This is a genomic window from Streptomyces sp. NPDC101227 (assembly GCF_044767545.1).
In the GTDB taxonomy this organism is placed as follows: Bacteria; Actinomycetota; Actinomycetes; order Streptomycetales; family Streptomycetaceae; genus Streptomyces.
This window is the reverse complement of sequence record NZ_JBIWOD010000004.1, coordinates 55,042-168,872: the sequence shown is the minus strand read 5'-3', so window position 1 is coordinate 168,872 and position 113,831 is coordinate 55,042. Positions and strand designations below refer to the sequence as shown.

General features: G+C 71.3%; 97 protein-coding genes, 2 tRNA genes, 4 pseudogenes and 1 riboswitch (2 of these 104 only partly in view). Of the genes and pseudogenes, 57 read left to right on the top strand and 46 right to left on the bottom strand.

The window, feature by feature from the left end; translation table 11 throughout:
* On the bottom strand, positions 1 to 504 hold the 5' portion of the coding sequence (locus ACIRPT_RS10350) for a MerR family transcriptional regulator (protein ID WP_403825867.1). The gene continues 261 nt to the left of window position 1, outside the view; only the first 504 of its 765 coding nucleotides appear in the window; its start codon is at positions 502 to 504; its stop codon lies beyond the left edge, outside the window.
* 309 nt (positions 505 to 813) lie between these two features.
* On the opposite strand from ACIRPT_RS10350, the gene ACIRPT_RS10345 reads away from it, so the two are divergent.
* From ACIRPT_RS10345 to ACIRPT_RS10330, 4 genes are all read left to right on the top strand, one after another.
* Positions 814 to 2,355 (top strand): flavin-containing monooxygenase, encoded by a 1,542-nt coding sequence (locus ACIRPT_RS10345; RefSeq protein WP_403824980.1) that lies wholly within the window; start codon positions 814 to 816, stop codon positions 2,353 to 2,355.
* Positions 2,352 to 3,338, top strand: a complete 987-nt coding sequence (locus ACIRPT_RS10340) for an alpha/beta fold hydrolase (protein WP_403824977.1) — start codon at positions 2,352 to 2,354, stop codon at positions 3,336 to 3,338. The genes ACIRPT_RS10345 and ACIRPT_RS10340 overlap by 4 nt, the downstream gene beginning before the upstream one ends.
* Entirely contained in the window at positions 3,335 to 4,216 is an 882-nt protein-coding gene (locus ACIRPT_RS10335; protein ID WP_403510359.1) for an SDR family oxidoreductase, read from the top strand. Before ACIRPT_RS10340 ends, ACIRPT_RS10335 begins: the two co-directional genes overlap by 4 nt.
* A 125-nt stretch (positions 4,217 to 4,341) precedes the next feature.
* On the top strand, positions 4,342 to 4,503 hold the full coding sequence (locus tag ACIRPT_RS10330; RefSeq protein WP_403510356.1) for a hypothetical protein: 162 nt from the start codon (positions 4,342 to 4,344) through the stop codon (positions 4,501 to 4,503).
* 68 nt (positions 4,504 to 4,571) lie between these two features.
* Here the strand turns inward: ACIRPT_RS10330 and ACIRPT_RS10325 are convergent, their stop codons facing one another.
* A complete protein-coding gene (locus tag ACIRPT_RS10325) occupies positions 4,572 to 5,174 on the bottom strand; it encodes a hypothetical protein (RefSeq protein ID WP_403824974.1) in 603 nt (200 codons plus the stop codon).
* Between the two features lie 199 nt (positions 5,175 to 5,373).
* Here ACIRPT_RS10325 and ACIRPT_RS10320 point away from each other — a divergent pair, with 199 nt between their 5' ends.
* A complete protein-coding gene (locus ACIRPT_RS10320) occupies positions 5,374 to 6,297 on the top strand; it encodes an XRE family transcriptional regulator (protein WP_403824971.1) in 924 nt (307 codons plus the stop codon).
* Between the two features lie 29 nt (positions 6,298 to 6,326).
* On the opposite strand, the gene ACIRPT_RS10315 is transcribed toward ACIRPT_RS10320, so the two are convergent.
* Both ACIRPT_RS10315 and ACIRPT_RS10310 read right to left on the bottom strand, forming a co-directional pair.
* A complete protein-coding gene (locus tag ACIRPT_RS10315; RefSeq protein WP_403510460.1) occupies positions 6,327 to 9,647 on the bottom strand; it encodes a S41 family peptidase in 3,321 nt (1,106 codons plus the stop codon).
* Positions 9,648 to 9,782: 135 nt separating this feature from the next.
* Entirely contained in the window at positions 9,783 to 11,102 is a 1,320-nt protein-coding gene (locus tag ACIRPT_RS10310; RefSeq protein WP_403824968.1) for an alpha/beta hydrolase, read from the bottom strand.
* Between the two features lie 165 nt (positions 11,103 to 11,267).
* Here ACIRPT_RS10310 and ACIRPT_RS10305 point away from each other — a divergent pair, with 165 nt between their 5' ends.
* Positions 11,268 to 12,248 carry an ArsR/SmtB family transcription factor gene (locus ACIRPT_RS10305; RefSeq protein WP_403824965.1) on the top strand — a complete coding sequence of 327 codons (981 nt, stop codon included), beginning with the start codon at positions 11,268 to 11,270 and terminating at the stop codon, positions 12,246 to 12,248.
* Between the two features lie 235 nt (positions 12,249 to 12,483).
* Here the strand turns inward: ACIRPT_RS10305 and ACIRPT_RS10300 are convergent, their stop codons facing one another.
* Entirely contained in the window at positions 12,484 to 12,978 is a 495-nt protein-coding gene (locus ACIRPT_RS10300; RefSeq protein WP_403824962.1) for a hypothetical protein, read from the bottom strand.
* A gap of 556 nt (positions 12,979 to 13,534) precedes the next feature.
* Between ACIRPT_RS10300 and ACIRPT_RS10295 the strand changes: the two genes are divergently transcribed.
* The 4 genes from ACIRPT_RS10295 to ACIRPT_RS10280 all read left to right on the top strand — a co-directional run bounded on the left by ACIRPT_RS10295 (position 13,535) and on the right by ACIRPT_RS10280 (position 17,515).
* The gene (locus ACIRPT_RS10295; RefSeq protein ID WP_403824960.1) at positions 13,535 to 14,680 is read left to right on the top strand and encodes an energy-coupling factor ABC transporter permease; all 1,146 of its coding nucleotides are present in this window, start codon (positions 13,535 to 13,537) and stop codon (positions 14,678 to 14,680) included.
* Positions 14,680 to 15,441, top strand: a complete 762-nt coding sequence (gene cbiQ, locus ACIRPT_RS10290) for a cobalt ECF transporter T component CbiQ (protein WP_403824957.1) — start codon at positions 14,680 to 14,682, stop codon at positions 15,439 to 15,441. The genes ACIRPT_RS10295 and cbiQ overlap by 1 nt, the downstream gene beginning before the upstream one ends.
* A complete protein-coding gene (locus tag ACIRPT_RS10285) occupies positions 15,417 to 16,211 on the top strand; it encodes an energy-coupling factor ABC transporter ATP-binding protein (protein ID WP_403510457.1) in 795 nt (264 codons plus the stop codon). The genes cbiQ and ACIRPT_RS10285 overlap by 25 nt, the downstream gene beginning before the upstream one ends.
* Positions 16,212 to 16,315: 104 nt before the next feature.
* Positions 16,316 to 17,515, top strand: a complete 1,200-nt coding sequence (locus ACIRPT_RS10280) for a serine hydrolase domain-containing protein (protein WP_403824954.1) — start codon at positions 16,316 to 16,318, stop codon at positions 17,513 to 17,515.
* Positions 17,516 to 17,551: 36 nt separating this feature from the next.
* Here ACIRPT_RS10280 and ACIRPT_RS10275 read toward each other — a convergent pair whose 3' ends face one another.
* The 4 genes from ACIRPT_RS10275 to ACIRPT_RS10260 form a co-directional block, all read right to left on the bottom strand.
* On the bottom strand, positions 17,552 to 18,403 hold the full coding sequence (locus ACIRPT_RS10275; protein WP_403824951.1) for an EamA family transporter: 852 nt from the start codon (positions 18,401 to 18,403) through the stop codon (positions 17,552 to 17,554).
* Positions 18,400 to 18,555, bottom strand: coding sequence for a hypothetical protein (locus ACIRPT_RS10270; protein WP_403824950.1), 156 nt, complete (start codon positions 18,553 to 18,555; stop codon positions 18,400 to 18,402). Before ACIRPT_RS10270 ends, ACIRPT_RS10275 begins: the two co-directional genes overlap by 4 nt.
* Before the next feature lie 84 nt (positions 18,556 to 18,639).
* The gene (locus ACIRPT_RS10265) at positions 18,640 to 20,298 is read right to left on the bottom strand and encodes a penicillin-binding transpeptidase domain-containing protein (RefSeq protein WP_403824948.1); all 1,659 of its coding nucleotides are present in this window, start codon (positions 20,296 to 20,298) and stop codon (positions 18,640 to 18,642) included.
* A 289-nt stretch (positions 20,299 to 20,587) separates the two neighbouring features.
* On the bottom strand, positions 20,588 to 22,366 hold the full coding sequence (locus ACIRPT_RS10260) for a dolichyl-phosphate-mannose--protein mannosyltransferase (protein WP_403824945.1): 1,779 nt from the start codon (positions 22,364 to 22,366) through the stop codon (positions 20,588 to 20,590).
* A gap of 151 nt (positions 22,367 to 22,517) precedes the next feature.
* On the opposite strand from ACIRPT_RS10260, the gene rsmI reads away from it, so the two are divergent.
* The 6 genes from rsmI (at position 22,518) to ACIRPT_RS10230 (ending at position 28,062) form a co-directional block, all read left to right on the top strand.
* Positions 22,518 to 23,396, top strand: coding sequence for a 16S rRNA (cytidine(1402)-2'-O)-methyltransferase (gene rsmI, locus ACIRPT_RS10255; RefSeq protein ID WP_403510325.1), 879 nt, complete (start codon positions 22,518 to 22,520; stop codon positions 23,394 to 23,396).
* Positions 23,397 to 23,568: 172 nt separating this feature from the next.
* On the top strand, positions 23,569 to 24,018 hold the full coding sequence (locus ACIRPT_RS10250; RefSeq protein ID WP_403510322.1) for a hypothetical protein: 450 nt from the start codon (positions 23,569 to 23,571) through the stop codon (positions 24,016 to 24,018).
* A gap of 47 nt (positions 24,019 to 24,065) precedes the next feature.
* Positions 24,066 to 24,944: a TatD family hydrolase gene (locus ACIRPT_RS10245; protein WP_403510319.1), complete on the top strand. Its 879-nt coding sequence runs from the start codon at positions 24,066 to 24,068 to the stop codon at positions 24,942 to 24,944.
* A gap of 112 nt (positions 24,945 to 25,056) precedes the next feature.
* On the top strand, positions 25,057 to 26,211 hold the full coding sequence (locus ACIRPT_RS10240) for a ubiquitin-like domain-containing protein (RefSeq protein WP_403510316.1): 1,155 nt from the start codon (positions 25,057 to 25,059) through the stop codon (positions 26,209 to 26,211).
* Positions 26,212 to 26,251: 40 nt separating this feature from the next.
* Complete coding sequence (rsmA, locus tag ACIRPT_RS10235; protein WP_403510313.1) at positions 26,252 to 27,148, top strand: 16S rRNA (adenine(1518)-N(6)/adenine(1519)-N(6))-dimethyltransferase RsmA; 897 nt, start codon at positions 26,252 to 26,254, stop codon at positions 27,146 to 27,148.
* Positions 27,145 to 28,062 (top strand): 4-(cytidine 5'-diphospho)-2-C-methyl-D-erythritol kinase, encoded by a 918-nt coding sequence (locus ACIRPT_RS10230; protein ID WP_403510310.1) that lies wholly within the window; start codon positions 27,145 to 27,147, stop codon positions 28,060 to 28,062. Before rsmA ends, ACIRPT_RS10230 begins: the two co-directional genes overlap by 4 nt.
* Before the next feature lie 9 nt (positions 28,063 to 28,071).
* Here ACIRPT_RS10230 and ACIRPT_RS10225 read toward each other — a convergent pair whose 3' ends face one another.
* On the bottom strand, positions 28,072 to 28,812 hold the full coding sequence (locus ACIRPT_RS10225; RefSeq protein WP_403824940.1) for an alpha/beta hydrolase: 741 nt from the start codon (positions 28,810 to 28,812) through the stop codon (positions 28,072 to 28,074).
* A gap of 88 nt (positions 28,813 to 28,900) precedes the next feature.
* Between ACIRPT_RS10225 and ACIRPT_RS10220 the strand changes: the two genes are divergently transcribed.
* Entirely contained in the window at positions 28,901 to 30,700 is a 1,800-nt protein-coding gene (locus tag ACIRPT_RS10220) for an ABC-F family ATP-binding cassette domain-containing protein (RefSeq protein ID WP_403824937.1), read from the top strand.
* A gap of 244 nt (positions 30,701 to 30,944) precedes the next feature.
* Complete coding sequence (locus ACIRPT_RS10215; protein WP_403824935.1) at positions 30,945 to 31,661, top strand: response regulator transcription factor; 717 nt, start codon at positions 30,945 to 30,947, stop codon at positions 31,659 to 31,661.
* Positions 31,662 to 31,780: 119 nt separating this feature from the next.
* Here ACIRPT_RS10215 and ACIRPT_RS10210 read toward each other — a convergent pair whose 3' ends face one another.
* From ACIRPT_RS10210 to ACIRPT_RS10190, 5 genes and pseudogenes are all read right to left on the bottom strand, one after another.
* On the bottom strand, positions 31,781 to 32,683 hold the full coding sequence (locus ACIRPT_RS10210) for an alpha/beta fold hydrolase (RefSeq protein WP_403824932.1): 903 nt from the start codon (positions 32,681 to 32,683) through the stop codon (positions 31,781 to 31,783).
* A gap of 486 nt (positions 32,684 to 33,169) precedes the next feature.
* Positions 33,170 to 33,635, bottom strand: a pseudogene (locus ACIRPT_RS10205) (DUF6879 family protein).
* Positions 33,616 to 33,840 (bottom strand): annotated as a pseudogene (locus tag ACIRPT_RS10200) (hypothetical protein); the annotation flags it as partial. The pseudogenes ACIRPT_RS10205 and ACIRPT_RS10200, both read right to left, overlap by 20 nt.
* A 110-nt stretch (positions 33,841 to 33,950) precedes the next feature.
* Positions 33,951 to 34,175, bottom strand: coding sequence for a DUF397 domain-containing protein (locus tag ACIRPT_RS10195; protein WP_403824929.1), 225 nt, complete (start codon positions 34,173 to 34,175; stop codon positions 33,951 to 33,953).
* Between the two features lie 138 nt (positions 34,176 to 34,313).
* Complete coding sequence (locus tag ACIRPT_RS10190) at positions 34,314 to 35,045, bottom strand: XRE family transcriptional regulator (RefSeq protein WP_403824926.1); 732 nt, start codon at positions 35,043 to 35,045, stop codon at positions 34,314 to 34,316.
* Positions 35,046 to 35,560: 515 nt separating this feature from the next.
* On the opposite strand from ACIRPT_RS10190, the gene ACIRPT_RS10185 reads away from it, so the two are divergent.
* Positions 35,561 to 35,752: a hypothetical protein gene (locus tag ACIRPT_RS10185; RefSeq protein WP_403824924.1), complete on the top strand. Its 192-nt coding sequence runs from the start codon at positions 35,561 to 35,563 to the stop codon at positions 35,750 to 35,752.
* Positions 35,753 to 35,808: 56 nt separating this feature from the next.
* Positions 35,809 to 35,982: a hypothetical protein gene (locus ACIRPT_RS10180; RefSeq protein ID WP_403824921.1), complete on the top strand. Its 174-nt coding sequence runs from the start codon at positions 35,809 to 35,811 to the stop codon at positions 35,980 to 35,982.
* An 85-nt stretch (positions 35,983 to 36,067) separates the two neighbouring features.
* On the opposite strand, the gene ACIRPT_RS10175 is transcribed toward ACIRPT_RS10180, so the two are convergent.
* On the bottom strand, positions 36,068 to 36,370 hold the full coding sequence (locus ACIRPT_RS10175; RefSeq protein ID WP_403824919.1) for a hypothetical protein: 303 nt from the start codon (positions 36,368 to 36,370) through the stop codon (positions 36,068 to 36,070).
* Between the two features lie 18 nt (positions 36,371 to 36,388).
* Positions 36,389 to 38,059, bottom strand: coding sequence for a sodium:solute symporter family protein (locus ACIRPT_RS10170; protein WP_403824917.1), 1,671 nt, complete (start codon positions 38,057 to 38,059; stop codon positions 36,389 to 36,391).
* 235 nt (positions 38,060 to 38,294) lie between these two features.
* Between ACIRPT_RS10170 and galT the strand changes: the two genes are divergently transcribed.
* The 4 genes from galT to ACIRPT_RS10150 all read left to right on the top strand — a co-directional run bounded on the left by galT (position 38,295) and on the right by ACIRPT_RS10150 (position 42,670).
* Positions 38,295 to 39,341: a galactose-1-phosphate uridylyltransferase gene (gene galT, locus ACIRPT_RS10165; protein WP_403824914.1), complete on the top strand. Its 1,047-nt coding sequence runs from the start codon at positions 38,295 to 38,297 to the stop codon at positions 39,339 to 39,341.
* Positions 39,342 to 39,349: 8 nt separating this feature from the next.
* The gene (gene galE / locus ACIRPT_RS10160) at positions 39,350 to 40,405 is read left to right on the top strand and encodes a UDP-glucose 4-epimerase GalE (RefSeq protein ID WP_403825863.1); all 1,056 of its coding nucleotides are present in this window, start codon (positions 39,350 to 39,352) and stop codon (positions 40,403 to 40,405) included.
* Positions 40,405 to 41,571 carry a galactokinase gene (gene galK / locus ACIRPT_RS10155; protein WP_403824911.1) on the top strand — a complete coding sequence of 389 codons (1,167 nt, stop codon included), beginning with the start codon at positions 40,405 to 40,407 and terminating at the stop codon, positions 41,569 to 41,571. Before galE ends, galK begins: the two co-directional genes overlap by 1 nt.
* Before the next feature lie 304 nt (positions 41,572 to 41,875).
* Positions 41,876 to 42,670, top strand: a complete 795-nt coding sequence (locus ACIRPT_RS10150; protein ID WP_403824908.1) for a response regulator transcription factor — start codon at positions 41,876 to 41,878, stop codon at positions 42,668 to 42,670.
* On the opposite strand, the gene ACIRPT_RS10145 is transcribed toward ACIRPT_RS10150, so the two are convergent.
* From ACIRPT_RS10145 to ACIRPT_RS10135, 3 genes are all read right to left on the bottom strand, one after another.
* On the bottom strand, positions 42,667 to 44,721 hold the full coding sequence (locus ACIRPT_RS10145) for a beta-galactosidase (protein WP_403825860.1): 2,055 nt from the start codon (positions 44,719 to 44,721) through the stop codon (positions 42,667 to 42,669). The two genes, ACIRPT_RS10150 and ACIRPT_RS10145, sit on opposite strands and share 4 nt — an antisense overlap.
* Positions 44,722 to 44,762: 41 nt before the next feature.
* A complete protein-coding gene (locus ACIRPT_RS10140; protein WP_403824905.1) occupies positions 44,763 to 45,569 on the bottom strand; it encodes an SDR family NAD(P)-dependent oxidoreductase in 807 nt (268 codons plus the stop codon).
* A gap of 124 nt (positions 45,570 to 45,693) precedes the next feature.
* Entirely contained in the window at positions 45,694 to 46,191 is a 498-nt protein-coding gene (locus ACIRPT_RS10135) for a MarR family winged helix-turn-helix transcriptional regulator (RefSeq protein ID WP_030066914.1), read from the bottom strand.
* 166 nt (positions 46,192 to 46,357) lie between these two features.
* Here ACIRPT_RS10135 and ACIRPT_RS10130 point away from each other — a divergent pair, with 166 nt between their 5' ends.
* Both ACIRPT_RS10130 and ACIRPT_RS10125 read left to right on the top strand, forming a co-directional pair.
* Positions 46,358 to 47,176 (top strand): trans-aconitate 2-methyltransferase, encoded by an 819-nt coding sequence (locus ACIRPT_RS10130; RefSeq protein WP_403824902.1) that lies wholly within the window; start codon positions 46,358 to 46,360, stop codon positions 47,174 to 47,176.
* 21 nt (positions 47,177 to 47,197) lie between these two features.
* Positions 47,198 to 47,597, top strand: a pseudogene (locus ACIRPT_RS10125) (VOC family protein).
* Between the two features lie 49 nt (positions 47,598 to 47,646).
* Here the strand turns inward: ACIRPT_RS10125 and ACIRPT_RS10120 are convergent.
* Positions 47,647 to 48,333 carry a TetR family transcriptional regulator gene (locus tag ACIRPT_RS10120; protein ID WP_403510254.1) on the bottom strand — a complete coding sequence of 229 codons (687 nt, stop codon included), beginning with the start codon at positions 48,331 to 48,333 and terminating at the stop codon, positions 47,647 to 47,649.
* 7 nt (positions 48,334 to 48,340) lie between these two features.
* Positions 48,341 to 49,321, bottom strand: a complete 981-nt coding sequence (locus tag ACIRPT_RS10115; RefSeq protein WP_403510251.1) for an acyl-CoA desaturase — start codon at positions 49,319 to 49,321, stop codon at positions 48,341 to 48,343.
* A 348-nt stretch (positions 49,322 to 49,669) separates the two neighbouring features.
* Here ACIRPT_RS10115 and ppc point away from each other — a divergent pair, with 348 nt between their 5' ends.
* Entirely contained in the window at positions 49,670 to 52,423 is a 2,754-nt protein-coding gene (ppc, locus tag ACIRPT_RS10110) for a phosphoenolpyruvate carboxylase (protein WP_403824899.1), read from the top strand.
* A 216-nt stretch (positions 52,424 to 52,639) separates the two neighbouring features.
* Positions 52,640 to 52,849: a hypothetical protein gene (locus ACIRPT_RS10105; RefSeq protein ID WP_403510246.1), complete on the top strand. Its 210-nt coding sequence runs from the start codon at positions 52,640 to 52,642 to the stop codon at positions 52,847 to 52,849.
* A 159-nt stretch (positions 52,850 to 53,008) separates the two neighbouring features.
* Here the strand turns inward: ACIRPT_RS10105 and ACIRPT_RS10100 are convergent, their stop codons facing one another.
* The 6 genes from ACIRPT_RS10100 to ACIRPT_RS10075 all read right to left on the bottom strand — a co-directional run bounded on the left by ACIRPT_RS10100 (position 53,009) and on the right by ACIRPT_RS10075 (position 57,830).
* Complete coding sequence (locus ACIRPT_RS10100) at positions 53,009 to 53,533, bottom strand: hypothetical protein (protein WP_403510243.1); 525 nt, start codon at positions 53,531 to 53,533, stop codon at positions 53,009 to 53,011.
* Positions 53,534 to 53,625: 92 nt separating this feature from the next.
* Positions 53,626 to 54,216, bottom strand: coding sequence for an aminoacyl-tRNA hydrolase (gene pth, locus ACIRPT_RS10095; RefSeq protein WP_403510449.1), 591 nt, complete (start codon positions 54,214 to 54,216; stop codon positions 53,626 to 53,628).
* A gap of 111 nt (positions 54,217 to 54,327) precedes the next feature.
* Positions 54,328 to 54,924 carry a 50S ribosomal protein L25/general stress protein Ctc gene (locus ACIRPT_RS10090; RefSeq protein ID WP_403824895.1) on the bottom strand — a complete coding sequence of 199 codons (597 nt, stop codon included), beginning with the start codon at positions 54,922 to 54,924 and terminating at the stop codon, positions 54,328 to 54,330.
* 207 nt (positions 54,925 to 55,131) lie between these two features.
* Positions 55,132 to 56,106: a ribose-phosphate diphosphokinase gene (locus tag ACIRPT_RS10085; protein WP_403510237.1), complete on the bottom strand. Its 975-nt coding sequence runs from the start codon at positions 56,104 to 56,106 to the stop codon at positions 55,132 to 55,134.
* Positions 56,107 to 56,178: 72 nt separating this feature from the next.
* Complete coding sequence (gene glmU / locus ACIRPT_RS10080) at positions 56,179 to 57,636, bottom strand: bifunctional UDP-N-acetylglucosamine diphosphorylase/glucosamine-1-phosphate N-acetyltransferase GlmU (RefSeq protein ID WP_403824891.1); 1,458 nt, start codon at positions 57,634 to 57,636, stop codon at positions 56,179 to 56,181.
* 122 nt (positions 57,637 to 57,758) lie between these two features.
* A tRNA-Gln gene (locus tag ACIRPT_RS10075) sits at positions 57,759 to 57,830 on the bottom strand.
* Between the two features lie 452 nt (positions 57,831 to 58,282).
* On the opposite strand from ACIRPT_RS10075, the gene ACIRPT_RS10070 reads away from it, so the two are divergent.
* Together ACIRPT_RS10070 and ACIRPT_RS10065 are read left to right on the top strand one after the other, a co-directional pair.
* Positions 58,283 to 59,665 (top strand): sensor histidine kinase, encoded by a 1,383-nt coding sequence (locus tag ACIRPT_RS10070; RefSeq protein ID WP_403824889.1) that lies wholly within the window; start codon positions 58,283 to 58,285, stop codon positions 59,663 to 59,665.
* A 75-nt stretch (positions 59,666 to 59,740) separates the two neighbouring features.
* Positions 59,741 to 60,400 carry a class I SAM-dependent DNA methyltransferase gene (locus tag ACIRPT_RS10065; RefSeq protein WP_403824886.1) on the top strand — a complete coding sequence of 220 codons (660 nt, stop codon included), beginning with the start codon at positions 59,741 to 59,743 and terminating at the stop codon, positions 60,398 to 60,400.
* A 28-nt stretch (positions 60,401 to 60,428) separates the two neighbouring features.
* Here ACIRPT_RS10065 and ACIRPT_RS10060 read toward each other — a convergent pair whose 3' ends face one another.
* Together ACIRPT_RS10060 and ACIRPT_RS10055 are read right to left on the bottom strand one after the other, a co-directional pair.
* Positions 60,429 to 60,986, bottom strand: a complete 558-nt coding sequence (locus tag ACIRPT_RS10060; RefSeq protein WP_403824884.1) for an SUKH-3 domain-containing protein — start codon at positions 60,984 to 60,986, stop codon at positions 60,429 to 60,431.
* Between the two features lie 8 nt (positions 60,987 to 60,994).
* Positions 60,995 to 61,513, bottom strand: a complete 519-nt coding sequence (locus ACIRPT_RS10055; protein ID WP_403824881.1) for a YwqJ-related putative deaminase — start codon at positions 61,511 to 61,513, stop codon at positions 60,995 to 60,997.
* Positions 61,514 to 61,810: 297 nt separating this feature from the next.
* Between ACIRPT_RS10055 and ACIRPT_RS10050 the strand changes: the two genes are divergently transcribed.
* The 4 genes from ACIRPT_RS10050 (at position 61,811) to ACIRPT_RS10035 (ending at position 68,021) form a co-directional block, all read left to right on the top strand.
* A complete protein-coding gene (locus ACIRPT_RS10050) occupies positions 61,811 to 62,791 on the top strand; it encodes an SMI1/KNR4 family protein (protein ID WP_403824878.1) in 981 nt (326 codons plus the stop codon).
* Between the two features lie 7 nt (positions 62,792 to 62,798).
* Positions 62,799 to 65,603, top strand: a complete 2,805-nt coding sequence (locus ACIRPT_RS10045; RefSeq protein ID WP_403824875.1) for an SUKH-4 family immunity protein — start codon at positions 62,799 to 62,801, stop codon at positions 65,601 to 65,603.
* Positions 65,604 to 65,682: 79 nt separating this feature from the next.
* Entirely contained in the window at positions 65,683 to 66,720 is a 1,038-nt protein-coding gene (locus ACIRPT_RS10040; protein ID WP_403824872.1) for an LCP family protein, read from the top strand.
* Between the two features lie 77 nt (positions 66,721 to 66,797).
* A complete protein-coding gene (locus ACIRPT_RS10035; protein WP_403824869.1) occupies positions 66,798 to 68,021 on the top strand; it encodes a cellulose-binding protein in 1,224 nt (407 codons plus the stop codon).
* A gap of 71 nt (positions 68,022 to 68,092) precedes the next feature.
* Here the strand turns inward: ACIRPT_RS10035 and ACIRPT_RS10030 are convergent, their stop codons facing one another.
* Positions 68,093 to 69,607, bottom strand: a complete 1,515-nt coding sequence (locus ACIRPT_RS10030) for an MFS transporter (protein WP_403825857.1) — start codon at positions 69,605 to 69,607, stop codon at positions 68,093 to 68,095.
* A 381-nt stretch (positions 69,608 to 69,988) separates the two neighbouring features.
* Here ACIRPT_RS10030 and mfd point away from each other — a divergent pair, with 381 nt between their 5' ends.
* Positions 69,989 to 73,552, top strand: a complete 3,564-nt coding sequence (mfd, locus tag ACIRPT_RS10025) for a transcription-repair coupling factor (protein WP_403824866.1) — start codon at positions 69,989 to 69,991, stop codon at positions 73,550 to 73,552.
* 30 nt (positions 73,553 to 73,582) lie between these two features.
* Here the strand turns inward: mfd and ACIRPT_RS10020 are convergent, their stop codons facing one another.
* From ACIRPT_RS10020 to ACIRPT_RS10010, 3 genes are all read right to left on the bottom strand, one after another.
* Positions 73,583 to 73,975 (bottom strand): hypothetical protein, encoded by a 393-nt coding sequence (locus ACIRPT_RS10020; protein ID WP_403824863.1) that lies wholly within the window; start codon positions 73,973 to 73,975, stop codon positions 73,583 to 73,585.
* Positions 73,972 to 74,256 (bottom strand): hypothetical protein, encoded by a 285-nt coding sequence (locus tag ACIRPT_RS10015; RefSeq protein ID WP_403510204.1) that lies wholly within the window; start codon positions 74,254 to 74,256, stop codon positions 73,972 to 73,974. The genes ACIRPT_RS10020 and ACIRPT_RS10015 overlap by 4 nt, the downstream gene beginning before the upstream one ends.
* Before the next feature lie 102 nt (positions 74,257 to 74,358).
* Positions 74,359 to 75,885, bottom strand: a complete 1,527-nt coding sequence (locus ACIRPT_RS10010) for a DUF2079 domain-containing protein (RefSeq protein ID WP_403824860.1) — start codon at positions 75,883 to 75,885, stop codon at positions 74,359 to 74,361.
* A 121-nt stretch (positions 75,886 to 76,006) separates the two neighbouring features.
* Between ACIRPT_RS10010 and ACIRPT_RS10005 the strand changes: the two genes are divergently transcribed.
* Complete coding sequence (locus ACIRPT_RS10005; RefSeq protein WP_403825854.1) at positions 76,007 to 76,768, top strand: HNH endonuclease family protein; 762 nt, start codon at positions 76,007 to 76,009, stop codon at positions 76,766 to 76,768.
* Between the two features lie 85 nt (positions 76,769 to 76,853).
* Here ACIRPT_RS10005 and ACIRPT_RS10000 read toward each other — a convergent pair whose 3' ends face one another.
* A complete protein-coding gene (locus ACIRPT_RS10000) occupies positions 76,854 to 77,615 on the bottom strand; it encodes a DUF4190 domain-containing protein (protein WP_403824857.1) in 762 nt (253 codons plus the stop codon).
* Between the two features lie 277 nt (positions 77,616 to 77,892).
* On the opposite strand from ACIRPT_RS10000, the gene ACIRPT_RS09995 reads away from it, so the two are divergent.
* Together ACIRPT_RS09995 and ACIRPT_RS09990 are read left to right on the top strand one after the other, a co-directional pair.
* The gene (locus ACIRPT_RS09995) at positions 77,893 to 79,983 is read left to right on the top strand and encodes an N-6 DNA methylase (RefSeq protein ID WP_403825851.1); all 2,091 of its coding nucleotides are present in this window, start codon (positions 77,893 to 77,895) and stop codon (positions 79,981 to 79,983) included.
* A gap of 265 nt (positions 79,984 to 80,248) precedes the next feature.
* Positions 80,249 to 80,866, top strand: coding sequence for a hypothetical protein (locus ACIRPT_RS09990; RefSeq protein ID WP_403824854.1), 618 nt, complete (start codon positions 80,249 to 80,251; stop codon positions 80,864 to 80,866).
* Between the two features lie 60 nt (positions 80,867 to 80,926).
* Here ACIRPT_RS09990 and ACIRPT_RS09985 read toward each other — a convergent pair.
* Positions 80,927 to 82,127 (bottom strand): annotated as a pseudogene (locus tag ACIRPT_RS09985) (RNA-guided endonuclease InsQ/TnpB family protein); the annotation flags it as partial.
* Positions 82,128 to 82,308: 181 nt separating this feature from the next.
* Here ACIRPT_RS09985 and ACIRPT_RS09980 point away from each other — a divergent pair.
* The 4 genes from ACIRPT_RS09980 (at position 82,309) to ACIRPT_RS09965 (ending at position 86,473) form a co-directional block, all read left to right on the top strand.
* A complete protein-coding gene (locus tag ACIRPT_RS09980) occupies positions 82,309 to 84,006 on the top strand; it encodes a protein kinase (protein ID WP_403824852.1) in 1,698 nt (565 codons plus the stop codon).
* 130 nt (positions 84,007 to 84,136) lie between these two features.
* Complete coding sequence (locus ACIRPT_RS09975) at positions 84,137 to 84,565, top strand: nuclear transport factor 2 family protein (RefSeq protein ID WP_403824850.1); 429 nt, start codon at positions 84,137 to 84,139, stop codon at positions 84,563 to 84,565.
* A 203-nt stretch (positions 84,566 to 84,768) separates the two neighbouring features.
* Positions 84,769 to 85,407 (top strand): SurA N-terminal domain-containing protein, encoded by a 639-nt coding sequence (locus tag ACIRPT_RS09970; RefSeq protein ID WP_403824848.1) that lies wholly within the window; start codon positions 84,769 to 84,771, stop codon positions 85,405 to 85,407.
* A 58-nt stretch (positions 85,408 to 85,465) separates the two neighbouring features.
* The gene (locus ACIRPT_RS09965) at positions 85,466 to 86,473 is read left to right on the top strand and encodes a nucleoside triphosphate pyrophosphohydrolase (protein ID WP_403510186.1); all 1,008 of its coding nucleotides are present in this window, start codon (positions 85,466 to 85,468) and stop codon (positions 86,471 to 86,473) included.
* Positions 86,474 to 86,573: 100 nt separating this feature from the next.
* Here the strand turns inward: ACIRPT_RS09965 and ACIRPT_RS09960 are convergent, their stop codons facing one another.
* From ACIRPT_RS09960 to ACIRPT_RS09950, 3 genes are read right to left on the bottom strand one after another with little or no spacing between them, the layout of a single operon-like run.
* A complete protein-coding gene (locus ACIRPT_RS09960) occupies positions 86,574 to 86,774 on the bottom strand; it encodes a DUF397 domain-containing protein (protein ID WP_403824845.1) in 201 nt (66 codons plus the stop codon).
* A 32-nt stretch (positions 86,775 to 86,806) separates the two neighbouring features.
* A complete protein-coding gene (locus ACIRPT_RS09955; protein ID WP_403824842.1) occupies positions 86,807 to 86,998 on the bottom strand; it encodes a hypothetical protein in 192 nt (63 codons plus the stop codon).
* A gap of 8 nt (positions 86,999 to 87,006) precedes the next feature.
* The gene (locus tag ACIRPT_RS09950; RefSeq protein ID WP_403824840.1) at positions 87,007 to 87,858 is read right to left on the bottom strand and encodes a helix-turn-helix domain-containing protein; all 852 of its coding nucleotides are present in this window, start codon (positions 87,856 to 87,858) and stop codon (positions 87,007 to 87,009) included.
* A gap of 279 nt (positions 87,859 to 88,137) precedes the next feature.
* Between ACIRPT_RS09950 and ACIRPT_RS09945 the strand changes: the two genes are divergently transcribed.
* Together ACIRPT_RS09945 and ACIRPT_RS09940 are read left to right on the top strand one after the other, a co-directional pair.
* Positions 88,138 to 88,422 (top strand): hypothetical protein, encoded by a 285-nt coding sequence (locus ACIRPT_RS09945; RefSeq protein WP_403824837.1) that lies wholly within the window; start codon positions 88,138 to 88,140, stop codon positions 88,420 to 88,422.
* A 462-nt stretch (positions 88,423 to 88,884) separates the two neighbouring features.
* Positions 88,885 to 89,223, top strand: a complete 339-nt coding sequence (locus ACIRPT_RS09940; protein WP_403824834.1) for an ATP-binding protein — start codon at positions 88,885 to 88,887, stop codon at positions 89,221 to 89,223.
* Positions 89,224 to 89,361: 138 nt separating this feature from the next.
* Here the strand turns inward: ACIRPT_RS09940 and ACIRPT_RS09935 are convergent, their stop codons facing one another.
* Both ACIRPT_RS09935 and ACIRPT_RS09930 read right to left on the bottom strand, forming a co-directional pair.
* Positions 89,362 to 89,706, bottom strand: a complete 345-nt coding sequence (locus ACIRPT_RS09935; protein WP_403824831.1) for a hypothetical protein — start codon at positions 89,704 to 89,706, stop codon at positions 89,362 to 89,364.
* A gap of 10 nt (positions 89,707 to 89,716) precedes the next feature.
* Entirely contained in the window at positions 89,717 to 91,045 is a 1,329-nt protein-coding gene (locus tag ACIRPT_RS09930; protein ID WP_403824829.1) for an MFS transporter, read from the bottom strand.
* Positions 91,046 to 91,199: 154 nt separating this feature from the next.
* On the opposite strand from ACIRPT_RS09930, the gene ACIRPT_RS09925 reads away from it, so the two are divergent.
* From ACIRPT_RS09925 to ACIRPT_RS09890, 8 genes are all read left to right on the top strand, one after another.
* The gene (locus tag ACIRPT_RS09925; protein ID WP_403824826.1) at positions 91,200 to 92,075 is read left to right on the top strand and encodes a LysR family transcriptional regulator; all 876 of its coding nucleotides are present in this window, start codon (positions 91,200 to 91,202) and stop codon (positions 92,073 to 92,075) included.
* Positions 92,076 to 92,130: 55 nt separating this feature from the next.
* Complete coding sequence (locus ACIRPT_RS09920; RefSeq protein WP_403824824.1) at positions 92,131 to 93,447, top strand: cytochrome P450; 1,317 nt, start codon at positions 92,131 to 92,133, stop codon at positions 93,445 to 93,447.
* Between the two features lie 364 nt (positions 93,448 to 93,811).
* Positions 93,812 to 94,759, top strand: coding sequence for a transglycosylase family protein (locus ACIRPT_RS09915; RefSeq protein WP_403824821.1), 948 nt, complete (start codon positions 93,812 to 93,814; stop codon positions 94,757 to 94,759).
* Positions 94,760 to 94,970: 211 nt separating this feature from the next.
* A riboswitch (cyclic di-AMP (ydaO/yuaA leader) is annotated at positions 94,971 to 95,180 on the top strand.
* A 7-nt stretch (positions 95,181 to 95,187) separates the two neighbouring features.
* Complete coding sequence (locus tag ACIRPT_RS09910; RefSeq protein WP_403824818.1) at positions 95,188 to 95,835, top strand: transglycosylase family protein; 648 nt, start codon at positions 95,188 to 95,190, stop codon at positions 95,833 to 95,835.
* Positions 95,836 to 96,210: 375 nt separating this feature from the next.
* Positions 96,211 to 97,491 carry a phosphopyruvate hydratase gene (gene eno / locus ACIRPT_RS09905; protein WP_403510157.1) on the top strand — a complete coding sequence of 427 codons (1,281 nt, stop codon included), beginning with the start codon at positions 96,211 to 96,213 and terminating at the stop codon, positions 97,489 to 97,491.
* A 152-nt stretch (positions 97,492 to 97,643) separates the two neighbouring features.
* Positions 97,644 to 98,111 (top strand): septum formation initiator family protein, encoded by a 468-nt coding sequence (locus ACIRPT_RS09900; RefSeq protein ID WP_403824815.1) that lies wholly within the window; start codon positions 97,644 to 97,646, stop codon positions 98,109 to 98,111.
* Positions 98,112 to 98,233: 122 nt separating this feature from the next.
* Complete coding sequence (locus ACIRPT_RS09895) at positions 98,234 to 98,815, top strand: DUF501 domain-containing protein (protein WP_403824812.1); 582 nt, start codon at positions 98,234 to 98,236, stop codon at positions 98,813 to 98,815.
* On the top strand, positions 98,812 to 99,765 hold the full coding sequence (locus ACIRPT_RS09890; RefSeq protein ID WP_403824809.1) for an exopolyphosphatase: 954 nt from the start codon (positions 98,812 to 98,814) through the stop codon (positions 99,763 to 99,765). Before ACIRPT_RS09895 ends, ACIRPT_RS09890 begins: the two co-directional genes overlap by 4 nt.
* Positions 99,766 to 99,817: 52 nt before the next feature.
* On the opposite strand, the gene ACIRPT_RS09885 is transcribed toward ACIRPT_RS09890, so the two are convergent.
* Positions 99,818 to 100,063, bottom strand: a complete 246-nt coding sequence (locus ACIRPT_RS09885; RefSeq protein WP_403825848.1) for a type II toxin-antitoxin system RelE/ParE family toxin — start codon at positions 100,061 to 100,063, stop codon at positions 99,818 to 99,820.
* 824 nt (positions 100,064 to 100,887) lie between these two features.
* Between ACIRPT_RS09885 and ACIRPT_RS09880 the strand changes: the two genes are divergently transcribed.
* Both ACIRPT_RS09880 and ACIRPT_RS09875 read left to right on the top strand, forming a co-directional pair.
* Entirely contained in the window at positions 100,888 to 102,276 is a 1,389-nt protein-coding gene (locus tag ACIRPT_RS09880) for an NAD(P)/FAD-dependent oxidoreductase (RefSeq protein ID WP_403824806.1), read from the top strand.
* Positions 102,277 to 102,486: 210 nt separating this feature from the next.
* The gene (locus ACIRPT_RS09875) at positions 102,487 to 103,806 is read left to right on the top strand and encodes a class I SAM-dependent methyltransferase (RefSeq protein WP_403824803.1); all 1,320 of its coding nucleotides are present in this window, start codon (positions 102,487 to 102,489) and stop codon (positions 103,804 to 103,806) included.
* Between the two features lie 67 nt (positions 103,807 to 103,873).
* On the opposite strand, the gene ACIRPT_RS09870 is transcribed toward ACIRPT_RS09875, so the two are convergent.
* Positions 103,874 to 106,420 (bottom strand): ABC transporter permease, encoded by a 2,547-nt coding sequence (locus tag ACIRPT_RS09870; protein WP_403824800.1) that lies wholly within the window; start codon positions 106,418 to 106,420, stop codon positions 103,874 to 103,876.
* Positions 106,421 to 106,491: 71 nt separating this feature from the next.
* Positions 106,492 to 107,304 (bottom strand): ABC transporter ATP-binding protein, encoded by an 813-nt coding sequence (locus ACIRPT_RS09865; RefSeq protein ID WP_403824797.1) that lies wholly within the window; start codon positions 107,302 to 107,304, stop codon positions 106,492 to 106,494.
* A 504-nt stretch (positions 107,305 to 107,808) separates the two neighbouring features.
* Here ACIRPT_RS09865 and ACIRPT_RS09860 point away from each other — a divergent pair.
* Positions 107,809 to 107,890 (top strand) — tRNA-Leu (locus ACIRPT_RS09860).
* Positions 107,891 to 108,296: 406 nt separating this feature from the next.
* Entirely contained in the window at positions 108,297 to 108,590 is a 294-nt protein-coding gene (locus ACIRPT_RS09855; RefSeq protein WP_403824794.1) for a hypothetical protein, read from the top strand.
* 171 nt (positions 108,591 to 108,761) lie between these two features.
* On the opposite strand, the gene ACIRPT_RS09850 is transcribed toward ACIRPT_RS09855, so the two are convergent.
* Together ACIRPT_RS09850 and ACIRPT_RS09845 are read right to left on the bottom strand one after the other, a co-directional pair.
* Complete coding sequence (locus ACIRPT_RS09850) at positions 108,762 to 109,976, bottom strand: glycosyltransferase (RefSeq protein WP_403824792.1); 1,215 nt, start codon at positions 109,974 to 109,976, stop codon at positions 108,762 to 108,764.
* 11 nt (positions 109,977 to 109,987) lie between these two features.
* Positions 109,988 to 112,837: a CDP-glycerol glycerophosphotransferase family protein gene (locus ACIRPT_RS09845; protein ID WP_403825845.1), complete on the bottom strand. Its 2,850-nt coding sequence runs from the start codon at positions 112,835 to 112,837 to the stop codon at positions 109,988 to 109,990.
* Between the two features lie 707 nt (positions 112,838 to 113,544).
* Between ACIRPT_RS09845 and ACIRPT_RS09840 the strand changes: the two genes are divergently transcribed.
* Positions 113,545 to 113,831: the 5' portion of a Bax inhibitor-1/YccA family protein gene (locus tag ACIRPT_RS09840; protein ID WP_403510127.1), read on the top strand. Its footprint extends 547 nt past the window's final position; only the first 287 of its 834 coding nucleotides appear in the window; its start codon is at positions 113,545 to 113,547; the stop codon falls past the right edge of the window.

The following is a 113,831-nucleotide window of genomic DNA, read 5'->3' as shown; positions in this document are numbered from 1 at the left end:
GGCCAGGGCGTCGGCGTGGACGCGGACCTTGCGGGCGGATTCCAGGACGGCGGCCAGCGGGATGCCCTTGTCGACGAGTTCGGTGGAGGCGTCCAGGAGGCGGCGGCTGATGTGGACGAACTCGTCTCCGTCGACGGCGAGATAGCCCATGTCCAGGGACGTGGTCAGGTTCTCCGGGGTGACGTCGTCGCTGAAGTGGTCGGCCAGTTCCTCGGGGGTCAGGCGGACCGGGGTTTCCTCGGACCACGGGGTGAGGATCGTGGCGTCCAGGCCGAGGAGTTCGCCGACGTCGCGGCCGCTTTCGAAAGCGGCGAGGAGTTCGCCGATGCCGCCGAGGGTGTGGCCGCGCTCCAGGAGTGCGCCGATGGTGCGCAGGCGGGCGAGATGGTGCTCGTTGTACCAGGCGATCCGGCCCTCGCGGCGCGGCGCGGGGATGAGCTTGCGCTCGCGGTAGAAGCGCAGCGTGCGGACCGTGATGCCGGCTTCCTTGGCGAGATCGGCCATGCGGAATTCGCGGGAGGGAGAGGGTGCGGGGGTGGGCGAGGCGCCGTGTGCGGTTGCTTCGGCGTGCGGGAGTGCCGGCCCGGTCCCGTGCCCCTTCGCCGTCTCGTTCTCGTTCGCTGCCACCCGTTCACCCTATGCCGGTGCCGGCCCGCGGGGGCGAAGTGCGACCGGCGGTAACTTCCTGGCGCTCGACCCCTACCGCTCGGTACGGAGCTGCCCTACGCTCCAATCAGCCAACCGTGCCAGTGATTGCTGGCGCGGTTGAGCGAAGGCTGGTGAAGGTTGGTGTCGAACTCGGGAGGCGGCGGGATGGCCGAGCGCGAGCATGAGCGGGAGCACGTGCGGGTGGCGGTGATCGGATCGGGATTCGGTGGCCTGGGCGCGGCCGTACGGCTGCGCCGGCAGGGGATCACCGACTTCGTGGTCCTGGAACGGGCCGATGCGGTGGGCGGCACCTGGCGGGACAACAGCTATCCGGGCTGCGCGTGCGACGTGCCCTCGCATCTGTACTCGTTCTCCTTCGCGCCGAATCCGGAATGGCCACGGAACTTCTCCGGGCAGACGCATATCCGCGCGTATCTGGAGCGGGTGACGGACACCTTCGGTCTGCGTCCGCACATCCGCTTCAACTCCGAGGTGCGCGGCCTGCGGTGGAGCAACGACGAGCTGCGGTGGGAGATCGAGACGGCCCGGGGCGCGCTGACCGCGGACGTGGTCGTCTCGGCCACCGGGCCGCTGTCCGACCCCAAGCTGCCGGACGTCCCGGGGCTGGACTCCTTCCCGGGCAAGGTCTTCCACTCCGCGCGCTGGGACCACGACTACGACCTGCGGGGCAAGCGGGTGGCGATGGTCGGCACCGGGGCGTCGGCGATCCAGATCGTGCCGGCCATCCAGCCCGAGGCCGGCCGGCTGACCGTCTTCCAGCGCACGCCCCCCTGGGTCATGCCGCGCGCCGACCGCAAGATCACCGGCGCGGAGCGCTGGCTGCACACCAAGGTCCCGGCGACCCGGGCGCTGCGCCGCCGGCTGCTGTGGGGCATCCGCGAGCTCCAGGTCAGCGCGTTCACCAAGCGGCCCAATGAGCTCGGCCTGATCGAGACCATCGCCAAGTCCCATATGCGCAAGGTCATCAAGGACCCGGCGATGCGCGCCCGGCTCACCCCCGACTACCGCATCGGCTGCAAGCGCATCCTGCTGTCCAACAGCTGGTACCCGGCGCTGGCCGAGCCCAATGTCGATCTGGTGTCGTCCGGGCTGAAGGAGGTCCGCGGCAACACGCTGGTCGCCTCCGACGGTACGGAGACCGAGGTCGACGCGATCATCTTCGGGACCGGCTTCCACGTCACCGACATGCCCATCGCCCAGCGGGTGACCGGCGCGTACGGCACCACCCTCGCCGAGGAGTGGAAGGACGGCATGGAGGCCCTGCGCGGCGCCAGCGCTGCCGGATTCCCCAACTTCCTCACCATCATCGGCCCCAACACCGGCCTCGGGAACAGCTCGATGATCCTGATGATCGAGGCCCAGCTGAACTACATGGCCGACTTCATGCGCCAGCTCGACATCCTCGGCGGGCGGATCGCGCTCAGCGCCCGGCCGTCCGCGGTGCAGGAGTGGACGCGGACGATCCAGCGGCGCATGCAGCGCACGGTGTGGAACACCGGCGGCTGCGACAGCTGGTACCTGGACGCGAGCGGGCGCAACACGACCGCATGGCCGGGGACGACGGCGGAGTTCCGGCGGGTGACCCGGCAGGTGGATCTCGCGGAGTACGAGGTGCTGCGGCCCCCGGCCAAACCGGCCGAGGAAGCGGAACCGGCCACACCGATCGCCAAGGAGGTGGCCGCATGAGCCGGCCCGCGCACCTGACCACCGGGGCGTACGCACCGCCCGTACCGCGCACGACGACGACCGTCACCTCCGCCGACGGCTCCCGCCTCTACGCCGAGGTCCACGGGCCCGAGGGCGCCCCCGCCGTCGTCCTCGCCCACGGCTGGACCTGCTCGACGGCCTTCTGGGCGCCGGTCGTCCGCGACCTCGCCACCGACCACAAGGTCGTCGTCTACGACCAGCGCGGGCACGGGCGCAGCCCGGCGGTGAGCGCGGCGGGGTACAGCACCCAAGCCCTCGCCGACGACCTCGTCGCCGTACTGGAGGCGACGCTGGAGACCGGCGAACGCGCCGTGGTCGGCGGGCACTCCATGGGCGGCATGACGATCATGGCCGCCGCGGACCGCCCGCAGCTGCGCGAGCGGGCCGCCGCGGCCCTGCTGTGCAGCACCGGGAGCGCCGAACTGGCCGCGGAATCACGGGTGTTCCCGCTGCGCAGCCCGCAGGGCCGGCGCCGCGCGCACCGGCTGCTGCTGGGCTCGCGCGCCCCGCTGGGGCCCGTATCGCCGCCCGCCAAGTGGGCCCTGCGGTACGCGACCATGGGCGCCGGTGCCACCGCCGCGCAGATCGAGGCCTGCGCGCGGATCGTGCATGCCTGCCCGCCCGGCGTACGGGCCCGCTGGGGCAAGGTGCTGGCCGGTCTCGAACTGACCGGCGGGGTGGCGCGGCTGGAGCTGCCGACCGCCGTCGTCGCGGGCACCGCCGACCGCCTCACGCCTTTTGTGCACGCCCGCCGGCTGGCCTCCGTGCTCCCCGACTGCCGGGGCGTGACCGAGCTGTCCGGCCTGGGACACATGACGCCCATCGAGGATCCGGGCGCGGTCGGCGGCCGCCTCCGCGAGCTCGTACGCGATCACCTGATCACCACCGATACGGAAGCCGGGCGGGCCGCGGCGGCCGCCGCCCCCCGCGGCAAGCGGCAGAAGAAGGAGAAGACGGCGTGAGCGCGAACAGGAGCCTGGACGGGCAGGTCGTCGTGGTGACCGGGGCGGCGCGGGGGGTCGGTGCGCTACTGGCGCGCAAGCTGTCGGCACGCGGGGCGACGCTGGCGCTGGTCGGCCTGGAGCCGGACGAGCTGAAGAACGTCGCGGCCTCGCTGCACGGCCCGGCGCACCACTGGCACGCCGATGTCACCGACCACGAGGCGATGGCCCATGTCGCGGGCGAGGTCAAGGACCGCTTCGGCAAGATCGACGTGGTCGTCGCCAACGCCGGGGTGGCGACCGGCGGCCCGTTCGTCGACTCCGACCCGGTGGCGTGGAAGCGGGTCATCGAGGTCAACCTGATAGGCGGCGCGGTGACCGGCCGCGCCTTCCTGCCCGTACTGATGGAGTCGCGCGGCTACTTCCTCCAGATCGCCTCGCTGGCCGCGATCACCCCGGCGCCGATGATGACCGCGTACTGCGCCTCCAAATCGGGCGTCGAGGCGTTCGCGCACAGCCTGCGCGCCGAGGTCGGCCACAAGGGCGTACGGGTCGGCGTCGGCTATCTGAGCTGGACCGACACCGACATGGTGCGCGGCGCCGACCAGGACGACATCATGCGCGAACTGCGTTCCCGGCTGCCCTGGCCGTCGAACAAGACCTATCCGCTGGGCCCCGCCGTCGACCGGATCGTGGCGGGCATCGAGCGCCGCTCCCCGCATGTCTACGGGCAGTGGTGGCTGCGCGGGATGCAGTCGCTGCGCGGCTATCTGCCGTCGGTCATCGGGTCGGTGGGGCAGCGGGAGATGCGCCGTTTCGGGGACCGGCTGGACGGGATGCGGACCGGGCTGGTCGGCGCGGGCGGGGAGGCGGACGAGAAGGCGCGGGCTGATCGGTAGGGGCGGGGTGCGCGGCGGCCGCCCCCCGGCCGTCCCCCGTCGCTCCCCGCTCGAAATGCGGTGAATGTCCTGTTGTGTAAGTCTGGTCGGGCCCTTTCCCCGCACCTCACGCAGGAGTGACCAGCATGGGTCTCAAGGAGCAGTTCCAGGACAAGGCCGAGCGGCTCAAGGCGCAGGCGCAGCAGGCCGGGGACGGCGCCGGGGACGAGGCGTCCGAGCGGGGGCAGCAGGCCGGTGAGGCGGCCCGGGAAGCGGCCGACGACGCTCAGGACCGCTTCCAGGACTGATCCGCCGCGCGGATACGCGAAGGGGGCGCGCCCGGTGCACCGGGCGCGCCCCACGCGTCAGTTGACGCTCACTTCACGACCTTGAGGCTCTTCGGCCAGCCGTAGTGCGCGGCCTTGGCGAAGAGGTTCTTGATGTGCGCCGGAGTGAGCTTGATGCACCCCAGCGAGTAGTAGTCGTTGGTGCCGTCCCAGCGGTAGGGGTTGTCGCGGCCGGGCTGCCGGGCGCCCTGGGTGCCGTTCGGCTTCATCTCGCTGTGCACGAACAGGGCGGTGCGCTTGGTGTGGTGGTTCTTGCACACCTTGTCCTCGACCTGGATGGCGTAGCCGTTGATCCCCTTGGCCCCGCCGGCCTTGTGGGTGGTGTGGCCCAGCACCTGGTAGGTGCCGTTGGGCAGCCAGCCCTGCATGCTTGCGCATTCGTTGGTCCCGTTGCGCCCGCCGTTGCCGGAGCCCGCACGGTACTTGGCGAGCACCTTGTCCTTGGCGTGGGGGATGCTCTTCATCAGGTACAGCCGCGAGTTGCCGGGGTTGCTCCAGTTCTTGTTGAAGTAGAGGTAGGTGCCCCCGGCCGCCGGGCGGGCGGCCTCGGCGGGGCCGGCGGCGGTGAGGGCGAGGCCGCCGGTGAGCGCGACGGCGGTGGCGAGCGGAACGATCCGCTGACGGATTCGCATCGGGTTGTCTCCCGTTGTGTGGTGGTGAGTTGGGCGATGCCGGCCGGGCAGGACACGACTGTGCTGGGGGCGCCACCGTCCGGCAAGGGGAACGGCTGTCCGGGACAGTCCGCCGCTGTCCGGGCAGGTCACGGAGGTGCGCGGCCGGGTCCGCGACGGCCCGTTGTGGCTTTCGCCGGGTGGCGGTTCAATGACGCCCATGGGCAATACGGGGGGCACGGGGGACTTACGCCCGGGCGCGGCCGGCGACGCGGCCGCATTCGTCGGGCTGATGCAACAACTCAAGGAACACTCGGGCCTGACCTACCGTCAGCTGGAGCGGCGGGCGGCGGAGGGGGGCGCCGTACTCGCCCGGAGCACGCTCGCCGACGCCCTGCGCAGGAACGCCCTGCCGAGGGCGGAGACGGTCGAGGCGTTCGTCCGGGCCTGCGGCGGCACGGAGGCCGAGGCGGGCGAGTGGCTGGCGGCGCGGCGGCGCATCGCGGCCGGGACGCGGACGGCCCCGGCGCAAACCCCCGCGCCGGCCCCGGATCACGCCCCGTCGCAGCGGCCGTACCGGAAGAGACCGAAGCGCATCACGCTGATCGTCGCCGCCGCCCTCGCCGCGGTCCTGGCCGCCGTCGGCGTGCGGCTACTGGTCGGCAAGGAGGCGCCGGCCGTCGCGTCGCCGCCCGCCGGCGAGGTCCGCATCCATCCCCTGCGTGCGCCCGCCCTGTGCCTGACCGACGGGCGGGTGCTGCGCGCGCATCGCTACCGCACGGTCGCCGTCCAGCGGCCCTGCACGGAGGCGGTGCCGCCGCACACCCGTCTCAAGGCCGCCGGGGCCGGGTACTACCGCATCCAGTGGGACCACCCGGACGAGGGCACCGGCTGTCTGGTCCTGCTGCACGAGCCGGCGCTCGACGGACTGCTGGAGCCGCACGACGACTGCTCGACCGCCGGTCCCGCACAGCGGTTCCGCATCGAACCGGCCGGGAAGGCGGCGTACCGGTTCCGGACGGGCGACGGCGTCGACCGCTGCCTCGCCGTCGAGGGCGGCCGGGCCGCGGCGGACGGGGCCGTGGCGCGGGCGGAGCCGTGTACCGGAGCGGACGGCGAGAAATTCCTGATCGACGGTAAATGAGCCGGGGCCTGGGCGGACGTCCGGAGAGCTCACCCGCCCCGGGGCGGCAGCGGCGGCCGCGCCCGGTCCGGCACCTCCGACAGGTCCGGCGGTGTCGCGGCCGGATGCCGCTCCAGCAGCTCCAGCGCCGTGCGCACCGCGACCCCCAGCTGCGGATGCCGCCCCTCCGCCCAGTGCACCGGGGACCGCAGGGCCTCGATGTCGACCTCGACGCCGTGGTTCTCCACGCCCCACCCGTACAGCTGGAACCACGCGGCATTCATCGGCACGGTGATCGTGGTGCCATCGGCGAGCCGGTGCCGGCCGGTCATCCCGACCACCCCGCCCCAGGTGCGCATGCCCACCACCGGGCCGATGCCCAGCAGCTTGAAGGCCGCGGTGATCATGTCGCCGTCGGACGAGGTCATCTCGTCGGCGACCGCGACCACCGGGCCGTGCGGTGCGGTACTGGCGTACGAGACGGGCCGCGCGCCGCGGGTCAGGTCCCAGCCGATGATGGTGCGGGTCAGCTTCTCGACGACCAGCTCGGAGATATTGCCGCCCGCGTTGCCCCGTACGTCCACGATCAGCGCGGGCATGGACATCTCCCGCCGCAGATCGCGGTTGAACTGGGCCCAGCCGGAGCCGCCCATGTCGGGGATGTGGAGATAGCCGCATCTGTCGTCGCTCAGCTTCCGGACGACGGCGCGGCGTTTGGCGACCCAGTCCTGGTAGCGCAGCGGCCGCTCGTCGATCAGCGGGACGACCGCGATCCGGCGCGCGGGGCCGGTGCCTTCGGCCGGCGCGAAGGTCAGCTCGACGGTGGTGCCCCCGGCCGCGGCGAGCAGCGGATAAGGGCCCGCCACCGGGTCGACCGGGCGGCCGTCGACATGGGTGAGCGCGGCGCCCTCGCGGATGCCCGTACCGGCCAGCGGGGAACGCGCCTTGGGGTCGGAGGACTCGCCGGGCAGGATCCGCTGGACCACCCAACGTCCCTCCCGCGGATAGAAGTTGGCGCCCAGCAGGCCGATGGGCCGCTGGTAGTGCGGGGGCCCCTCATTGCGCCGGGCGCCGGCGACATAGGCGTGCGAGGTGCCCAGCTCGCCCAGCACCTCCCGCAGCAGATCGGCGAACTCGTCGGGCGAGGCGACCCGTTCGACCAGCGGCCGGTACTGCGCCAGCACCTCGTCCCAGTCGATGCCGCACATCCCCGGCTCCCAGAAGTACGACCGGATGAGCCGGCCCGCCTCGTCGAAGGCCTGGCGCCACTCCCACTCCGGTTCGACGTCGTGCAAGATGCGCCGCAGATCCAGGAAGACCGTCGAGTCGGCGTCGGGCGGCTCGGTCGCGGGGACGGCCCGCAGATCGCCCTCGTCGTTGAGGACCAGCCGGGTGCCGTCGCCGCTGAGCGCGAACGAGTCCAGGGAGCCGGAGAGTTCGGTGCGCCGCGCCTTGGTCAGATCGAAGTGTTCGAGGGTGGGCCGCCCCGACGTCTCGGCCGGGTTGGCGAACGTTTCGCCCAGCGCCCCGGAGATCGGCCAGCGCAGCCAGACCAGCCCGCCCCCGGCGACCGGCTGCAGCGCCGAGTACTTGGACGCGGCGACGGGGAACGGCGTGACCCGGTTCTCCAGCCCCTCCACCTCCACCAGCACCGGGCCTTCCCCCGGCGGCGGGTTCTCCGCCGGGTCCAGCCCGCCCGCCGCGGGCCGCCCCTCCGGGGACAGCGCGAAGGGCGAGGGGGTGGCGGAGGACAGCGGGACGAGATGGGGCCGGCAGCCCAGGGGGAAGGACAGGTCGCCGGTGTGCACGTCGTAGACCGGGTCGAAGCCGCGCCACGACAGGAACGCCAGATAGCGCCCGTCGCGGGTGAACACCGGCTGCTCGTCCTCGAAGCGGCCGTTGGTGACGTCCACGACGGTGCGGTCCGCAAGCCGGGCCATCTTGATCAGCCGCAGCGACCGGCCGATACCGGGGTGTGACCAGGTCAGCCAGCGGGAGTCGGGGGAGAAGGACAGGTCGCGCACGGGCCCGTTGTCGGAGGCGATCAGCTCGGTGACGTCGCCGGGCCGGCCCGGCTCGTCCTCGGCCGTCTCCTCCGGCGCCCGCGTGTCCACCAGCAGCAGCCGGCCGTCGTGCGAGGCCACCGCCACCCGTTCGCCGTCCGGGGACGAGACCATCTCGTGGACCCGGCCCAGCCTGCCCGCCGCCAGCCGCAGCGGAGTGTGCGCGGCGCTGGCCCGCGGCAGGTCGGAGATCTCGATGGCGTCGTCGCCCTCGGCGTCGGTGACATAGGCGATCCGCCCGGTCGAGCCCAGCATCTCGGGCAGCCGGACCCGTACGCCCGGGACGTCGTGGATCGAACGGGCCGGGCCGTCGCGGTGCGTGAGCCAGTACAGGCTGCCGCGGACGCCGACCGCGCTGGCCCGCCCGGTGGAGTCCACCGCGAGCGAGGTCACATGCGCGGCGGCCGGGACCTGGTACGGACGGCGTCCGGCCCGCGGCCCGCCCAGCTTGACCGCCAGCTTGCGCGGTACGGCGCCCGCGCTCAGGTCGTCGACCAGCCAGATGTCGCCCGCGCACTGGTAGACGATGCGCGAGCCGTCCGTCGAGGCGTGCCGGGCGTAGAAGTCCGCATGGTCCGTGTGCCGCCGCAGATCCGTACCGTCCGGCAGACACGAATAGACATTGGCGATGCCCTCATGGTCGGACAGGAACGCGATCCGGCCACCGGTGAACATCACCGAGTCCAGATGCCCGTACAGCTCCGGCAGCAGCCGCTTGCCGTGCAGCCACAGGCGGCCCATCGCGCCGCCCCGGTAGCGCTTCCAGGAGGCGGGCTCGTGCGGGGGCTTGCCGGTCAGCAGCAGGGTGCGGTGCTCCCCCTCGACATCGGCGACCGCGATGTCGGAGACCGGCCCCCACGGCAGCTGACCACCGGGGCTGCCGTCGGTGGGCAGGCTGTACGACCACGAGTAGTACGAGAACGGCTGCCCGTGCGAGGAGACGGCGAGGACATGGGGATTGCCCTCCTGGTCGGGCGGCGTCCAGCCGCAGACGCGGGCGTCCGTGCTGCCCCAGTACGTCAGCCGCCGCGCCGGACCGCCGTCGACCGGCGCGAGATGCACCTCCGGGTCGAGGCTGCGCCAGGTGGTGAAGGCGATCTGGCGGCCGTCGGGGGAGAAACGGGGGTGGCCGACGCGGGTGCGGTCGGCGGTCAGCCGCCAGGCGCGGCCGGGCTCCTCGCCCGGCGGCGCGATCGGGGCCACCCACAGGTCGTCCTCGGCGGCGAAGCACAGCAGGTCGCCGTGCAGATGCGGAAACCGCAGGTAGGAGGCGGGTGGTGGGTCCGGTGTGGCCGCCGTGGGGCGCAGCCGTCCGTGAGGCTTGGCGGGGTTCGTCTCCGGCGGTGGCCCGACGGACTCGCGTGCGTCGCTCACGCCACCATGGTTTCGGGGGAGCGGGAGGGCGGCAACTCGGCGCCCGATCCGCGCCCGATCCGCGCCCGATCAGCCCACGGGAAGGTGCCGGGCGAAGAAGGAGTGCACATACGCGCGGACCATCGGCACCGCAGTGGCCGGGTCGAGGGCGCCGACCAGCGCGTTCCGGTCGTGCGCCGGCATCAGCCCGGCGGCCTGGAGCTGGGGCGCCAGGGCGGCGTAGTCGGTGAAGACCCAGTGAGCGGCGTCGTCGATCCCGCGCCGCCGTGCGTGCCCCGGCGAGTGGGCGAGCAGGGCCGACCAGGAACGGTCCCGTTCCTTGCGGGTGGGGAAGTTCTCGCTGCCGACCAGGAGCAGTGGCCGGTCCACCCCGTGCCGGGCGACCGGGTATGGCTTCCCCTCCGCTCCGGGCCGCTCCGGCGGCTGGTCCAGGTAGCCCTCCAGATTGACCGCCGCGCCGATGCGCCGGTCCTCGTACAGCGCCCCGGCCGCCGCGGTGCCGCCCGCGCTGTGGCCGTAGACGCCCACCCGCCGCAGGTCCAGCGCGCGCCCCAGATCCTTGGGCAGCGCGCGGCCCGCCGCGTCCGGGTTGCGCCCGGCGACCAGCGCCGCCAGCCGCCCCAGCACGAAGCGGATGTCCGCGATCCGGGTGTCGATCATGGTGCGGAACCGCCGGGGATCGGCCCGGGGATCGCCCCGGAAGACGGTGGCCCGGACCCTTTCCCGCCCCGCCCGCGCCACCGGGAAGCCGACCTCACCGGCATCCCCCGGATGGTCGATCGTCACCACCACATACCCGCGGCTCGCCAGCTCCTCGGCGAGCCCCGTGCCCAGGGTCCGCGCATCGCCGCCGCCCGGCGTGTACAGCAGCACCGGCCGCCGGACGGGCCGCGCGGGCGCACCCGAGTGGGAGTGGGTCCGGGTCGCCGCCCAGTCCACCCCCTCCGCCGGCAGGTGGTGTACGCGGACGTCGATCGCCTGGAACAACTCCACGGCGTCCCCGGCCATCTGCGGCGCGAGCGGGTACCCGCGGACGGCACGGGCCGGATAGAACACCGTGATCATCACCTCCCGTACCGCGATCGCCGGCTCCCAGGGATCGCGCCTCGACCGGTCGACCAGATACAGCGTGGCCGCCCCGACCGGGTGCGGCCCGGTCGGGGCCGGGAGGCGAAGGGTGAGACCGGCCCCACCGTCCCCGGCCCCCACCCTCGCCCTCGCCCGACGGTCCTGCGCGGCCCCCGCCCCGTGCCCCTTCGCGGAGTTGGCCCCCGCCGTACCGCAGCCGTCGAGCAGCATCCCGGCCCCCAGCGCGGCGGCGGCTGCCCCCGCCGTCCTGATGACCGTCCGCCGGTCCACCTCGCCGCGGCCGACCGCTCCTGCGAACATCGTTCCCCCTCAAGCCCGTTGTGACGTCGGTCCTTGCGCCTGGTGACGCACCCCTGGATGAATGAAGGGGACCGACCGGTGCCCCGAATGCTGGCCCCGGCGAGGAGGACGGGCGAACGTTCAGGCCCTGCCCGAAACGATGGCGCGGCGCCCGGAGGGGGAGTAGTGGTCATCCGGATCCACTTCACGGCCGATGACTTCGCCCGCGTCCGCTTCGCGCCCCGGCCCGCCCCGTTGCAAGAGCTGAACGTGGCCCTGATGAAGATGTGCCTCCCCGACGAGGAGCTCCTCTTCGGCCACTGGCGGCGCCGGCTGCTCCGCTCCCTGCCGGCCGCCGTCGGCCCGCTGCGCGACGTGGTTCCCGCCGGCGTGGCCCCCCTCTTCCTCGACGTCTTCAGCGACAGCCTGCGAGAAGGCCTGGACACCGTACGCGCCTCGCCCCCCGCCCTGGTCCGCGCCGAACTCGAGCGGGTACATATCCACCACCCGGCCCCGGCACCCTCGTGGATCCGCGGCCTGCACCGCGGCGACACCGACGCCTGGCAACTCCTCCGCCGCGCCCAGCGAGCCGCATTCGATACGGCGCTGCGCCCCGTATGGCCCCAGATCCAGGACCTGCACCGGACGGAGTTCACCCGCCATGCCCTGACGGCGGCCGAGCACGGCATCGCCGGCGCGCTGGCGGAGCTCGCCCCCACCTCCCAACTACGGGACAACGTCTGGGAGTTCGCGTCTCCCGCCGACCGTGACATCGCCTTGGCGGGCCGCGGCCTGGTCCTCGTCCCCACCTTCCACTGGACCGGCCACCCCCTCCTCTCCGACCTGCCCGACCGCCCCCTGCACCTGACCTACCCGGCCGGTACGGGCCTGCCCCTCACGCCGGCGGGGGCCGACGGCACGGACGACGCGCTCGCCGCCGTCCTCGGCCGCACCCGCCTCGACATCCTCCACCGCCTCGCGGACGAGCACACCACCAGCGGGCTCGCCCGCGGCCTGGGCGTCAGCAACGCCACCGCCTCCGCCCATACGGCCGCGCTGCGCGGCGCGGGCCTGATCACCACGGTCCGCGCGGGGCGGGCGGTTCTGCACCGGCGCACGGCCCTGGGGAGCCTGCTGGTGCAGCGGGACGGCCGGATGCGCGGCTGACCGGGAGGCGGACGGGCCCGTCCCGCCTGCAACCCGCCCCGCCCTCGCGGTGTTCTTCTCTTTGTAAGGGTGAGATGGACTCTTCGCGGAGCACAAGGGAGGTCTCGACATGGCACAGGACATCACCCGGCGGAAGCTCTCGTTCGCCGGCGGCGGAGACCCATCCGGTCGCGCCGAACTCACCGTGGTCATACGCCACATACGGGCCGGGGCGCCGGGGCGCGCCTGACTCCCCTCAGCCGCGACGGGCGCGGAAGTAGGAGTTGGCGGCGGGGAGGAACATCAGCACCACGGCGGTGAGCACGGCGGTCACGTGCAGCGCCCGGCTGGCTCCGAAGACGAGGTCGAGCGCGTCGGCCTGGGCGAGCGCCGCGCCGGGGCTGTGGCCCTGGGCGAGGGCGCGGAGGGGCTCGACCACCATCGACGCAGTGCCCGCGACGCCGAGGCCGAGCGCCAGCGTGATCCGGGCCCAGCCGCGTCCGCGGCGCATCCGGAGGGCGATCAGCAGCGCGGCGGTGAAGACGGCGAGCCGGACCGTGAGGCCCACGGCGATCGCGGGGACGGAGCCCGAGCCCTCGGCGACCATCCGGCCGACGGCCAGCACCGTCTCGAAGGCGCCGGCGGCCACGGCCGTTACCCACAGGGCGAATGCGGCACGCACCGGCGCGGGAGGCGTGGGCTCACGACGGGCCGGGGCGATGGACGGGGGCTGTTGCGCGGTGTGCGTCACGGGGGCCTCGATTCGGGAGAGGTATGGGGTGGAGGTGGGGGTGGGGGGGGCGGGGGCGGGGAATCGGGGCGGGAGTGACGGGACAGGGCCCGGTGCGAGGAGATCGGGGGCGGCTCTTGGACAGTGCCGATCCTTCCGGCGGGGCGCGCTCACGGCCCGCCCGCTACCCGGCGTATCTCTTGGCGGGTTAACCCCACCCGCCAAGCCGCACCCGCCAAGCCCCACCCGCATAAACCCACCCGCGCCGCCCGCCGTGTGCGGGGGCGGGGGCGCGACCAACGGGGACCGGACGCGTCGGCCCGCGCCCGGCCCGCGCCCGCGTCGGCCCGCGCCCGGCCCGCGCCCGCGTCGGCCCGCGCCCGGCCCGCGCCCGCCCGCGCCCGCGCCCGGCCGGGCCGGGCCCGCGCCCGCGCCCGCCCGGCGGGCCGGGCGTGCACTGCGTTAGGGGGCGGTAACAGGATGCTGTGGCGTTTCGCACTGTGGGCGCTCTTGCAACACCTTTGCAGGAGGCCTCACCATTGGCTGGTTGCAGAGCCCGAAGCGGAGACAGCCTGAGATGCACGTACCTGATGGATTCATCAATGCGCCGGTGTCGGTGGCGACCGGTGCGGTCGCCGCGGTCGCGGTCGCGGTCAGCCTGCGCGGCGCGCGGCGTGAGCTGGCGGGTGCGGTGCCGGGCGGCACCGGGGCGGGGGCGGAGCGTACGGCGCCGCTCGCCGGGCTGGTGGCGGCCTTCATCTTCGCCGTGCAGATGCTGAATTTCCCGGTCGCGGCCGGGACCAGCGGGCATCTGCTGGGCGGTGCGCTCGCGGCGATACTCGTGGGGCCGTACACGGGTGTCCTGTGTGTGTCGGTGGTGCTGCTGATGCAGGGGGTGCTGTTCGCCGATGGTGGGCTGACGGCGCTGGGCGTGAACATCAGCGATATGGCGATCGTGACGACGGTCGTCGCCTATGCCGTGTTCCGCGGACTGGTGAAGGTCCTGCCGCGGCAGCGGCGGTCGATCACGGTCGCCTCGTTCGTGGCGGCCCTGATTTCGGTGCCGGCCGCGGCGGTCGCCTTCACCGCCATTTTCGCGCTGGGCGGGACCACCGATGTGCCGATCGGCAAGGTGTTCACGGCCATGGTCGGGGTGCATGTGCTGATCGGTCTGGGCGAGGCCGTCATCACGGCGCTGACGGTGGGCGCGGTGATCGCCGTACGGCCGGACCTGGTGTACGGGGCGCGCGGGCTGACCAAGCCGCTGGAGCTGCGGACCTCGCCGCTCGATGTTCCAACGCCGGCTGCGGACGAGGTCACGACGGCCGCCCGCGAGACCGGACCCGGCGCCGCGGCCCCGGCCGCCCCGGCTCCCCGCCGCTCCGTTCGCCGGGTCTGGTGGGCCGGCCTGGCGGCCGCGCTGCTGTGTGCGGGCGGTATCAGCTACTACGCGTCCGCCAGCCCCGACGGCCTGGAGAAGGTCGCCCACGATCAGGGGATCGACACGAAGACCAAGGAGCACGCGAGCAAGGACTCGCCGCTCGCCGACTACAGCGTGAAGGACATCGGCAATGCGCGGCTGGCCGGTGGGCTCGCCGGAGTGATCGGGGTCGGGGCGACGCTCGCCGTCGGGACCGGGGTCTTCGTGGTGCTGCGGCGGCGCAAGGCCGTCGAGCCTGCCGGGGCCGCGGGGACCGCCGAGGCCCCGGGCGGGCGTGTCTGATGGGTGCCGGGCACGCGCACAAGCTCTACCGGCACGGGCATTCGCCGGTGCACGCGCTGCCGCCGCACTGCAAAATCGCCGCCGTTTTCTGCTTTGTGCTCATCGTGGTCTCCACGCCGCGGGAAGCGGTCTGGGCCTTCGCGCTGTACGCGGTCCTGATCGCGTCGGTCGCGGCCGTGGCCCGGATTCCGGCCGGGTTCCTGCTCAAGCGGTTGCTGATCGAGGTGCCGTTCGTGGCGTTCGCGGTGCTGATGCCGTTCGTGGCGGAGGGACCGCGGGTGCATCTGGGCTGGCTGAGCCTGAGCGAGTCCGGGCTGTGGGGAGCCTGGAACATTCTGGCCAAGGGCACGCTGGGGGTCGCGGCCTCCGTACTGCTCGCCTCGACGACCGAGCTGCGTGAATTGCTGCTGGGGCTCCAGCGGCTGCGGATGCCGCCGATGCTCGTACAGATCGCCTCGTTCATGATCCGCTACGGCGATGTGATCACCGACGAGATGCGGCGGATGCGGATCGCCCGGCTCTCGCGGGGCTTCGAGGCCCGCGGCGTACGGCACTGGGGGGTCCTCGCCAAGTCCGCCGGCGCGCTGTTCATCCGCTCCTACGAGCGGGGCGAGCGCGTCCACCTCGCCATGGTCAGCCGGGGCTACACCGGCACCATGCCCGTCCTGACCGACACCGCCGCCACCCGCACACAATGGACCCACGCCGCCGCGCTGCCTGTTGCCGCCCTTGCCGTATGCCTTCTGGGATGGACGCTGTGAGTACGACCACGCCGACCGCTACGCCCCCCTCGCTAGAGGTCTCCGGGCTCGCCTACGCCTACCCCGACGGGCATCAGGCGCTCTTCGGGGTCAATCTGTCCGTCGGCCGCGGTGAGCGCGTGGCGCTGCTCGGGCCCAACGGTGCGGGCAAGACCACGCTCGTCCTGCATCTGAACGGGATCCTTCAGGCGGGGGCCGGGTCCGTGGCCGTCGCCGGGCTGCCGGTGGGCAAGGAGCATCTCGCCGAGATCCGGCGGCGGGTGGGGATCGTTTTTCAGGATCCCGATGACCAGCTGTTCATGCCGACCGTCCGGGAGGATGTCGCCTTCGGGCCGGCCGCGGCGGGGCTGCGCGGCGCCGAGCTGGAGGGGCGGGTGACGGAGGCGCTCGAACGGGTCGGCATGGCTGAGTTCGCGGACCGGCCGCCGCACCATCTGTCGTTCGGGCAGCGGCGGCGGGTCGCCGTTGCCACGGTGCTCGCCATGCGGCCGGAGATTCTCGTACTCGACGAGCCGTCATCCAATCTTGATCCGGCCTCGCGGCGCGAACTCGCCGATATTCTGCGTTCGTTGGATGTGACCGTACTGATGGTCACGCATGATTTGCCCTATGCGCTGGAACTGTGTCCGCGATCCGTTGTGCTGTCGGGCGGAGTGATTGTCGCGGACGGAACCACCCAGGAATTGTTGTGTGATGACGAGCTGATGCGGACCCACCGGCTGGAATTGCCTTTCGGGTTCGACCCCCGGTCGGTCACGCTGCCCGTGTGAACCGCCTCCCCGGCCGGGATGTTGTGACGAATCCCACTGGCCCGGGCCCTGGTCATCAGCACTGATCCCCGCGTTGCACCATTGATGGGTCACCAATGCGACGGATGAGTGGGAAGCGGGAATCAGTGGTGGACGTCCAGGGCACGGTCGAGGACGGCTTCGAGCCGGTCCGGGACGCCTTCGCGGACAACTTCGCACGGCGCGGGGAGCGCGGGGCGGCGGTCGCCGTCTACCTGCACGGGCGCAAGGTCGTGGACCTGTGGGGCGGCGCCAAGGACGGGGACGGTGCCTCGCCGGAGCCCTGGGAGGCGGGGACGGCGCAGCTCGTCCGGTCCGCGACCAAGGGCGTGGCGGCGATCGTTCCCCTGCTGCTGCATCAGCGCGGGCTGCTGGATCTGGACGCGCCCGTCGGCACGTACTGGCCCGAGTTCAAGGCGGCAGGCAAGGAGCGGGTGCTCGTACGGCATCTGCTGTCGCACCGGGCCGGGCTGCCGGTCGTGGATACGCCGCTGACGCCCACGCAGGCCATCGACGGGGTCAGCGGGCCGGCGGCGCTGGCCGCCCAGGCGCCCGTCTGGGAGCCGGGGACCGAGCACGGCTACCACGCGCAGACCTACGGCTGGCTCATCGCCGAGCTGGTGCTGCGGGTGACGGGGCGGACGCTCGGCAGCTGGGTGGCCGAGGAGATATCCGGGCCGCTGGGGCTGGATCTGTGGATAGGGCTGCCCGCCGGAATGCAGTCCCGGGTGGGTCGGCTCGCCGACATCGAGGCGCCGGCCGGGACCGGGGCCGCCGGGCTGCGGGTGCGTCCCAAGCGGGCGGTCGCCGAGGCGTATGAGGATCCCTCGTCGCTCACGCGGCGGGCGTTCGGCGCGATATCTCCCGCCGCCGATGAGAATTCCCCGGAATACCGGGCCGCCGAACTCCCGGCGTCGGCCGGAATTGCCACGGCGCGTGCGCTGGCGCGGTGTTATGCCGCGTTGATAGGGCCCGTTGACGGGCATCAGCGTGTGTTTGCGCCGGCCACGCTGACGCTTGCGCGCACCGAGGAATCCGCCGGGCTCGACCGTACGCTGCTGGTCCATACGCGATTCGGTCTCGGCTTTATGTTGCACGGGGCGGCTTCGCCGCTTCTGGGGCCGGGGGCATTCGGGCACCCGGGGCGGGGCGGCGCACTTGCCTGCGCGGATCCCGAAAGCGGCCTCGCTTTCGGTTACATCACGAATGGCATGCAGAAAAACGTGACGGCGGACCCGCGGGCCCAGGCCTTGCTGCGCGCCGTCGCCTCCCGCATCGGCGGGTGACCCCGCCGTACCCCCTCGGACGGCGCGCCCGGCCTCTCACCCCGAGTGCAGCATCAGCCCGATGCCCACCACCATCAGGCCCGCCGCCGCGATGCGGGGCGCGCCGAAGCGTTCCTTGAAGAAGAGCGCTCCGATGGCGGCGCCGACGATGATCGAGGACTCGCGCAGGGCCGCGATGGGGGCCAGGGGAGCGCGGGTCTGGGCCCACAGGACGAGGCCGTAGGCGAAGACGGACAGGACGCCGCCGGCCAGGCCGCGCAGGGCCATGGGGCGCAGCGCGGTGAGGAGCTCCCCGCGGCGGGTGGCGAGGGCGTAGGCGGGGATGGCCAGGCCTTCGAGGATCATCAGCCAGGCGATGTAGCCGAGGGGGGTGCCGGAGGCGCGTACGCCCAGGCCGTCGACGGTGGTGTACGAGGCGATGGACAGGCCGGTGGCGAGGGCGGCGGTGATGGCCGGCCAGTGCGGCTTGGTCTCCGCGCCGCGGATGCCCCACAGGGCCACGCCCACCAGCCCGGCGGAGGCTATGGCCACGCCGGCCAGGGCCCAGGCGTCGGGGATCTCGTGCACGAAGACGGCGGCGAGGACGGTGACCGCCAGGGGCGCTGTACCGCGGGCTATCGGGTACATCTGGCCGAAGTCGCCCAGCCGGAACGACTGCATCAGCAGGACCTGGTAGACGACGTGCAGGACGGCGGACCCCAGGAGGTAGGGCCAGGCGGCCGCCGCGGGAAACGGGGTGAAGGCCGCTATGGCGATGCCGCACAGGGCACCGCCGCCGCCGACCAGGGTGAAGGCGAGGAGCTGGTCGCGGATGCCGTGGGCGATGCCGTTCCAGCTGGCGTGGGTGACGGCGGCTATCAGGACCGCCGCGACGACGAGCGGGGTCACGCGGTGCGCTCGCGCGCGTCCGCGAGGCGGGCCCCGGCGCAGCGGCCGGCCGCGAGGGCCGGGCGCGGTGCGCGGAGCGCCTCGGCGGGGCGGCGACGGGCCCGGGAGCTGCGGGTTCGGTGTGTGGGGGCGGCGGGCGCGGAATCGCTCATGGCCCGCACGCTAGCGAAAGCTGTACGGGCCATGCGAACGAAATCCGGCCGATGAGACGAGGGGCACCTCGGTGCCCCGCCGCCTCAGCCTGCGGTGAGGATGGAGCGGACCACCGGGCCCGCGTTGGCGCCGCCGTGGCCGCTCGCCGGGACGACGGCCGCCGCGGCCAGGTCGTCGCGGTAGGCGGTGAACCAGGCGTTGGGCTTCTTCTGGTTGTCGACCTCGGCCGAGCCGGTCTTGGCGCCGATGTCACCGCCGACCCCGGCCATCGCCTCGGCGGCCGTACCGGAGGTCGCGGTCAGCTTCATCAGCGACTTCAGGCCGGACTGGGTGGACGGCTTCAGGCCGCGGGCGGCCTTGGCGAAGGTCCGGTTGTCCAGCGACGGCGCGACGATGTACGGCTGGTGGAAGGAGCCGGCGTGGACCGTGGCGGCGAACGTGGCGACGTTGAGCGGGTTCATCCGCACACCGCCCTGCCCGATCAGCGACGCCGCCATCTGGGCGTCGGACTGGACCGGCACCGCGCCGTCGAAGGTGGGGATGCCGGTCTGCCAGTTCAGGCCGATGCCGAAGACGTCCCGCGCCTCGTTCGTGAGGTCGTCGTCCTTGAGCTTGGGCGCCAGCGAGATGAAGGCGTTGTTGCAGGACGCGGCGAAGCTCTGCGCGAAGGTGCCGTCCTTGATCTCGGACTTGCCGTCGTTCTGGAACTTCCAGCCGCCGACCGTGAAGTACTTGGGGCACGGGTGCTTCTTGCCGGGCGAGGTCAGACCCTTGTCCAGGAACATCGCCGAGGTGACGATCTTCATCGTCGAGCCGGGGGCCAGCGACCCCTGGGTAGCCATGCTGAAGCCCTTCGCCGGGGAGTTGGCGAGCGCCAGGATCTCACCGGTGCTGGGCTTGACCGCGGCCGCCGAGGCGGACTTCTTGCCCTTGATCGCCTTCTCGGCCGCCGTCTGGAGCTTGGCGTCCAGGGTGGTCTTGAGCGTGCCCGGGGTGCCCTTGGAGAGCACCTTCAGCGTCTTGTCGGCCTGCTGCTCGGCGGGCTTGGCGGTCTTGGCGCGGTGGATGAACAGCTCCACGCCGGGCTTGCCGCCGGTCTTGGCGCCGTACTTTTCGCGCAGGCTGTCCAGGATCCCGGCCAGCGTCGGGTGCGCCTCGGGGGTGAGCTCGACCCCGTTGCGGTCCACGGCCTTGATCGGCGGCGCCTCGGCCTCGCCCGTACGCAGCTCGTCACCCTTGGCCAGGCCCGGGTGCAGCACCGCCGGCTGCCAGGTGATCTGCGGCTTACCGGTGCTCTTGTCCCGGTGGACGGTCGCGGAGGCGGGGTACGAGTACGGCGACTTGGTGCCGTTGTAGTCGATCTGGGTGGTGACGGTGTACGGCACCTTGTCGCCCGTCGGCGTGCCCGGAGTCACCGTCACCTTGGAGAACTTCGCCTGCTTGCTGAAGGTCTCCAGCGCGCTCCTGGCGGCGTCGGGGCTGTCCGTCAGCGCGGCGGCCTTGGCGGCGTCGCCGGACTGCCAGGCGTTCAGGAAGTCCTGGGACGTCGCCTGTACTTCCTTGGCGCTGAGCGGGCCGGTCTTCACGGAGGGCGCGTTGCCGCCCGACTTGGCGTCCGCGGACGTGACCTGCTGCGGCGACTTGTCGTCGTCCGAGCCACCGAACAGCGTGAAGCCGCCGACGACTCCCGCCACCAGGGCCACCGATCCGCCGATCAGTCCGTACTTCACCTCGCGGCGCATGCCACCGATCCCCTCCCAGAGAGCTTGTCCTTGGATACGCACACAAGAACGTGCGTCGCACTCTAAGGGACACGGGGAAACGAGCGGGCGTCGGTCAGTCTCGATCAGGGCACGGTCCGGTGACGCGCTGTGAGGCACCTGTTGCGAACCTGTGATGTCGCTGAAGGTGGGGAGCCGGCCGTGGTGGGGCCTCGGGAGGGACCACGAACAGCTGACGGGGCGGGCGCGCGGGCGCTGCGCGACGAGCACCCGGGCGAGTGATTTCACCCCGGCGCCCGCCGCCCCGGCCTCATACCCAGCTGTCCAGCCACATCCGCCCGTGCCAGGCCGATTTCGGAATCGGCATGCCCGTGTACAGCGGATAGAAGTAGATGAAGTTCCAGATGATGAGGAGGACGAGGACCCCGGCGCCCACCGCCCCGATCGTGTGGCGGCGTTCGCTCGCGCCCGGGGGACCGATGATCGCGCCGATCATCATGGCCAGCGCCAGGCACAGGAACGGCACGAAGACGACGGCGTAGAAGAGGAAGATCGTGCGTTCCTGGTAGAGGAACCAGGGCAGATAGCCGGCCGCGACGCCGCAGGCGATGGCGCCGGCCCGCCAGTCGCGCTTGAAGAGCCAGCGGTAGAGGGCGTAGAGCAGCGCGAAGCAGGCGGCCCACCACAGCAGCGGCGTGCCCAGGGCCAGGACCTCGCGGGCGCAGCCCTCGACGGCGGTGCAGCCCTGGTGGCCGGCTGCGGGGTCCTTGTAGAAGTACGAGACGGGGCGGCCCAGGACCAGCCAGCTCCAGGGGTTGGATTGGTAGGTGTGCGGGGTGGTCAGGCCGGTGTGGAAGGCGTACACCTCGGTCTGGTAGTGCCACAGGCTGCGGAGCCAGTCGGGCAGCCAGGTCCAGGAGCCGGTGTGGCCCTCGGCGGTGTTGGTGGCCCAGTCGCGGTAGTAGCCGCCCTTGGTGGCGATCCAGCCGGACCAGGACGCGAGGTAGGTGGCGAGGGCGACGACGACGGTGGCGCCGAAGGCGGGCAGGACGTCGCGTCGCAGGGCGGCGCGGAAGGGCCGGCGGGCGCCGGCGGTGCGGCGGGCCGCCACGTCCCAGAGCACCGACATCAGCGCGAAGGCGGCCAGGTAGTACAGGCCGTTCCATTTCGTGGCGGAGGCCAGGCCCAGGCAGAGGCCGGCCGTGATCCGCCAGGGGCGCCAGCCGAGCCGGAGCCGGTCGCCGACCTTCTCGTCGGGCCGGGCCACCCCTCCCCCATTCTCGGCTTCGCTCGAACGGGAGGTGCCCCCATGCCCCACGGGCAGCGCCGCTGCCAGCCGGGCCCTGGTGCGGTCGCGGTCCACCAGGAGGCAGCCGAAGGCGGCGACCACCCAGAACATCACGATCAGGTCGAGCAGCGCGGTGCGGCTCATGACGAAGTGCAGGCCGTCGACCGTCAGCAGGGCGCCGGCGAGGCAGCCCAGGGCCGTGGAGCGCATCAGCCGGCGGCCGATGCGGCAGATCAGCAGGACGGACAGGGTGCCCAGCAGGGCGACCATGAACCGCCAGCCGAAGGGGTTCATGCCGAACACCGCTTCGCCGAGGGCGATCAGCCATTTGCCCATCGGGGGATGGACGACGTACGAGGCCTGGGGGGAGAGCAGGATCTTCGGGTGCGGGCCGACGAGCGCCGCGTTGGCGTTCTTGTCCCAGGTGCCCTCGTAGCCGTACTGGAGCAGCGACCAGGCGTCCTTGGGGTAGTACGTCTCGTCGAATATCACGTCGTGCGGGCTGCCCAGATGCCAGAAGCGCAGCACTCCCGCCACCAGCGCCACCAGCAGCGGACCGCCCCAGGCCGCCCAGCGCGAGAGCCGCACGGCGGCGGCCGGGCCCACGCCGAACACCGCCCACAGCCGGATGCCCGGCGGCGGGAAGGCGGGCACCAGCCGCGCGCGGAGATCGCCTTGCGGGCGGACCGGGTAACCGAAGCGGCGCAGCCGCCGCTGCCACACGGGGGGCTGCTGGGCCGGATACCCGACACGATGCGCGCCGGTCTCGGTCGCGGTGGTGTCACTCGTCACCCGGCCCATCGTAGGGAAGCAGTCTGTGGAGCGGCGTTCAGCGCCGCGGACCGGGGCGCCGCGCCGTCGAGGTTGTGGCCAAACGGTTCTCCGGACCGGCGACGGCTCCTGCCCCGGCCCGCCGCCGCGGGGCGCCGCGGCGCCCTGGGAGGATGGGGGCGTGACTGGAACGCTGGTACTTGCAGGGACGCCCATCGGCGAGATCGCGGACGCGCCGCCGCGGCTGGCCACCGAGCTCGCGGCCGCCGATGTGATCGCCGCCGAGGACACCCGGCGGCTGCGCCGGCTGACCCAGGCGCTGGAGGTGCAGCCGGCCGGGCGGATCGTGTCGTACTTCGAGGGGAACGAAGCGGCGCGGACGCCGGAGCTGGCGGAGGCGCTGGCGGGCGGTGCCCGGGTGCTGCTGGTCACCGACGCCGGGATGCCGTCCGTCTCCGACCCCGGCTACCGGCTGGTGGCGGCGGCGGTGGAGCGCGGGGTGAAGGTGACGGCCGTACCGGGACCGTCCGCCGTCCTCACCGCCCTCGCGGTGTCCGGGCTGCCGGTGGACCGCTTCTGCTTCGAGGGATTCCCGCCCCGCAAGGCCGGCGAGCGGCTCTCGCGGCTTCGCGAGGTGGCGGACGAGCGCCGGACCCTGGTCTATTTCGAGGCGCCCCACCGATTGGACGACACCCTCGCCGCGATGGCCGAGGTGTTCGGTGCCGAGCGGCGGGCGGCCGTCTGCCGCGAGCTGACCAAGACGTACGAGGAGGTCAAGCGGGGGGCGCTGGGGGAGCTGGCGGCCTGGGCGGCGGAGGGCGTACGGGGCGAGATCACCATCGTCGTCGAGGGCGCCCCGGAGAGCGGGCCCGATGAGCTCGGGCCCGAGGAACTGGTGCGCCGGGTGCGGGTGCGCGAGGAGGCGGGGGAGCGTCGCAAGGAGGCCATTGCGGCGGTTGCGGCGGATGCGGGGCTGCCCAAGCGGCAGGTTTTCGACGCGGTGGTCGCCGCCAAGAACGCCTCTCGGCCAGAACCGACCCACGGGAAGGTAAATGACTGACCGGGAAGGTAAAGGCAGAGGTCGCGCAGTGGGGTGTTTTCCCTGCCACCTGTCAAATCTGGGCCAATAGGCAGCAGCTCAGCTGCGCATCCGGCCGAAAAGGGCGTCCACTGGGGGTGGGACGTACGGTCCCGGAAACCTTGCCTTGTCCTGTGGACAAGAGGGAGCGCACATGAGCGAGATCGCCAAGACCAGCAGCACGACTTCCCCGCGCGGAGTTTCCCCTTTTCCCCGATCCGCCGAGCCCGCGGCGCGTGAGGCGTACGCCTTCGCCTGCATGAAGTGCGGACACGGCTGGGAGCAGGCGTACGAGATAGACCACCAGGTGGACGCCAAGGGCGACCTGCACGTCGTCTACTACGCGGACGGCGAGCGTGTGCCGTCCCCGTTGACCCGGCCCACGTGCCTGAACTGCGGCACCAACGTCGTACGGATCATGCGCTCGGGCCAGGTCTCGATGGTCTCCGACGCGATAGCGAACATGCACCAGCGTCAGGGCAACAACGCGAAGAAGGCTGCGGCCCCCAAGGCGGCCGAGGACCGTACGGAAGACAGCGGCGCCGAGCGCCACCACTGGCACCTCTCCGACCTGCTGCATCCCTTCCAGCACCACCGCAAGTGACCCTCTGCGGGTGAGGGCCGGGCCGCGGTCCTCATAGGATCGCGGCCATGGCACCGCAGGACGACAAGAACACCCCGCCGCCGCTGCCCGAACCCCTCCGGGTACCGGTCGCGGACTCGCACACCCACCTCGACATGCAGGAAACGACCGTCGAGGAGGCGCTCGCCAGGGCCGCCTCCGTCGGGGTGACCACCCTGGTGCAGGTGGGCTGCGACCTGGCCGGTTCGCGCTGGGCCGCGGACACCGCCGCCGCGTACGAGAACGTGCACGCCACCGTCGCGCTGCATCCCAACGAGGCGCCGCGGATCGTGCTCGGTGACCCCGACGGCTGGTCCCGGCAGGGCGCCCGGCAGCCCGGTGGCGACGCCGCCCTGGACGCGGCGCTCGCCGAGATCGACGCGCTCGCCGCCCGGCCCGAGGTGCGCGGCGTCGGCGAGACCGGCCTGGACTACTTCCGTACCGGCCCCGACGGCATGGCCGCCCAGCAGCGGTCCTTCCGCGCCCATATCGAGATCGCCAAACGGCACGGCAAGGCCCTGGTCATCCACGACCGGGAGGCGCACGAGGACGTGCTGCGGATCCTGCGCGAGGAGGGCGCGCCCGAGCGCACCGTCTTCCACTGCTACTCCGGCGACGCCGCGATGGCCAAGATCTGCGCCGAGGCCGGCTACTTCATGTCCTTCGCCGGCAACGTCACCTTCAAGAACGCCCAGCCGCTGCGCGACGCGCTCGCCGTTGCGCCGCCCGAACTGGTGCTCGTCGAGACCGACGCCCCCTTCCTCACCCCCGTGCCGTACCGCGGACGAGCGAACGCGCCCTATCTGATTCCGCACACCCTGCGCGCGATGGCCCAGGTCAAGGGGATGACCGAGGACGCGCTGGCCTCGGCCGTCGCGGCGAACACGGCGCGCGCCTTCGGTTACTGAGCCACGCCACGGGCCGCCACGCGACCACTCTCCGTAGTGGCTCGACTTTGGACAGTCACCGTCGCTCCGCTACCCTCCGGCCGTCAACCGGATCTGTGGCATCTGGAGCGTCGTGAGTCCTTCGCAGAGCAGCCACCGCGCCGCGCGCGGCCGTCGCAGGCGCGTCCCCCAGCGCCCGGAAACCCTGCGGCGGCTGCTGCCCCGGGCCCTGGTCGTGGCTTTCCTGGCCGGCGGCACCACCGCCTTCATCGCGCACGACAAGGCCATCCGCCTCAGCGTCGACGGCAAACCGCGCACCCTGCACACCTTCGCCGAAGGCGTCGACGACCTCCTCGCCGACGAGAACCTGGACATCGCCCGGCACGACATCGTCGCGCCCGCCCCCGGCGCCGAACTCCGCAGCGGCGACGAGGTCGTCGTCCGGCACGGCCGCCCGGTCGTCCTCACCCTCGACGGACAGCGCCGCCAGGTGTGGACCACCGCCGACACCGTGGACGGTGCGCTGCGCCAGCTCGGCGTCCGCGCCGAGGGCGCCGTACTCTCCAGCTCCCGCTCCCGCCGCATCGAGCGGCACGGCCTGGAGCTGGCGGTGCGCACCGAACGCTCCATGGTCTTCGTCGCCGACGGCCGCGAACACCACATCCGCACCAACGCCTCCACCGTCCGCGAAGCCCTCGCCGACGCCGGGCTCACGCTGCGCAACGAGGACACCGCCTCGGTGCCGCTGGAGAGCTTCCCGGTCGAGGGGCAGACCGTCTCCGTGCTGCGGATCACCGGCTCGAAGGAGGTACGGGAGGAGCCCATCAGGTTCCGCACGGTCAAGCGGCACAACGACCGGCTGGCCCGCGGCACCGAGTCCGTCGTCCAGCAGGGACGGCCCGGGGTGCGGCGGGTCACCTACCGCCTGCGCACCGTCAACGGCGTCCGGCAGAAACCGCAGCGGGTGCACACCCGTGTGGTGCGTGCGCCGCGCCCCCAGATCGTGCACATCGGCACCAAGGCGCTGCCCGCCTCCGTCGCGGGCGCCGACCACCTCGCCTGGGACGCGCTGGCGCGGTGCGAGGCGGGCGGGCGGCCGAACGCGGTCGATTCCTCGGGGGTGTACGGCGGGCTCTACCAGTTCGACGTCGGCACCTGGCACGCCCTGGGCGGCAGCGGCCGCCCGCAGGACGCCTCCGCCCAGGAGCAGACCTTCCGCGCCAAGAAGCTGTATCTGACCCGGGGGGCGAGCCCCTGGCCGGTCTGCGGCGGCAGGCTTCACAGGTGAGGGCGGCAGGCTTCCCGGGTACGGGCCGTAAGCTTCACGGGTGAGCAAGAGCAGCAGTAGCAGCGACGATTCCGGTGCCCTCCTCGGGCCGGCCGACATCCGGGAGCTGGCCGCCGCGCTGGGCGTACGTCCCACCAAGCAGCGCGGCCAGAACTTCGTCATCGACGCCAACACGGTCCGCCGCATCGTGCGGACCGCCGGAGTGCGGCCCGACGATGTGGTGGTCGAGGTCGGGCCCGGTCTCGGGTCCCTGACGCTGGCGCTGCTGGAGGCCGCCGACCGGGTCACCGCGGTGGAGATCGACGAGGTGCTGGCGGCCGCGCTGCCCGACACCGTCGCCGCCCGGCTGCCCGAGCGCGCCGACCGCTTCGCGCTGGTGCACAGCGACGCCATGCACATCACCGAACTGCCCGGCGCCGCGCCCACCGCACTGGTCGCCAACCTCCCCTACAACGTCGCGGTCCCCGTACTGCTGCACATGCTCGCGACCTTCCCCACCATCGACCGCACCCTGGTCATGGTCCAGGCCGAGGTCGCCGACCGGCTCGCGGCCCGCCCCGGCAACAAGGTCTACGGCGTGCCGTCGGTCAAGGCCAACTGGTACGCCGAGGTCAAGCGGGCCGGCGCCATCGGCCGCAATGTCTTCTGGCCCGCGCCGAACGTCGATTCGGGGCTGGTCTCCCTCGTACGGCGGGAGAAGCCGGTGGAGACGACCGCGAGCCGCGACGAGGTCTTCGCCGTGGTGGACGCGGCCTTCGCCCAGCGCCGCAAGACGCTGCGGGCGGCGCTGTCGGGATGGGCCGGCTCGGCCGCGGCGGCGGAAGCGGCCCTGGTGGCGGCGGGTATTTCCCCGCAGGCGCGGGGTGAGGCGCTTACCGTCGAGGAGTTCGCGCGGATCGCCGAGCACAAGGGGCACGAAGAGGGAGATGCGGCATGAGGGCATGCGGGACGAGCGGCGCGTCGGTCACCGTACGGGTACCGGCCAAGGTCAACGTCCAGCTGGCGGTCGGCGCCGCCCGGCCCGACGGCTTCCACGACCTGGCGAACGTCTTCCTCGCCGTCGGCCTCTACGACGAGGTCACCGCCGTCCCCGCCGACTCCCTGCGGATCACCGCCGAGGGGCATGACGTCGACCAGATCCCGCTGGACCGTACGAACCTGGCGGCCCGCGCCGCCGAGCTCCTGGCGGCCCGGCACGGCATCGAGCCGAACGTCCACCTCCATATCGCCAAGGACATCCCCGTCGCGGGCGGGATGGCGGGCGGCAGCGCGGACGCCGCCGGCGCCCTGCTCGCCTGCGACACCCTGTGGGCCACCGGCGCCGACCGCGCCGAACTCCTCGACATCTGCGCCGAGTTGGGCAGCGATGTGCCCTTCAGCCTGGTCGGTGGCGCGGCGCTGGGCCGCGGCCGGGGCGAACTGCTGACGCCGCTGCCCGTCGGCGACGCCTTCCACTGGGTCTTCGCGGTCGCCGACGGCGGGCTGTCCACCCCGGCCGTCTACCGCGAATTCGACCGGCTGACGCAGGACACCCACGTGCCCGAGCCGGAGGCCGCCCCCGAACTGCTGGCCGCCCTGGAAGCCGGCGACGCCACCGCCCTCGCCGCCGCCCTCACCAACGACCTCCAGCCCGCCGCGCTCTCCCTGCGCCCCGCCCTGGCCGACACCCTGGCCGCCGGCACCGCCGCCGGTGCGCTGGCCGCGCTGGTCTCCGGCTCAGGACCGACCACCGCCTTCCTGGTCAAGGACGCGCAGGCGGCCCAGCAGGTGGCGACGGCGCTGGCGGAGTCCGGCACCTGCCGTGAGGTACGGGTGGCGGACTCGCCCGCCCCGGGCGCGACGCTGCGCTGACCGGACGGCTCAGCCGGTCGCCGGCACCTCGGCCGCCAGCGCGTCGGCCACCAGATGCCCGGCCCGTACGGCGTGCTCCGCCGTCGTCGGGCGGCAGCGGTTCGCGGCGGGATCGAACGCGGTCATGATGACGCCCGCATGATCGGTCCCGGGCTCCTGGAGGGTCACCGGCAGGCCCGCGGAGCGCAGCGCGGCGGCCAGGTCCCGGGAGTGCCGCGCGTCCACGACGGTGTCGTCGGCGCCGTGCACCAGGCGCACCGGCACGGCCGGCGCCAGGCCCGCGGCGAGATCGGCCAGCACCGCCGTGCCGGTGGTGCGGGCCGGCAGGTCGTAGCGGCCGGCCACCCCGACGATCGCCGACGGCCGCGGGCCGGCCGCCCCCTGTGGCCGCAGCGCGACGCCCAGCGCAGCCGGGGCACCGGCCGACCACCCGGCGAGGACACACGACTCCCCGTCGCCGCCCAGCCCGCCCGCCTCCTTGCCCGCGAACGCCAGCGACTCCAGAAGCTGCGACCGGCCGCCGTCCGCGGCGTCCGACCGCCAGTCCGGCACCAGCACCAGCAGGCCGCGCGCCGCCGCGGCCCGCGCCAGCGGCTCCAGGACGTCCCGCTCGTCGGGGCCGATGCCGTGCCAGAGCAGCACGGTCGGCCACGGCCCGGTCGCCCCCGCCGGACGGTGGACGTCCAGCCGCTTGCCGCTCGGGCCGTAGACCAGCCCGCGTTCCGTCTCCACTGCCTCGTCCGTTCGCATGACGGGAACGCTATCCAACGGGGGACAAAGGGCCCCGCGGGCGGCGACTAGGCTGGGGAGGTCGATCGATCCGAAGCGCAGGAGTGAGATGGCCGTCAACCTCGTCAATCTGGAAGCCGTCGGCAAGGTGTACGGAACCCGTGCCCTGCTCGACGGTGTCTCCCTCGGCGTCAACGAAGGGGACCGGATCGGCGTCGTCGGACGCAATGGGGACGGCAAGACCACCCTGATCCGGATCCTCGCCAAGCTGGAGGACGCGGACGACGGCCGGGTCACCCACAGCGGCGGCCTGCGGCTGGGCGTCCTGACCCAGCACGACTCCCTCGACCCGGCCGCCACCATCCGGCACGAGGTCATCGGGGATCTGGCCGACCACGAATGGGCCGGCAACGCCAAGATCCGTGACGTCCTGACCGGACTCTTCGGCGATCTGCACCTGCCGGGCTTCGACAAGGGCCTCGACACCGTCATCGGCCCCCTCTCCGGCGGCGAGCGCCGCCGCATCGCCCTGGCCAAGCTGCTGATCGCCGAGCAGGACCTGATCGTCCTGGACGAGCCCACCAACCACCTCGACGTGGAAGGCATTTCGTGGCTCGCCGGCCATCTGCGGGCCCGCCGCAGCGCCCTGGTGGTCGTCACCCACGACCGTTGGTTCCTCGACCAGGTCTGCACGCAGATGTGGGACGTCCAGCGCGGCGCGATCCACGAGTACGAGGGCGGCTACAGCGACTACGTCTTCGCGCGGGCCGAGCGCGAGCGGATCGCGGCCACCGAAGAGACCAAGCGGCAGAACCTGATGCGCAAGGAGCTGGCGTGGCTGCGGCGCGGCGCCCCGGCCCGCACCAGCAAGCCCCGCTTCCGCATCGAGGCCGCCAACGAACTGATCGCGGACGTGCCGCCGCCCCGTGACACCGCCGAGCTCATGAAGTTCGCCAACTCCCGCCTCGGCAAGACCGTCTTCGAGCTGGAGAACGTCACCGTCCAGGCCGGCCCGAAGGAGCTGCTGAAGCATCTGACGTGGCAGCTGGGACCCGGCGACCGGATCGGCCTGGTGGGCGTGAACGGCGCCGGCAAGACCTCGCTGCTGCGGGCGCTGGAGCAGGCGGCCCGTACGCAGGGCGAGGCGCAGCCCGCGGCCGGCAAGATCGTCGTCGGCAAGACCGTCAAGCTGGCCTACCTCTCGCAGGAGGTCGCCGAGCTGGACCCGTCCTGGCGGGTGGTGGAGGCGGTGCAGAAGGTGCGCGAGCGCGTCGACCTCGGCAAGGGCCGGGAGATGACCGCCGGGCAGCTCTGCGAGAAATTCGGCTTCACCAAGGAGAAGCAGTGGACGCCGGTCGGCGACCTCTCCGGTGGCGAGCGCCGCCGCCTGCAGATCCTCCGCCTCCTCATGGACGAGCCGAACGTCCTCTTCCTCGACGAGCCGACCAACGACCTCGACATCCAGACACTGACCCAGCTGGAGGACGTGCTCGACGGCTGGCCCGGCTCGCTGATCGTCATCAGCCACGACCGGTACTTCATAGAGCGGACGACGGACCGGGTCTTCGCGCTCCTCGGCGACGCCGCGCTGCGGATGCTGCCGCGCGGTATCGACGAGTACCTGGAGCGCCGCCGGAAGGTCGTCGAGGCCGCGGTGCCCGCCCCCGCACAGCAGGCCGCCGCGCCCAAGAAGGCGGCGGCCGTCAACCGCGCGGCACAGAAGGAACTCCAGAAGATCGAGCGGCAGCTGGACAAGCTCGGCGACAAGGAGAGCAAGTTGCACGCGCAGATCGCCGAACACGCCACCGACTTCGAGAAGGTCGCGGGACTCGACGCCCAGCTGCGTGAACTGGTCGGCGAGCGCGAGGAGTTGGAAATGCGCTGGCTGGAGCTGGCCGAGGACGCATAGCCGCGGCGGTCGACGGCCGCGATGGGGGTCCCCGGACGGAGTCCGGGGGGAGGCTATCGGCCCCGATTGGCCAAGAAGGCCGCATTCCGGCGGTCTTCTCCCCGGTAGGGGGCGCGCGAGACCGGCCGAGCGTGTAGCTTCCCGGGGACAAATCCCGGGCACTATCTCCGGGCACACTACCCGGGCACAAAGGGGCCCGGCGGGGGCCGGGGGCGGGGCCCGCCGGGAGGTGAGGGGGTTCTCGATGGTCGTGCGGCTCATGGTGGTCGACGATCACCGTCTGCTCGCCGAGGCGCTCGCCTCGGCCCTGAAGCTGCGCGGGCACCGCGTCCTGGCGGCGGCCGCGCCGAGCGCCGGGGCCGCGGACCTGGTGGTGAGCCGGGCGCCCGAGGTGTGCCTGCTGGGCACCGCCGCACCCGCCGCGCCGGGGGTCTTCGACCCGGTCGTACGGATCAAGAAGGAGCGGCCCCAGATCGCGGTGGTGGTCATGGGCCCGGTGCCCAGCCCCCGCGGGATCGCGGCCGCCTTCGCCGCCGGGGCGTCCGGCTACGTCCGCAACGACGAGCGGATCGAGGGCGTCGAACGCGCCATGATGAAGGCGCGGGCGGGCGAGTCGGCCATCGCACCGCAGCTGCTCCAGCAGGCCTTCGAGGAGCTGCTGCACCCGGCGGCCCAGCCGGACGACGAGGGCGCGCGGCTGCTCCAGCTGCTCACCCCGCGCGAGGTCGAGGTGCTGATGCGGGTCGCGGACGGCGAGGACACCCGGCTGATCGCCGCCGGGATGGACATCGCGCCGAGCACCGCCCGTACGCACGTCCAACGGGTGCTGATGAAGCTGGAGGTGGGCTCCCGCCTGGAGGCCGCGGCACTGGCGGCCCGCACGGGACTGCTGGAACGGGTGGCGCGGGGCGGGGGCGCACGGGCCGAGGCTGCGGGGGCCGCGGAATCGGGAGGCGAGTAGGCGGGGGTACGGGGCAGGGCGGGCCCGCCCTCAGCGGCCTTGTGGCCCTTCCGCGGAAAGGGGGCAGCCGACGGGCCGCCCCCTCCCTGCACGCTGGGTAATGACTGATCCCTCCCGGATCAGACGGTCAGCCGATCGAGGATGCCGGCCACCTCCGCCGGCCTGAGCAGGAACCCGACGTGGCTGGTGTCCAGCGTGTGCACGTCGTACGGATTGCCGGGCGTCAGGGCGTCGCATTCGGCGATCAGACGGTCCTGCATGGCCACCGGAAGCGTCCGGTCTTCGGAGAGACGGATGTAGGTACGGGCGATGGTGCCCCAGGTGTCGGCGTGGCCGCGCGCGTCGGACATCATCACCGCCAGCGACTCGTCCGGCTGCAGGATGTTCAGGAAGGCCCGGAACTGCTCATCGCTCGCGTCCGCCATCATCGCTTCCTTGAGCGCGGCCAGCATGACCGGGTCGGCGGTGCGGTAGTTGGCCCGGCCGACACCGAGCTCGGCGGGGTCGCCGACGTTCAGCGCGGCCAGCGGGCCCAGCAGGTTGTCGCCGAACTCGGGCTCCTGCATGTACGCGATGGGGTTGGCGCGCTCCACGCACGACCAGGCGGAGACGTAGACGAGCCGGCTCACCAAACCGGGGACCGTGTTGCCCACCCCGGTGATGGTGGTGCCACCGAGACTGGCGCCCACCAGGACCACCGGCCCGTGCCCGGCCACTCGCCGGACGACGTCGACGACCGTGTCGACGTTGTCCTGCAGGGTGACCCCGGCCAGCTTGGACGGTTCGGCCGCCCACGCGTCGAGGTCCTGCGGAGCCTGGTACGCGGCCGGGTACTGCGCGTCGAAGCCGTGCCCCGGCAGGTCCACGGCGAAGCTGCGGTGCCCGAGCAGCGCCAGCTCGCGCTGGACGGGTGCCCACATCCACGAACTGGAGCACGAGCCGTGCACGAGCACGAACGTCGGGCTCGCGCCACGGGCCGGGCGCGGGCGGGGAGAGTTGCTGGATACGGATGCAGATGTCATGCGGTCAGTCCAATGTTCATGTCCGGTGGGCGGCGCGGGCGGGCATGCCTGAGGGGCCGATGCCCGCGCGGTGCGCCGCCGCGTCTGAAGGGAGAAACGGGCGCGCCTTCACCAGGCGCAACGCGGTTCGGTCGCCGGGCGCACGGAAGCCGATGGCAGCGCTCAACCAGCGCGTACCGGCCGCCGGTCAGAGGCAGCACGCGACATGGAGGTGCTCACCGGCGACGATGCACGTCGACGGACAACTCCTCTGCAAGCGCCGGTCGCCGAGCGACTGCGGCGGCAGAGCGTCTCAGGCGGTCCGCTGGCGGACGAACATGTAGGACATGCCGGGGATCCTAGCTGCTCATGGATCACTGCCGCGAACGATTTATGTCAGCGTCGAAGGTCGCACCTCGGGCAGGGGCAACTGCGGCCGGAACTCCACGACATGGCGCTCCGTCGGGAACGACGCCTTCTCACGGGAGGATCCGCTGTGCCCCTGGATCAGACCGCCCGGTACTCCTGGTGCGGGACGGCACGTTCCCAGACGGCTTCGAAGGCCGTCGAGCAAAGGCGCACCACAGACGGATCGGCCGTGCGCTCCTCGTCACCCTCGGGAGACAGTTCGCCCTCGCCGGTGAAGTGCAGGAATACGACGAGGCAGCCAGCGAACCTGTTCGCCGGCCGCCACATTGCTGGGCGTGAGGTGATGCTCGTAGCGGATGTAGTCACTCATCGGCTCCGAGAAGATCCGGGCACGGCGAACCTCAACACCCCGACCGGTGATCTCCTTCATCAGGGCAAGCCATGGCCGCGAGCCCGGATCGCGCTCGGCTGAAATGCTTTGAGGGTCCTGCAACCACGAGACGAAATACGGATCGGGCCGCATATAGCCGTCCCGCATCTCCAGGTGCACGGCAGAGCGCTTGGCCTGCCGGAACAGTTCCTCGAACGTCGGTTCCTCGGCCACCGTTCACCTCCGGGAAGAGCAGCGTCATGCGCTTGGGGATCTCGACAACCGTCTCGTGGGACGGGAGGTCGAGCTGTGACAGACGCTCGGCATTCGCAACCTTCCACCCTTGGACCAGATAGTTGTCGGTCTGGTCGTCGTAGTACACAGTCGGCGATTTACCCTCAGGTGACTCAGGGTCTTTACCAAGCATGTGCAGTGCCATGTGACCACCTCGCTCGTGGGAGAGGACCTGTGTGTAGGAGCCTGCTCCCTACTTCCCCTGTGGCGCACCGGACTTGCATGAACTTGCACGTGCTTGAGGTCCGGGACAGCTCAGGCGGGGAACTCCCCGTGCTTCACGGCGGAGACGAACGCTGACCAGCTTCCGGCGGAGAAGACCAGCGCAGGGCCGGTCGGGCGCTTGCTGTCGCGTACGGGCATGCCGGCGTGGCCATGGGCGACCTCAAGACATTCGCCCTGGCTGCCGCCGCTGTAGCTGGACTTGTACCACCCGGTGAGCGTGGACGCGTCGGAGACGGTGTGCTCACTGCTGACCATGTGCGTGTTCCTCTGCTGCCGCCCTGACGAGGGCCAGTGATTCCTGCTGCGACAACGCGTCGCTCAGGGCAAGAGCGTAGGCCGTGTGGCTGGCTCTCACCAGGGCCGGATCATCCATCAGGTTCCTGGTCAGCCTTATCACTCCGGTACTGGGGTGCCGCGTTCCCAGAGTTCATCGCAGTGCGCCACGAACCTTGAGAAGACCCCATCGTCGCTGTGGCGTCGCAGATGCATCAGCGGCGAGTCGTGTCCGACAGCCGTAGCCAGGTGTGGGGTGACAAGCGCTTCGTCGTCGAAACGGAAGACCGACAGCGAGACGTGGTTCATGGCGTCGGTCGGCGTCGTGAAGCGGGCTTCGAGGCCGGGGATCCGCCCCAGTCGGGCAAGCTGCTCAAGAGTGGTGTTGATTCGCGTGGAGACTGTCAGGGAGACGCCCTCGATCTCCTCGCGTTGGCGTGTGACGTCTCCGCTCGGGTCACCGAGCAGGAAGCGGACGCGGCAGCCGCGCTCGGCCTTGCGGCGCAAGGTTTCCGGGAAGGCCGGCACCTGCGTCCACAGGAAATAGGACGTGAAGCCGCCGAAGAACAACTCATCGCTCGCGTCCTCGATCAGCTTGGCCCAGACGCCGGAGGGGCAGGCCGACCGGTACGCGTAACTCTCCACGATCTCCCGGCCGCCACCGGCCCTGAGCCGTTCCTTGACGGCTTTCGGCCACAACATCTCTGCCTCAACTCCCAATGCATTGCAGGCATCTTCCCGGTTCCTCGCGTGCGGGATCAGTTCTTCGTCCGCGATCCACCGTTCCACGGTCTTGCCGGAAACTCCCACACGGAGGGCAAGCATCCTGGGCGAAAGCCCCGCCGTCTCCATAGCTGATCGTAAGGCCGTATTCAAGGCTCCCCCTGGGGACATCTGGGCGTTCTTCGACCGTAGCCCCAGAAGGCCCGACAGTCCCGAGAAACGGTGCGATACGACCCTCACGGGCGGTCAGTCTGGCCCTGACGAAGACCCCCGCGACCGTGGTGGACGGCCCGGGGGCGTGGCCATCAACCCTGGGAGGTTGACGACGTGATCCAAGCTATCGCGAGACTCTGTTCCCCGCTCTTGCGGCTGCTGTTTCCTGCCCCTGGGCGTCACCGGGCGCCGGGGCCGGAGACCTCTCCGCCTATCCCGATCGCAGACATTCCGACCGCCCTGCCCCGGCGGCAAATGGGACCCGGAGCGCTGCGCGGCGAGGACTCGTACCTGGTCCGTCCGTACGTCCTCACCTCCGAGGAGCGGCGGGAACGACGGGCTCAGCGCGGTCGGCGGCAGGCTTTGTGGTTGGCCGTGCACGGGTACGACGCGGGGCCGCGCTGGATTCACGGTGTGGAGGTGGGGGCTTGATGGCCCGCATGTGCCGCCCCGTTCAGCTGGGCGAACCGGCGTCGGAGCCCGTGCCGGTTGCGGGGTGCGATGTGTGCGGTGCGCTGGCCCAGCAGCGGGCGGGGGCGTACGGCGTGGGGGACAGGTCGAAGGTGACGGACTGCAACGTCGAGATGCGGCGCCACGCCCATCCGCGGGTGGTACGGGCGTGAGCGGGGGCAGCGGCAGTGCGCGCCGCAGGAACGTGTCGTATCAGGATCCGCTTGCCGTGCCGCGTTCCGGACTCGCGGACCCCAGTTGCTGCCCGGGGTGCGCTCTGCTGAAGGAGCAACTGCGCGAGGTCCTTTGGGCGCAGGACGGCCTCGCCTTGTGGGAGGTGCTCGACAACATGACGCGGCACAAGGAATACGGACATCCGGGGGAGTCACCACCGTCCCAGTAGGCCGGGGACGAGGCCGCCGCGCCCGTCCCGGCCCGGCGGCCGCTCGGCAGGGCGAGCCGTACCGCCGGTCCGGGACGGCCCCGGCTCAGTGCGCCGAGGCCCCCTCGGCCGCCTCGACGTCCTCCACCGCGGGCGGTACGACCGGCCGCAGTTTCAGCCACACCAGGAAGAACAGCCCCAGGACGAGCATGCCGAGGCCCGTCCAGAGGTTGATGTTGATGTTCTCGGCCTTCTTCAGGTCGGCGTCGGAGGCGGTGATGCCGGCCACGGTGACGATGACGCCGTAGACGACGAACAGGCCGCCGATGATGCGCCGGATGTCGAAGAGCCGGGCCGCGGTCGCGGACTTGCGCTCCAGCTCGGAGACTTCGTTTTGCAGGTCGGACATGGGAGTTCACGCCTCCGATCAGAGGGAGTAGGGCAGGTAGCAGGCGGCGGCGAGCGCGATCGCACCCCAGCCGAGCAGTGCCGGCCTGCGGTACCAGGCGTCGTCGCCCTCGGCGGGCGGCTCCTCCAGGCCCGGGGCCGTCGTGCCGTAGACCAGCCCTGCCAGCTCCGCCTCGGGCTTGGGCGCCGTGAAGAGGGTGACGGCGACCATGACGGCGGCACCGGCGACGAAGCCGACGATCGCGGAGACGAAGTTGGCGCCCTGGTCGGTGGGGATGGCGATGATGCCCTGCTTGTAGATCCAGAAGTAGTTGACCATCGCGGCCGTGGTGCCGGCGAGCAGGCCCCATACGCCGGACTTCATCGAGGCGCGCTTCCAGAACATGCCGATGATGAAGACCACGAACATCGGGACGTTGAAGAAGGAGAACAACGTCTGGAGGTAGCCCATGATGTTCGAGAACGACGAGGCGATGAACGCCGTGCCGATCGAGGCGAGGACGCCGATCGCGGTGATGAGGCGGCCGAACTTCAGGTAGTACCCGTCGGGCTTGTCGGTCTTCACGTACTTGGCCCAGATGTCGTACGTGAAGACGGTGTTGAAGGACGAGACGTTGGCCGCCATGCCCGCCATGAAGGCGGCGAGGAGGCCGGTGACGGCGATGCCGAGCACGCCGTTGGGCAGCAGCTCCTGCATGAGGTACGGAATCGCGTCGTTGTAGGTGAGGCCGGAGCCGGCCGCGCCGATCTTCGGGACGAGGACGGCGGCGACCAGGCCCGGGATCATCACCAGGAAGACGATGAACATCTTCGGGAACGCGGCGATGAGCGGGGTGCGCTGGGCGGCCGAGAGGTTCTTCGCGGACAGCGCGCGCTGCACCTCGGCGAAGTTCGTCGTCCAGTAGCCGAAGGAGAGCACGAAGCCCAGGCCGAGGATGATCGTCAGCCAGTTCGCGCCGAGCGGGTTGGCGTCACCGATGCCCGTACCGCCCCAGGCCGTGAGGAAGTTGCCGCCGTGCGAGGACTCCAGGGAGTGGGTCAGGCCGCCCCAGCCGCCGACGCGCTTGAGGCCGATGATGCAGAGGGGTATCAGCGCGGCGAGGATGACGAAGAACTGGAGCACTTCGTTGTAGATCGCCGAGGACAGGCCGCCGATGGTGATGTACGCGAGGACGAACAGGCCCGCGACGACGATCGCCACCCACTGCGGCCAGCCCAGCAGCGCCTCGACGACGATCGACAGGGCGTACAGGTTCACGCCGGCTATCAGTATCGCGGCGAAGGCGAACAGGACCGAGCTGAGCAGGTGCGCGGACCTGTCGAACCGCTGGAGCAGGAACTCGGGCACCGAGCGGACCTTGGAGCGGTAGTAGAACGGCATCATGACCAGGCCCAGGAAGACCATGGCCGGGATGGCGCCGATCCAGTACCAGTGCACCACCGCGACGCCGTACTGGGCGCCGGTCGCGGCCATCCCGAGGATCTCGGTGGCGCCGAGGTTGGCGGCGACGAACGCGAGGCCGGTCACCCAGGCGGGCAGCGACCGGCCGGAGAGGAAGAAGTCCAGGCTCGTCTTCACGCTGCGCCTGGCCGCGAATCCGATGCCTAGGACGATGACGAAGTAGATGGCCAGGATCGTGTAGTCGAGCCCGTTGGTGGGCAGCCGGAGGCCTTCGGCCAGGGTGGTCATGGGGGCACTCGCTTCTTCGGGAGCGATCTGAACGCACAGAAAGCTACGCGCGAGCGTTCAGAAACTGAACACTTTTGTTGGTTTTATTTGTTGGATCGTGATCGGGCTGGCCGGTATCGGTGCGTATGTCCCGGTGGGAGTCCAGGCCTGTCCCGGCGTTGACGAGACTGTTTAGTTGTGCTTCATTGTGTTTGTTTGTGTTTGATCGACGTGATGATGCGGTGAGGAGCTCCCGGTGAAGAAGACGACGACCCGGCTCGCGGACGGCCGGGAGTTGATCTACTACGACTCACGCGACGACGCCGTACGCGACGCAAGCGACCCCCGCCCCCTCGACCCGGTCTCCACCGCCTCCCGCATCCGCCACGACCGCCTCCTGGGCGACCACGTCGCCATCGCCTCGCACCGCCAGGGCCGCACCTACCACCCCCCGGCCGACGAATGCCCGCTGTGCCCCTCCCGCGAAGGCCGGCACTCCGAGATCCCCGCCGCCGACTACGACGTCGCCGTCTTCGAGAACCGCTTCCCCTCCCTCGCCGGGGACAGCGGCCGCTGCGAGGTCGTCTGCTTCACCCCCGACCACGACGCCTCCTTCGCCGACCTCACCGAAGAACAGGCCGCCCTGGTCCTCGAAGCCTGGACCGACCGCACCGCCGAACTGTCCCAACTCCCGGGCGTGGAGCAGGTGTTCTGCTTCGAGAACCGCGGCGCCGAGATCGGCGTCACCCTCGCCCACCCGCACGGCCAGATCTACGCCTACCCCTTCATCACCCCCCGCACCGAGCGGATGCTGCGCTCCCTCGCCGCCCACCGCGAGGCCACCGGCGGCGGCAACCTCTTCGACGACGTCCTGGCCGACGAGATCGCCGACGCAAGCCGCATCGTCCTCGAGGGCGAGCACTGGCTGGCCTTCGTCCCCTACGCCGCCCACTGGCCCTACGAGGTGCACCTCTACCCCAGGCGCCGGGTCCCCGACCTGCTCGCCCTCGACGAGGCGGCCCGCACAGAGTTCCCACAGCTCTATCTGGAAGTCTTGCGGCGGTTCGACCGGATCTTCGGGCCGGACGCGCCCCCGACGCCGTACATCGCCGCCTGGCACCAGGCGCCGCTGCGCGCCGCGGACCGCTCCGAATTCGCACTTCACCTCGAGCTTTTCACCATTCGCCGGACTTCCGGCAAGCTGAAGTTCCTCGCGGGTTCCGAATCCGGCATGAACGTGTTCATCAACGATGTGCCGCCGGAGGCCGCGGCCCAGCGACTGCGAGAGGTAGCGAGCGAGTGAGCAAGCCTGTGTCTGCGAAATACCTGGTGACCGGCGGGGCCGGATACGTGGGCAGCGTCGTCGCCCAGCACCTGCTGGAGGCGGGCCACGAGGTCACCGTCCTCGACAACCTCTCGACCGGCTTCCGGGCGGGCGTCCCCGCCGGCGCCGAGTTCATCGAGGGTGACATCCGCGACGCCGGCAAATGGCTGGACGCCTCCTACGACGCGGTCCTGCACTTCGCCGCGTTCTCGCAGGTCGGCGAGTCCGTCGTCAAGCCCGAGAAGTACTGGGACAACAACGTCGGCGGCACCATGGAGCTGCTGGCCGCCATGCGCACGGCGGGCGTCCGCAAGCTCGTCTTCTCCTCCACCGCGGCGACCTACGGCGAGCCCGAGCAGATCCCGATCGTGGAGTCCGCGCCGACCGCGCCGACCAACCCCTACGGCGCCAGCAAGCTCGCCGTCGACCACATGATCAGCGGCGAGGCCGCCGCCCACGGCCTGGCCGCCGTCTCGCTGCGCTACTTCAACGTCGCCGGCGCCTACGGCGACTGCGGCGAGCGCCACCAGCCCGAATCGCACCTGATCCCGCTGGTCCTCCAGGTCGCCCAGGGCAAGCGCGAGGCGATCTCCGTCTTCGGCGACGACTACCCCACCGCCGACGGCACCTGCATCCGCGACTACATCCACGTCGCCGACCTGGCCGAGGCCCACCTCCTCGCCCTGGAAGCCGCCCACCCGTCTCCCGCCACCACCCCGGCAGGAGGCGCTACGCGCCACAGTGTCAAACCCGGCGAGCACCTGATCTGCAACCTCGGCAACGGCAACGGCTTCTCCGTCCGCGAGGTCATCGAGACCGTCCGCAAGGTCACCGGGCACCCGATCCCCGAGGTCATCGCCCCGCGCCGCGGCGGCGACCCCGCCGTCCTGGTGGCGTCCGCCCAGACCGCCATCGACCGGCTCGGCTGGCGCCCCGCCCGCGCCGACCTCGCCGGCATCGTCGCCGACGCCTGGCAGTTCACCCAGCGGCTCGAGGGCGGAAAGCCCGACGGCCGGCAGCCACAGGGGACCAAGGAGTCCTGATGCACGATCACGAAGCCGCGACCCGGACCGCCGAGGCGTTCCACGCCGTCTACGGCACCGCCCCCACCGGGATCTGGGCCGCCCCCGGCCGGGTCAACCTGATCGGTGAACACACCGACTACAACGACGGCTTCGTGATGCCGCTGGCCCTCCCGCACACCACCGTCGCCGCGGCCTCGGCCCGCCCGGACGGCGTGCTGCGCCTGCACTCCGGCGGCGCCGACGGCGGCGTCGTCGAGCTGCTCATCGACGAGCTGCGGCCCGCCCCCGCCGGGACCTGGGCCGCCTACCCGGCGGGCATCGTCTGGGCCATGCGGGAGGCCGGGCTGCCGGTGGGCGGCGCCGATCTGCACTACGAGAGCACCGTGCCCGCCGGCGCGGGCCTCTCCTCCTCCGCCGCCCTGGAGGTCGCCACCGCGCTGGCCCTCAACGACCTCTACGGCCTCGGCCTCGCCCCCCAGCGCCTGGCCCGGCTCGCCCAGCGCGCCGAGAACGCCTTCGTCGGCGTGCCCTGCGGAATCATGGACCAGACCGCCGCCGCCTGCTGCACCGACGGCCACGCCCTGTTCCTGGACACCCGGGACCTCACCCGGCGTCAAGTACCGTTCGATTTGGCGGGGGAGGGGCTGCAACTCCTCGTCGTCGACACCTGCGTGAAGCATGAACTCGGAGACGGCGCATACGCCCAGCGGCGCGCCGGCTGCGAGCGTGGCGCGCGGGCGCTCGGTGTGCGCGCCCTGCGCGACGTGCCGTACGCGCATCTGTCCGAGGCGCTCGACAAGCTTGCCGACGAGCCCGTCGTCCGGGACCTCGTACGCCACATCGTCACCGAGAACCACCGGGTCGAAGAGGTCATGTCCCGCCTCGACGCCGGTGACCCCCGCGCGATCGGCCCGCTGCTGACCGCCGGACACGCCTCGCTGCGCGACGACTTCAAGATCTCCTGCGCCGAGCTGGACCTCGCGGTCGACACGGCCGTCGCGGCGGGCGCGGTCGGGGCCCGGATGACCGGCGGTGGCTTCGGCGGCTCGGCCGTCGTCCTCGTCGAGGAGGCCGACGCGAAGGCGGTCACCACCGCCGTCACCGACGCATTTGCGGCGGCCGGATTCGTTCCCCCGCGCGTCTTCGCCGCGGTGCCCAGTGCGGGGGCCCGCCGCCTGGTGTAACGGGCGCCGCCCGGCGGCGGCCATGGCAAAACGGCCACGGAGCCGCCGCATCTCATCCACCGAACCGTCGCAAAAACGCCCGGAGGTACGGACCAGTTCAGCCATTTGGCTTCACTTGCCGCCCGCTGTCCGTACTCTGAGATCAGCACCGGTGGGGGCCGGTGCGGATCAGGGGGCGAGACCGTCGGGTACGGCGTCCGGGGTGGGGTAGTCATTGCGGCACGGCGGCGGCCGTGCGGCCGAGGCGATCTTCAATCCGGGCGTCGTGCCCGCTATGGTCCGTTCACCGAGACAGGGGGTCTCCGTGCAACGCATCCGGGTTCTGGTGGTCGACGACCACCGCATTTTCGCCGAATCCCTGGCGGCCGCACTCGCGGCGGAACAAGACGTGGACGTGGCCGCGGCGGGCAGCGCCCCGGCGGCCCTGCGCAACCTGGAGCGGGCGGCCGCCGAGGGCCGCCGCTTCGATGTGCTGCTCGCCGACGCCGAGCTGGCCGCCGTCGCGCCGCTGGCAGCGGTGCCGCCGCAGCCGTCCGCCGCTCAGCAGGGCGCGCCGCGCGCCGCCTCCTCGGCCGGCATCGCGCTCGTCTCCGGCCTGCGCACCAGCCACCCGTACCTGCGGACCGTCGTCCTCGCCGAGCGCGACGACCCGCGCCACGCGGCCGCCGCCCTCCAGGCCGGCGCCTCGGGCTGGGTCGCCAAGGACTGCTCGCTCTCCCGGCTGCTCGCCGTCATCCGCGGCGTACTGCGCGATGAAACGCATCTGCCGCCCGCCCTGCTGACCGGCGTACTGCGCGAGCTGACGGCGGCCCGCAAACACCGCAGCGAGAGCGAGCGGCTGGTGGAGTCGCTGACGCCGCGCGAGCGCGAGGTGCTGCGCTGCATGGTCGCGGGCCTGGGCCGCAAGGCGGTCGCCGAGCGGCTGTTCCTCTCCCCGCACACCGTCCGTACGCATATGCAGAACGTCCTGGGCAAGCTCGGGGTGCACTCCACCCTCGCGGCGGTGGCGCTGGCCCGCCGGGCCGGGGTGGGCCCGGCGGAGGTCGAGGCGGCGACGGCGACGGCGACGGCCGCCCCCGCCCCGGTGGGCGCCGGCTAGCCGGCCGCTCCGGTCCCGGCCGCCCCGTCCGCGCCGGCTTCGGTCAGTACGGCCACGCCCAGCCCCGGCAGCGTGATCCGGTCCGCGGGCGGCGGAGCGGCCCCCGACGCCGTGCCCGCCGCCGCCAGCACATCCGTCATCGGCGCGGGCAGGGCGACCTCGACGGCCTCGGCCCGGTGATTGAGCAGGAACGTGAACCGCCCGTACCGGCCCTCCGGGTCCGCCCGGACCGTCGCCTGCACACCGGCCGGCAGCCCCGGCAGTACGGGCGCCACCCCGGCCGCCTCCCGGACGTCGTCCAGCAGGGCCCGCAGCAGCGCCGGTTCGAGGCGGGTCCCGACGTACCAGACCGTGCCCCGACCGTACGCATGCCGGGTCACCGCGGGCCGCCCGGCCAGCTCCCCGTCCATGAAGTACGCGAGCGCCTCGGCCCCTTCGAGGTCGATGGCCTCCGACCACAGGTCCGCCGACCCCGTATAAGGACCGTCCCCGACGGCCACCCGCCGGCCCGCGTCCAGCGGCCAGAACTCCTCGACCCGCAGCCCCAGCAGCTCCCGCAGCGGCGCCGGATAGCCCCCGGCATGCACCCGGTCGTGCTCATCGACGATCCCCGAGAAGAACGACACCACCAGGTGCCCGCCGCCCCGTACATAGGCGGCCAGCCGCGCGGCATCCCGCGCCGTCAGCAGATACAGATTGGGCACGACCACCAGCCGGTACCCGGCAAGCTCCCGCTGCGGCGGCACCACCTCACACGCCACGCCCGCCTCGAAGAGCGGCCGGTAGTGGTCCAGCGCGATCCCGGAGTGGTCCAGCGCGGTGGACGGCTTGGAGTCCACCTCCAGCGCCCACCAGCTGTGCCAGTCCGCCAGCAGCGCCACCTCGGCCCGCGACCGCGTCCCCGCGATCTCCGGGAGCGACGCCAACTCCCGTCCCAGCTCCTGCACTTCACGGAAGATACGGGTGTCCGTCCCGCCGTGCGGCAGCATCGCGGAGTGGAACTTCTCCGCCCCGCCCAGCGACTGCCGCCACTGGAAATACAGCACCGCGTCCGCCCCCTGGGCGATGGCCTGCCAGCTCCACAGGCGCATCGCGCCCGGCGGCTTGGGCCCGTTGCGGGGCCGCCAGTTGACCGCGCCCGGCGCCTGTTCCAGCAGCAGCCAGGGCTGCCCGGACCGGGCCGAACGCATCAGGTCGAAGACGTACCCCGCCCGGACGTGATCGTCGGCCGCGTACGGGTCCTGGTACATGTCCAGCGCCATGGCGTCCATGTGCGCCGACCAGGCGAAGGCGTCCACGGGCTTGTGCTGCGGCATCAGATTGGTGGTGACCGGCACCGCGGGCGTGATCCGCGCCAGCACCTCCTTCTCCGCCAGATAGCAGGCGCGCAGCGCCGCGTCGCCGAACCGCAGGTAGTCCAGCTGCTGGGCGGGGTTGGGGAAGGTGGGCGCCGTACGCGGCGGCAGCACCTCGTCGAAATCGCCGTACGCCTGCGACCAGAACGCCGTCGACCAGGCCTCGTTCAGCGCCGCGACGCTCCCGTACCGCTCCCGCAGCCAGCCCCGGAAGTCCTCGGCCGACACGTCGCAGAAGCACTGCCGGGTATGACACCCGTACTCATTGCCCACATGCCACATGGCGAGCGCCGGGTGGCCGGCGTAGCGGGTGGCGAGCCGCTCGACGAGGCGCACGGCGTGGGCGCGGTAGACGGGGCTGGAGGGGCAGTAGTGCTGCCGGCCGCCCGGCCAGCGGCGTTGCCCGTCGGGGCCCTCGGGCAGGATCTCGGGGTGCGCGCGGGAGAGCCAGGGTGGGGGAGAGGCGGTCATCGTCGCCAGGCAGACCGCGATATCCGCCCCCGCGAGGCCGTCCATCACCCTGTCGAACCAGCCGAAGTCCCATTCCCCCGGCCGGGGTTCGACCCTGGCCCAGGAGAAGATCCCGGCGGTGACCATGGTGACGTGGGCCGCCTTCATCAGCTTCAGATCCTCGGCCCACACCTCCTCGGGCCACTGCTCGGGGTTGTAGTCGCCGCCGAAGTGAATGCCGCCCATCGGACCCCCAGGGTCGAAGTTCAGATTCTCGCTGTCCCGCTTCAACTCGAGTTCTTGTACACGCTCCAGCCGCCGTCGACGACGAGGCTCGCCCCCGTGACGAAGGATGCCTCCGGAGAGAGCAGAAAGGCGATGGCCGCGGCGACCTCCTCGGGCCGTCCCAGTCGCCGCGCCGCGGTCTCCTCGGCGCTGGCCTGCCGCTCCGCCTCGCCGATGCCCTCCCAGGCGTCGGTCAGCACCGGCCCCGGCAACACGCTGTTGACCCGTACGTCGGGCCCGTACTCCACGGCCAGCTGCCGCCCCAGCCCGGTCAGTCCGGCCTTGGACGCCGCGTAAGCGGGGCGCCCCGGCAGCCCGATCAGCGCGTGCACGGACGAGGTCAGCACCACCGCCCCCTGCCGCCGCCGCAGATCCTCCAGCGCGGCGCGCACGCCGAGGAAGGACCCGGTGAGGTTGACCGCCAGCTGCCGCTCCCAGTCGGCGAGCGGGGTGCGGTCGGCGGCCGCCACATAGCGCAGAAAGGCGTTGCTGACCAGCCCGTCGACCGGCCCGTAACGCCGCCGCGCCGCCTCGACCGCCCGCCGCCAGTCGTCCTCCGCCGCCACATCGCAGTGCTCGTACGAGGCCTGGCCGCCGGCCGCCCGGATGCGCCGGGCGGTGTGCTCGCCGCGCTCGTCATCGATGTCCAGCAGCAGTACGGCGGCCCCTTCGGCCGCCAGCCGGTCGGCGGTCGCCGCCCCGATCCCGGCCGCGGCGCCGGTCACCAGCACCGTACGGCCCGCGAAGCGCCTGCCGTAGGGGCCACCGTGGTCGCCGTTCGCCGGATGCGGTGCGCGCTGCTGGCTCATGGCGCGATCCAAGCCGACGCGGGGGGCGGCGGGCAAGGGGTCGTACGAGTGGGGGCGCGCCCGTCACCCGGGGGAGCGCGGGCGGCCCCGGGCGGGGGCCGTCGGCCCGCCGCGCCGCGCCCCGTCAGCCCGGAATGTTGTCGAAAGGACCCGTCAACCTGCGCAGCAGACCGGCCAATTCATGGCGCTGCTGTCGGGAGAGCTCGGCGAGGATGGCGCGCTCCTGGGCCAGCAGCCCCGCCAGCGACTGATCGGCCTTGTCGCGGCCCTCGGCGGTCAGTCTGACGAGGACTCCGCGCCGGTCGCTGGGGTCGGGCAGCCGCTCGACGAGGTCTTTCTTGGCGAGCCGGTCGATGCGGTTGGTCATCGTCCCGGAGGTGACCAGTGTCTGCGTCAGCAGGGCGCCGGGCGAGAGCTGATAGGGCGCACCGGCCCGCCGCAGGGCGGTCAGCACATCGAACTCCCAGGGCTCCAGCCCCACCTCGGCGAAGGCGATCCGCCGGGCCCGGTCGAGGTGTCTGGCCAGCCTGGACACCCGGCTGAGGACCTCTAGCGGTTCCACGTCGAGGTCCGGGCGCTCGCGGCGCCATGCTGCAACCAGTCGGTCGACCTCGTCCTCCATGACGATCAGTGTAAAGGGTCCCTCGACATGAAGTCTCTTGACGTCGAGATATATTTCGGTGGACTATTGGGCATCGTCGGCGGGAAGCTCACATCCACCAGCGTTGGCCAAAACCAACCGTTCGTGAGCGCAGAGTCAGCCCTGTACCAGCGAAGGGGTTTCGAACATGCACGACGCACCAACCTGGGATCCGCAGCAGTATCTGCACCACTCCGGGCACCGCACCCGCCCGTTCCACGACCTGCTCAACCGCATACCCGAGCTCCCCCGGCACGCGGGCCCCACCCGCATCGCCGACCTCGGATGCGGTCCCGGGAACGTCACCGTCCAACTCGCCGACCGCTGGCCCGACGCCCACATCACCGGCCTCGACAACTCCCCCGAGATGCTGAGCGAAGCCAAGACGTACGCCGGCCCCACCCACGGCGGCGGCCTCCTCGACTTCGCGCCCGCCGACGCCGCCGACTGGTCCCCCGATGAGCAGTACGACCTGATCATCTCCAACGCGGCGCTCCAATGGGTCCCCAATCACCCCGAATCCCTCCCGCGCTGGATCGACGCCCTCACCCCCGGCGGCACCCTCGCCTTCCAGGTACCCGGCAACTTCACCTCGCCCAGCCACGCCCTCCTCGGCGAGCTGTGCGACGCCCCCCAGTGGCGCGAGCGCCTCACCACCCACGGCCGCCGCTTCGTCCACATCCTCGAACCGGCCGGATACCTCACCCGCCTCAGCGACCTCGGCTGCACCGCAGACGTATGGGAAACCACCTACGTCCAGCTCCTCCAGGGCGACGACCCCGTCCTGGACTGGGTCAAGGGCACCGCCCTGCGCCCCGTCCTGACCGCCCTCGAGGACGACCCCGCCGCCCGCGACGCCTTCCTCGCAGAATTCCGCGACCTCTTGCGCCAGGCCTACCCCACCGGCCGCCACGGCACGGTCTTCCCCTTCCGCCGCATCTTCGCCGTCGCCCACAAGCCGCGCTGACCGCCCCGGAGGAGCCCCGCCGTGATCACCGGCCTCGACCACGTCCAGCTCGCCGCGCCCCCCCCGGCACCGAGGACACCCTGCGCGCCTTCTACGCGGACACCCTCGGCATGACGGAGGTCCCCAAACCCCCGGGCCTCGCCGGTCGTGGTGGGGGTCCCCCCTGCTCGAGCGAAGCCGAGAGCTTGGGGGATGGTTCGAGGCCGGCACGGCCCGCCTCCACCTGGGCATCACCGCGGACCACCACCCCTCACCCAAAGCCCACCCCGGCATGCGCGTCACCGACATCGACGCCCTCGCCGCCCGGCTCACCGCCGCCGGCACCCCCGTCACCTGGGACGACAACCTGCCGGGTCACCGACGCTGCTACGCGACCGACCCCGTGGGCAACCGGCTGGAATTCCTGGAGCCGACGGACTGAACCCGCCGCGCCGCAGGGGGCGGCCCGGCGCACACCCCGGGCCGCCCCCTCACGCCTTCCGGTGCCCTATCAACCGCGGCTTCGCCTCCAGGCCGTCCAGGCCGTGCCACGCCAGATTCACCAGATGCGCCGCCACCTCGGCCTTCTTCGGCTTGCGGACGTTCAGCCACCACTGGCCGGTCAGCGCGACCATGCCGACCAGGGCCTGCGCATAGAGCGGCGCCAGCTTGGGATCGAAGCCGCGGGCCTTGAATTCCAGGCCGAGGATGTCTTCCACCTGGGTGGCGATATCGCTGATCAGCGACGCGAAGGTGCCGGTGGACTGGGCGACGGGCGAGTCCCGTACGAGGATGCGGAAGCCGTCGGTGAAGGTCTCGATGTAGTCGAGGAGTGCGAACGCGGCCTGCTCCAGGAGCTCCCGGGGATGGCCGGCGGTCAGCGCGCCGGTCACCATGTCGAGCAGCTGGCGCATCTCGCGGTCCACGACCACCGCGTACAGGCCCTCCTTGCCGCCGAAGTGCTCATAGACCACCGGCTTGGAGACGCCCGCCTTCGCCGCGATCTCCTCGACCGAGGTGCCCTCGAAACCGCGCTCCGCGAAGAGCGTGCGACCGATGTCCAGCAGCTGCTCGCGGCGCTCGGCGCCGGTCATCCGGACCCTGCGGGTCCGCCGGGTACCCGTACCGGGAGGAGTCTTGTCCTTGCCGTTGCTCACGCTGCTGCCGTCGATCGCCACCCGTTAATCATGCCGCCTGAGCGGCCTTGTCCTTGCGTCGGGCGTCGATCCGGGAGGCGTTCGGCCAGCGGACGTCATACGCCCAGCCCGCCTTCTCGAACCACCGGATGAGACGGGCGCTGGAGTCCACCTGCCCCCTCAGCACACCGTGCCGGGCGGACGTCGGGTCCGCGTGGTGGAGGTTGTGCCAGGACTCACCGCAGGACAGGACCGCCAGCCACCACACGTTCCCGGAACGGTCGCGGGACTTGAAGGGGCGCTTGCCGACCGCATGGCAGATGGAGTTGATCGACCACGTGACGTGATGCAGCAGCGCCACGCGGACCAGCGAGCCCCAGAAGAACGCCGTGAGAGCGCCCTGCCACGACCAGGTGGCCAGGCCGCCGACCAGCGGCGGGATGAGCAGCGACACCGTCGTCCAGAGGATGAACTGCCGGGAGATCGTACGGATCGCGCTGTCCTTGATCAGGTCGGGCGCGTACTTGTGCTGCGGGGTCTGCTCCTCGTCGAACATCCAGCCGACATGCGCCCACCACAGGCCCTTCAGCAGAGCGGGGACGGTCTCGCCGTAACGCCACGGCGAGTGCGGGTCGCCCTCGGCATCGGAGAACTTGTGGTGCCTGCGGTGATCGGCGACCCAGCGGACCAGCGGGCCCTCCACGGCCAGCGACCCCATGATCGCCAAAGCGATGCGCAGCGGACGCTTCGCCTTGAACGCGCCATGGGTGAAATAACGGTGGAAGCCGATGGTGATGCCATGGCAGCCGATGAAATACATCGCCGTCATCAAGGCAAGATCCAGCCAGCTCACCCCCCAGCCCCACGCCAGCGGCACCGCGGCCACCAGCGCCACGAACGGGACGGCGATGAAGGCCAGCAACGTGATCTGCTCGACCGAACGCTTGCTGTCACCGCCCAGCGTCGCCGACGGAAGCGGCGAATCGGCGGAAATCGGTGACTCTTCGATGGCTTCTGGACCAGCGGTCATGTGATGTCCCTCGGGCGGGGGTCTCGGGGGGTCTCGGTAATGCGGGGAGCAAGATCACTCCCGGTGTACGGCTCCGCAACGGCTACGGGACCGTAACCTACGGTCTCGTAAGTATGGCAGTGACACCCTCCCCGGCAAGCCTGTGACAGGCGCCACAACCGCACCCACCTCACACGTTGCCCAGCAATCGGACGGTGTGATCCCCCGAAATCGGGGAGACCTATCCTGGGGACGTCGGACAGCGCGGTCCGCAACCCGCAAGCCCAGACGGCGCCCGTCGCCCGCCTCCGCCCACCCCGCGAGCAGCGGTGCGACGCCCCTCCAAGAACGCTGCAAGGAGCCGCACCCGTGAGCAGTGCCGACAACACCGCCGAGACCGTGCCCACCGAGGACGCCGCCCGCGACAACACCGCGCTGCGGGCCGACATCCGCCGCCTCGGCGACCTCCTCGGCGAAACCCTCGTCCGCCAGGAAGGCCAGGAGCTCCTCGACCTCGTCGAGCGCGTACGCGCCCTGACCCGCTCCGACGGCGAGGCCGCCGCCCGGCTCCTGGGCGACACCGACCTGGCCACCGCCGCCAAGCTGGTGCGCGCCTTCTCCACCTACTTCCACCTCGCCAACGTCACCGAGCAGGTCCACCGCGGCCGCGAACTGCGCGCCAAGCGCGCCGCCGAAGGCGGCATCCTCGCCCGCACCGCCGACATGCTCAAGGACGCCGACCCCGAGCACCTGCGCGAGACCGCCCGCAACCTCGGCGTGCGCCCCGTCTTCACCGCTCACCCCACCGAAGCCGCCCGCCGCTCCGTCCTCACCAAGCTCCGCAAGGTCGCCGAGCTCCTGGACCACCCGGACACCACCGAACGCCGCCGCACCGACCTCCGCCTCGCCGAGAACATCGACCTCATCTGGCAGACGGACGAACTGCGCGTGGCCCGCCCCGAGCCCACCGACGAGGCGCGCAACGCCATCTACTACCTCGACGAACTGGGCCGCGGCGCCGTCGGCGACGTCCTCGAAGACCTCGCCGCCGAGCTGGAGCGCGCCGGCACCGAGCTGCCCGCCGGCACCCGCCCCCTCACCTTCGGCACCTGGATCGGCGGCGACCGCGACGGCAACCCCAACGTCACCCCCCAGGTCACCTGGGACGTCCTGATCCTCCAGCACGAACACGGCATCACCGACGCGCTGGAACACGTCGACGAGCTGCGCAACGCCCTGTCCAACTCCATCCGCAACTGCGGAGCCACCGACGAGCTGCTGGACTCCCTCAAGCGCGACCTGGAACTCCTCCCCGAATTCAGCCCCCGCTACAAGCGGCTGAACGCCGAGGAGCCCTACCGCCTCAAGGCCACCTGCATCCGCCAGAAGCTCCTCAACACCCGCGACCGGCTCGCCGCCGACACCACCCACGTGCCCGGCCGCGACTACCTCGGCACCGCCGAGCTCCTCGACGACCTCGCCCTCATCCAGACGTCGCTGCGCGCACACCGCGGCGGCCTGGTCGCCGACGGCCGCCTCGAACGCGCCCTGCGCACCATCGCCGCCTTCGGCCTCCAGCTCGCCACCATGGACGTCCGCGAGCACGCCGACGCCCACCACCAGGCCCTCGGCCAGCTCTTCGACCGCCTCGGCGAAGAATCCTGGCGCTACGTGGACATGCCGCGCGACTACCGCCGCAAGCTCCTCGCCAAGGAACTGCGCTCCCGCCGCCCCCTGGCCCCCACCCCGGCGCCCCTCGACGCGGCCGGCGCCAAGACCCTCGGCGTCTTCCGCACCATCCTCAAGGCCAAGGGCACCTTCGGCCCCGAGGTCATCGAGTCCTACATCATCTCCATGTGCCAGGGCTCCGACGACGTCTTCGCCGCCGCCGTCCTCGCCCGCGAAGCCGGCCTCATCGACCTCCACGCCGGCTGGGCCAAGATCGGCATCGTCCCCCTCCTCGAGACCACCGACGAGCTGAAGATCGCCGACCAGCTCCTCGACGAGATGCTCTCCGACCCCTCCTACCGACGCCTGGTCGCCCTCCGCGGCGACGTCCAGGAAGTCATGCTCGGCTACTCCGACTCCTCGAAGTTCGGCGGCATCACCACCAGCCAGTGGGAAATCCACCGCGCCCAGCGCCTGCTGCGCGACGTCGCCCACCGGCACGGCGTACGCCTGCGCCTCTTCCACGGCCGCGGCGGCACCGTCGGCCGCGGCGGCGGCCCCTCCCACGACGCGATCCTCGCCCAGCCCTACGGCACCCTCGAAGGCGAGATCAAGGTCACCGAACAGGGCGAGGTCATCTCCGACAAGTACCTCGTGCCGTCCCTGGCCCGCGAGAACCTCGAACTGACCGTCGCGGCCACCCTCCAGGCCTCCGCGCTGCACACCGCGCCCCGCCAGTCCGACGAAGCCCTCGCCCGCTGGGACGCCGCCATGGAGACCGTCTCCGAGGCCGCCCACGGCTCCTACCGCCGACTCGTCGAAGACCCGGACCTGCCCGCGTACTTCTTCGCCTCAACCCCCGTCGACCAGCTCGCCGAACTCCACCTCGGCTCCCGCCCCTCCCGCCGCCCCGACTCCGGCGCCGGCCTCGACGGACTGCGCGCCATCCCGTGGGTCTTCGGCTGGACCCAGTCCCGCCAGATCGTCCCCGGCTGGTTCGGCGTCGGCACCGGCCTCAAGGCCGCCCGCGAAGCCGGACTCGACAGCGTCCTGGACGAAATGCACGAACACTGGCACTTCTTCCGCAACTTCCTGTCCAACGTCGAAATGACGCTGGCCAAGACCGACCTGCGGATCGCCCAGCACTACGTCGACACCCTCGTCCCCGACGACCTCAAGCACGTCTTCGACGTCATCAAGGCCGAGCACGAACTCACCGTCGCCGAAGTCCTGCGCATCACCGGAGAGACCGAACTCCTCGACTTCAACCCGGTCCTCAAGCAGACCTTCCACATCCGCGACGCCTACCTCGACCCGATCTCCTACCTCCAGGTCTCCCTGCTGGACCGCCAGCGCGCGGCCGCCGAAAGCGGAGAAGAAGCCGACCCCGTACTCGCCCGGGCACTCCTGCTCACCGTCAACGGCGTCGCGGCCGGCCTGCGCAACACCGGCTGATCCCACCCCGCCCCGGCCGGTCGATCCGGGGCCCGTGTGACGCAGTGCTTCCGCTTCAAGACGCGGTGTGTACAGCACGTGAAGGGAGGGGCGTTCTTCTCACCACGCCCCTCCCGAGCGGGCAGGGTGACGCATGGCGGGAGCCGGTCAAGAGGCTCCCGCTCCAGTGCGCCACGCATTGCGCCACACCACTAGAGGAAAAGGACGCTCATCATCATGAGCAACACCTCCCGCATCGAGACCCGCGAGATAGCCGACGACGACCTCGACAACGTCGCCGGTGGCCTCTCCGTCAGCGGCTCCCTGAACGGCCTGACCGCCCACTTCGCCCCGGGCCCGAACGGCATCCCCGTCCTGACCGGCGGCTCCATCAAGTCCCTCAGCGTCACCGTCTCGGACATCCCGCTCGGCCCGATCGGCGGCTGACACACCGCCTTGCCGCGGCGCTCGGCCACCGAGCCCCAGAGCCACCCCGGGCCCGCCGTGGAGTAAACCGGAGCCCCGTGTGACGCCGGCCTTCAAGACCCCGTCGTGGTCCTGAAGGCCGGCGTTTTCCTCTGCCGCGGCGGGCCGCGTCACCCCCGCCTACATCGCGGCAAACGCCGCCCCCAACAACACCGCCCCGAACAACCCCATCACCCACGCCGTACGCCGCAGCCGCATGCCCCCCGCCACCACCAGCGCCGCCAGCAACAACGACCCCGCAAACGGCACCCACGCATGCAAGATGCCGGCCAACCCCGTCCGCACCGCATGCGCCGTACCCGGCTTGACCGTCACATCGATCCGCTCGCCCAGATCCGGCGCCGCCGCCTGCGCGATCGACACCTTCGGCCGCGCCTTGCCCGCCCCCTCCGTCGGCACATACGGGCCCGTACACCGCTTCTCATGGCACGACTTCACCACCATCGTGCCGCGCTCCCGCGCCTTGACGAGCATCGCGTACTGCGCCGTATTCCATGACGTCCAGACACCTGCCACCAACAACAGCAGCGCCAGCAGACCCATCAACCCCGTCCGGGCGATGAGCAACGCCCCATAGGCGCTCTCACCCGCCCGACGGGTGCGACTACGTCTGACCGAACTGGTGCGCGTACTGCTTCTGGGCATGGCGGCGATCCTTGGCCATCAACCGCCCCCGGTCAACCTCGGACAACCGGTTCGTCAGACCATGCCCCACGCTGTCCCGTTCACGAAGCGGCTCACGAGTTGTACGTACTCTGCGCCCGCTCCAAACCGTCCACCACCAATGACTCCACCGCATCCGCCGCACGGTCCACGAAGTAATCCAGCTCCTTGCGCTCCGCCGACGAAAAGTCCTTCAGTACAAAATCCGCCACCTGCATACGACCCGGCGGACGACCGATCCCGAACCGCACCCGGTGATACTCCGCACCCAGCGACTTAGTGATCGACTTCAAACCGTTATGGCCGTTGTCGCCGCCACCCAACTTCAGCCGCAGCACACCGTAATCAATATCCAACTCATCGTGAATCGCGACGACATTGCCCACCGGCACCTTGTAGAAATCCCGCAACGCGGTCGTCGGACCACCCGACAGATTCATGAACGACATCGGCTTCGCCACCACCACCCGACGACTCCCCGGCCCCGGCGCACCGATCCGCCCCTCCACCACCTGCGCCCGCGCCTTGTGCGCCTTGAAACGGCCACCGACACGCTCGGCCAACAGGTCGGCCACCATGAAACCGACGTTGTGCCGATTCGCGGCGTACTCGGGACCAGGATTACCCAGACCCACGATCAGCCAAGGGCTGCCCGCATCCGTCATCTGCATGCTCCTTCAACGACGCGACCGCCGCCCCGCGCCAGCGGCACGGAACGACGGTCACAAAAACAATGCCCGGGGCGCACCGATACCGGCGCCCACCCCGGAAAGGGATCAGGCCTCGGCGGACGCTTCGCCCTCGCCCTCGGCGGCCTCCTCGGCCGGCGCCTCGGCCTGCGCCGCGACGACCTGCAGCACCACGGCGTCGTCCTCGACGGCCAGCGAAGCACCCGACGGCAGCGTGATGTCCTTGGCCAGAACCGAGGAACCGGCGTCCAGACCCGCGATGGAGACGGTGACCGACTCCGGAATGTGGGTGGCCTCGGCCTCGATCGGCAGCGCGTTCAGGACGTGCTCGAGCAGGTTGCCGCCCGGCGCCAGGTCGCCCTCGGTCTGGATCGGCACCTCGACGGTGACCTTCTCGCCCTTCTTCACGGCCAGGAAGTCCACGTGCACGAGGAAGCCACGGATGGCCTCACGCTGCACCGCCTTCGGGATGACCAGCGCGCTCTTGCCCTCGACGTCCAGGTTCAGCAGAACGTTCGGGGTCTTCAGAGCCATCATCAGCGCGTGGCTGTCGACCGCAACGTGCTGCGGCTCGGCACCGTGACCGTAAATGACGCCCGGAACCTTGTTCGCGCGACGGGCACGGCGAGCGGCACCCTTACCAAAGTCGGAACGAACCTCAGCGGCGAGCTTGACCTCAGCCATGACTGCACTCCTCGTATCTCAGAAACATCTGACGGGCGTTACCCGGCCCACGACAGACCTGCTACGAAGAGCGCGCCGATAACGGACAGCCACCACAAAAGGGCGGCCTCCCTCGCCGAGCAACTCGTTGAGTCTACCCGGCGGGAAGGCCGCCCCAAAGTCGATCTCCAGCGCCCCCTCGGACGCGGCCGATCTACCGCGTCACACTCACTGCTCCTCGAAGAGGCTCGTCACCGAACCGTCCTCGAACACCTCACGGATCGCGCGCGCAATCGTCGGCGCCATCGACAGCACCGTGATCTTGTCCAGCTCCAGCTCCGAAGGCGTCGGCAGCGTGTTCGTGAACACGAACTCACTCACCTTCGAGTTCTTCAGCCGGTCCGCCGCCGGACCCGACAGCACACCGTGCGTCGCCGTCACGATCACATCCGCCGCACCATTCGCGAACAGCGCATCCGCCGCCGCACAAATCGTGCCACCCGTGTCGATCATGTCGTCGACCAGGACACACACCCGGTCCTTCACATCGCCGACGACCTCATGCACCGTGACCTGATTCGCCACGTCCTTGTCACGCCGCTTGTGCACAATCGCCAGCGGCGCACCCAGACGGTCACACCAGCGGTCGGCGACCCGCACCCGGCCCGCATCCGGCGAAACCACCGTCAGCTTGTCCCGGTCCACCTTCGCGCCCACGTAATCCGCCAGCACCGGCAGCGCGAAAAGGTGATCCACCGGGCCGTCGAAGAAGCCCATGATCTGATCCGTGTGCAGATCAACCGTCACCACACGGTCCGCACCCGCGGTCGCCATCAAATCCGCGATCAGACGGGCCGAAATCGGCTCCCGCCCACGGTGCTTCTTGTCCTGGCGCGCATACCCATAGAACGGCACGACCACGGTGATGCTCCGGGCCGAAGCCCGCTTCAGCGCATCAATCATGATCAGCTGTTCCATGATCCACTTATTGATCGGAGCCGTGTGGCTCTGAATCAAAAAGCAGTCCGCGCCACGCGCCGACTCCTGATAGCGCACATAGATCTCACCATTGGCGAAGTCGAACGCCTTCGTCGGGACCAGGCCCACACCCAGCTGGTGCGCGACCTCCTCGGCCAGCTCGGGGTGGGCGCGGCCGGAGAAGAGCATCAGCTTCTTCTCGCCGGTCGTCTTGATCCCGGTCACAGCAAATCTCCTCGAATTCCTGTTTGCGTGCGCTCATCACGGTACGCCCCGCACGGCGCACCTGTTGCACGGTCACCGCTCGCCTTCGGACTCCTGGCGAGCAGCCGAAGCGGCCTGCGCGGCGGCGCTTCCGGGCCGCTTACGCGCGACCCAACCCTCGATATTCCGCTGCTGGCCACGCGCGACCGCCAGCGAACCCGGGGGCACATCCTTGGTAATGACCGAGCCGGCCGCCGTATAAGCGCCGTCCCCGATCGTGACAGGAGCCACAAACATGTTGTCCGACCCCGTCTTGCAATGTGAACCCACCGTGGTGTGGTGCTTCGCCTCACCGTCGTAATTCACAAAGATGCTCGCCGCACCGATGTTGGTGTACTCACCAATGGTCGCATCCCCCACATAAGACAGATGCGGCACCTTCGTGCCCTCGCCGATCGACGCGTTCTTCATCTCCACGTACGTACCGGCCTTGGCCCGCACACCAAGATCCGTCCCCGGCCGCAGATACGCATACGGGCCCACCTGCGCCCCGTCCCCGATACGCGCACCCTCCGCCACCGTGAACGACGCCACCGCGCCCTCCCCGACGACCGTGTCCGTCAGCCGGGAATTCGGCCCGACCTCCGCACCACCGCCGATACGCGTCGCCCCCAGCAACTGCGTACCCGGATGCACCACCGCATCCGGCGCGAACTCCACCGCCACATCGACCCACGTCGACGCCGGATCCACCACCGTCACGCCGGCCAGCATCGCCCGCTCCAGCAACCGCTCGTTCAGCAGCCGCCGCGCCTGGGCCAGCTGCACCCGGTTGTTGATCCCCAGAATCTCGCGATGATCACCCGCCACCGCCGCACCGACCCGGTGCCCGGCCTCGCGCACGATCCCCAGCACATCCGTCAGGTACTCCTCACCCTGACTGTTGTCCGTACGCACCCTGCCCAGCGCATCCACGAGCAGCCGCCCGTCGAACGCGAACACCCCGGAATTGATCTCCCGGATCGCGCGCTGCGCCTCGGACGCGTCCTTGTGCTCGACGATCGCGGTGACGGCACCGGTGGCCTCGTCCCGCACGATCCGGCCGTAACCCGTCGAGTCCGGAACCTCGGCCGACAGGACGGTCACGGCGTTCTTGTCGGCGGCATGGGTGTCGCTGAGCCGCTTGAGGGTCTCGCCGGTCAGCAGCGGGGTGTCGCCGCAGACCACGATCACGGTGCCGTCGAGGGCGACACCGTCGTTGCTCAGCTCCTCCAGGGCCGTACGGACGGCGTGGCCGGTGCCGTTCTGCTCGTGCTGCACCGCGGTGCGCACGGCCGGATCGGCCTCGGCGAGATGGGCCCGCACCTGCTCACGGGCATGGCCGACGACCACGACGAGGTGCTCGGGGTCCAGCTCACGGGAGGCGGCGACGACGTGTCCTACGAGGGAGCGACCACAGATCGCATGCAGGACCTTGGGGGTCGCCGACTTCATGCGGGTGCCCTCACCCGCTGCGAGAACGACGACGGCTGCCGGGCGGTTGGCGCTCACGGGGATGCCCTTCGGCTTCTTGGCTACTTCGGGTGGTGGTCATCCGAAGGATACCGGGGCGTATGACAGATGAAACGACAGCGGGTCCTGACCCGCGTGGTCAGGACCCGAACATTGCTGTGCTCCCCTGCCAGGACTCGAACCCGGACATAAGGCACCAAAAGCCTCAGTGCTGCCAATTACACCACAGGGGATAGTGGAGCGGGCTAAACCGGACATTCCGTCAGGCTGGCCGCTTGGCACCCAACACTATGCCGTACCACCAGCCTTCGATGCGACGGTATAGCTCAGCGCCTCGCGCAACCAGGACGGCGAGGCGGCCTCGATAGTCGCCTCCGGTGTTCCTGCGGTAGGGGCCGGCCCAGGGGGTCGTCGCTGAGTGTGCCCAGCCGCTCGCGGATCTGCCGCCGGCTGAGCCCCGCTCGGCGGAGGGTCGCGGCTGGGGGCGTAAGGCTTCGAAGTCGGGGTGGTCCCGACGTGTGTGCGTCTTGGGAACGGGGTGTCGTCGCTCACACCGTCCACGAGTCGAAAATGCGGGCGATTCGCCAGTTCGAGCGATATATGGCGGTAGTGGCACGTAATGGGCCTGGGGTGTGCTCGCGCACGCGTCGGGAGGTCCGGACCGGACGCCCGTACGCTGGGCGGTATGAGCGTGACGGGGGCAAGGGAAAGTGCGGGGGCGCGGGGCGCGCCGAGAGGTGGGCCGTGGTGGTGGGCGCGGCGGCGGAGCGCCGTGCTGGATGTGGTGCTGGCGCTCGCTTCGACGGTGGAGTGCGTCCTCGAGGGCATTCCGTTTGCGCATGAGGCGGGGCTGCCCGAGCTGGTCGGGATGTTGCTGGGGCTGGTGGCGGGGCCCGTTCTGCTGTTGCGCCGGCGGTGGCCGGTCGTGGTGGTGCTGGTGTCGATCGCGGTGATGCCGGCGGAGATGGGTGCGCTGCTCGGGGTCATCGGGCTGTACACGCTGGCGGCGTCGGACGTGCCGCGGCGGATCACGGGGTTGCTGGCCGGGATGACGGTGGTCGGGACGCTGATCACGACGTACATCAGCATGCAGCAGGACGTGGTGCCGCAGGCGGACTTCAATCCGCCGGTGTGGTTCGTGCCGGCGATGGCGGTTGCGGTGGGGCTGGTGATGACGGCTCCGCCGGTGCTGTGGGGTTTGTATGTGGGGGCGCGGCGGCGGCTCGTGGAGAGTCTGCGGGAGCGGGCGGACGGGCTGGAGCGTGAGCTGTCGCTGTTGGCGGACCGGGCCGAGGAGCGGGCGGAGTGGGCCCGTAATGAGGAGCGGACGCGGATTGCGCGGGAGATGCACGATGTGGTCGCGCACCGGGTGAGTTTGATGGTGGTGCATGCGGCGGCGTTGCAGGCGGTGGCGTTGAAGGATCCGGAGAAGGCGTCGAAGAATGCCGCGCTGGTGGGGGATATGGGGCGGCAGGCGCTGACGGAGCTGCGGGAGATGTTGGGGGTGTTGCGTACGGCCGAGGGGGCGGCGGTGCGGGGGGCTTCTGGGGCGGGTGCGCCGGAGCGGTTGGTTGCGGTGGCGGACCAGGTCAGTTCTCGGCCCGAGCCGGAGACGGTGCCGGTGGAGCCGGAGGGGGACGGGCCTTCGCTGGCGGAGCTGGGGGATCTGGTGGGGCAGTCCCGGGCGGCCGGGATGGTGGTGGAGCTTTCGGTGCAGGGAGCCCACGATGGTGCCGGTGCGGCCGGGGGCCGGTATGCGGCGCGGGTGGAGCAGACCGTGTACCGGGTGGTTCAGGAGGCGCTGACGAACGTGCACAAGCATGCGCCGGGGGCGCGGGCGCGGGTGCGGTTGGCGCATCGGGGGGATGAGGTGGCGGTGCAGGTGGAGAACGGTCCGTCGGAGCGGGGGGCGACGGATGCGGGGTTGCCCAGTGGGGGCAATGGTCTGGTGGGGATGCGGGAGCGGGTGACCGCTCTGGGGGGTGTGTTCGTGTCGGGGCCTACGGAGGCGGGGGGTTTCCGGGTGTCGGCGGTGGTGCCGGTGGGGGTGGCCGGGGCCGGCGGGTGAGGCCGGTCCTGGGGGCGGTGTGGAGGTGTGGGGAAGGGCCGGTTCGTGTGCCGTCCCGGCGCTACGGTCATGGTCATGACCGAACTTTCGTTCCTGAGTGACACCCGGGCGGGCTATGACGCCATCGCGGCGGATTACGTCGAGAATTTCCGCGGTGAGTTCGAGAGCAACACGCTGGGGCGGGCGATGCTGGGGGCGTTTGCCGCGTATGTGCGGGCGGACGGCGGGGGGCGGGTGCTCGATGTCGGGTCCGGGCCGGGGTGGGTGACGGCGCATTTGGCGTCGCTCGGGCTGGAGGTGTCCGGGGTCGATCTGTCGCCCCGGATGGTGGCGCTGGCGCGGCGGGAGCATCCGGGGGTGCGGTTCGAGGAGGGGTCGATGACGGCTCTGGAGGTGCCGGACGCCGCGCTCGGTGGGGTCAGTGCCTGGTATTCGCTGATCCACATTGCACCGGAGGCGGTTCCGCGGGTGCTGGCCGAGTTCTACCGGGTGCTGGCGCCGGGGGGTCGTCTGGTGCTCGGTTTTCAGGTGGGTGAGAAGCCGTCGCGCTATGCGGAGGCGTTCGGGCATCGGGTGTCGCTCGTGTTCCACCGGCTGGTGCCCGACCGTGTTGCCGGGCAGCTGCGCGCGGCCGGGTTCGATGTACAGGCCCGGCTGGTGCGGGAAGCGGCGGCGGGGGAGCCGACGCCGCAGGCGTATCTGCTGGCCACGAAGCCCGGTGGGCCGACCCCGTAGGGCTCGTGGGTCCGTCCCGTAAGGCGGCTTACGCCTGTGGTGCGACCTCCAGCCTGGGCGGCCGCGTACCGAGTACGAGGGTGCCGAGGGCGTGGTCGATGCCGGGGCCGAGGTACCAGTCGCCGGTGTGGTCGAGGCTGTAGATACGGCCCTGGGTGTCGATGGCGAGGACGGCCTGGCCGGTGGGGGTGCCGTTGGCGTCGGGGATTTCTTCCTGGCCGAGGGGGGCGACCTCGGTGTGCAGGGCGCGGCCGAGGTCGCCGAGGGTGCGGGCGAGGTGGAGGCCGTGGAGGGGGTTGATGGTGAAGGGGGTGGGGGCGATGTGGCGGCCGGGGCCGGTGCCCGCGATGGTCAGGCCGCCGAATTCGGCCCAGGCCTCGACGGCGGCGGCGAAGACGGTGTGGCGGTGGCCGGCGGGGGAGGCGTGGGCGCGGAGGGTGTCGGCCCAGTGTTCGGCCTGCTTTATGTCCCAGCGGCCGGTTTGCCAGCCGGCCTGTTGGAGGGCGACGTCGACGGCGGGGGGAAAGCGGGTGGAGTCGGCGCGGTCGCGGGCGGGGGGTACGGCGGTGCGGGGTGGGGTGGGCATGGTGGCGGTCAGCTCCCGGTGGGCGTGGTGCCGTCGATGGGCATGACGCCGAAGTGGGCGAGGAGTGCGTCGCAGGAGCGGCAGGGCGGGGCGTAGCCGCCGTGCCGGGGGTCGCCGTCCTCGCGGATGTGACGAGCGGTGATCTTCGAGTGTCTCAGGGAGCGGCGGGCTTCGCCGTTGGTGAGGGGCTTGCGGGCGGCGCGCTTGCTGCGGCCCGCCTCGACCGCGGTGAGGTGGCGGGAGAGCAGGACGGCTTCGGGGCAGCGTCCGGTGAAGCGTTCGCGCTGTGCGGTGCCGAGGGTGTCGAGGAAGTCCTGGACGAGGGGGTGCAGGGTGGGGGGCTGTTCCGCCTTGCTTGCCGTACAGGTGAGGGTTTGTCCGCGTACGGACAAAGCGGCGCCGACGGTGGGGAGGATGCCGTCGCGGCGGTGGGCGAGGGCGGGCGCGCGATCGGTGTCGGCGGTGGCGCTCCAGCCGATGCGGGGGTCGCCGGTGGCGGCGGTGTGCTGGTGTGCGGTGGTGCTCATTGTTGGTGCTTTCCCTCCCTGCAATCCCCCGCGGTTGCGGGGCCAGCCTGCCAAATGTGCTGGGTGTTGCGGTAGTCGGGCGGGCTGTCGGTGATCTCACTGGGGCCTGACGGTTCGTCGGCCGGGGGGAATCAGGGCTGGTGGGCGGGGTGGCTTACGGCGGTCGGGGGACATCGCTGAAGGGGGTGTGGGTGGCGTATCGGCGGGCTGACGTGGGGTGCCCGGGGGCGGCGGGAGGGTGTTGCGGCACGGCATAGGCTGTGCCTCAAACCCAGATCCAGCCAGGGGGCAACCGCGATGACGACAGGTCGGCTCGGGCAGCAGCATGCCGCGCCACCGAACACGGCCTATGCCGGGCAGGTCGTGCATTTCCCGGATCCGGTGCGGGCCGCCCGGTATCCCGCGGGGGTGCGGGTGGACGCGAAGGGTTTCCCGGAGTTCTCGCCGTATGCGCGGGCGGCGGCGGAGATCGCCGAGCCGCCGGAGGGCTTCGGCGTCGATGAGCTGCGGTTGACGGACTATGTGTCGGCGAATGCGGCGCTGCATGCGCAGGGGCATGAGCTGTGGATAGATGTGCCGTCGGTGGCTACGCCGCACGGCTGGACCTGGCATCACGTGCCCGGTACGCGCCGGATGGAGCTGATCCCCGTCGAGGTGAAGGCGCTGCTGCGCCATCACGGGGGGCTGGCGACGGCGGCGGTGGAGCACGAGAAGCGGGGCACGCGCCCGTTGCAGGAGACCCGGCCGGCGCATTTCGGGCTGCCGCGGCGTGAGCTGGCGGTTGCCGAGGAGCAGGTGGCGCAGGCGGAGGAGACGCTGGGCTACCGGCTGCCGGGCGCGTACCGGTCGTTCCTGAAGGCGGCGGGCGGGTGTGCGCCGGTGGGCGTGGCGCTCGATGCGGAGCTGGGGCTGCTGGTGGACCAGCCGTTCTTCACGGTGCGGGACGACGCGGCGGTCAATGACCTGGTGTACGTGAACAAGTGTCTGCGGGATCACTTCACCAAGGACTATCTGGGTGTGGCGTTCGTGCAGGGCGGTGTGGTCGCGGTGAAGGTGCGCGGCGAGGCGCTGGGCACGGTGTGGTTCTGTCCGTACGACGATGCCCGGGACCGGGACGGTTTGTCGGTGCAGGAGCGGGTGGCGCAGCTGCTGCTGCCGTGTGGCGCGGATTTCGACGATTTCCTGCAGCGGCTGGCGGGGAATCCGCCGGAGCTGGAGACCGTGGCGAACCTGATGGTGGACGGTGGCTTCGCGCATGCCGTTCCGGTGGAGGGGTGAGCGCGCGATGGTGACGTTCGCGCAGGCGCAGGAGCGCGCGGAGCGCTGGGTCAATGGCGATCTGCCGGCGATGCAGCAGCGTGAGGTGCGGGTGCGGGAGTTCGATCTGGGTTTTGTGGCCTGGGCGGAGGACCGTGAGGGCGGTCCGGTGACGGACGGTGGCCGGGCCCGGCTGGTGATCGCGCGGGACAGCGGGGAGACGACGCTGTGGCCGGGGCTGCCGGTGGGCGAGGTGATCCGGCGGTACGAGGAGGAGTACGGCGCGCCGGCGGACGGCGGCTACGGGGCCGCCGAGCCGCCACCGCAGCGGGTGGATCTGGAGGCGACGTCGTTCCTGCTGACGCCGCCGGAGTGGTTGCAGGAGGCGGCGGACGCGATAGGGATTCCGGACCGGCGGCGGGACGGCGGGGGCGGGGCCTCGGCGCCCGCCGCGCCGCCTGCGCCTTCGGCTCCCGCGGCCCCTTCGGCCCCTTCGGCCCCTTCGTCTCCCGCGGCTCCCGTGACCCCGTCGTCTCCCGCGACCCCGTGGGCCGATGCGGACACGACGGGCGGGGAGGGTTCCGAGGACCGTTCGGTGGGGCTGCCCGAGACGGTGTTCGCGGCGCCGCTGGCCGAGCTCGACGAGTCGCACGACACGCCGCCATCGACGCCGCGCGCGCGGCCCGAGGCGAAGACCGAACTGCTGCGGGGCGGCAGCCAGTTGCCGCCCACGCAGGTGGCGCAACCGGCGCTTCCGGCGCCCGAGGGCGGTATGGACGGCCGGCCCGGTGGGCTGCCCGCGCCGCCGCCGATGCCGCCCGCCGCGCCGATGCCGCCCGCCGCGCCGATGCCGCCCGCGGCGCCGGGGCTGTCGGACATGCCGCCGCCGGCCGGTCCGCCGGTCGCCGATGTACCTCCGCCGCCGGGTGTGGGTGCGCCCGGCGGCCCGGCGGCGCCGCCACCCGCGCCGCCCGTGGGGGGCGGGGTGCATGCCGCGGCGACGATGCTCGCCGATGGCTCCTCGCTGCCCGGAAGCGCCGGAAACAGGGGCAACGCCGGGAACACGGGCAACGCCGGGAACACGGGCAACGCCGGCGGCCCGCCGCCGCCCCCCGGCGCGCCCGGTACGCCCGGCGCGCGCCGGACCGGTACCGCGGCGGACCCCGCGGACATCGCGGACGCCGCGACGGGCAAGGCCGAGGCCCGGCCGCGCGGCGGCGCCGCGCCGGCCGGCGGTTATGTGCCGACGCAGCTGGTCTCGCAGCTGGACGCGGCGGATCTGGATCTGAGCGCGGTGGACGGGCCGTCGGGCGCGGCGTCCGGCGGCAGCGGGGCGGAGGAGCCCGGTCAGGGGACGCCGCCGCCCGCTTCCGGTGGCGTGCACGCCGCCGCGACGATGCTCGCCGACGGTGCGTCCTTGCAGGCCGCCATGGGTGCCGCGGGCGGGCCCGGTGTGCCGCCGCCGCCCTCGCCTCCCGGCGCGCCCGGGGTGCCGAAGCCGCCGGGCCCGCCCGGTAAGCCGGGCGCGGGTGGCCGTGGCGCGAGTGGCCAGGGCGGTCACGGCAGTCAGGGCAGTCAAGGCAGCCAGGGGGGCCCGCCCCCGCCGCCGCCCGCGCCGCCCGCCGCGGGTGGTCCCGCGGGCGGTGGGGTGCATGCCGCGGCGACGATGCTCGCCGGTGGCGCGGCCCTCGGCGGCCCCGGCGGCCCGCTTCCCGCACCGGGGATGCCTCCGGCGGCGCCCCCGTCCGGTGGCCCCGCCATGCCGCCGCCCGCCGGTCCCGCCGCCCCGCCCCCGCCCGGCCCCGGTGGCCCGGGTGCGTACGGCTACCCTCAGGCGCCGAGCGGTCAGCCGACCGTCGGCCCCGGCTACATGGCGGTGCTCAGCTATCGCGCGCCGGACGGCTCCGAGCAGAAGATCGTGCGCCGTTCCGCGCCCGGTACGCCGCATCCGGAGTGGCAGCTGCTGCACGAGCTGCGCGGGATGAACATTCCGCCGCAGCAGGTGCTGGAGCTGCACACGGAGCTGGAGTGCTGCGACCTGCCGGGCGGCTACTGCGCCCGGATGATCCGCGACAACTGGCCGCAGGTGCGCATCAGCCACACCGCCGCCTACGGCAGGGACCATGCCTCGCGGCAGCAGGGTGTACGGCATCTCGTCGAGCATCAGGGCGAGTTGCACCAGGTGGCGGACGGTCCGGCGCGGCCGGCGCCGGTACGGGTGCCGTTGCCGCATCCCTCGCAGGTGCCGCCGGCGCCGCCGGTGCCGCCGCAGGCGATCGGGCAGGAGCTGGAGCAGTCCTTCGGGCCGCAGGGCATCTTCCGGTTCGACCAGCGGGCGGTTTCCCGGCAGGGCGTGCCCGAGGTGGTGGCGCAGACGCTGGTGTGGGCCGGGCTGCCGGTGGACTTCGGGCCGTTCTTCTGGGCGCAGGCGCAGCCGGGCCGTCCGGTGCCGACGCTGGCGGAGCTGGCGGCGGAGCGGATGGTGCAGCCGGCGCCGGATGCCGGTTCGTATCTCGTCATGGGCAATGACTTCGGCCGTCAGCTGTGTGTGCAGTTCGGGACCGCGAACATCGTGGCGGTCCCGGTGGAGGCGGGGCCAGGTGGGCAGCCGGCCGTGCCGCAGTTCGTCAACAGCGGGCTGCCGGAGTTTGTGCGCTGTCTGGCGATGCTGGGGCGGATGTGGCGGCTGCGGTTCGGGCTGACGCCGGAGCAGGCGGGCCGTTGGACCGTCGATTTCCAGGCGCAGCTGGTCGCGCTGGACCCGCCGGCGCTGGGGTCGCCGGAGACCTGGTGGTCGGTGCTGCTGGAGCAGATGTGGGACGGGCTGCTGTAGCGGGAGCGCGGTAGCGGGCCGTACGAGGGGACCGGGCGCTCGACCTGCGGAACGGGTCGGGCGCCCGCACCATGCCTGTATGGGTCAGCCGTTCTCGTCGCCGACGGCGACGCTCTACCGGGCCCGGCGGGCGCGCCGCGGGCCGCGCGGGCCCCGGCGGCGGTGGCGTCGCCGGGTCCTGGCGGTGCTGGGGGCCGTGTTCGTGCTGGTGGTGGCGTGCGGCGCCGCCCTGTACGGGTATGCGAGTGAACGCGTTCGGCATGTGGCAGGGCTGGCGGACTATGCCGGGCGGCCGCCCGCGGGCAAGGGGACGAACTGGCTGCTGGTCGGCTCCGACAGCCGCGCCGGGCTGACGTCCCGGCAGCGCGAGGACCTGCATGTCGGCAATGACGCGGTGCGCAACACCGACACGATCATGGTGCTGCACTCCGGCCGGCACGGCCCGTATCTGGTCAGTCTGCCCCGCGACAGTTATGTCCAGGTGCCGGGGCACGGCCGGGCGAAGATCAATGAGGCGTACGCGGACGGCGGGCCGCGGCTGTTGACCCGTACGGTCGAGCGGGCGACGGGTTTGCGTATCGACCGCTATGCCGAGGTCAGTTTCCTGGGTGTGGTGCGGCTCGTGGACGAGCTGGGCGGGGTGCGGCTGTGTCTGCGCGGGCCGCTGCGGGACGCGCGGTCGGGGGCGGACTTCGCGGCGGGGTGTCACCGGATGGACGGGCGGCGGGCGCTGGCGTTCGTGCGGGCCCGTTACGCCGACCCGCAGGGTGACCTCGGACGGGTGAAGCGGCAGCGTCAGCTGATCGGTGCGGTCGCGGACAAGATGCTGGGGCCCGGGGTGCTGCTCGATCCGTCCCGGCTGCTGCCGGTGACCGGCGCCGGGCTGGCCGCGCTTGCCGTGGACAACGGGTCGGGGACGCCCGAACTGCTGGCCATGGCCTGGTCGATGAAGGAGATCGCCGAGGGCGGCGGGGCGACGGTCACGGTCCCGGTGGCGAACCCCGGTGTGTCGATGGGCGCGGCCGGTGACGTGTTGCTGTGGGACGCAAATGGGGCACAGCGACTATTCGCCGCTTTGCGCGTCGATGCGGTGATTCAGACTTCTGGGACCGATTGACGCATCCTTGTGCGGGAGAGGGGTGAAGTGTCGCGATAGGGCGGCTTCGGACTGATCCAGAAAAGGGGCTTTGAGGGATGAGTGCACCGGTTTCGCCTCACGGGTTCGAGACCGTACGAGGACGCGGTTACCGGCCGGACGACGTCGATCGGCGTATTGAGGAGCTCTCGGTAGACCGTGATGCGTGCTGGGAGCGGGCGGCGCGGCTGACCGTGCTCGCCAACGAGATGGACGCGGAGCTGGCGCAACTGCAGGAGTATGTGGCGCAGCTGCCGCCGCAGACGTATGAGTCCCTGGGCGAGCCGGCCCGGCTGATCCTGACGACCGCTCAGTCGGAGGCGGAGCGGCTGTGGGCCGAGGCGCAGGTCGCGGCCGAGCAGATCCGTGAGGAGGCGATGGGGCACGCCGACCAGATCCGCGACGCGGCGGACGCGGCGGCGCGGGAGCTGCGGGCCGAGGCGGAGGAGTGGGCGCGGCGTGCCGAGGAGGCGGCGCGGGCGGAGGCCGCCGACGTGGCGGCTGCGGCGGCCTCGGACGCGGAGCAGTGGCGTGACGAGGCGGCCGCGGTGCTCACCGATACCCGGCATCGCGCCGACCAGATGCGGCGCGACCAGGAGAAGCGGCAGGCCGAGGAGTGGGAAGCGGCCGGGCGTGAGCTGGCGGGTCTGGAGGCGGAGACGGACCGGCTGGTCGCCGAGCGGGAGGCGCACGGCCATGCGGTGCTCGCCGAGCCGCGCCGCAAACACGCGGAGGCCGAGGAGGCCGCCCGGCACAGCGACGAGGACGCGGCCGACCGTGCCACGGCGATCGTGGCCCGGGCCAGGGTGGAGGCGGAGCGCATCGAGCGCGGTACGGCGCGGGTGCTGCGGGAACACGAGGAGGAGCGCGCGGAGGTACAGGCCCATATGAACCACGTGCGCAACAGCCTGGCGGCGCTCACGGGGAAGGATCCGGAGGATCTGGAGGACGAGCCGGAGGCGGAGGCCGGGGCCGCGGCCGAGGTCGAGGCCGCCGCGGAGGGCCGCGAACCCGAAGGCCGCCCTGCCGAGGCCCTGATTCCCGGCGACCGTCATTCCGACGACCGCGGTCCCCATGACCGTGGCCCGCACGACCGCCATACCGACGACCGTCAGTCCGAGGGCCGCATTCCTGGTGACCGTCATCCGGACGGCCACATTCCAGGCGACCGTAATCCCGACGACCGAAATTCCGGCGACCGTAATCCCGACGGCTGCGACCCCGACAACGAGGACACCCTGGAGACCGAACTCCCCCGGCTGGACGACAGGACGGAGGGCTGACCCCGGCGCCGCCGCGGCCACTCCGGCCCCGGGCCCCTGAACGCCCGAACCCCTGAGTCCCCGGACAGACCCTAGTCCCCGGCGACCCCAACGTCCTCGGTCTCCTGCCGCGTACGGGCATCCGCATGCACCGGGAAGCGCCGGGGCGCCAGCAGGAGCAGGGCGAGCAGGGCGAGGGCCGCGGCCGCGGCGGCGCCGAGGTAGACGTGTTCGACGCTGGTGTCGACGGCGCGCCGCAGGTAGTCGGTGGCGCGGGCGGTGAGGGCGCCGGCTCGTTCCAGGGCGTGCGAGACGGCGTCGAGGTCGTCGGGCAGGCCGGGGCGGATGTCGGCCGGTGCGTGCGCGAGGCGGTCGTTGAGGGTGGCGTTGGCGATGGCGCCGAAGAGGGCCGCGCCGAGGGACTGACCGACCTGGCGGCAGAAGAGGACGGAGGCGGTGGTGGTGCCGCGCTCGGCGTAGCCGACGGACGACTGGACGCCGATGATCAGCGGCAGCTGGAAGAGGCCGAGGGTCGCGCCCAGCGCCAGCATGAGCAGGGCGGGCTGCCAGGCGGCGCCGGGATAGGGCAGCAGCGGGAAGGACAGCAGGACCAGCGCGGCCGCGCCGATGCCGACCAGGGCGCAGTTGCGGATCCCGATGCGGTTGTAGACGTGGCTGCTGAAGGCCGCCGAGACCGGCCAGCTCAGGGTCATCATGGACAGGACGAAGCCGGCGGCGGTCGGGCTCAGGCCCAGGACCGCCTGGGCGTAGGTGGGCAGGAAGACGGTCGGGGCGACCATCAGCAGGCCCAGCGCGCCGAGGGCGAGGTTGACGGCGGAGATGGTGCGGCGGCGCCAGACCCAGCCGGGGATGACCGGCTCGGCGGCGCGGCGCTCGATCAGTACGGTGGCCGCCGCGCACAGGGCCGTACCGGCGAAGAGCAGCAGTGACGGGGCGGAGAGCCAGGGCCAGGCGACACCGCCCTGGACGAGCGCGGTCAGCAGCAGCCCGCCGGTGGCGAAGACGGCGAGCGCGCCGGGCCAGTCGATGCGGCGGCGGGCGGGGGCGGGGTGCGCGGGGCCGCGGCCCTTGTCCTCGAAGAAGTGCCTGATGATCAGCCAGAGGGCGATCGCCCCCACCGGCAGATTGACCAGAAAGATCCAGCGCCAGTCGGCACAGGCGGCGAGCAGCCCGCCGGCCGCGGGCCCGGCGACCGAGGAGGTGGCCCACACCGAGGAGAGCTTGGCCTGGATCTTGGGGCGTTCCTTCATCGGGTAGAGGTCGGCGGCGATGGTCTGGACGGTGCCCTGGAGGGCGCCGCCGCCCAGGCCCTGCAGTACCCGGAAGGCGATCAGGGAGGCCATGTTCCAGGCGGCCGCGCAGGCCAGCGACCCGATGAGGAAGAGCGCGATGCCGGCGATCAGGATGGGCTTGCGGCCGAGGGTGTCGGAGAGCTTGCCGTAGACGGGCAGGGTGACGGTGACGGCCAGCAGATAGCCGGAGAAGAGCCAGGAGAACACCGCGAAGCCGCCGAGGTCACCGACGATCTGCGGGATGGCGGTGGCGATGATCGTGGAGTCGAGGGCGGCCAGCGCCATGGCGAGCATCAGGGCGGCGACGACGGGGCCGCGCCGGGAGCCGGGGGCGCGGCCCGCGGCTATGTCCGTGTCGTCGGCACTGCCCCGGTCGCTGCCCCTCGTGATGCCGCTCACCGCCCCCCGCCTCTCCTCCGGTCCGTTGCATGTAATGCACACGATTCCATGCGGGGCCGGTATGCGGAACGGGGCTCTCGCGTGCTGGACGGCGGTGCGGCGGCCGGGGGGAGCGGATCGGGCGGCCGGTTGTCGGCGGGCGGGCGTATCGTGGGCAACCCGGCCCGTTCGGGCCCCTTGGCGTTGCCAGGGTGTGTCGGGCCGCTCGCGTTGTTCACCGCGCGTTGATCTTCCGCGATCTCCTGCGCGCTCGCCTCCTGGGACGGAAGCCTTTTCATGAGCCTGACTGGTCTGCTCGACGCCGTCGTACGGGACCCGGCGCTCGCCGAAGCGGTAAAGGCCGCGGCCGATGGCCACCGGCCGCATGTGGACCTGGTGGGGCCGCCGGCCGCCCGTCCGTTCGCGGTGGCGGCGCTGGCCCGCCAGTCCGGCCGCCCGGTGCTCGCGGTGACCGCGACGGGGCGCGAGGCCGAGGACCTGGCCGCGGCGGTGCGCACGCTGATGCCGGCCGACGAGGACAACGCCGTCGTGGAGTTCCCGTCCTGGGAGACGCTGCCGCACGAGCGGCTCTCGCCGCGCTCGGACACCGTCGGCCGCCGCCTCGCGGTGCTGCGCCGGCTTGCCCACCCGCGGCCGGACGACCCGACGGCGGGCCCCGTCTCGGTCGTCGTCGCCCCCATCCGTTCCGTACTCCAGCCGCAGGTCAAGGGGCTGGGCGATCTGGAGCCGGTGAGCCTGCGCACGGGGCAGACCGCCGATCTGGAAGAGGTCGTCGACGGGCTGGCGGCGGCCGCGTACGCGCGCGTCGAACTGGTCGAGAAGCGCGGGGAGTTCGCGGTACGCGGCGGCATCCTGGATGTCTTCCCGCCCACCGAGGAGCACCCCCTGCGGGTCGAGTTCTGGGGCGATGACGTCGAGGAGATCCGCTACTTCAAGGTGGCCGACCAGCGGTCCCTGGAGGTGGCCGAGCACGGCCTGTGGGCGCCGCCGTGCCGCGAGCTGCTGCTGACCGACGAGGTGCGGGAGCGGGCCGCGGCGCTCGCCGAGCGCCACCCCGAGCTGGGCGAACTGCTCGGCAAGATCGCCGAGGGCATCGCCGTCGAGGGCATGGAGTCCCTGGCTCCCGTCCTGGTCGACGACATGGAGCTGCTGCTGGACGTGCTGCCGAAGGGCTCCATGGCCGTGGTCTGCGACCCGGAGCGGGTGCGTACCCGGGCCGCTGACCTGGTGGCGACCAGCCAGGAGTTCCTCCAGGCGTCGTGGGCGGCCAGCGCGGGTGGCGGCGAGGCCCCGATCGACGTCGGCGCGGCGTCCCTGTGGGGCATCGCGGACGTCCGCGACCGGGCCCGCGAGCTGGGCATGCAGTGGTGGTCGGTCAGTCCGTTCGCCGCCGACGAGGAGCTGGAGCTGAACGGCGACACCGTCAAGCTCGGCATGCACGCGCCGGAGACCTACCGCGGCGACACCCAGCGGGCGCTGTCCGACACCAAGCAGTGGCTCGCCGACGGCTGGCGCACGGTGTTCGTCACCGAGGCGCACGGCCCCGCGGCCCGTACGGTCGAGGTGCTCGGCGGCGAGGGCATCCCCGCGCGCCTTACCGGGCTGGAGGGCGAGGCGGGCGAGGCGGCGGAGATCTCCGCCTCCCTCGTCCATGTCGCCTGCGGCTCCCTCGACAACGGTTTCGTCGATCCGCACCTCAAGCTGGCCGTCCTGACCGAGACCGACCTCTCCGGCCAGAAGGCCGCCGGCAAGGACGCGGCCCGGATGCCGGCCCGCCGCCGCAAGACCATCGATCCGCTGACGCTCCAGGCCGGCGACTTCATCGTCCATGAGCAGCACGGCGTCGGCCGCTACATCGAGATGGTGCAGCGCACGGTCCAGGGCGCCACCCGCGAGTACCTCCTCGTCGAGTACGCCCCGGCCAAGCGCGGCCAGCCCGGCGACCGCCTCTACATCCCCACCGACCAGCTGGAGCAGGTCACCAAGTACGTGGGCGGCGAGGCCCCGACCCTGCACCGCCTCGGCGGCGCCGACTGGACCAAGACCAAGGCGCGCGCCAAGAAGGCCGTCAAGGAGATCGCCGCCGACCTGATCAAGCTGTACTCGGCCCGGATGGCGGCGCCCGGCCACACCTTCGGCCCGGACACCCCCTGGCAGCGCGAGCTGGAGGACGCCTTCCCGTACGCGGAGACGCCCGACCAGCTCACCACCATCGCCGAGGTCAAGGAGGACATGGAGAAGTCGGTCCCGATGGACCGTCTGATCTGCGGCGATGTGGGATACGGCAAAACCGAGATTGCTGTGAGAGCGGCCTTCAAAGCCGTCCAGGACGGCAAGCAGGTCGCCGTCCTCGTCCCGACGACCCTCCTCGTCCAGCAGCACTACGGCACGTTCACCGAGCGCTACGGCCAGTTCCCGGTCAACGTCAAGGCGCTGTCGCGCTTCCAGACCGACACCGAGGCCAAGGCGACGCTGGAGGGCCTGCGGGAGGGCTCGGTCGACCTCGTCATCGGCACCCACCGCCTCTTCTCCGCCGAGACCAAGTTCAAGGACCTGGGCCTGGTCATCGTCGACGAGGAGCAGCGGTTCGGCGTCGAGCACAAGGAGCAGCTGAAGAAGCTCCGCGCCAACGTCGACGTGCTGACCATGTCCGCGACGCCCATCCCCCGCACGCTCGAAATGGCGGTCACCGGCATCCGCGAGATGTCCACGATCACCACCCCGCCGGAGGAGCGCCACCCCGTCCTGACCTTCGTCGGCCCCTACGAGCAGAAGCAGATCGGCGCCGCCATCCGCCGTGAACTCCTGCGCGAGGGCCAGGTCTTCTACATCCACAACCGCGTGGAATCGATCGACCGGGCCGCCGCCCGGCTCCGCGAGATCGTCCCCGAGGCCCGTATCCAGACCGCGCACGGGCAGATGGGCGAGTCGCAGCTGGAGCAGGTCGTCGTCGACTTCTGGGAGAAGAAGTTCGACGTCCTGGTCTCGACGACGATCGTCGAATCGGGCATCGACATCTCCAACGCCAACACCCTCATCGTCGAGCGCGGCGACAACTTCGGCCTCTCCCAGCTCCACCAGCTGCGCGGCCGCGTCGGCCGGGGCCGCGACCGCGGTTACGCCTACTTCCTGTACCCGCCGGAGAAGCCGCTCACGGAGACCGCGCACGAGCGGCTGGCGACCATCGCCCAGCACACCGAGATGGGCGCGGGCATGTACGTCGCCATGAAGGACCTGGAGATCCGCGGCGCCGGAAACCTCCTCGGCGGCGAACAGTCCGGCCATATCGCGGGCGTCGGCTTCGACCTCTACGTACGGATGGTGGGCGAGGCGGTCGCCGACTACCGCGCCTCCCTGGAGGGCGGGGTGGAGGAGGAGCCGCCGCTGGAGGTCAAGATCGAACTCCCGGTGGACGCGCATGTCCCGCACGACTACGCGCCGGGCGAGCGGCTGCGCCTGGCGGCCTACCGCGCCATCGCCTCCGCCACCTCCGAGGAGGACATCGCCGCGGTCCGCGAGGAGCTGACCGACCGCTACGGCAAGCTCCCCGAGCCCGTCGAGAACCTCCTCCTGGTCGCCGGTCTGCGCATGCTGGCCCGCGCCTGCGGAGTCTCGGACATCACGCTCCAGGGCTCCAACGTCCGCTTCGGACCGGTGGAGTTGCGGGAGTCGCAGGAGCTGCGCCTGAAGCGGCTGTACCCGCGTACGGTCCTCAAGCCGGCCACCAAGCAGGTGCTGGTGCCGCGCCCCACGACGGGCAGGATCGGCGGGAAGCCGCTGGTGGGGCGGGAGCTGCTGGCGTGGGTGGGGGAGTTCTTGACGACGGTTGTGGGGTCGTGACCTGACAGGCGACGGTCGTTCCGGTCCGCCTCAGAAGCCGAGCATGCCGGGCGAGTCGATGCCGATGACGACGGTCCCGGGCGGGTACCGGGACTCGTCGTCGGTCAGGATGATCGACATGCCAGGGGCGCCGGTGTGCGGCAGGGCGCAGTACAGGGCGTGACAGGTGTCCGGGCCGCCGTAGCCGTCACGGACCATGGTGCCGACGGATACGGCGTCAACTGTGTCGAGGGCGTCAACGGTCACACAGGGGAATCCGAGGAGCCGCCGGGAGGTCCCGGCTTCGTCCGCTTCCGCCTGCATGAGGACGAGCGCAGGGAGCACGAGTTGGTCGCCGGTGTCTGTCATGTTGGCCGCGAGGACGTTGAGCGTCTTGTGCCCGGCAGCGAGGGATGCGGCCGCGGAAGTGTCGAGGATGATCACGCGGCGTTGCTTCGGTCGGTGCGGATCTTCTCTGCGGCCATGCGGTAGATATTGCCCAGGATGTCGGGTGCCTGCTCGAACTCTTCGTTGCTGATGTCCAGGCCGATGACGTCCCGGACATGGTTGCGGGCGGCTTCCAGGCGCTCGGCGCGCTGCTCGGCGGTGGGCTGTGCGGCGGCGAGGTCCTGGACGAGCTGGCCCAGGGTCATGCCGCGTTCCTTGGCGAGCTGGGCGAGGTGGTCGCGGGTTTCCGTACTGACTTGAATCGTCGTCGAGGCCATAATGCGACCATAGCGCCACTATGGAGACGGGCGGTATCCCGCTCACACTTTCGGATGATCCCGCCACCCTTCCGGGCGATCCGGCCCCTGGCCGCGGGTGCGTCAGCGCGTCGACGTCCGCTGGAATACGAGGAGGTTCCCGCCGCCGCCGAGGATGACGTACGTCGATTTCGGGTGGCGGGCGGCCGCGTCGGCGAGCGCCTGGCGCGGGGTGCGGTCGGCGGGCCGCTGGACGGCTATGTAGTCGGGGGACAGGCCGCGGGTGTCGCCGGTCCAGAAGACCCGGGTGCGGTCGGTGAGGCGGGACAGCGGGCGGATGTCGCACTCCACGGTCGCGCCGTCGGGTATCCGTTCCAACAACCGCTCGGCGGCGGTGACATCCGGCGGTATGCGGTAGGTGGCGGCCTCGGTGAGCCGGGACAGCGGAAGCGTGGTGCTCAGCGCGAGCGCGGTGGCCAGTACGGCGGCCGGCAGGTGATGGGCGTAGGCACGCAGCCAGGGGCGGGCGGAGATGCGGGCGCGCGGCAGGGCGTCGACGAGGGCGAGAAGGGCCACCGGCATCAGAACGGCGTTGTAGTGCCAGTCGATGCTCCAGTAGTGCGGCTCGTGGGAGAGGAACCGCCAGCCCAGGGTCGGCAGCGCCACCAGCAGGACGGGGGAGCGCAGGGCCAGCAGCCCGGTGGTGGGCAGCAGCACCCACAGCGTGGTGCGGACGGCGGTGTCGAGCGGGATGGTGGGGTCCGCTCCGCCGCCGGCGCCGAGCTTGCTCCAGTAGTCGTACGAGCCGGAGGTGTTGAAGCCGGGGATGATGACGCCGAGGGTGAGGGCGGTGGCGGTGAGCCCGAAGACGACCAGGGCGATGGGCAGCGGCGCCGCCCGCCGCGTCCGGATCAGGACGAGCGCGCCGATGGCGGCGGCGGTGACGCCCAGGTCCTCCTTGACCAGAACCAGCGGCGCGGCCCAGCACACCGCCGCGGTCCAGCGCTCGCGCAGCACCGCTTCCAGGGCGAAGGCGATCAGCGGCAGCGCGAAGGCTATTTCGTGGAAGTCGAAGTCGACGGCCTTCTGTATGCCCCAGGACGCGCCGTACGCGATGCCGATGGCCAGTCCCGGGAGGCGCCCCAGGTGGCGGCCGGCGGCGCGGGTGACCGGTATGGCGGACAGCGCGAACAGCGCCGCCTGCGCAAGGAGCAGGGTGAGCGGTGAGGGGAAGAGGCGGTAGAGCGGGGCGAGCACGATCAGGACGGGGCTGAAGTGGTCGCCGAGGATGTTGGTGCCGGGGCCCTTGAGGTCGACGATCGGCGCACCGAGGTGGGCGTAGCCCCGTATGGCCTGCTCGAAGATGCCCAGGTCCCAGGACGAGTTGCCCATCGTGCGGAAGCGGCAGACGGACAGCGTGGCGAACGCGACGAAGAAGAACGCGGCCGTCCAGTAAGGGTCGAGGCGGGGCGCGCGCAGCGGGGCGCTCCTCTCGCGCAGCCGGTGCGTGGCGCGTCGCAGGCGGCCGGGGGCGGCGGGCGGTGCCTCGGCGGTCTCGGTCGCGGTGGCGGTGGCGGTGGCGGGGCCGGTGCCGGCGGTCCCGGGCGGGGGCCCGCTGTCGCCCGCGGCCGTTGCTGCGGCCGTGTCCATGGGGGTCCTCACTCTCGATTTCCGAAAAGATACTCGAAACGGCGGACCGGACCGTCCCGGGCGCCCGCCCCCGACGCCACCCCCGGATTGGACCGCCGTGATACCCACCACCCGCCGCGCGCTGCCGTCTCCCGCCCGCCGCGCCCTGCCGTCTCCCGCCCTGTTCCCCCTCGCCGCCACCGCCACCGCACTGGCCGCCCTGCTGACCCTCACCGGCTGCACCCCGGACAAAACACGGGACGGGCGGGATACGGACACCACGGCGAGCCCGGCCACGGCGGGCAGCGCGCTGCGGGCGGTGGCCGCACTGGACGTCAAGGGCCGCGCCCCGAAGACCGGTTACGCCCGCAGCCGCTTCGGCTCCGCCTGGGCCGACACCGACGGCAACGGCTGCGACACCCGGGACGACATCCTCCGGCGCGATCTGCGGGCCACCGTCTTCCGCGGCGGCGACTGCGTCGTCGTCTCGGGAACGCTGGCCAGGGACCCGTACACCGGAGAGGCGATTCGCTATACGCGCGGCCGCAGCAAGGTCGACATCGACCATGTGGTCGCGCTGTCGGACGCCTGGCAGAAGGGCGCGGGGCGGTGGCCGGCCCGTAAGCGGATCGCGCTGGCCAACGATCCCCTGAATCTGATCGCGGTCGACGCCTCGGCGAACCGGCGCAAGAGCGACGGGGACGCGGCCACCTGGCTGCCCGCCTACCGTCCGTACCGCTGCACCTATGTCGCCCACCAGGTGGCGGTGAAGAAGAAGTACGGGCTGTGGGTGACGGGGGCGGAGAAGGACGCGATGGTGCGGGTGCTGAACTCCTGCCCCCAGGAGCGGCTGCCGGGCGGCGGGAGCCCTACCCAGGCGCCGGCCCGCTTCTCGGCGAAGTAGCAGGTCCGGCAGCGTACATACGGCCGTCGGCCCGGGACCGCGTGGGTGCGGTTCCGGGCCGACGGCTTGTGCAGGGGGAAGGAGGTCAGAGGGCCAGCTTCCAGTTCGCCGGGTCGAGCATGATGTCCGGCGTGATCTCGACGCTGAGCTCCTTGGCGGCCGGCGGCGCGTCGAACACGACCTCCGCGGTGTCGGACTCACCGGGGTCGAGCTTCGTCTCCCAGTCGTGATGCAGGATGCCGACCTTGTCGTCGGCGAACTCCTCGGTCTTCTTGCCGTCGGCCTCCGCCTTGATCAGCATGGCGGGGTCCTTGATGGCCGCCTTGCCGGTGTTCTTGATCGTGACGGTGACCTTGTACGCCTTGTCGCCGTCCGTGTGCGTGATGACGGTGCTCGGGTTGATCGTGTACGGGCTCGTCTTCGAGACGGTGACCTGGAGACCGTTGTTGTACTTCGCCGTGGCGCCGGGGGAGAGGTCCTCGATGGAGGAGCTGCTGCCGGTCTCCTTGTCGATCTGTTTCTTGGCCTCGTCGACCGCCCCCTTGACCACCAGCACGGAGACGATGACGCCGACGATCGCCAGGATGATCGAGAGGGCGCCCAGGATCGTGCCGGTGATCGCCACGCCCTTGTTGGTGGCCTGGCCCTTCTTGGCGCGGCCCATGCCCACGATGCCGAAGATCAGGGACAGGATGCCGAGCGGCCCGGCGAGCCAGAACAGGAACATCGGGATGCCGCTGAGCGCGCCGATGATGCCGAGGATCAGAGCGGCGACGCCGAGGCCGTTGCGGGCCGTCTGAGGGGCCGGAGCCTGCGGAGCTGGCTGGTAGTGCATCTGCTGAGACATGCGGGAGTGGCCCCTTCCGGGCGCTGAATCGAGTCCGCTGAAGTGCTGGGTCAATAACAACAGAGGCTGTGAATCGAGTCAACACGAGTACACGGTATTTAGTTATTCACGATGTGAAGGGGTGGGTCAGGAGGTCATGGGTATGCTGCTGACACAGTGGTCACGCATCGGGACGGGAGCCAGCCAGGTGCCGGACATCGCACCAACGCAGAACGCGACGGATGACATCGCCGCAGGTGAGGGCCTGGCCGTCGGCGCCACGGACCGCCCCACCGAGGTGACCGCCGCCGGCATCGCGCGGCTCGCCGGAGTCGGCCGGGCCGCCGTCAGCAACTGGCGCCGCCGTCATGCCGACTTCCCCAAGCCGGTCGGCGGCACCGAGACCAGCCCCGCCTTCGCCCTCCGCGACATCGAGCAGTGGCTGCGCGATCAGGGCAAGCTCGCCGAGGTGCCGCTGCGTGAACGGGTCTGGCAGCAGCTCGTCGGACATCCGGCCGGCGCCGCGGCCGCGCTGCGCCAGGCCGGCGCCGTACTGCTCCTCGTCCGCGACCGGCCCGCGGCCTGGAAACAGCTGCGCGGCGCCTCCGACGACGCCGATCTGACCGGCGTGCTGCCCGTGATGCTCGAGTCCGTCCTCGCCGCCCGGCTCGGCGACGGCCACCCCGTACAGGGGCTGACCAGGGAGGCGCTCGCGCCCTCCGCCGCCCTGGTCCGCGCCACCGCCGACCTCGCGGCCCTGGACGGCGCCCCCGAGGCGTACGCGTTCCTGCTCGGCCGCCACCTGGACGCCAACCCGCGCCAGTACACCCTCACGCCACCGGGACCGGCCGCCCTGATGGCCGAACTGGCCGCCCTCGCGGGCCCGTCGGGCTCCGTACTCGACCCGGCCTGCGGCGCCGGCGGCCTGCTGACCGCCGCCCAGGAACGGGCCGCCGCACAGCCGGACGCGGCCCCCCTCGCCCTCCACGGCCAGGAGGCCGACCCCGACCTCGCCGCGCTCACCGCGCTCCGCCTCGCCCTCGGCGTCCCCGACGCCCGGGTCCGGGTGCGGGCCGCCGACACCCTGCGCGCCGACGCCTTCCCGGAGCTGGCCGTCGACGCCGTCCTGGTCCACCCGCCGTTCAACGAACGCAACTGGGGCCATGACGAACTGGCCTACGACCCCCGCTGGGAGTACGGCTTCCCGGCCCGCACCGAATCCGAACTCGCCTGGGTCCAGCACGCACTGGCCCGGCTGCGCCCCGGCGGCACCGCCGTCCTCCTCATGCCGCCCGCCGCCGCCTCCCGCCGCTCCGGCCGCCGCATCCGCGCCGATCTGCTGCGCCGCGGCGCCCTGCGCGCCGTCATCGCGCTGCCCGCCGGTGCCGCCCCGCCCAACGGCATCCCCCTCCACCTGTGGGCGCTGCGCAAGCCCGACGGCGGCGCACAGCCCTCCCCGCACCTCCTCGTCGTCGACACCGCGGGCCTGGCCCCCGGCGCCTCCGGCGGCCGCGACAAGCTCGACTGGGCGGCCGTCCGCGCCACCGCCGTCGAGGCCTGGCAGTCCTTCGACCGCGACGGCGGCGTCGAGGAAATCCCCGGCGTGCGGCGCTCGCTGGCCGCCATCGACCTCCTGGGCGACGACGTCGACCTCGCCCCGGCCCGCCACCTTCCGCCGCCCGCGGCGGCCGGCGGCCCCGCCGAACTGGCCCAGGTCCGCGACCGGCTGACCGACACCCTCGCCCGCACCACCGCGCTCACCCCCCGCTCCGCACCCCAGGACACCGCCGAGGAAACGGTCCCGGCCCGCTGGCCGCTGACCACCGTCGGCGAACTCGCCCGCTCCGGCGCCCTCACGCTGCGCGCCGGGGGCGCCGGCACCGCGGCCCCCGGCGCACCGCTCGCGGTCCTCACCGACCACGACGTCATCGCCGCCACCGAACCCTCCGGCACCCTCCCCGAAGCCGCACCCGCCGGCCCCCTGGAGGAACCGGTCCTCGTCCAGGAGGGCGATGTGGTCGTACCCGTCCTCGGCGGCGGCTCCATCGCCCGGGTCGTCGACGCCGCCACCGCCGGCGCCGCCCTCGGCCGCAACCTCACCCTGCTGCGGCCCGACCCGGCCGCCCTCGACCCCTGGTTCCTCGGCGGTTTCCTCCGGGGCACCGCCAACAACCGCCAGGCCAGCAGCTACGCCTCCACGGCCACCCGGCTCGACGTCCGCCGCCTCCAGCTGCCCCGCCTCCCCCTCGCCGAACAACGGCGCTACGGCGCGCGCTTCCGCGATCTGGCCGCCTTCGAGGAGGCCCTGCGCCTTGCCTCCCGGCTCGGCGAACAACTGGTGCAGGGGATGTACGACGGCTTCACGGACGGAACGGTGGCACCGGACTGACGGGCGGGGCGGGGTAGTTGGGGCGGGGTCGACAGGGGCGAAGCGGGGCGATGCTTCCCTCGAAGGAACACCGCCGCCGCCCTGGCGGTTGCACGGGGACGGGAGATCGCCCGCCGCATTCCGTACAACTGCGGACGCGGTGGCGCCGTCATATATACGCTCGCAGATCCCTACGCGTCACCGCGAGCACCACCCATGCGACCGACCAGCCACCCGTGACCCCTCGTGGTCCACCCGTGGTCCCCGTGACCCATCAGGAGCAGCAATGCACGGCCCCGCCCCGGCACCCCCGCCGTACCGTCCCCCGACGACGGGGGTGGTGGTTCTGCTGCGCGTGGTCTTCGTGGCCGTCGCGGTAGGCAGCCTGGGCCTGCTGGCCTGGGTGGCGATGCTGCGGGCCGCGATCGTGCAGCGGCGGCCGCTGGGCTGGTGGCTGTTCGGCGCCGACCTGCTCGCGATGATCGGCGCCTGCGTGCTGATCGTCTCCTTTCCCGAGACGGACTGGCGCCCGAACATCGGGGTGGCGCTGCTCCTGCTCCAGATAGCCGGCGCGATCGCGTACTACCTCGTCGTCGACATCCGCGCGGTCCCGAGGCCCGGCTACGGCCCGGCCGCGGCCGCCTTCTCCCCACCCGCGCCGAGCCCCCATCCCTACGCCCCGCAGCGCCCGCCCGCTCCGGAGCCAGGCCCCTACGCCAACGGCGCGCACCCGTACCCGAACCCGTACCAGGCCCCCCGCCAGGCCCCGAACCCGAACCCGTACGGCGCACCCGTGCCGCCGGCCGGCCCGTCCCAGGACCGCCCGCAGCCCCGGCGCATCAACCAGGTCCGCGCCGAACTCGACGAACTCAGCGACTACCTCCGCCAGGAGGACCAACGTTGACTCCTCCCCCTCGTGAACGAGGGGGATTCCTGGCTCACGTTGCCTGCGGCCCGGCGGGCGCGCAGGTCTTACACGATCAGCACCAGCCGGGTTGCAGACCAGCCCGGACCAGCATCACGCGGGCGGAGTTCTTATCCCGTGGGGATACGGCTCCGCACACGGTGCAGGCATACGTCCTTTCGGAAAGAGGTAGTGCGTGCTTGGTTCTCGCTCCGCACTGCGCACAGTCCATGGTGGTGTGCGCGGGGTGGACCAAGTGCACGGCACGGCCGTGCTTGCGGCCCATCTCGACCAGGGCCTGCTTCGTCGCCGAGATGGCAGCGTCGGCGGCCTTCCTGGCCATGGTGGTCTTGGCGAGGAACTTCGGCCGGAAGTCCTCCACCGCAAGGGCGTCATGGTCACGGACCACGCGCTTGGCCCACTTGCGGCTGGTGTCCTCACACTGTCGGGCCGCCTTCTTGTGGATCTTCGCGGTCTGCCGCTTCGCCTCGCGGTAGCCCTTCGATCCGGCCTGTCCCTTGGCCGGTCGACGCCGGGCCATCATGGCCTGATAGCGGGCGAGTTTCTGCGCGGCCGTGCGGCCGTGTTGCGGGTGGGGAAGGTCGTGGTCGTCGCTGGTGGTGGTGGCGGTCTCCTTCACGCCCCAGTCGATGCCGATCACGGCGCCGGTTTCGGGAAATCGTTCGGTAGTCGTGGCGACTACAAACGACGCGTACCAATGTCCAAGGCTGTCCCGGTACACGCGGACGCTGGATGGTTCCTTGGGCAGCTCTCGCGACCACACCACCCGCAGTACGATTCCGCCGGCGAGGTGCAGACGCCCGTCCTTGAGGCGGAAGCCACGCCGGGTGTACTCCAGCGTCGGCAGCGCCTCGCGCTTCTTCTTGTACCGGGGCATCCCCGCCCGCTGCCGCATCGGCAATCGCGCCTTGACGTCCTTCAGGGCCTTCGCACGCGATTTGCCGAAGTCGCGGATGATCTGCTGCTGAGGAACGTTCGCGCCCTCGCGCATCCACGGCGTCACGGCGCGGGTCTCGGTCAGCATCTTCGCGAGCTGCACCGGACCACACGTCAGCTTGGTGTCCGGGTTCGCCTTGTTGTGCAGGTGCACGGCCTTCGACTTGGCCACGCACTCATTCCACACCCAGCGGCACCGGTCCCACTCGGCTTCGAGCGCGACACGGGCCGTAGACGACAGGCGCAGTCGGAAGGTGTAACGGGCGTGCCCACTACCCTCCGCCGTCTGCGCCGGTGTCGTCATGGCCCGAACCTACCTGGGAGGACTGACAGTTGAGCGCCCTTGATCGTCGTGGGCTGCCTTACCCCGGTGATGGGGTGGACACCGGATCGCCCTGGAGGCGATCCGGCTACCTCTGCCCTGCTCCGCAGGAGCCTCGTTTCCACCCCCGGCCAAAGCCGGGGGTATCCACGAAGGAGACCTGATGAACGGCCGCGTCATCGCCGGACGCTACGAGCTCTCCGCGCTGCTCGGCCAGGGCGGCATGGGCCAGGTCTGGATCGGCTACGACCGCCGCCTGGACCGCCGTGTCGGCGTCAAACTGCTGCGCCCGGACCGGTTGGCGGGCACCCCCGACGGCGAGGAGATGCGTCGCCGCTTCGTGCGCGAGTGCCGGGTCACGGCGCAGGTCGACCATCCCGGACTGGTCACGGTCCACGACGCCGGCAGCGACGGCGAGGACCTCTTCCTGGTGATGCAGTACGTCGAGGGCGCCGACCTCTCCGACCACCTCGCCGAACACGACCCCTACCCGTGGCAGTGGGCGGCCAGCGCCGCCGCCCAGCTCTGCGCCGTACTGGCAGCCGTCCACGCGGTGCCGATCGTCCACCGCGACCTCAAGCCCCGCAACGTCATGGTCCGCCCGGACGGCACCCTCCTCGTCCTCGACCTCGGTATCGCCTCCGCCCTCGACACGGACACCACCCGCCTCACCCACACCGGGTCCCCCATCGGCAGCCCCGCCTATATGGCTCCCGAACAGGCCATGGGCGGCACCGTCGGCCCGCACACCGACCTCTACGCCCTCGGAGTCCTGCTGCACGAACTCCTCAGCGGCCAGGTCCCGTTCGCCGGATCGACCGCGCTCGGCGTCCTGCACCGCCATCTGTACGAGGACCCGGTCCCGGTACGCCGCCTGCGCCCCGACGTCCCGGAAGCCCTGGAAGCGCTGGTCCTGCGCCTGCTGCGCAAGGACCCGGCGGCCCGCCCCGCCGACGCCCAGGAGGTCTACCGGGCGCTGGCCCCCCTCCTCCCGGCCTCCGAATCCGGCGCCCACGCGGCCCAGCACCCGCCCACCCCGCTCGCCCCGATGGACCCCACCCGCCCCTTCCGTCAGCCGCTCGCCCCCTGGCCCATCCGCGCCACGTCCCCGGCAGCCGCCCCCGCCCCTGCGGCCGCGGCCCTGTCCGCCCCCTCCGCCCCGGACCCCGCGCTCGCCCGCGCCGCGGCCGGGAGCACCCCGGCGGCCCCCGACCCTCGTTCCTCCTTCGACCCCCGCTCCTCCCTCGCCTCCCGCACCGCGCCGCCCGCCCCGCCCCGTTCCACCGGGCCGTCCTCCCCGGGGCCCGACGTCGCGGCCGCCGTCGACGAGGTCAAAAGCCTCCTCGACCAGGGCCGGATCACCCGCGCCGTGGACATCCTCGGCGGCATCCTCCCGGCCGCCGCCGCCCGGCACGGCCAGAACTCCCCGGTGGTCCGCACCCTGCGCAAGCAGTACGCCGCCACCCTCATGGACGACGGCCAGTACCGCCGCGCCCTGCCCGAACTCCGGCTCCTGGCCGAGGAGTTCGGAAAGGAAACGGGCCCGGCGGCCACCCGTCAGGCCCTCCAGTTCCACTACGAGGCCGCCCAGTGCCTGGAGCAACTCGGCGAGGTGACCCAGGCCCTGGAGGAATACCGCGCCCTCCTCCCGTACTTCGAGCGCTACCCCGACGACCCCGCCCGCCCCCTCGAAATCCGCCGCTCCATAGGCCACTTGCTCCTGGCCCAGGGCGAACGCGGCGCCGCCCAGGACTGCCTCGCCAGACTCCTCTACGACGCGGAGCGCCTGCACGGCCCGCACCACGCGCTTCCGGTGGAGCTGCGGCGAACGCTGCAGTGGCTGGGGCAGATGCAGGGCTGAGGCCCCCACCGCACCCCCGCCGCCCTCATCTATTCAAGTTTGACCAATAACTCTCCGGGCTATACCTTCGCCCGCATCGCGCAGTAGTCAAACTTGATGAGTCTGTGCTCGATGACCGTGAGGAGCCCGCGTGACCCTTCTGCCCGACACCGGATACATCCCGACCGACGAGGACCGCGAGAGCCTGGACCGCTGGTTCGCGGAGTACGACGCACACAGCGCGCGGCGCAACGTTGAGCGCATGGCCGATATGGCGGTGTTCCCGCTCAACCTCGTGAGCGACGACGCGGCCGGCGACGGTCGTTCGGCGCAGTGGGACCGCGAACGGTTCCTCGCGACGATGACGCAGGTGATGGGCGAAGGCAGCGAGGACATCACGTTCGCGTCCACGCGGACGCCCGTCTTCCTCTCGCCCGCCATGGCCGTGGTCTTCACGGACTCGTCCATGACGGCGGAGGGGCGGACTCAGCGCCTGCGCTATGCCGACATCCTGGTGCGGCGGCAAGGGGAGTGGGCGTTCCAAACCATGATCCAGAGCGGCTGGGGCGACAACCTGTAGCCCGGGCCGCCGAGAAGCGGGGGAGCCGCGGGAGCGCGGGCCGACACGCGGCGCCCCCAGCCGGCCCCGGCCCCACGCATACGGGAAACCGTCCCCCCGGTAGATCGTTGGCCGAAGCAGTGGCCTGGGCCACGTCGACTCCTTAGCATCGATCTCGATCACGCAAGGTCGAGACTCCGTCGCACGATCTGCCGGGAGGCCAAGTGTTCCGCCGTAGGACAGCGCTCTCCGTATCCGCCACCGCCGCCCTGCTGGCCGCGGCTCCCCTACTGGCCGCCTGTGGCAGCGGTGCGCATCCCGGTGCCGCGGCCGTCGTGGACGGGAAGCGGATCACCGTCGCGCAGCTGCAGGCGAAGGTGAAGGATGTGCGCGAGGCGCAGGGCAAGTCTCCGCAGGGCGCCCAGCTGGTCATGAACACCGGCCGGCTGAGCCTGGCCACCCTCAACGGCATGATCTTCGACGAGGTGCTGGCGCGCAGCGCCTCGGACGCCGGGGTCACGGTCACCCGCGACGACATCCAGAAGTGGCGGTCGACGGCGGAGCGGCGGGCCGGCGGCACCGAGCGGCTGAAGGCGATGTGGCTCCAGCAGGGCATCGCCCCCGACGAGATCGACGCCATGGTGCGCAACCAGCTGCTGCTGGACGGCCTGGCCAAGCACCTCGGCGCGGACCGCGCTCAGCCGCAGGGTCAGCAGCAGCTCGCCAAGGCGCTGTCCAGTACCTCGCGGTCGATGGGGATCGACGTCAATCCGCGCTTCGGCAAGTGGGACGACAAGCAGGTCATCCTGGGGGAGACCAAGGAGCCGTGGATCACCGGCGGGCCCGCGAAACAGCAGGCCTGAGCCGGGGCCTGCAAGACCGGCGCCGGGCGTTGTCGGTGCGGTGCGTTACGTTCGATGCGTGAACGCTGACGCCTCTGCTGCCGACACCGGCGCCGACGCCCGCCCCGAGGGCGGCGGCACCGGACGCCTGATCCTGCTCACCACCAGCCATCGGGTCGCCCCCGGACTGCTGTCCTGGCCCGCCTGGCAGGTCCTGCGCGCCGCCGACCGGGTGCTGTGCGCCGACGCGGAGCACCCGCAGCTGCCGTATCTGAGCGAGGCGGGCATCGCGGTGGAGGCCGCCGCCCCCACCGCCCGCGAGCTGGTCGATTTCTGCCGGGACGGCTCCCGTACGGCCGTCGTCCTGACCTCCGCCGTCGGTGAGAGCGCGCTCACCGACGGGCTGGCCCGGCTGGCCGGCTCCGGCCGCGAGTCGATGCCGGACCTGGAGCTGCTGCCCGGCTCGTACGACCTGCCCGGCGCCCGGCTGCTCGACCTCGTCCAGGTGATGGACCGGATCCGCGCCGAGTGCCCGTGGAGCAGCATCCGTACGCACGAGGACCTCGCCAAGTACGGCCTGGAGGAGGCGTACGAAATGGTCGAGGCGATCGAGGCGGGCGACCGCGAGGAGCTGCGCGAGGAGCTGGGCGACGTCCTCCTCCAGGTCGTCTTCCATGCCCGCATCGCGCAGGACGACCCCGAGGAACCGTTCTCCATCGACGACGTCGCGGGCACGATCGTCGAAAAGCTCCTCCACCGCCACCCGCATGTCTTCGGGGACGAATCCGCCGAGACCCCCGAGGACGTCAGGGCGCACTGGATGCGCACGAAGGCGGAGGAGAAGCAGCGGGAGTCCGTGACGGAGGGCGTCCCGCTGGGCCAGCCGGGCCTGGCCCTGGCGGCCAAGCTCGGCTCGCGGGTGCGGACGGCGGGCCTGGACGTCCCACTGCCGACGGGCGAGGGCGTCGGCTACGAGCTCCTCGCCCTGGCCGTACGGGCCGAGCGCGACGGCACGGACCCGGAGGCGGCCCTGCGGGCTGCGGCGCGGGCCTACCGGGATGCGGTGATAGCGGCCGAGCGGCGGTAGGCCGGGGCGGTCGAGGGTCACCCCGGCCTGGGCGCGAGGGGCGGGGCAGGTGGTCTGCCTTGCCGGCCTTGCCTGCCTACGCGTCGCGCACCACGGCGATTCAGTCGGCGTTGCGCACGCCGTCGATGAACGCCGCGAATGCCGTTGCGCGGAAGGCAAGCACCCGGCCGGCCGGCTTCTTGGAGTCGCGGATGGCGACTTGGCCGCGGAGGTCTGCGACCTCGACGCATGAGTTGCCTTCGCCGCAGATGTAGCTGCTCTTGAACCAGGCGGCATCGTCCAGGGAGGTCTTCGCGGTCACGGTTTCTCCTTGATGAGCTGGCTGGCTGCGGGTTAGAGCAGGTGGTCTGCCTTGCCGGCTTTTATGTCCCGGATGAGGCTGCGGAGGGCTTCGACGGAGTCGGTGAGGGGCTGGTCCTCTTGGCCGTTGAGGGCTATGTAGGCGTTGCCTTCGATGTCGGTGCCGATGCGGAAGCAGTTGTTGCCCTCTGCGCAGAAGGGGGCTTCCCAGGTGATGTCGGGCATTCGGTCTCCTAGAGCTGATGAGCGATGGCGTGGATGAGGTCCCGGGATGCCTCAGGGGACAGGGTGGCACCCTCCATCCAGTCAAGGTGTGCTCGATATTTGGTGAGTTGAGCCTCTGCGTGGCTGAACTCCGGACCATGGGCAGAGTCCAGTTGCACGGTATCGAGTTGAGGAACGACACCTTCTGCGTAGAGGAGAGCGTGACCCGCACCAGGAAACGCTCCGCAGTCGACGGGGATGATGCGCACTGTGATGTGCTCGCGTTCCGATTGAGCGCAGAGGTGATCAAGCTGGGCCTTGGTGACCTTGCGGCCGCCGAACTGCATGCGCAGGGCAGCCTCGTGCACATAACTCACGTAGGAGTGGCTGATCTCCTCACCGATCACCTGCTGTCGCTCCAGGCGGTGGTTCACGCGTAGTTCGACCTCCAGTCGGGACATCGGGGGAAGTCCGGTGCTGAACACTGCTCGCGCGTAGTTCTCGGTCTGGAGCAAGCCCGGCAGGTGAACGGTCTGAATGGTCAGCAGCCGCGCGGCATGCCACTCCAGTTCGGCGATGTCGAGCATTCCCGGCGGGAGAGTTCCCCGGTACTGCTCCCACCAGCCGCGTTCCTGCTTGGCCGCCATCGCGGCCAGGGCATCAACGTAAGTTTCGTCCGCGCATTTGTAGTTGCAGGCCAAGGTTCGTACCCGTTCGGGAGTGATGACACGGATCCCGGACTCCATGTTGGAGATCTTCGTCCGGTCCAGGCCTAGCAGGCTCGCTGCGTACTCAGTGCTGACGTCTGCCGCCGTCCTGAGCTTGCGCAGCTCGGATCCCAAGCGTTTCTGGCGCTCGGTGGGGGTGCTTCGCGTCGCCATGCCGTCCTCCCTGGGTCGGAACGGGGTCAGTGTGCCGTGGCTGCTCGTCGCCAGTCCAACCCGATGGTGGCAAGTGTCACCAAAATAGTGGCGCTTTGCCTGCTTGGTCGTTAGCTTCGAGTGACGCGCAAGCAACACACCGCAACCGCCGGAAGCGCACCGCGCGAGCATGCCCGCCCGCCCTGGGGTGGGTGTGTCCGCGCCCAGGGAGGCAGGCCACCGGCGCACACGCACCGTGCGCATTCAGTGAATCCCTATGTGAAAAAGGGAGTTGAGAGCATGACCAGCCTCTTCAGCCGTACCCTCGCCCGCCTCCGTGTCTTCGTCGCGCCCCCTGGTCGGCACCGCGCCAAACCCTCGGCGCATCCGCCCCGTTCGACGCGCGTGGCCCACGGGGCACTCTCGTCGCGCGCCAGGATCAAACCGCCCGGTCGCCGCCCCGGCCCGTACGCCCACGACGTCCCCCTCAATGGCCAAGCGACCCCCTTGGTCCGTCCCTATCTCCTCACCCGTGAGGAGTGGCGGCGGGCGCGGTGTCTGCGGGGGCTGGAGGTGGCGCGGTGAACAGGGATGAGCCGGGGATGCGGCTGTTGCCGAGGATCCATGGGGACGGTCGGCCCTCGTACGTCTCGACGGATGGGACCGGACCGGTGTCGCGGATGGCCGATCGGATCGAGGCCACGCAACTCGGACTCGCGGGGCGGCTGTTGGGGCATGCCCGGGGCGTCCTGGCGGAGGCCGGGTCGGGGGTGCGGTCGGGGCTCGGGCTGCTGGCGGCTCAGCTGGCGAATGCGCTGGATGATGCGTTGCTGATCGCGGAGAGTCGGTGGGTTCGCCTCGCGCCCGAGGAGGACGAAGGAGGGAGGGGCGAGGGCGGTGGTGCGGATGCGCCCTGTGTGCTGTCCGTCCCCGGCGACGATCTCGCTTCCGGGGCCGTAGCCCGCCGGTTCGTGCGGGAGGTGGCGGGGGTGTGGGGGTTGCCGTCCGACGCGATGGAAGAACTGGAGGCAGTTGTAGGGGGAGTTGGTGGCCAATGCGCTGGAGCACACCGGCAGCCGGTTCGTTGGGGTGGAGCTGACGCGATCCGGCGACGGGCGGGCGGCCGGGGTCAGAGTGACGGATGAAGGGCCGGGCGACGGCGGCGGCGTGCGGGAGGGCGAGCCGGATGGCGACGAGGGCGGGCGCGGGCTGGTGATCGTTGACGCGCTGGCGAAGCGTTGGGGGTGGCTGCGGGCGGGGAAGGGGCACACCGTCTGGGCGGAGGTCGCCGTGGAGGCCCCGGGGCGGGTGCCCTCGACGCGCTCCGGATCCGGGGCGCAGCGGGGCGATCGGGCCGCCTCGGTCACGGGCCGGCCGACGGAGTGACGGAGGGCGCCCCCACCACCGGCTCACCGGCCACTGGCCCACCCGCCGCCGCTAGGTTCACGGCGCTGCCATCGGCTCACCCGCCGCTAGGTTCACGCCGCCACCGGCGCGTCGATACGCCTTTGGCTCAGGCCTTGATCAGCCGGCTTCCAGCGCGTCGGCCCGCTTCCTGAGGTCCTCTGCGATGTCGTCCCAGTCCGGGCCGTGCATCCACAGACTCTCGGCAGCCTCACGCACCAGCACCGGCTCGTCCGGCCGCTGCAAGAGCACCAGCCGATAGGCCAGATTCCGGATCCAGACCGGCAGTAAGCCGTCGACCGAGTGCGGGCAGAGTTCATGCAGCATGGCAAGGATCGAATCCGCGTCGGCGAACGTCAGTTCCTCGACGAAGTAGTGCTCTCTGTGTTCGAGCCCGCACTCCGGCGTGGGCCGGTACTCGTCTCCGTAGAGACATCGGGCGTGCTCCGTCAGGGTGCTGTGCATGACCCGGAGCCTATGACGCCACGCTCCGCCGGACAGAGCCCCACCGGCCACCCGCCACCGCCTCACCCGCCGCCGTCTCCCCGGCCCCGTCGGCCGCCCGGCGCAGCCCGCGTCGCCACATCCGTTCGCCCAGCCATACGATCACCAGCGCCCCGGCCAGCGCCGCCCCCAGGACGCACACCGCGTCCCAGCCGCCGGCGCTCCAGACCACCGACGTCAGGGCCGAGCCCACCGCGCCACCCGCGAAGTAGCTGGTCATATAGGCCGAGTTGAGGCGGTTACGGGCCTCCGGCCGCACCCCGTACACCACGTTCTGGTTGGCGACGTGGAGTCCCTGCGCGGCCAGGTCCAGGACGACGACCCCGGCCAGCAGTGCTGCCAGCGACCACGCTCCGCCCGCGCCGCCGGCCGCCAGCAGCCCCCACGATCCCAGGAGCAGAACGGCCATCGCGCCCGTGACCCGGTGCACCAGCCCGCGGTCCGCCAGCCGCCCCGCCATCGACGCCGACAGCGAACCGGCCGCCCCGACCAGCCCCAGCAGTCCGATGGCCGACTCCTGCCAGCCATAGGCCGGGCCGGACATCAGGAAGGCCATGGCGGTCCAGAGGGCGGAGAAGCCCGCGAAGGCCAGCGCCCCCAGCGCGGCCCGCCACCGCAGGACCGGCTCGCGGGCGAAGAGCCCCAGGGTCGAGCCGAGCAGGGCGGGATAGCGGAGTCCGGACGGCGTGCGCAGGGTGGGCAGCCGGAACCGCAGCAGTACGGCCATCAAGAGCATCAGGGCGGCGTTGACCCAGTAGACGGTGCGCCAGCCGCCGAGTTCGGCCAGCAGTCCGGCGGCAGTACGGGCGAGGAGGATGCCCAGGAGGATGCCGGTCATCACGGTGCCGACGGTGCGGCCGCGTTCGGCGGGGGCGGCCAGGGTTGCGGCGAACGGGGTGATCACCTGCGCGGCGGCGGAGGTAAGGCCGGTCAGTGCGGTGCCCGCCAGCAGGACGGCGGCGTTGGGGGCGCTCGCCGTCACGGTGAGGAAGACGGCGGTGAGCGCGTACAGGGTGACCGCGAGCCGGCGCCGTTCCAGCAGGTCACCCAGGGGGACGAGGAGCAGCAGGCCGAGCCCGTAGCCGACCTGGGCGACGGTCACCACCAGGGCGGCGGTGGACGACGACAGCTGAAGATTGCGGCCGATGAGGTCCAGCAGCGGCTGGGCGAAGTAGTTTCCGGCGACGGACAGACCGGCGGCGACAGACATCAGCAGCAGCGTGCCGCGCCCCAGCCCCGCGCGCGGCTCGGGCTCCGGCTTCCTTATATATGCCGGATTTCTTGCGGGTCCTGGCTTCATGACGGGTCCTCCCCCTGACGTACCGGAAACCGCCCGCGGCCACGGGAGCGGCGGGCAGGACCTACCCTCCGCCCTCAGGTATCGATGAGTCCAACACATAGTTTTCATTCCATCCATCGCGGAATGCGATGGATGGCGCCTACTATCGAGTGGCATGGAGCTCCAGCAGATGCGCTATGTCGTCGCCGTCGCCGAGACGGGCGGCTTCACCCGGGCCGCCGAGCGCTGCCACGTCGTCCAGTCCGCGCTCAGCCATCAGGTCGCCCGGCTGGAGAAGGAGCTGGGCGCGCGGCTCTTCGACCGGACCAGCCGCAGCGTCCGGCTGACCGCCGCGGGCGAGGCGTTCGTGCCCGTCGCCCGGCAGGCGCTCCAGGCGGCCGAGCGGGCCCGCGCGGAGGTGGAGGCGGCGACCGGGGAGGTGCGCGGGCGGCTGGCGGTGGGCGCGATCTCGACCGTCGCGGCCGTCGACCTCGCGCAGGAGCTGGGCGCCTTCCGGGCCCGTTACCCCCAGGTGCGGATCAGCCTCCAGATGGAGATCAGCGACCGGCTCATCGAGAAGGTGCGGGAGGGGTCGCTGGACGTCGCCTTCGTCGGGCTGGTGCCCGGCACCCGTATCGCGGGCGTACGGGAGAAGGAGCTGGCCCGCGGCGAACTGGTCGCGGTGGTGCCGCCGGGGCATCCGCTGGCCGAGCAGGAGTGGACCACCTTGTCGCGGCTGGCGCGGGAGTCGTTCGTCGACTACGCGGCGGGGTCACAGGCCCGCCGCCAGCGCGAGGACGCGTTCCGGGCGGCGGGGCTGACGTCGGAGGTGGCGTTCGAGGTGACCACCGTCGAATTCCAGGCCAAGCTGGTGCGGGCGGGGCTGGGCGTCGGCATGGTTCCCGAGGCCATCGCCTCCGGGCTGCCGGGGCTGGCCGTGGTGCGCGTACGGCCGGCGCCGGAGCGTACCGAGCGGGTGGTGTGGAGCGGACTGGGGCCGTCGCCGGCGGCCGCGGCGTTCCTGGAGGGGCTGGGCGTGACGCCGGGGTGAACCGGGGGTCTACGGGACGGCATGCGCCGTATGGGGCACGGGTTACGGTCGGGATGTGCACGACACGCCAGACGCCCCCGCGCCCGTCACCCCCGCCACCGGCTGCCCCGTCGGCCGGCCCGAGCTGTTCACCTGGGAGTTCGCCGCCGACCCGTACCCCGCGTACGCCTGGCTGCGCGAGCATGCGCCGGTGCACCGGACCGCGCTCCCCAGTGGCGTCGAGGCCTGGCTGGTGACCCGTTACGGCGACGCGCGCCAGGCGCTGGCCGACGCCCGGCTCTCCAAGAACCCGGTCCACCACAGCGAGTCGGCACACGGCAAGGGCAAGGTCGGCATCCCCGGCGAGCGCAGCGCCAACCTCATGACGCATCTGCTCAACATCGACCCCCCGGATCACACCCGGCTGCGCCGTCTCGTCTCCAAGGCGTTCACCCCGCGCCGGGTCGCGGCCTTCGCCCCCCGCGTACAGGAGCTGACCGACCGCCTCATCGACGGGTTCGCGGAACGCGGGGAGGCGGATCTGATCCATGAATTCGCCTTCCCGCTCCCCATCTACGCGATCTGCGACCTGCTGGGCGTACCGCGCGAGGACCAGGACGACTTCCGCGACTGGGCGGGGATGATGATCCGGCACGGCGGGGGCCCGCGGGGCGGAGTCGCTCGTTCCGTGAAGAAGATGCGTGGCTATCTCGCCGAGCTGATCCATCGCAAGCGCGAGGTCCTCGGGGAGCGGCCGGACCCGGACGAGGACCTGATCTCCGCGCTGATCCGGGCCTCCGACCATGGCGAGCACCTCACCGAGAACGAGGTCGCCGCGATGGCGTTCATCCTGCTCTTCGCCGGCTTCGAGACGACCGTGAACCTCATCGGCAACGGCACCTACCAGCTGCTGCGCCACCCCGCCCAGCGCGAGCTGCTGCAGAAGTCGATCGCGGCCGGCGACACCGATCTGCTCGCCACCGGCATCGAGGAACTGCTGCGGTACGACGGCCCCGTGGAGCTGGCGACCTGGCGGTTCGCCACCGAGGAGCTGACGCTGGGCGGGCAGCGGATCGCCGAGGGGGACCCCGTCCTGGTGGTGCTCGCCGCCGCCGACCGCGATCCCGCACGCTTCGCCGACCCGGACGTCCTCGACCTCACCCGGCGGGACAACCAGCACCTCGGCTACGGGCACGGCATCCACTACTGCCTGGGCGCGCCGCTCGCCCGGCTGGAGGGGCAGGCCGCCCTCGCCACGCTGCTGACCCGCCTCCCGGACATCCGGCTTGCCGCGGAACCTGACGATTTGCGCTGGCGCGGCGGGCTCATCATGCGCGGACTGCGGTCGCTGCCGGTGGAGTTCACGCCGGAGGTTTCCGCCGAGCGGCCGTGACCGGTGGCCCTGACCGACGGCCTGTCGACGGTCAGGGCCGGAGGTACCGAATCGGCGGCTCTGACCAGCTATGACCGCGAAGTGACGGAACGTCAGCCGCGTGACCTCTGCGTGATCTCGGCTACACCGACTTGTGACTACCCGTGACCCCGGCTACCTTTCGACCCACCGAATCGGCCACGGGTTCGACAGGCCGCACGGGTTCGACGGGTCGCATGGTTCGTCGCGTCCGTTCGCCTCACCGTGCCGGTTCGGCAGACAACTCCAGCACGTCTTCCGCCGCTCGAAAGGCAACCGCATGCGCTCCGGGAACGGCCGACACCGTCGCCCCCGTCAGGCACCGGCCATCTTTGTCACGGCGGGAGTGACCGGCGCCGGCCTCGCACTGCCGCTGTTCGCCGCGAGCGGTGCACACGCCGCCGACACCGCGACCTGGGACAAGGTCGCGCAGTGCGAGAGCGGCGGAATGTGGAGCGCGGCCTCCGGCAACGGCTTCTACGGCGGCCTCCAGCTGACCCAGGAGATGTGGGAGCAGTACGGCGGCACCTCGTACGCCTCGCGCCCGGACCTCGCCAGCCGCTCCGAGCAGATAGCCGTCGCCGAGTCCATCCTCGACGACCGCGGCCCGGACGCCTGGCCGAGCTGCGCGGTGAACGCCGGACTGACCAAGGACGGCCGGGCGCCGGAGGTCGACCCGGGCAGTACGAGCATCCCGCGGCCCGGCCCGTCGGACACCGGCCGCTCCGGCCCGTCGGACGATTCCTCCGATGGCCCCTATGGCGACCACTCCGGCGATCCCTCCGGCGATCCCTCCGACGACGCGTCGCCCACGCCGTCCCCGTCGACCCCCGACGCCTCGGACCCCGCGGACCCGTCCGCCCCCTCCCACGCGGGCGACGACGACAGCGACACGGACGACCAGGACGGCCCCGCCGGTCCGGAGGCTCCCGCCAAGGGCAAGCACCGCGGCGGCACCGACGAGGGCCCGGACGCCGAGCACGGCAAGGACGGCAAGAGCCACGGCGGCGACGGCAAGGGCGCGGGCGACGACGGCCGGCCCGCCGGCCGCCACGCCTCCCGCGGCGGCGAGGAGCGCCGTACGGACCCCGGCACGCGCCCCGGTGCGGACCCGTCCGCCCCCGCCGCCGACTACACCGTCCGCCCCGGTGACACCCTGTCAGGCATCGCCGAGACCCACGATCTGCCGGGCGGCTGGCCCGCGCTCTATGACCGCAACGAGAAGGTCGTCGGGGCCGACGCGGACCTGATCCACCCAGGTCAGCTGCTCGATCTCGGGCACGCGGCAGGGTAGTTACCGCCAGTTCGTCCCTTTTGGCGAAAGTGAGACAAGCGTCTCGTTCCGGGGTGCGGTGTCCGGCTCGTCGGCCGGAATCCGCACCCCGGCCCACCTGCGGAAATATGAGCCTCCGATGATCAAAAACGGTCAACTTGGTTCAGATAGTGGGGTTTGAACACCAAGCGGATTACTGATTACGGTCGGGACCGCTCGCCAAAGCGGGCCCTTCGATCACACGCCGAATCCTGCCGGTGATCGCAGGCACTCGACGCGCAAGCGCCGAAGGCAGGAGCGGGGGACCCAAGGTAAGTGCCGGCCCCACCCGTGAAAGCGGGTCAACCGGCTTGGGGTGAAGCCGCGTGTGCTGCACACGCGGCCGGGTACTCACACGACCCGAACCCGACAGCTCACCTCGTAGGCATCGGTGAGGAAACGAACGAACCATGCTGAACAAGGGCAAGCACCGTCGTCCGTCCAAGGCCGTCCGCATCGCCACCCTCGCCGGTGTCGCCGGTGCCGCCGTCGCCGTCCCGATGATGGGCGCCACCTCCGCCTCGGCCGCCTCCGTCGCCACCTGGGACAAGGTCGCCCAGTGCGAGTCCGGCGGCAACTGGTCGATCAACACCGGCAACGGCTACTACGGCGGCCTCCAGTTCTCGAACTCCAGCTGGGCCGCCGCCGGTGGCACCCAGTACGCGGCCCGCGCCGACCTGGCCACCAAGGCCCAGCAGATCGCCGCCGCCGAGAAGCTCCTCGCCATCCAGGGCCCGGGCGCCTGGTCCTGCGCCGGCGCCGGCAACCTGACCGCCGGTGGCCCGTCCCCCGACCTCAACACCTCCACCAAGGCCGAGGTCAAGAAGGCCCAGCCCGCGCCGAAGCACACCCAGCCCGCCGCGCCGAAGCAGGAGAAGGTCCAGCCGGCTCCGAAGAAGGCGCACGGCCACGGCAACTACACCGTCAAGGCCGGTGACACCCTCGCCAAGATCGCCAAGGCGCACGGCACCACCTGGAAGACGGTCTACGCCCACAACAAGTCCGTCATCGGCGGCAACCCGAACCTGATCTTCCCGGGCCAGCAGCTCAGCATCTGAGCCGCCCCCACCGGGACTCCCGCGGGCCCGAGCGAGCGGCCCGCTGCCTCCCCGAGCCGGCCCCGCCCGGCGCGCTTCCCCCCGCGCGCCGCGGCGGGGCTTCTCCATACGCGACTGCCTACGGCGACCGCATACGCGACTCCGTAGGCCACCGCGTACGCCACACCGCGCGCCGCGCCGCGCTCCGGGCCACCGGAACCCGTCACCAGCGGCTTCCCGCGCTTTTTCCTGTGCAGCGAACAATGCTCCTAAACGCCCCGGGAAATGGGCATCTGGGCCTCTTTTCGTCCCACGGAGCGGGCCAACGGCGAGCGGACCTCCCCGGGCCCGTTAGGCTCGTGCTGCAGAACTCCAGACACCCACGAAGGAGACAACGTGCCGTCCATCGACGTCGTCGTAGCCCGCGAAATTCTCGACTCGCGAGGTAATCCCACGGTCGAGGTCGAGGTCGGCCTCGACGACGGCAGCACCGGCCGTGCCGCCGTGCCGTCCGGTGCCTCGACCGGCGCCTTCGAGGCCATCGAGCTCCGCGACGGCGACCCGAACCGTTACCTGGGCAAGGGCGTGGAGAAGGCCGTCCTGGCCGTCATCGAGCAGATCGGCCCGGAGCTCGTCGGCTACGACGCGACCGAGCAGCGGCTGATCGACCAGGCGATGTTCGACCTGGACGCCACCGACAACAAGGGCTCGCTCGGCGCCAACGCCATCCTCGGCGTCTCCCTCGCCGTCGCGCACGCCGCCTCCGAGGCCAGCGACCTGCCGCTGTTCCGCTACCTCGGCGGCCCGAACGCGCACGTCCTGCCCGTCCCGATGATGAACATCCTCAACGGTGGGTCGCACGCCGACTCCAACGTGGACATCCAGGAGTTCATGATCGCCCCGATCGGCGCGGAGTCCTTCTCCGAGGCGCTGCGCTGGGGCACCGAGGTCTACCACACCCTCAAGAAGGTCCTGAAGGCCAAGGGCCTGGCCACCGGCCTCGGCGACGAGGGCGGCTTCGCCCCGAACCTGGGCTCCAACCGCGAGGCCCTCGACCTCATCCTCGAGGCCATCAAGGAAGCCGGTTACGCCCCCGGCCAGGACATCGCGCTGGCGCTGGACGTCGCCGCCTCCGAGTTCTACAAGGACGGCAAGTACCAGTTCGAGGGCAAGGACCGCTCGGCCGCCGAGATGACCGAGTACTACGAGGAGCTGGTGGCGGCCTACCCGCTGGTCTCCATCGAGGACCCGCTGTTCGAGGACGACTGGGCCGGCTGGAACGTCATCACCGAGAAGCTGGGCGCCAAGGTCCAGCTCGTCGGCGACGACCTCTTCGTCACCAACCCCGAGCGCCTCGCCCGCGGCATCGAGGAGAACTCCGCCAACGCCCTCCTGGTCAAGGTCAACCAGATCGGCTCGCTGACCGAGACCCTGGACGCCGTCGAGCTGGCCCAGCGCAACGGCTTCAAGTGCATGATGTCGCACCGCTCCGGTGAGACCGAGGACGTCACCATCGCCGACCTCGCCGTCGCCACCAACTGCGGCCAGATCAAGACCGGCGCCCCGGCCCGTTCCGAGCGCGTCGCCAAGTACAACCAGCTGCTGCGCATCGAGGAGATCCTCGACGATGCGGCGGTGTACGCGGGCCGTTCGGCCTTCCCGCGCTTCGGTAAGTAGTTCCCCGAACCGCTGAGCACAGCGAGGGCCGACGGCACGGTCAGGCTCTGATGCGGTAATGCAGCCGCCTTCCTGCGTCCCCGGCAACGGTCCCGTACCGTTGCCGGGGACGTACGTGGTTAAGGCGTCCGGACGACGGAAGGGGAGGCGACGTGCCCGCGGACCGGTTCTCGACCGCGACCCGGCTCAAGGCGCTCGGCACTGCGCTTGTCGAGTCCGGGGCGGCCGCCCGCGTCTACCGCGCCCGCCCGCCGCGCCGCAACCGCCTCACCGGCCGCGCCGCGCTGCTGGCCCTGGTGATGTGCTCGCTGGTCGTCGCGCTCGCCTACCCGATACGGCAGTACGTCTCCCAGCGCTCGGACATCGCCGACCAGCGCCGTAAGGCCGACAACGCGGCCAGGACGCTGGACGGCCTCCGCGACCAGAAGGCCCGCTGGCAGGACCCGGCCTACGTCGAACAGCAGGCCCGCCGCCATCTGCACTTCGTCATGCCGGGCGAAACCGGCTACATCGTCCAGGACAGCTCCGGCACCGGCCCGGCCAAGAAGGCGCCCCGGGCGGCCCAGCGCCCCTGGTACGAGACCCTTTGGGCGGGCGTCGATGCCGCGGACAAGCCATAGCCGGTACGGTCACGGAGCCCTGGCCCACACGGCCGGGCGGCGGCAGCCCGTACTGTCATAAGAGGGGAGCCGACACCCCTCGCCGCCCACCTCCACCTCACCCCTCCCCACCGAAAGCGCACATGGACACCGCCCCGCCCCAGACCGAGCCCACCGAGCCCACCGCCGCGGACATCGCCGCCTTCAAGGAGCAGCTGGGCCGCCCGCCGCGCGGCCTGCGCACCATCGCGCACCGCTGTCCCTGCGGGCAGCCGGACGTCGTCGAGACGGCGCCCCGCCTGGAGGACGGCACGCCCTTCCCCACGCTCTACTACCTCACCTGCCCGCGCGCGGCCTCCGCGATCGGCACGCTGGAGGCCAACGGCGTGATGAAGGAGATGAGCGAGCGGCTGAAGACCGACCCGGAGCTGGCCGCCGCCTACCGCGCGGCCCATGAGGACTACATCCGGCGCCGGGACGCCATCGAGGTGCTGCAGGGGTTCCCGAGCGCGGGCGGCATGCCCGACCGGGTCAAGTGCCTGCACGTCCTCGTCGGTCACTCGCTCGCGGCGGGGCCCGGGGTCAACCCGCTGGGCGACGAGGCCATCGCCATGCTCCCGGAATGGTGGATGAAGGGCCCGTGCGTCAGCCCGTGCCCGGACGCCCCAGAAGCCAAGGGCACCACCCCCGAAGCCCCGGACGCCCCCGAAGGAGACGCCAAGTGAAGCGGGTCGCCGCCATCGACTGCGGTACGAACTCCATCCGGCTGCTGGTCGCGGACCTGGACCCCGCGACCGGCGAGCTGACGGACCTGGACCGCCGGATGCAGATCGTCCGGCTGGGCCAGGGCGTCGACCGGACCGGCCGGCTGGCCCCCGAGGCGCTGGAGCGCACCTTCGCCGCCTGCCGCGAGTACGCCGCGGTGATCCAGGAACTGGGCGCCGAACACCTCCGCTTCGTGGCCACCTCCGCCTCCCGCGACGCCGAGAACCGCGAGGACTTCGTCCGCGGCGTGGTCGACATCCTGGGCGTCGAGCCCGAGGTGATCACCGGCGACCAGGAGGCCGCTTTCTCCTACAACGGCGCGACGAAGGAACTGGCCGGCCGCGACGACGTGCCGCCGCCCTACCTCGTCGTGGACATCGGCGGCGGCTCCACCGAATTCGTCCTGGGCGATGGCTCGGTCCGGGCCGCCCGCTCCGTCGACGTCGGCTGCGTCCGCATGACGGAACGCCACCTCGTCCACGAGGGCAAGATCAGCGACCCGCCGACTCCCGGCCAGATCGCCGCGATGAAGGCCGATATCGCCGCGGCCCTGGACCACGCCGAGGAAGCGGTCCCCGTCACCCAGGCCGCCACCCTCGTCGGCCTGGCCGGCTCCGTCACCACCGTCGCCGCCATCGCGCTGGGCCTCGATCACTACGACTCCGAGGCCATCCACCACTCCCGGATCCCCCTCGCCAAGGTCCGCGACATCACCGGCGATCTCCTCGCCTCCACCCACGCCGAGCGCGCGGCGAACCCCGTCATACACCCGGGCCGGGTCGATGTGATCGCCGCGGGCGCGCTCGTCCTGCTCTCGATCATGGAACGGGTCGGCGCCAAGGAGGTCGTCGTCAGCGAGCACGACATCCTCGACGGCATCGCCTGGGGGGCCGCACTCGACGGCGAGTGACCTTCTCCTCTGTGGAGGCAGCCCGGAGCCTTTGTGCTCCGGGCTGCTTCTTTCAGATGGTGCGGTAGACGTCGCGGCGGTCACCGATCTTGACGACGAGGATGATGAGCTCGCCGTCCGCCACCTGATAGGCGACCCGGTAGTTGCCGACCCGGAGCCGATAGAGGCCCGACGGGCCGCTGAGTTTCTCGACGTCGGCGTCCTCGCGGTACGGATCGTCGCCGAGCGCGGTCAGCGCGGCCAGGATGCGCATGGCGGCAGGCCGGTCGATGGCGCGAGGCTGCCGCTGTGCCGGCAGCTCGTCCGCGCCGGGCGGCGGCTGGTCGCGCCAGCGGCGGAAGGCGGCCTCGGCGACCGGCCCCCGGGTCTGGGCCAGGGCGAGCGGCAGGTGGTTGAGGTTGCCGCCGCCCTCGTCGGCCTCCGCCGCCAGGCCGCGCTGTATCTCGCTGCCGGCGAGGCGGTAGAGCTTGGCCGGATACACCACCGTCCGTGGCGAGCAGCCGGGGGAGATAGGGGAGGGGCCTCTGCTCGTCCTCCGCCAGGCTGTCGAGCTCGTAGCTGTCGCCCGCGCCCTCGGCGACGGCCCGGTCGATGACCTCCTCCAGCTCCGCCGGATCATCGGCCGTCTCTGCGGTGGTCTCCGCCATGCCCGCCCCCTCGTCCGTGCCCGCCCTCGTCGGTCGTGCAGAAGACGCTGGCAACGCCCTCTGGCGTCGCGGCTTTTGAGCGGGCTGGAGGGCGTCTGAGCGCCCTTCGCGGCCTTTGGGAGGGGGTGTCGCGAGGGTCCGCGAAAAAAGTTCGTGAAACTCTTCACATGAAAAAACCGCCCGTTGGCTGAAGATTTTGGCCGTGGGGCCCTCATTCGAAGGTCCTAGGACCTCTCGACCCGGAGGATGCGCGGCCGCAGGAGCGTTACGACGGCGCTTCGACGGGGTGCCTCTCGCCCGGCGTGAGGCCCACAATCCCTGATCAGCGGGGCTCTCAACGCCTCGCCGTACACCGTGGTTCCCGATTCCCGCTATGGCGTCGGTCACGAAGCCGGCGGAGTGTAGCAGATGCCCCAGGGGTGCTTGTGAAGGGGCTCACGAGCGACCCCCCATGTGGGGGTGGATACTCGATTGCATGAGCACCACGGAGCGTCCCAGGATCCTCGTAGTAGGCGGTGGGTACGTAGGCCTGTACGCAGCTCGGCGCATCCTCAAGAAGATGCGCTACGGCGAGGCGACCGTCACGGTCGTCGACCCGCGGTCGTACATGACCTATCAGCCCTTCCTCCCCGAAGCCGCCGCCGGCAGCATCTCCCCTCGGCATGTCGTCGTCCCGCTGCGACGCGTGCTGCCCAAGGCGGAGGTCCTCACCGGCCGGGTCACCACCATCGATCAGGACCGCAAGGTCGCCACGATCGCCCCGCTGGTCGGCGAGGCGTACGAGCTGCCCTTCGACTACCTGGTCATCGCGATGGGTGCGGTCTCCCGTACCTTCCCGATCCCCGGCCTGGCCGAGAACGGCATCGGCATGAAGGGCGTGGAAGAGGCCATCGGCCTGCGCAACCACGTTCTGGAGCAGCTGGACAAGGCCGACTCCACGACCGACGAGGACGTCCGCCGCAAGGCGCTGACCTTCGTCTTCGTCGGCGGTGGCTTCGCGGGTGCGGAGTCCATCGGCGAGGTCGAGGACATGGCCCGCGATGCCGCGAAGTACTACAAGAACGTCAAGCGCGAAGACATGCGCTTCCTGCTGGTCGACGTCGCCGACAAGATCCTCCCCGAGGTGGGCCCCAAGCTCGGCGCCTACGGCAAGGAGCACCTCGAGGGCCGCGGCGTCGAGGTCTACCTCAAGACCGGCATGGACTCCTGCGTCGACGGCCATGTGGTGCTGAACAACGGGCTCGAGGTCGACTCCAACACCATCGTGTGGACCGCGGGCGTCAAGCCGAACCCGGCGCTGGCCCGCTTCGGCCTGCCGCTGGGCCCGCGCGGCCACGTCGACACCCAGGCGACCCTCCAGGTGCAGGGCACCGACTACATCTGGGCCGCGGGCGACAACGCCCAGGTTCCGGATATGGTCGGCCGCAAGGCCGGCAACGAGAACGCCTGGTGCCCGCCGAACGCGCAGCACGCGCTGCGGCAGTCCAAGGTCCTCGGCGACAACGTGATCTCCGGTATGCGGGGCTTCCCGCAGAAGGAGTACAGCCACGCCAACAAGGGTGCGGTCGCCGGTCTGGGCCTGCACAAGGGCGTCGCGATGATCGTCATGGGCAAGGTGAAGATCAAGCTCAAGGGCCGTCTCGCCTGGTACATGCACCGCGCGTACCACGGCATGGCGATGCCGACGTTCAACCGCAAGATCCGGGTCTTCGCCGACTGGACGCTGGCCATGTTCCTCAAGCGCGAGGTCGTCTCGCTCGGCGCCATGGAGAACCCCCGCGAGGAGTTCTACGAGGCTGCCAAGCCGGCCCCCGCCCCGGCGGCCGCCGACTCCGGCGACAAGCCGAAGGCCAAGGCCTCCTGACACCCCGGTCGGTACTCCGACCAGCCCGAAGGGCGTCCGCCATCCGTGGGGCGGGCGCCCTTCGGCATGTCCGGGGGCGTGTCCACGCTGGCGGAAAGCGGGCGGTTTGCGGTTCTCTTACGTGTGAACGGGACTAACTGGGCGCCCACTTGGCGTTTACGTGGTGGGTGAATCTTCTTTGCCCGACTCGTCAACACGGAGGTGTGCGACATGGCCGACGCCGCTGGACGGCTCACCCAGCTCGCCAAGGAGGTGCTGGGGGCCCCGCTCCCGGTCCGCATCCGCGCCTGGGACCGTAGCGAGTCCGGCCCGCCGGGGGCTCCCACGCTCGTCATCCGCAACCGTCGGGCACTGCGCCGCCTGCTGTTCAAGCCGGGCGAGCTGGGCCTGGCCCGCGCCTGGGTGGCGGGCGACATCGACGTCGAGGGCGATCTCTACCAGGCGCTGGATCTGCTCGCCGGGATGATCTGGGAGCGGCCCGCTCCCGCCGACAAGCCACAGCGGGCCGCCGCGCTGCGCGCCCTGGCCCGCCCGGAGGTCCGCGCCGCCGCCAAGGAGCTGTTGTCCCTGGCCGGCGCCCCCCTGCCCCCGGCGCCGCCCGCCGAGGAGGCCAGACGCCGCCGCGGCCGGCTGCACACGCTGCTCAGCGACCGGGCGGCCATCAGCCACCACTACGACGTCGGCAACGACTTCTACGAGCTGGTGCTGGGCCCCTCGATGGTCTACTCCTGCGCCTACTGGGGGACCGCCGAGGACTCCGTCGGCACCCTGGAGGACGCGCAGCGCGACAAGCTCGACCTGATCTGCCGCAAACTCGGCCTGAAGGAGGGGCAGCGGCTGCTGGACGTGGGCTGCGGCTGGGGCTCGATGGTGCTGCACGCCGCCCGCGAGTACGGCGTACGGGCGGTCGGCATCACGCTCTCCGAGGAGCAGGCGGCGTACGCCCGTAAGCGGGTCGCCGACGCCGGGCTCGCCGACCGGATCGAGATCCGGGTGCAGGACTACCGGGAGGTCCACGACGAGCCGTTCGACGCGATCTCCTCGATCGGGATGGCCGAGCATGTCGGCCGGACCCGCTACGCCCAGTACGCGAGGACCCTCCACGCCCTGCTGCGGCCCGGCGGGCGGCTGCTCAACCACCAGATCGCGCGGCGTCCGCTGGCCGACGAGGAGGCGTACCGCGTCGATGAGTTCATCGATCGGTATGTGTTCCCGGACGGCGAGCTGGCCCCCGTGGGCCGGACCGTCGGCGCCCTGGAGGACGCGGGCTTCGAGGTGCGGGACGTCGAGGCCATCCGGGAGCACTACGCGCTGACGCTGCGCGGCTGGGTCGCCAATCTGGAGAAGCACTGGGACCGGGCGGCGCGGCTCACCTCGCCGGGGCGGGCCCGGGTGTGGCGGCTGTACATGGCCGCGTCCGCGGTGTCGTTCGAGCGCAACCGCATAGGGGTCAACCAGGTGCTGGCCGTGCGGACGCCGGATTCCGGGGCGTCCGGGATGCCGCTGCGGGCGCGCGCCTGGCAGGGCTGAGGCGCCGCCGGGGACATGAGGGCCCGGGGACCGTGAACGGTCCCCGGGCCCTCGGCCGTACCGCCGGCTACTCCGCCTTGATCGCGGCCAGCATGTTCAGCTTCGCCGCCCGCCGCGCCGGCCACAGCGCGGCCAGGATGCCGACCACCGCGGCCAGACCGAGGAAGAGGGCCATCCGGTCCCACGGCAGCACCAGCTCGTAGGTCGCCAGCGAGCCCGCGATCAGCTCACCGGCCGCCCAGCCGAAGAACACCCCCAGGCCGACGCCGAGCACCCCGCCGAACAGGGAGATCACCAGCGACTCCAGGCGCACCATGCGCTTGATGCCGCGGCGGTCCAGGCCGATGGCGCGCAGCATGCCGATCTCCTGCTGGCGTTCGAACACCGACATCGCCAGGGTGTTGATCACGCCGAGCACGGCGACGATCACCGCCATGGCCAGCAGGCCGTAGAGCATGTTCAGCATCAGGCTGAACATCTGGGCGATGCCGTCGGAGACGTCCTTCTTGTCCGAGACCGAGATCGCCGGGTTCTTGCCGAGCGCCTTGACCAGGGAGTCCTTGGCCGCGTCGGTGGCGCCGTCCGTCGTCTTGACCATCACCTGCATATCGGTGGCGTGCCGCTGGTGCGGGGCGAGGGTGGCGTTGTCCAGGAGGATGCCCCTGATCATCTCGTTGCCCTGGTAGACGCCGGACACGCGCAGCGCGCCCTTCTTGCCGTCCTCGTACGTCACCGGGAGGCGCGAGCCGACCCGCCAGCCCTTCTCCTTGGCGGTGGCCTCGTCCACCAGCGCCGCACCGCCGCGCAGATCGCCGAGCGAGCCCTGGGTGAAGTCGAGCCGGGTGAGCTTGCCGAAGTCCCTGCCGTTGACGCCGGTCAGGTACTCGGTGGTGGCGCCGGAGCCGGTGCCGATCCGGGACGGGGCGTTGCGCAGCGGGCTGATGGCGGTGACCTCGGCCAGGCCGTCCAGCTTCTTCGCCACATCGGGGGAGAGGGGCGTCCGGGTGGCCATGGAGACGACGTAGTCGGCCTTGAGCGCGTCGGTGGCCATCTTGTCGATGCCCTTTTGCACGCTGCCCGCGATCACCGTCATGCCGGTGATGAGGGTGAGCCCGACCATCAGGGCGGAGGCGGTGGCGGCCGTACGGCGGGGGTTGCGCAGGGCGTTCTGCCGGGCGAGCTTGCCGGAGATGCCGAACGCGCGCAGTACGGGCGCGGCCAGCGCGATCAGCGGGCGGGACAGCAGCGGCGTCAGGATGAACACGCCGATCAGCAGCAGGACCGCCCCGCCGCCCATCATGGCCTTGCCGTCGTCCATGCCGGTGGCCACCAGGACGGCGGCCGCACCGGCGCCCGCGATGAGTGCGCCGATGGTGTTGCGGACCACCAGCGACTTGGTGGTGGCGGCGGCGTGCACGCTGTTCATCGCGGCGACCGGGGGGATCTTCGCGGCGCGGCGGCCCGGCAGCCAGGCGGCCAGCACGGTCACGACGGTGCCGACAACGAGGGAGGTCAGGACCGTGGACAGGGAGATCATCAGCGGGCCGTCGGGGACCGTGGCGCCCATGGTGCTCATCAGCGCGCGCAGTCCGGCGCCGATGCCGATACCGGCCGCCAGGCCCGCGACTGCGGCGACCGCGCCCACCAGGAAGGCCTCGATCAGCACCGAGCGGGTCACCTGACGGCGGCTGGCGCCGACCGCGCGCAGCAGCGCCAGCTCCTTGGTGCGCTGGGCGACGAGCATGGTGAAGGTGTTGGCGATGATGAAGATGCCGACGAAGAGCGCGATCCCGGCGAAGGCCAGCAGGCCGGTCTTCATGCCGTCCATGCTCTGGGCGATCGATTTGGCCTGGTCATCGGCGAGCTTCTTGCCGGTGGTGGCCTCGGCGCCGTCCTTGGGCAGCACCTTGTCGATCGCGGCCTTCAGCGCGGCCTGGGATGTGCCGGGCGCGGCCTTGACGTCGATCTCGCTGAAGGCGCCGGGGGTGGCGAACAGCTTCTGTGCGGTCGCGGTGTCGAACAGCGCGAGGCTGCCGCCGGCCGCGACGGTGCCGTCGTCGGTGGTGTAGATGCCGGTCAGCTGCTGCTTGCGGACCGGCCCGTCGACGGAGATCCGGACGGTGTCGCCGACCTTGTAACCGGCCTTGTCCGCGGTGCCCGCATCCAGCGCGAACTCGCGCGGGCCCTTGGGGGCGGCGCCGTCGCGCAGCGGGTAGCGGGCGTCCTTGCCGTCCTTGCCGGGGAAGTAGTTGCCGCCGAGGGTGGAGAACCCGTTGCCGATCAACTCGCCCTTCTTGTCGGCGATGGCGGTGAAGCCGGAGACCGTGCCGGTGGCGGAGGCGGCGCCGGGCACCCGGCCGGCCGTGTCGAGCAGCTTCTGATCGAGCCTGGGGACGGCGCCGGGCTTGCCGGTGGGGTGCTCGCCCCGCGTCGGCGCGATCGCGACGTCGACGTTGGCGTAGCCCTTCTGGGAGCTGTTCTGGAAGGCATCGGAGATGGTCGAGGTGAAGACCAGGGTGCCGGAGACAAAGGCCACGCCGAGCATCACGGCGAGGACGGTCATCAGCAGCCGGGCCTTGTGCGCAAGCACATTGCGCAAGGCGGTACGGAACATGAGTGGGTCAGTCCTGGAGACGAGGCCCGACGGGCCGGGAGGTCTGGAGAGCGGGTGGCGGCTGCCGGGCGTCAGCTCGTACGGCCCTTGGCGTCGAAACCGGGGGCCTGGGGGGCACCCCCGGAAAAACGCAGCATGCGCTCCAGCACCATGTCGGCGGTCGGATCGGGCATGTCGTCGACTATCCGGCCGTCGGCCAGGAAGACCACGCGGTCCGCGTAGGAGGCGGCGACCGGGTCGTGGGTCACCATCACCACGGTCTGGCCCAGTTCGCGTACGGAGTTGCGCAGAAAGCCCAGGACCTCGGCGCCGGAGCGGGAGTCGAGGTTGCCGGTGGGCTCGTCGGCGAAGATGATCTCGGGCCGGGAGGCGAGCGCGCGGGCCACCGCGACGCGCTGCTGCTGGCCGCCGGAGAGCTGGCTGGGGCGGTGCTTGAGGCGGCCGCCCAGGCCGACGGTCTCCACCACCTGGTCGAGCCAGGCGCGGTCCGGCTTACGGCCCGCGATGTCCATCGGAAGGGTGATGTTCTCCAGGGCGGTCAGCGTGGGCAGCAGGTTGAACGCCTGGAAGACGAAGCCGATCTTGTCGCGCCGCAGCTGGGTGAGCTTCTTGTCCTTCAGGCCGGTCAGCTCCACATCGCCGAGCCGGGCGGAACCGCCGGAGATCGCGTCGAGGCCGGCCATGCAGTGCATCAGGGTCGACTTGCCGGACCCGGAGGGGCCCATGATCGCCGTGAACTGGGCCTGGCGGAAGTCGACGGAGACGGCGTCCAGGGCGACCACCTGGGTCTCGCCCTGTCCGTAGACCTTGGTGAGATCCGTGGCGCGGGCGGCCACCGCGGTGGCGCGGATGGCGGTGGAGACGCCGGAGTGGGTGGTGGTCACGGGGTGGAGCTCCTGTCGGGACGAGGGACCGGCTGATCCGCGGCGGCCCGGTTCGGGCGGGCCTTTCCAGCGTGGGATGCGGACCTTTCCATCGTGGGACAGGGAAAGGGGCCGGGACGTCAACCCCTGTGACCGTCCTGAGCGAGCCCCTGGGCGTACCCGGCCGCCCTGTCGGTCATACCTGGGGAGGAGACGGACCCTGAGGCCACCGAGAGGCCGGGCCGCGCCGCGGCGGCCTCCGCGGGCCGTCCGGCGGGCCGATCGCGCGGCCGTGAGCGGCGGCGTGGGCAGACGTCGAGTTTCCGTCAATTCGGGCGTGAATTACGTTGCGCCGGTGCACCGGCAAAGCTGGCCTTCAGGCATGTGCCGAAGGCCTGTACCGGTCGCTGATGCTCCCTCAGTTGCCAATAAAATAAGACAACCTCGGGGTGAGCGGCCGAACTGCCTGGTGCGCTGCGGGCTACGCTCGTGCTGCCCTCTTTGAGGTGGCATGGGGGATCCCAGGCCCGGATGGTGGAATGCAGACACGGCGAGCTTAAACCTCGCTGGCCTACGGGCCGTGCCGGTTCAAGTCCGGCTCCGGGCACGAAACGGTATTGATTCCGGCCGAAAGCCCGGATGCCACGCAAATTCCTGTGGGCGCAACCGACTTCGGACCGATGGCGTGGCCGTCTATCGATGTGGCCGCGAAGGAGCGGGACTTCCCGCGTACATGCCACCTTACCGTGCAGCCTTCAACTAACTTGCCGGAGTGCGGCGCTGAGCCGTTCGGTATCGGCGCGTGCCGGTTTCCGGGGCGCCGCCCATTTCTCCGAGATCCGACGGTCGCCGCCGTATGAACCGAACTCCCCTCCCCGGCAAGGCGGGTGGGAAGCCGAAGGTATCCGTCGCGGGGATCGCCCCGGAATACGCCGACCTCGACCGCGTAGGCGCAAGATCACGTCATATAGAGTTACCTACCGGTAAACGATGATTTTGCACAAGGGGGAACTATGCGTCGACGCATCTCCGCGCTCGCAGTGACCGCGACCATGGCCGGAGGCCTTCTCTTCACGGCGCTGCCCGCGCACGCCGCCACCACGGACACCGGCCGGCAGGGCGTGGCGGCTCGCGGCGCCGTCACCGTCAACATTGAAGAGCTGCGCCAGCAGTCCGCCGAGCTCAAAGCCCAGGCCGCGCGACTCGACAGGGACGGCCGCCACGCGGAGGCCAAGCGCAAGCGCGACGAGGCCAATGCGCTGGACAGGAAGATCCAGGCGTACATCGACGCCGAGAACAACGCCTGATCCGTTAGGCCCTCCGCCATCGCCCGTCCCGAACGCATCGGGGCGGGCGATGGCTTTGGCGCGCCCCGATCCGTTCGGGACGGGCCGGGAGGGGGCCGACGAGGGGGCCGACGGGGCGGGCCCCGGTCACCACCGGCGGCCCTCCCCGCTAAGCCCCGGGCGCGAACCGGCTCACCGCTCGAGGAGCGCGAACAGGCCCTCCCAGCGGCCGATGATCTCCTCGGTCGAGAAACGCTGGATGTTCTCGCGGCCGGATTCGCCCATCCTGTCCCGGAGTTCCCGGTCGGAGATCAGGGTGTCGAGATGGCGGGCGAACTCCGTGATGTTTCCCGGCGGGGCGAGGAGCCCGTCCTCGCCGTCCGTGATGATCTCGTGAACGCCCGGGGCGACGTCGAACGCCACGCACGGTACGCCGGTGGCCATCGCCTCCATCGGGGCCAGCGGGAATCCCTCGCCGCGCGAACTCAGCGCGAACACCGAGCTCTCCCGCAGCGCCCCGGGCACATCGCCGGTCCGCCCCATCCACCTGACGGAGGCGGCCACCCCGAGTTCCGAGGCGAGCTTGCGCAGCGCTTCCTCCTCCTCGCCCGAGCCGTAGATCCGCAGCGCCCAGTCCGGGTGCTGCGGAGCGACCCGCGCCCAGGCCTCCAGGAGGAGGTCGACGCCCTTCTCCTCGTGCAGCCGGCCGATGCTGACCACGCACTTGGCGGTGCGGTCGGAGGGGACGTCCGGGAAGAAGGGGAGCGGGTTCGGCATGAAGCCGACGTTGTCCATGCGCTGGCGGATCCAGCGGTCGGCGTCCTCGCGGGTGAGGGTGAGCATCCGGTCGACGTCCTTGTAGAACCGCTTCACCCGGCCGAAACGCGAGGACTTACGGCAGGTCGCGAACGACTCATGGCTCATACCGATCACCGTCAGCCCGGCGGTATCGGCCATCGCCACCCACTCCATCGCCCACACCTGGGTGACGATCACCACCCCGCCCGGCCGGGCCGCCCGGAACAGCGCGCTCATCTTGGCGGCCTGCTCCTGCATCCCGGCATCCCGGGCGGTCCGGCGGCGCTGCTCGGCGAGGTTCAGCTTGCCCTTGACGCCGCGCGCCGGGCGCACGCTCGGCGGATGCTCGTCGTAGAGCGTGGTGGTCTCGAACGGCAGGTCCCCGGCCAGTTCGTGCACCCGCCCCTCGGGCGGCGGCACGACGCCGACGACGTGCACCCGATGGCCCCGTTCGCTGAAGAGGCGCGCCATCTGGTGCGACCAACTCGTGATGCCGCCCATCTCATTGACGCTGTTGGAGACGAAGAAGATGTCCCGCGGCCCGGCAGCGGACGGCCCGGCAGCGGACGGCTCGTCTGCGCCCGGCTTGTCTGGGTACGGATTTTTCATCAACGGCTCCACTAACGAATCCACTGCGCGAAGAACTGATCGACGATGCTCCGGGCGGCGTCGCCCCGGTCGTATTCGCCGAACTTGGCGACGAATTCCGCACGGGCCGCCGCATATTCCAGGGCCTGCGTGTCGAACGATTTGACGGTCTCGTAAAACTCTTCCTCGGTACGGACCACGGGACCCGGCGCGTGCTCCAGCAGGTCGAAGTAGGTGCCGCGGCCCTCGTGCACATACTCGTCGTAGTCGTAGGTGAAGAACACCAACGGCCGGTCGAGCAGCGCATAGTCGAACATCACCGAGGAGTAGTCGGTGATCAGCCCGTCGGCCAGTTCCAGTACGGGCGTCACATCGTGGCGCGCGGAGACGTCAATGACCCGGCCCTCGACGGTCGGCGGCAGCACCACGTGATTGAGATAGTGCGAGCGGACCAGGAGGACATAGCGGTCGCCGAACTGCTCCGCGAACTGCTCCACGTCGAAGGGGAGGGTGAAGCGGCCGTGCCGGCCCCCCGCCTTGCGGAATGTCGGCGCGTACAGCAGCACGGTCTTGTCGTCGGGAATTCCCAACTCCGCCGCCAGCGCCCCGCGTTCGCGGCGCCCCCGCTCCGCCTCCCGCTGCCGGGACCTGACCAGCGCGTCATTGCGCGGATATCCCACCCGCAGCAGCGTCTTCTCCTTGAGCCGGAACGCCTTGGCCAGGGTCCGTACATCATGCTCGGACCGGCACAAAAAGCGGTCGAAGCGGTCCAGGGAGCGCTGCTGCGCGGCCTGCTGCTGCCGGGTCTGTGCCTTCAGCGCCGGCTGGTCGAAGCCCATGTTCTTCAGCGCCGAACCGTGCCAGGTCTGGATGTAGGTGGTCTCCGGGCGCTTGACGAGCTTGAGCGGGTAACTCTGGTTGTCCACCCAGAATTCGGCCTGCGCCAGCGCCTTCAGATAGGGCAGCGACCAGCGCCGTACGAGAGTGACGTCCTGCGGGAATTCCTTCGGGGACCCGGCGTAGGACCAGATCGCCTCGAAGTCCAGGCCCTGCCGGCGCATCTCCTCGTAGATGGCGCGCGGGCTGTCGCTGTACTGCTTGCCCAGATGGCTTTCGAAGACGACGGTGCGCTTCTTGACGGGCAGCCGACTGAACACCTCGTGATAGGCGCGGAGTTTGTTGTCGCCGGAGGTGACCTTCTTGCGCAGTGCCTTCGCCTTGCGATAGCCGCTCTTGGCCAGCGCCCCCGGCTTTCCGCGCACCCCGCGCGCGATCAGTTCCTGCACCCGCTCGCTGTTGCGGTTCTCGCTGACCAGCTGGAAGGCGAGATGCCCGCGCGCCGAGATATGCGGCTCGATGTGATCGGCGACGATCCGCGTCAGCCACGGACGCACCGGCAGCGGCGGCCCGGCCAGCTCGGTATCGGCGACGGTGAGCCGGGTCGTGGTGCGCACCCCGTCCGCGTCCAGGGCCAGCCGTACGTCCCAGATGGTGTCGACGATGCCCAGCGGGCGCAGCTTCGCGGTGAGGTCCGCGGTGGCCTCCCAGTGAATGGTGTCGCCGTCGTGGCGCAGCGCCCGCACCGGGAAGCGGAAGGACTGCAGGCTGCGGCGGCGGGCGCTGAACTCCAGCTCGCCGGCCAGCCGCGCGCCCGCGGGAATGATCCCGAGCGGATTGGTGATCCGTCCGGAAAGCGATACGGCCCGGCCGGACTCGTGGAACCGGGTGAGCTGATTGCGCAGAAAGAGCTTGTTGACCGGCTTCTCGTGATATCCGGCGTCGGTCACATCCAGGACGTCGCGGCCGAACTCGTCGTCGAAATGCCCATCGCACCAGTAGATCCGCCCGTCGCGCTCCGCGAGCGGCGAGGAGAGCTTGTCGCGGTTGATGAGAGTGTCGACCGCGGGGATCAGATTGTCCCAGTCGCCCTTCTGGAGCAGATAGGCGCAGATGGCCTGTATCGGCTGCACCCGCTCATAGGCCTCGGGGGCGATGCCGGCGAGGTACTCCCGGGAGAGTTCGGCAAATTCCCGGCGGTAGGACTCGTCCCGGAAGGGCAGATCCCGCAGATGCAGGACGAGGTCGTGCTTGAGGAATTTGACGTCCTTCGCGAGCTTCATCTCGGCCAGCCCGCGCTCGGCCAGCAACGCGTCGATGCGGCGGTGGATCTCCAGCCGGTGCGCGTAGTTGGTCATTTCGTGCCGCCGGTTCGTCACCGACTTCACGGCGGCCCGCTCGTAGACGTGCCAGAAGTACACCTGGTTGGGGATCAGCGTGATGCGCTCGGCCTTGAGGTAGGCCTCCGCGATGAACATCAGGTCCTCGTAGAACATCCCCTTGGGGAAGCGGAGTTCGTTCTCCATGAGGAATTCGCGGCGGTAGCACTTGTTGGTGGAGAGGGTGTCCCACACGAAGAGATCGGGCAGCTCGGTGACCGACTCCAGTGTCCGCGTGGTGGAATACATCCAGGCGTACCACTCGTCGCGCTTTTGATGGCGGGTGTCCTTGTGCAGCCGCACGCACAGCCCGGAAACAATGTCCGAACCGGTTTCCTCGGCGGCCTCCAGCATATTCCGGCAGGCATTCGGCTCGAGTACGTCATCGCTGTCCAGGAACATGACGTACTTGCCGGTGGTGCGCGGGATTCCGGCGTTACGCGGTTCGCCTCCGGCGCCGCTGTTCTCGGGCAGCTGAAAGGCTCTTACCCGCTCGGGGTGCGTGGCCGCGAGATTCCGCGCCACATCAAAAGAACGGTCGGTGCTGCAATCGTCGACGATCACCACCTCGACGTCCCGGAGCGTTTGATCCAGTACGGACTGGACAGCGGTCGGCAACCGGTCGGCGTCGTTGTAGACGATGACGACTACTGAGACGTCAGGCACAGGCACCTCAACCCTCTTTCACTACTGTTTCCCGCCAGAATAGACCTATCTGCCCCATTAATCCGCAGACTTTCCGCACCTGGTGCGATACGGACAGTGATCGCTACGACGCGCGACTGATCCCCCTGTCAGGGCAGGTCCCGGCTGTCAGGGAAGACGGTCGCCTCCGCGGATCGGTTGCCTCTCCAGGCGTAACGCTCGTCTCATCGAGGCGTCACATCGCGCCACTCAACGGGCCGTTCACCAGTGGTTCACCGAGTCGTTCACCGGGTGATTCATTGGGCCGTTCGGATCAGACATTTATCGGATTCCGCGGGCGTGGCACGGCGGAATTTTCCCCGGCATATGTGGACCGTTCGAGTGGGCCGCCCGGGGGCTCGCCATCCCCGGTCGGTATCCCGGCCTGACGGCCCTGACCGGTACCCGAATGCCCGATATCCGAACAGCGCCGCCCAGTGGCATGGAGCACAGTCGGCCGTCCCCGGATCCGGGCACCTCGGCGCGCTCCCGTACGTCCTCCCTGCAGAAGGCGTCGGGAAGACGTGAGGAGACGTGAGAAGACACAGCAGGGATCGGCACGGAGGCCGTCGTAGGGGAGGTGTCAGGCCAAGTTCAGGGAAAGATCCTGCTCAAGAACTAGCGACGTGCCTTTGCCAGACCATTACGCTTGCCGTCAAGGCCGCGCAGGGCGGCCATGAAGGAGTGAGATGAGGAGCAGCAACCCGGTCTTCTCGCGAGGACGGGGGTTCAGCCGCGACACCGGCTACGCGGGCTTCAACGCACCGCCGCAGGCCGGGGCCGCCGCCAACCCGTACGCCGGAACGAACCCTTACGCGCAGAACGCCACGCAGGCGCCACCGCAGCACATCCCCCAGACTCGCCCGATGACGATGGACGACGTCGTCGCGCGCACCGGCATGACGCTCGGCACGGTCGTCGCCGGTGCCACGGTCGGCTGGCTCTTCCTGACCGAGCAGCTCGGCTTCGCCATCGG

Bases quoted from the DNA above. Each gene is read 5' to 3' on its own strand.
- ACIRPT_RS09880 (WP_403824806.1), top strand. From the start codon at position 100,888: ATGAGCACCACGGAGCGTCCCAGGATCCTCGTAGTAGGCGGTGGGTAC.
- ACIRPT_RS10050 (WP_403824878.1), top strand. From the start codon at position 61,811: ATGACGACAGGTCGGCTCGGGCAGCAGCATGCCGCGCCACCGAACACG.
- ACIRPT_RS10245 (WP_403510319.1), top strand. From the start codon at position 24,066: ATGGCACCGCAGGACGACAAGAACACCCCGCCGCCGCTGCCCGAACCC.
- ACIRPT_RS10015 (WP_403510204.1), bottom strand. From the start codon at position 74,256: ATGGCCTCGACGACGATTCAAGTCAGTACGGAAACCCGCGACCACCTC.
- ACIRPT_RS10135 (WP_030066914.1), bottom strand. From the start codon at position 46,191: ATGGAGGACGAGGTCGACCGACTGGTTGCAGCATGGCGCCGCGAGCGC.
- ACIRPT_RS10260 (WP_403824945.1), bottom strand. From the start codon at position 22,366: ATGGGCCGGGTGACGAGTGACACCACCGCGACCGAGACCGGCGCGCAT.
- ACIRPT_RS10040 (WP_403824872.1), top strand. From the start codon at position 65,683: ATGGGTCAGCCGTTCTCGTCGCCGACGGCGACGCTCTACCGGGCCCGG.
- ACIRPT_RS10010 (WP_403824860.1), bottom strand. From the start codon at position 75,885: ATGGACACGGCCGCAGCAACGGCCGCGGGCGACAGCGGGCCCCCGCCC.
- ACIRPT_RS10105 (WP_403510246.1), top strand. From the start codon at position 52,640: ATGAGCAACACCTCCCGCATCGAGACCCGCGAGATAGCCGACGACGAC.
- cbiQ (WP_403824957.1), top strand. From the start codon at position 14,680: ATGGGTGCCGGGCACGCGCACAAGCTCTACCGGCACGGGCATTCGCCG.
- ACIRPT_RS10230 (WP_403510310.1), top strand. From the start codon at position 27,145: ATGAGGGCATGCGGGACGAGCGGCGCGTCGGTCACCGTACGGGTACCG.
- ACIRPT_RS09980 (WP_403824852.1), top strand. From the start codon at position 82,309: ATGAACGGCCGCGTCATCGCCGGACGCTACGAGCTCTCCGCGCTGCTC.
- ACIRPT_RS10185 (WP_403824924.1), top strand. From the start codon at position 35,561: ATGGCCCGCATGTGCCGCCCCGTTCAGCTGGGCGAACCGGCGTCGGAG.
- ACIRPT_RS10115 (WP_403510251.1), bottom strand. From the start codon at position 49,321: ATGACCGCTGGTCCAGAAGCCATCGAAGAGTCACCGATTTCCGCCGAT.
- ACIRPT_RS09990 (WP_403824854.1), top strand. From the start codon at position 80,249: ATGCACGGCCCCGCCCCGGCACCCCCGCCGTACCGTCCCCCGACGACG.
- ACIRPT_RS10055 (WP_403824881.1), bottom strand. From the start codon at position 61,513: ATGAGCACCACCGCACACCAGCACACCGCCGCCACCGGCGACCCCCGC.
- ACIRPT_RS09875 (WP_403824803.1), top strand. From the start codon at position 102,487: ATGGCCGACGCCGCTGGACGGCTCACCCAGCTCGCCAAGGAGGTGCTG.
- ACIRPT_RS09850 (WP_403824792.1), bottom strand. From the start codon at position 109,976: ATGAAAAATCCGTACCCAGACAAGCCGGGCGCAGACGAGCCGTCCGCT.
- pth (WP_403510449.1), bottom strand. From the start codon at position 54,216: ATGACGGATGCGGGCAGCCCTTGGCTGATCGTGGGTCTGGGTAATCCT.
- ACIRPT_RS10030 (WP_403825857.1), bottom strand. From the start codon at position 69,607: ATGCTCGCCATGGCGCTGGCCGCCCTCGACTCCACGATCATCGCCACC.
- ACIRPT_RS10090 (WP_403824895.1), bottom strand. From the start codon at position 54,924: ATGGCTGAGGTCAAGCTCGCCGCTGAGGTTCGTTCCGACTTTGGTAAG.
- mfd (WP_403824866.1), top strand. From the start codon at position 69,989: ATGAGCCTGACTGGTCTGCTCGACGCCGTCGTACGGGACCCGGCGCTC.
- ACIRPT_RS10345 (WP_403824980.1), top strand. From the start codon at position 814: ATGGCCGAGCGCGAGCATGAGCGGGAGCACGTGCGGGTGGCGGTGATC.
- ACIRPT_RS09855 (WP_403824794.1), top strand. From the start codon at position 108,297: ATGCGTCGACGCATCTCCGCGCTCGCAGTGACCGCGACCATGGCCGGA.
- ACIRPT_RS10145 (WP_403825860.1), bottom strand. From the start codon at position 44,721: ATGGGCGGCATTCACTTCGGCGGCGACTACAACCCCGAGCAGTGGCCC.
- ACIRPT_RS09945 (WP_403824837.1), top strand. From the start codon at position 88,138: ATGACCAGCCTCTTCAGCCGTACCCTCGCCCGCCTCCGTGTCTTCGTC.
- ACIRPT_RS10220 (WP_403824937.1), top strand. From the start codon at position 28,901: ATGGCCGTCAACCTCGTCAATCTGGAAGCCGTCGGCAAGGTGTACGGA.
- ACIRPT_RS09925 (WP_403824826.1), top strand. From the start codon at position 91,200: ATGGAGCTCCAGCAGATGCGCTATGTCGTCGCCGTCGCCGAGACGGGC.
- ACIRPT_RS10190 (WP_403824926.1), bottom strand. From the start codon at position 35,045: ATGGAGACGGCGGGGCTTTCGCCCAGGATGCTTGCCCTCCGTGTGGGA.
- ACIRPT_RS10320 (WP_403824971.1), top strand. From the start codon at position 5,374: ATGGGCAATACGGGGGGCACGGGGGACTTACGCCCGGGCGCGGCCGGC.
- ACIRPT_RS10140 (WP_403824905.1), bottom strand. From the start codon at position 45,569: ATGAGCCAGCAGCGCGCACCGCATCCGGCGAACGGCGACCACGGTGGC.
- ACIRPT_RS10170 (WP_403824917.1), bottom strand. From the start codon at position 38,059: ATGACCACCCTGGCCGAAGGCCTCCGGCTGCCCACCAACGGGCTCGAC.
- galK (WP_403824911.1), top strand. From the start codon at position 40,405: ATGCACGATCACGAAGCCGCGACCCGGACCGCCGAGGCGTTCCACGCC.
- ACIRPT_RS10000 (WP_403824857.1), bottom strand. From the start codon at position 77,615: ATGTCTCAGCAGATGCACTACCAGCCAGCTCCGCAGGCTCCGGCCCCT.
- ACIRPT_RS10130 (WP_403824902.1), top strand. From the start codon at position 46,358: ATGCACGACGCACCAACCTGGGATCCGCAGCAGTATCTGCACCACTCC.
- ACIRPT_RS10325 (WP_403824974.1), bottom strand. From the start codon at position 5,174: ATGCGAATCCGTCAGCGGATCGTTCCGCTCGCCACCGCCGTCGCGCTC.
- ACIRPT_RS10060 (WP_403824884.1), bottom strand. From the start codon at position 60,986: ATGCCCACCCCACCCCGCACCGCCGTACCCCCCGCCCGCGACCGCGCC.
- ACIRPT_RS10270 (WP_403824950.1), bottom strand. From the start codon at position 18,555: ATGAGCGATTCCGCGCCCGCCGCCCCCACACACCGAACCCGCAGCTCC.
- ACIRPT_RS10265 (WP_403824948.1), bottom strand. From the start codon at position 20,298: ATGCGCCGCGAGGTGAAGTACGGACTGATCGGCGGATCGGTGGCCCTG.
- ACIRPT_RS09895 (WP_403824812.1), top strand. From the start codon at position 98,234: ATGGACACCGCCCCGCCCCAGACCGAGCCCACCGAGCCCACCGCCGCG.
- ACIRPT_RS10175 (WP_403824919.1), bottom strand. From the start codon at position 36,370: ATGTCCGACCTGCAAAACGAAGTCTCCGAGCTGGAGCGCAAGTCCGCG.
- ACIRPT_RS10340 (WP_403824977.1), top strand. From the start codon at position 2,352: ATGAGCCGGCCCGCGCACCTGACCACCGGGGCGTACGCACCGCCCGTA.
- ACIRPT_RS10225 (WP_403824940.1), bottom strand. From the start codon at position 28,812: ATGCGAACGGACGAGGCAGTGGAGACGGAACGCGGGCTGGTCTACGGC.
- ACIRPT_RS10295 (WP_403824960.1), top strand. From the start codon at position 13,535: ATGCACGTACCTGATGGATTCATCAATGCGCCGGTGTCGGTGGCGACC.
- ACIRPT_RS10210 (WP_403824932.1), bottom strand. From the start codon at position 32,683: ATGACATCTGCATCCGTATCCAGCAACTCTCCCCGCCCGCGCCCGGCC.
- ACIRPT_RS10065 (WP_403824886.1), top strand. From the start codon at position 59,741: ATGACCGAACTTTCGTTCCTGAGTGACACCCGGGCGGGCTATGACGCC.
- ACIRPT_RS09910 (WP_403824818.1), top strand. From the start codon at position 95,188: ATGCTGAACAAGGGCAAGCACCGTCGTCCGTCCAAGGCCGTCCGCATC.
- ACIRPT_RS09935 (WP_403824831.1), bottom strand. From the start codon at position 89,706: ATGCACAGCACCCTGACGGAGCACGCCCGATGTCTCTACGGAGACGAG.
- ACIRPT_RS10100 (WP_403510243.1), bottom strand. From the start codon at position 53,533: ATGCCCAGAAGCAGTACGCGCACCAGTTCGGTCAGACGTAGTCGCACC.
- ACIRPT_RS10285 (WP_403510457.1), top strand. From the start codon at position 15,417: ATGCCTTCTGGGATGGACGCTGTGAGTACGACCACGCCGACCGCTACG.
- ACIRPT_RS10195 (WP_403824929.1), bottom strand. From the start codon at position 34,175: ATGGTCAGCAGTGAGCACACCGTCTCCGACGCGTCCACGCTCACCGGG.
- ACIRPT_RS10070 (WP_403824889.1), top strand. From the start codon at position 58,283: ATGAGCGTGACGGGGGCAAGGGAAAGTGCGGGGGCGCGGGGCGCGCCG.
- ACIRPT_RS10330 (WP_403510356.1), top strand. From the start codon at position 4,342: ATGGGTCTCAAGGAGCAGTTCCAGGACAAGGCCGAGCGGCTCAAGGCG.
- ACIRPT_RS10280 (WP_403824954.1), top strand. From the start codon at position 16,316: ATGAGTGGGAAGCGGGAATCAGTGGTGGACGTCCAGGGCACGGTCGAG.
- ACIRPT_RS09930 (WP_403824829.1), bottom strand. From the start codon at position 91,045: ATGAAGCCAGGACCCGCAAGAAATCCGGCATATATAAGGAAGCCGGAG.
- ACIRPT_RS10215 (WP_403824935.1), top strand. From the start codon at position 30,945: ATGGTCGTGCGGCTCATGGTGGTCGACGATCACCGTCTGCTCGCCGAG.
- ACIRPT_RS10310 (WP_403824968.1), bottom strand. From the start codon at position 11,102: ATGTTCGCAGGAGCGGTCGGCCGCGGCGAGGTGGACCGGCGGACGGTC.
- ACIRPT_RS09950 (WP_403824840.1), bottom strand. From the start codon at position 87,858: ATGGCGACGCGAAGCACCCCCACCGAGCGCCAGAAACGCTTGGGATCC.
- ACIRPT_RS10250 (WP_403510322.1), top strand. From the start codon at position 23,569: ATGAGCGAGATCGCCAAGACCAGCAGCACGACTTCCCCGCGCGGAGTT.
- ACIRPT_RS10035 (WP_403824869.1), top strand. From the start codon at position 66,798: ATGAGTGCACCGGTTTCGCCTCACGGGTTCGAGACCGTACGAGGACGC.
- ACIRPT_RS09870 (WP_403824800.1), bottom strand. From the start codon at position 106,420: ATGTTCCGTACCGCCTTGCGCAATGTGCTTGCGCACAAGGCCCGGCTG.
- ACIRPT_RS10045 (WP_403824875.1), top strand. From the start codon at position 62,799: ATGGTGACGTTCGCGCAGGCGCAGGAGCGCGCGGAGCGCTGGGTCAAT.
- ACIRPT_RS09955 (WP_403824842.1), bottom strand. From the start codon at position 86,998: ATGCCCGACATCACCTGGGAAGCCCCCTTCTGCGCAGAGGGCAACAAC.